Here is a 115,343-nt window from a genome sequence, read left to right on the forward strand (position 1 = left end):
AGCCCCGCGGCACTGATTCCGAGCGTTTTCAGGATGGTGCGGCGTCCAGGGCCAGCATTGTGGGCCGACTGGAACGGGTCAAGTTGCGCTGCCATTTCTCTCCCTTGAAAGCGTGGTGCCTGTGAGTTGTCTCACGTAGAACTCGACTATAACCGCTCAAAAGAGAACATGAAAGAACTAAAAGTAACAATATCTTGGGTAAAAGTAACAATATTTTGGATAGCGGAAGTGCAAAACTCGAACGAGGAGGGTGGGGTCCTGCCCGCACATTAACCGACGACGCCGACTCTTCCGGCTTCCAGGTCCACGGCGAGTCGGCGGCAAGGCTGCACCTTGCCGATCTTCCGCAGGTTCCGCCTTGATTCCCGCCCGTTCAAGCAGCGACTGACGAGCTTAGTTTTGACGAAAGGTCTTGACAATCCGCGTGGCGTGTTCTCTTATGAGTGAGTTCGTTCGAATCATGTTTTTTTATGTGAGAGTTCGTTCAAGGTGTCGGATCAGTGAAGGTTTCCCTGCGGGGCTCTGCCTGATTCGGCTGCTCTGGTCACTCGCCGCCCCCCCGCGAAAAGGACGCAGCCGAAGCACCACTTCTGGCCCGGTCACCTACCGTTCAGTGTGATCCGATTGAAATGAGGAACAATGATGTTTCGATATCGCAAGGCGCTCAGCTCCGTCTTATTGGCCGGCCTCACCGCACTCGTCCCGATGGGGAACGCCCTTGCGGCGCCCGCCGCCATCGTCACAGGCGCGGCCTTGAGCGACGACACCGGCCGCATGGTCCAGGCACACGGCGCCGGGATCACCAAGGTGGGCGACACCTACTACATGGTCGGCGAGGACAAGGAGGCGGGCCAGACCTTCACCGCGGTCTCCTGTTACTCCTCCAAGGACCTCACCAGCTGGCACTACGAGGGACACTCCCTGACCCTGCAGGCCAGTGGCGACCTCGGACCGAACCGGGTGGTCGAACGTCCCAAGATCATCTACAACGACACCACCCACCAATACGTCATGTATTTCCACGCCGACGACCCTGGGTACCAGGAAGCCCGCGTCGGAGTCGCCACCAGCCCCACCCCGTGCGGCCCCTACGCCTACCACGGCAGTTTCCGGCCGCTCGGCTTCCAGAGCCGAGACATGGGTCTGTTCAAGGACGACGACGGCACCGCCTACCTGCTCACCGAGGACCGTGCCAACGGCCTACGCATCGACAAGCTCTCCGCAGACTACCTGTCCGTCGTGAGCAGCACCGCCCTCGTCGGCGACTACGAGGCACCGGCCATGGTGAAGGTCAACGGCCGCTACATGCTGTTCGGCTCCCAGCTTACCGGCTGGTCCACCAACGACAACGTCTACGCCACCGCGACCTCCCCCGCCGGGCCGTGGACCAGCTTCAGCAACTTCGCCCCCGCTGGTTCCCAGACCTTCAACTCACAGCTCTCCACCATCGTCCCGGTAACCGGCACGCAGGGCACCAGCTACATGTACGTCGGTGACCGCTGGCAAGCCGACGACCTCTTCCACTCACCGCCCGTCTGGCTGCCCATCGAGCTCGACGGCACCACGGCCAAGCTCAACTGGTACGACAGCTGGAGCCTGGACGCCGCCGCCGGCACCTGGTCCCCCCAGGGTGCCGCCATAACCTACACGGCCGTTGGTGCGCTGGTCGGTATCGGTTCGGGTCGTTGCCTTGACGTCCCGGGCGGTTCCACGGCCAACGGGATCCTGGAAGACATCTGGGACTGCAACGGCGGCGCCAACCAGCAGTGGAACGCGACGGCAGCGGGCGAGCTCCGCATTTACGGTGGCAGCAAGTGCCTTGATCTCCTCAACAACGCGACCGCTCCCGGATCGAGCGTGGGCATCTGGGGTTGCAACGGCGGAACCAACCAACAATGGACCACGAACCCCGACGGAACCATCGTGTCCAGATCCTCCGGTCTCTGTCTCGACGTCACAAACCAAAACACCGCGAACGGCACTTCAGTGAAGGTCTGGACGTGCAATGGCGGAACCAACCAACAATGGAGACGCAACTGAACGCAACCCATAAGGCGGCAAATGGCCAGGCAACATCCGGCGCAATCCAGATCGTTTCGACCGGGTCACTGATTTCCAACTGCGCCCCGCCGCTGTTGCCGCTGCAACCATAGTTTCCCCTCACGGGAGAGGGGCCCGGCGACCAGAACTGCTCCCGGAAGGTGGACGGAGAAATCTAATCCATCCTCCGGGAGCAGTTCACGCCGTACCGGGAGGGATTGCCATTGTGGTCGCCTAATGGGCGTCGGAGTTTCTTGCCGTCCTCCTTCGACGATCCTCGAGCGATGCGGTTCAGCGTCAGGCCGGGGCCAGTTGGGTGCCACGCTTCCGCCATCCCGAACGAACCGTCGAAGGCCACTGTCGGAATCCGTGCGGTGAGGTCCCGGGTCCGGCCCTCCATGGTCAAGCTGGGTGCTGTGACCAAGTTGACTGCATAGTCGGATTCCCGTGGACCCTAGCGGAATTCTTGCGCCGGTATCCGAGTTCTTCGAGCGCCTGGACCACATGGTGCAAGGTGTCCTGACGAAAGTTGGGATGGTTGCTGAGGACGCGGGAGACCGTCTGGGCGGAAACACCTGAAGCCCGTGAGGAGGGCGGGCCTCCACAATTTCTCCGCCTGGGCCAGGATCTCTGTCCGGGAGGCGGTCAGATGGGTCGGCTGCGCCACCAGCTTGTCACTGCCAGAGTGTCGTTAGCCGCTGTATTTTGAACCAGAGATGGAGCAAGAACCTCGTGCTCCCATCGTCTAGTTTCAGCCCCGACGACTGCTGAAATTGGCCCAGCTGGTAATAGACGGTGGTTCTATGCATGTGTAGAACCTCGGCGGTCCTCGCGGCGCTGCCCGCGGTATCGAGAAAGACTTCGACTAGTCGGAGCGTCTCGGGAGAGTATGCAGTTGAAAGTCTGCGTAACTCTTCGGGGACGATATCGACGTCTAGCTTTTCAACGTGCAGAGCCGCCAGGAGGGTTGCCGGGCCCAGAGAAGACCATACACCGACGCCAAGACCTTCAGCCTTTGCCGTCTTGGCAGCGGCCACGGCTTGTCTAAATGAAATGTGGACGGACCCAAGGCCATTAGCAGGAGCCCCGACTCCAATCACCCAGGCGTTTCCACCTTCGCTACCCCGGAGAAGGCTCACCTGCTTTTGGATGTCACGTGCCATGGCCTCTGCGGCAGCCTGCCTCAACACCTTTTCACTTCCCAGCACAACAAGCGCTCCGTCGCTGACGGGAGCAAAGAGGTAGGTCTCCCTCAATCTCGGAGCCATGACACGGTTCACTTCGTCTCGGCTGAATGGCTCCGCTTGAGATGGCGATGAGGGGCTTCCTTGAGCCGGAACTATAAGCACTGCCGTGAAGTAGCGGGTTTTTGTGAAAAGACCGAGACCATTCAATTTCCTGCTCGCGTTGTCTCGCGAATCGATATCTTCTGCGACGAGGCTACGGGCGAGCGTCTCTCGTTGCCGTTCCTCTTGCCTTTCATGCTCTGCGAGCTGGGAGAGAACATCGGCTATGTGCGTAGAGGTTTCGATGGATGCAGCCATCTCCTCGGGGTTGAGGTCCGTTTCGGCGATTATCCATACGTAGCCGAGCAACTGATGGCGGGACCAGAGCGGAAGAACGAGTCTTCGCTTCAGTCCAAGTGTTTCGTCTCCATCCATGTATTTGGGTTCGCGCCAAGATTTGATCCCGTGTCCGGTCAGGTACTCAAGCATGCGGCCGGTCACCCGTCGTTCGACAAGGGATTGGGTGCGGGCGCGATCTTCATCGCCGTAATGGCTGCTGTACACGATTAGACGGATCTCGGCATCGTCTACAGCGATTGACCTTTGGAGTGTATGACCGAGCGAGTCAACGAGATTCTGGAGCGCACTGACCATACTCAAATTCTCCTCCGCCTCGTCCAGAGACGAATGGGACCAATCGGGGTTAGATGTTGTACATCCTATGCTTTCCCGCGCGTTATGAATCCAGTAAACGGAAAGACCAATCAGTGGCCGCCAGCAGGGTCGAAAGGGCACTTCCTGGCTACAGCTGGTCGTCGGGTGGCGTTCCGGCCTGACCTCTTGCGCAGGCTTGTACTGATGTCAGAAATTGGCCTCCAGCCTCCGACATTTGCACGTCGAAAAGCTCTCGGTCCGCGAGGAAGATAGAGGAACGCCATCATTTTTCTTCCTTCGATGTCAGTCCCGCGGTCTTCAGCCGAGGCTTGGCAGAAGAGAAGTTTCCCAACATATTCGGACACGGCACGGCCAGCACCAAAGTCAACAGACCTGTTTACGCCTCCGTTTCCGGCTCAGCATGAGGACAGCCCATGATCAATACGCTCACGAAAAACGCCCAGGAAATATCTCTGGTTACACTGGGGTCCGACCCGATCACCATTGAAGAATTTGTTGCGGTTGCCCGTTACAGAGCACGCATAGAATTTTCCGCCGAATATGACGGCCGCGTACGCCGGTCCCGTACCTTGATTGAGAAATTTCTGCAGGAAAACCGGCTTATCTACGGTGTCACTACCGGCTTCGGAGACAACGTCACGGAGGTAATCGCCCCTGAAGACGCCGAAGCTCTTCAGCGCAACATAGTCTTATCGCACGCGGTATCCGTGGGCCAACCCCTGCCTGAAGAAATTGTCCGGGGCGTTCAACTGATGATGCTTGTTGGGCTGGGTCAAGGCTTTTCTGGCATCAGCATCGGCACGCTGGCCCTCATCCGCGACCTTCTGAACCACAACATCACCCCTTACGTTCCGGGTGACGGGTCGGTTGGCTATCTGGCGGTCGAAGCACACATGGCCATGGTGCTGATCGGGGAGGGACGAGTGTGGGTCGCGGGCGAGGTTGTTTCAAGCGCAGACGGTCTGCGGGCCGCAAACCTCGAACCCGTCGCGCTTGGCTGTAAGGAAGGATTGTGCCTGACCAACGGCACCCATTCCGTCACTGCCATCGCTGTATTGACCGCTTACGATGCAGTGCGCGCCGCCACCGTCTCGGACCTGATCGCCGCAATGTCACTGGAGGCTCTTAAAGGGACCATCAAGGCATTCGACCCGCGCCTACACGCCATGAAAAAGCATCCGGAGCAACAAGCGGTCGCCGCCAACGTCCGCAAAGTACTCGCTGGCAGCGCTGAAACAGAGGCGCGAGCTGACTACCGCGTGCAGGACACCTACAGTCTTCGAGGCATCCCCCAGATTCACGGCGCCGCCAAAAGGGCCATCAAGGACGCCGTCGCTGTGATCCGGGATGAACTGCATTCGGTTGGCGACAACCCGGTCATCATCCCGGAAGGACAGGATGGCACGGCACTGATGGGAGCCAACTTCGACAGCACGTTTGCAGGTCTTCAGTCAGATCTTCTCAGTATGGCGATGACCGTTATCGCCAAGGTCTCCGAGCGGCGAACCGACCGAATGCTCAATAGCGCGTTCAGCGAGCTTCCGGCGTTCCTCGCCCCAAACCCTGGCCTGAACAACGGATACATGATCGCTCAATACACGGCCGCGGCCCTGTACATGGAGATGAAGGCCTTAAGCCTTCCCGCTTCGATCGATTCGGTGCCCACGAGCGCTAACCAAGAGGATCCGGTCAGCAACGCCTACCTGGCAGCCATGCAGGCCTATACGGCCGCGGGGAAACTGCGTTACGTATTGGCGATAGAACTCATGTGCGCGGTTCAGGCCAGCGAACTGGGGGATGGCCTGGCGAGCTCACCAGTTGTCCAGGCCATCCAAGCAGCGATCCGAAAAGAGGTCCCGACGGCGGTATCCGACCGCTTCTTCGGCGACGACATCGAGCGAATTGAACGCCTCCTGTTTGACGGCCAGATCCTCCGCATCGTGGAGGAGAACGTTGGCGAGCTCGCATTCTGACTTCGCCGACATGGACCCCGGTCCGCCTTCAGGCATCCGCGGGGCCGACGGTCCTGAAATACGTTCTACTGATCCCCAATTCCCACTACAAAGGGCAAACCATGCCGATCCACCACAAATTTCCCATTAGTCTCATCACAGTCATCGCCTGCGCGGCGCTGACCCTGACAGGCTGCACCACCGCCTCCCAACAAGGCAACGGAACCCCCAGCGGAATGGCCAGTTTTGATCCCGCAACCGTGGCGAAGGATGACACACTCGCCAACGCCGTTCCGGCCTCGATCAGAAGCAAAGGAGTTTTGACTTTTGGCTCAGATACGTCGTATGCGCCAGCCGAATTCCTCGGTGGCCCGGACGGTCAGACGCCCCAAGGGTACGACGTTGACCTGGCGAAGGCCATCGGCTCCACCTTAGGCCTGAACGTCAAGGTCCAGACCGCTGAGTTCACCAGCATCCTGCCTGCCTTGGGCCCCAAATATGATTTAGGTATCTCATCTTTCGGAATCACCCCCGAGAGGCTTGAAGCTGTCAACTTTGTTAGCTACTTCAACGCCGGCACCCTGTGGGCGGTACAGAAGGGCAACCCCAAGAAGTTTTCCCTCGACGATGTCTGCGGGAAGTCTGTTGGCGTGCAGACCGGCACCACTCAAGAAAATCCCGACATCTCCGGCCGGTCCAAGAAGTGCACCGATGCTGGCAAACCGCCTATTAACGTCGTCACCCTGAAGACCCAGACGGATATCACCACCCGCTTGATGAACGGAGGCATTGACGCGATGAGCGCCGACTCTCCCATCATCCGTTATGCACTTTCACAGACCGGTGACCGGTTGGAAACCGTCGGCAATGAATACGATGACGCGCGGCAAGGCATTGCGGTGGCCAAGAACGACCTGGCCCTGGCCGATCTAATCAGCCAGGCAATGAACAAACTGATTGGCGACGGAACCTACAAGAAAATACTTGACACCTGGAACAACTCCGAGGGAGCCATCACCAAGGCCGAAGTGAATCCGGCGGCAGCACATTGAATCTTCCCGAAACAGTCGCCACCCTTCGCCCCCCGATTCTTAAGCGGGCCGAACCTCAACCTATCAACGCGGTTCCGGTTCGTCACCCCGGGCGGTGGGCTGGCGCCACCATTATTCTGTTGTTCCTTACTCTCGTCGCACAGAGTCTGGTCACCAATGTGAACTTCCATTGGGACATAGTCGGCTCGTATATCCTTGACACCCTGGTTGTTCAGGGCATTGGGTGGACTTTGTTGCTGACGGTCCTGTCCATGATCCTGGCGATTCTTCTAGCCATCCTGCTGGCATTCATGCGCCAGTCGGACAACCCGCTGTTCCGCTACGCCAGTTGGTTCTGGGTCTGGTTTTTCCGAGGCACCCCCGTTTACACCCAACTCGTGTTCTGGGGCCTGATCTCCACGCTCTACCCAAAGATCAGCGTGGGAGTCCCCTTCGGCCCCGAGCTGTTCCTCCTCACCACCCAGGACCTCATCAACGCCGGCGTTGCTGCCGTGCTTGGCCTCGGACTGAACGAATCGGCCTATCTGGCCGAGATCTTCCGGGCAGGCCTGAGGGCCGTGGACAACGGCCAGATGGAAGCCGCCGAAGCGCTTGGCATGCGGAAGTCCAAGATCATGTGGCGCATCATCCTGCCCCAGGCCATGCGCATCATCGTCCCGCCCACCGGCAACGAAACCATCGGCATGCTCAAAACTACGTCGCTGGTTCTGGCCGTTCCATTCACCCTTGACCTGACATTCGTCACGAACGGCATCGCCAACCGGACCTACCTACCCATCCCGCTCCTGATCGTGGCAGCAATCTGGTACCTGTCCATCACCAGCCTCCTGATGGTGGGCCAGCACTATATTGAACGACACTTTGGCAAGGGTGTGGATAACCTGGTTCCCGCGCCGGTGAAAGCAGCCCAGACAATGACCGCGACAAACACCACGCCCACCAGCATTCCGAAAGAAGGGGGCGAGAAATGAGGTCCATGAGGAACGATTCGCTGAAAAAGCAGGCATCCATCACCACCCGGAAACCGCTGGTGCGGATCGAAGGCCTCCACAAGTACTTCGGTCCCCATCACGTGCTCCGCGGCATCGACCTCACTGTAAACCAGGGCGAGGTGTCCGTTGTCATCGGGCCGTCCGGTTCCGGCAAGTCAACGATGCTCCGCTGCGTGAACCTTCTCGAAACCATCAGCGCCGGCCGCATCTCCGTGGGCGACCAGCTGATCGGCTACCGCGAAGTCAACGGGCGCCTCCACGACCTGAAGGTCAGGGAGATCGCCGCGCAGCGCCGGGAAATCGGCATGGTCTTCCAACGCTTCAACCTGTTCCCGCACAAGACCGCCCTGTACAACGTCATGGAAGCGCCCGTGCAGGTCAAGGGCAAATCCAAGAGCGACGCCAAGAAGGCCGCCCTCGAATTGTTGGACCGGGTGGGCCTGGCGGACCGCGCCAACCACTACCCGGCCCAGCTTTCCGGCGGCCAGCAGCAACGCGTCGCGGTCGCCCGGGCCCTGGCCATGGAACCGGAGCTGATGCTCTTCGACGAGCCCACCTCCGCACTTGACCCCGAACTCGTGGGCGACGTGCTCAACGTGATGAAGGACCTGGCCAAGTCCGGCATGACCATGATCGTGGTGACACACGAGATCGGCTTCGCCCGCGAAGTCGGCGACCGCCTGACCTTCATGGACGGAGGTGTGGTGGTGGAATCCGGTGACCCCCGCGAAATCATCGCCAACCCGCAGCACGCCCGCACCAAGGAATTCCTGGGAAGAGTGCTTTGACCTAGGGCACTAACTGCGAACGCTACCGATCCGTTGATAGCAGACAACGCGAACGCAATGACGCCCGCTCAGGTGGTTACAGCTGCCCGGATTCCAGAACACTCGGTGATTCGCAAGGCTGCACTCGAACGATGATTTAGGGCGCGGCGGGACCAAGTCGCCCTGCTTCAGGCATCGACTCAAGGTGCCAGACTCACGACATAGCCTCTTCTGGAGTCCGGCACGCTCTTAGAGCCACCATCAGGGCATCGTTTCATCAGGGCACACCGGACTTTGGCGACCGGGCGGAGTCGTTGAAGTCACTGTCCAGCGCCTTTTGAATCCCCATACACCTCACTTTTTCAACCATAGAAGGGTATTTTCATGAGCGAATTCACGGACCAGAAGGCCCCTGGGCCGGCGCGCGGAACCGGGGCCGGTGCCCCGTTGATGAGCATCGGTCGGCGGCACGCCCGCCGATTCCGGCCACTCGCCTTGCTCCTCGCGCCGTTGGTGGTTGTCATGGCCGCGTGCGGAGCGAACGAGGGCGGCAACACCGCCCCAACCTCTTCCACAAGCTCCATTGCAACCGAAGGTACGAGCCCCACGCTGGCAAGCAAGCTCGTGTTCGGGTCGGGCACGGAATGCCCGACCGAGCGGTACTGCCTGGCTGGGCTCGAGAAGACATATGGTCTCAAGTTCAAACAGTTCATCGTGACTGATCCCGGTGGTGCCAAGACGGCGGCAGCGCTTCAGTCGGGCAAGATCGATGGCGGTGTCTTATTCACCACAGACCCTCGGCTGTCCACCGGAGATTTCGTCCTATTGAAAGATGACCATCACCTTCAGCCCGCCGAAAACGTCACCCCGGTCCTCGGTGGAGCCCTCGCTGCCGCCCATGGCAAGGACTTGGCCGCCACCATCGATGCGGTTAGCGCGGTTCTGTCTAACGAGGCACTGACGAAATTGAACGGACAAGTGATGACCGGCACGACGTCCGAGGCCGCGGCCGCAGCCTTCCTTCGTGACAAGGGGCTGGCAGGTTCCTCCGCCGCCGCTCCACGTACGGGACCGACCATCGTCGTCGGATCGGCCAACTTCGAATCGAGCTCGACCTTGGCCCAGCTGTACGGTCAGGCGCTCCGCGGGGCGGGCTTCCCGGTCGAGCTCAAGCTAGCCATCGGCAATCGGAATACCTACTTTCCGATGATCACGAGCGGCCAGATCGGGCTGTTCCCGGAGTATGTCGGTAGCCTCCTGGGTTACCTTGATCATGATGCTCCGGGGATCTCGGACACCGCGGAGGCACACGACGCCCTTGCCAAGATGTTGAAGAGCTCAGGTCTCCTTGCACTGAATCCTGCGCCTGCCCAGGACCAGAACGGCATTGTCGTCACCAAGGAAACCGCCAATCGTTACGGGCTGACCAAGGTGAGCGACCTTGGGAAACCGGCACGCTGAATTCGTAGGGCGTCCCGTGCGGGTAAGAGTCGAGCCGCTAGGGCGGACTCACTCCTTTGTCAGCAGTGAGAGCCCTGCCGACACCCATGGGTCGGGTTCAACGATGCTGGTGCCGTTGCGTGGCCAAGGGATGGTCCTGCGGGAAGTTTGATCGGTGTCTTGTAGTTCCGTTCTGACTGATGGGCAGTTGGCCTTGGTCTTGGGACAGCCCGCATCCGTGCGGACCGGAGTGGAACCGGGTGGGGACCCGGTTCCACTCCTTCTTTTTTCAACACGCTGGAACCCAAACCCGACGAGGCACGCCAGCCCGGCCGGCCTTCCTTTAGCCGGCCTCCTTCGCGATTCGCACCAGCTCGGCGCCGAACCCGTCCGGCCGCCGTTCCGGCAGCCAGACCGCCCGCAGCGTCCGGGTCAGGTCGAGGCCCTCGACGGCCACCGCGATCAGCTGGTCGGTGGCGAGTTCGGCCGCGACCGCGAGCTCACTGAGCACCGCCACACCGGCGTACGCCTCCGAGCCCATGGGTGCAACGGCCTCACCACCACGACCAGAGCGTCGTGCGCGACCGTAGTGGAGGCGACGGCACGCGAGATCCTGGGCAAGCTTGGCGGCAGCGCGACTACCCGGCGATCTAATCCCTCCCGGCGCAGCCAACGCGGGGTCACTTACAGCCCGTCCCGAGGGACATCATGGGCCGTAAGTGACCCCGCGTTGCTTTTAAGAGCTGTAGCCGAGGGGGTTGTTCTTCTGCCAGCGCCAGTGGTCTTCGCACATTTGGTCCACGGTCTTGGTCGTGGACCAGCTGAGATCCGCCAGGGCGGAGGAGGCGTCGGCCCAGAATGCGGGCAGGTCTCCGGCGCGGCGTCCCGTGATCTCGTACGGCAGCGCGTGGCCCACGGCTTGCTCGAAGGCGTGGAGCATCTCCAGTACGGACGTGCCCTTCCCTGAGCCGAGGTTCCAGCGGTGCACGCCGGGGCGTTCCGCAACGTAGTCGAGCGCGGCGACGTGGCCATCGGCGAGGTCGACCACGTGGATGTAGTCCCGCAGGCAGGTGCCGTCCGGGGTGTCGTAGTCTCCACCGAAGACCATGAGCTTTTCGCGGCGGCCGACGGCAACCTGGGCGATGTACGGGACCAGGTTGTTCGGGATGCCCTGCGGGTCCTCGCCGATCCTGCCGGACGAATGTGCGCCCACCGGGTTGAAGTAGCGCAACAAGGCGATGTGCCAGCGCTCGTCCGCGGCGCCGAGGTCCGTGAGGATGTCCTCGATCTGTTCCTTGGTGCGGCCGTAGGGGTTGTTCGCCCCGATCTCCATCTTCTCGACGTAGGGGATCGGGTTGTGCTCGCCGTACACCGTTGCCGAGGAACTGAAAACGATCGAACGGACCCCGTGCTTGTCCATGGCCCGGAGCAGGTTCAGCGTGCCCACGATGTTGTTGTAGTAGTAATTCAGGGGTTCCTGCACGGATTCGCCCACCGCCTTGAGCCCGGCGAAGTGGATGACGGCGTCGATCTGATGCCGGTCGAACACGGCCTCAACCGCGGGCTCATCCACCAGATCCACCTGATGGAACGCCGCGGTCTTTCCCGCCAGTTCACCGACGCGGCGCAGGGATTCTTCGCTTGAATTCACGAGGTTGTCCACCACGACCACTTCGTGCCCGGTTTCCAACAAGGACAGGACGGTGTGGGAACCGATATAACCGGTGCCACCCGTGACAAGAATTCTCATGAGCTTACTTCTTCGTTGTTGTTTCGAGCGTTCGAGGCGGCTTTCGGGCGGTTTGCGGACCCGGAGTTGGCAGTGGGTCGTGGGAATCGCCGCTGTTTGGCTGATCTCTTCAGTTGCAGTGCGTACCTGAAGCAGTCGAGGATCCATGATAGGGCTAACAGGATCTTGCTCCGGGAGCAGATCCTATTCTCCTCAGAATGCCTGTCCATTGGGCTCCTTAGAGGCGTTGGCGGGCGCACCCATCAAGGAATGCGCCCTCGGGCGGTCACTCGGCAGGCTCTCTCTGGTGAGCGAAGTCGCAGGCGTTTTTGCGCGCCGGGCGCCTTAAGCAGGTCGGGTCAGACAGCAGGGGTTAGGAGGCTGGGGTGCGCATTTTTTTGTCTCCGCGTGCGATTTCACGGATGACTGTGACGGCGGCGCCGCGGGCCCAGTCATCGAAGGTGTGTGACTGGACGACGATCTGGCAATCCAGGGCCGCTCCGAAGGCGTGTTCCTGGAAAGTTCTCCGGATCCTGGCTTCGTACAGGTCGTATTCTGCTACGCCCTCGCCGGCGATGATGACAAGTTCGGGGCCAAGGAGGTTTACGAGGGCTGACAGGGCGGCGCCTATGACATGGCCTGCTTCTTCGAATGCCTCCCGTGCCTTGTGGTCACCGGCGTGGGCCAGGTCAATGGCCTCCTGAAGGCTCAGGCCTTTGTCGCCTGTGGATTTTCGGATCCGTTCGATGATTGACGTCGATGAGGCGATGGTTTCTACGCATCCGCGGCGACCGCAGCTGCAGATCAGGTTTCGCGGGGCGAGCGGAAGGTGGCCGATTTCGCCTGAGACTCCGTGGGCTCCCTCGACGATGTCCCCGTTTGTGAAGATACCGCAGCCGATTCCTTCGCCGATGGTGACGACAGCGAACGAGGAGGCGTCCGCCCCCAGGCCAAACATTTGTTCGGCAACGGTGAACGCCCGGACATCGTTTTCGACCACGACCGCAAGTTGCAGGCGGTCCTCGAGCAGGTCCCGGAGTTTGATGTTCCGCCAACCCATGAGCGCGGAGTGCCGGACGATTCCGTTGTGTGTATCGACATCGCCTGATACCGAGATACCCAGTCCGGTGATGGCGTAGTGCGGCGTCGTCTGCTGCAGGTCGGCTACCGCGGACTGCACCGCGCCGAGCACGTCGTCCACGTTGGCTGACCGGGTGCTGCGGGTCGTGGAAGCGATCCGTTGAGCCGACAGGTCGGTCAGTGTCGCGTATACGGTTTCGGCGGTGACTTTGACGCCGATGACATGGGCGCGGTTGTTGGCGACGACCAGTGGGCTCACCGGGCGGCCCGGGGTCTCCACGCGGTCGGCACCCTGGGTAGCGTGTACGACGAATCCACCGTCCACCAACGGTGTTACCGCTTTCGTTACGGCGGCTTGGGAAAGACCGGTACTTCGGGCAACGTCGATTCGTGCGATTGGCCCGTGGGTGAGGATTTTCTGGAAGACAGAGACACCGGCAGGGGACGTTACCGGGATTCGTTCGAGTTCAATCATCCTTTGAGTCCGCTCGATGAGATGCCGGCAAAGAACTGACGCTGCAGGGCGACGAATACTGCGATCAGAGGCAGCGAAACCAAGAGGGATCCTGCCATGAGCGTTGGGTAGTCGGTGGCGTATTGTCCCTGCAACGTGGCCAGGCCAACAGGCAGTGTCATGGTGTCCTTTGAAGAGGTGACTATTAGTGGCCACAGTAGGTCATTCCAAGAGTACAGCGAAGTCAGGATGGTCAGGGCGGCCAGCGTTGGACCAGTCATGGGGAGCATGACCCGCCAGAAAATCTGCCATGAGTTGGCGCCGTCGAGGCGGGCTGCTTCCTCAAACTCTTTGGGGATACCCAGGAAGGCCTGCCGCATCAGGAAGGTCCCGAAGGCCGAAAACAGCCCGGGCAAGGCGATGGCCGGGAGGGTGTTCAACAGCCCCAGGTCTTTCATGAGGTCGAACTGGGCAATCAGAAAAAGCTGGCTTGGTGCCATGAGCATGAGCAGGAACAGTCCGAAGAGGATATTACGGCCGGGGAAGGCGAATCTCGCGAACCCGTAGGCGGCCAGCGAGCAGATGACGAGTTGACCCAGAACCCGGATGAGGAGGGCCCCGAGAGAGGTCAGAAACATGCCGTCCAGAGGCAATGAGCTGAAGAAGCGGGTGTAGCTATCCCAGTTCAGGGCATCGGGCAGGAGCGTGGGTGGGACGGCACGGGACTCGGCGATTGTTTTGAAGGTGGTCACAAGCTGCCAGATGAAGGGGATGACCATGATGGCCGCCCCAACGATCAGAGCCAGGTGGGCTGCCCAGCGGGCACCGCTTCGCCCCCGGGGTGGCACCGGCCCTGGCACGGCCCTTTTGGAGGTCGAGTGCTTGGAAAGGAGCTGAATGTCACCCATAGAAAACCCATCTGCGCTGAAGTCGGAACTGGATGGCAGTGGCCACCACAATAAGCATCAATAGGACGATGGCGATCGCGGCGCCGAGTCCTCGGTCGTATTCCACGAAGGATTTTTGATAGAAGAGGTACACGATCGTCCTCGAACCTTCCAGAGCCGGGGAGCTTCGGCCGATCATGACATAGATCAAATCGAACATCTGCAGTGAGGAGATGACCGACAGGACCGAGACGAAGAAGATGCTCGGGGACAGCAACGGCAGGGTGACGTGGAAGAACTGCTTGATCGGGCCCGCGCCGTCCAGTTCGGAGGCTTCGAGGAGTTCCTTGGGCATGTTTTGCAGCCCGGCCCCAAGAATTATGATGTTCGTTCCCAGGCTCATCCAAATACCGACAATGGCGACTGCATAGATGGCAACGTCGGGATCGGCCACCCAGCTGGGACCAACGATGCCGATGGTGGAGAGCAACTGGTTCAGAAGGCCGAAGTCCCCGTTGTAGATGTACCTCCACACCATGCCCACCGCGACGGGGAGCGTCACCACCGGGATGAAGTACAGGACCCGGTAGACGTTTTGGCCCCTTTTGACGCTGTTGATCAGCGTCGCGACAATGACCGATGCAGGGATGCCCAGAAGAACGATCAGCGTGTAGATCAGGCTGTGTCCCAGGGCTTGCAGGAACTCGGGGCTCTCGGCGAGGGTCGCATAGTTGTCCAGGCCCGTGAATGTCCCTCCCCCGAAGGGGCCGGTTTTGGACAGGCTGATCAGCAGCGTGTTGGCAAGGGGAACCAGATACAGGGCGGTAAGCCCGATCAGGGCGGGCGCGATAAACGCCAACCCGACCAAGGCTGTCTTACGTTGGGCGCGGGCGGGGCGCTTGTTGGCGCCCCGCCCAGCTATGGCGGTGATCATTCTTTATTCAGTGCCTGATTCATGTCCTGGGCCAGTTCCTTGGCGGCGTTCTGCACGGTTTGGGTCTGCTCCCAGGCGGGTGTCAGGAGCTTGTCTTCCAGTTGGTTCCATACCGGCGTGTTAGCCGAGACAGGATAGACTACTGCGTCCGGGACCTGGTCGATGAAGGACTTAAGGTGGAATTCGGGCATCGCGTCGATCCATCCCTGCTGGGTGTCCTTGTATGCGGGGATGACAGCTCCGGTTGATGCTTGGGTCTTGGCGGCCTCTTCGCTTCCGAGGAACAACAGGAACTTCTTCAGCTCTTCGGGGTGCTTGGACTTGCTGTAACCCACGTTCTGGATGCCGTTGATGATGGTCGCCTTCTTCTCCCCCTTGGGCAGCGAGGTGACATCCACCTTGGACTTCAAGCCGGCGTTTTCGTGGAATCGCTGGGCGTAGAAAGAGCCACCGTAGTACATGGCCACTTTGCCGTTCTCAAACTGGGCGACGGCTTCGGTATCGGCAAACTGCTTCAGGGAGGGCGAGTAGCCGTTCTTGATGAAGTCCACCCAGTACTGGAGGCCGGCTTGGGTTTTCGGATCGTCGTAGCCGGATTTCTTTCCGTCATCGGAGATGACATTTCCGCCGGCCTGGGCGATTGTGTTGTAGAAGCCTTCCTGACGGTTCAGGGGCGCGGCGATGCCGAAGGTTCCGTTCGCTGGGTTGGTCAGCTTCGCTGCTGCGGCCTGGACGTCCTTCCAGGTCCACTGGTCGGTCGGATAGGCGACACCGGCGGCGTCAAAGAGCTCCTTGTTGTACCAGAGGCCGACGGTGTCGAAGTCCTTGGGCAACCCGTATTGGTGGCCTTTATATTTGAAGAGGTCAACGAGGGGTTTGGGGTAGACGCCCATGTCGATGTTGGCTGACTTGATCGCATCATCGAGTGGGAGCAGTTGGTCGTTGGCGGCGTAAACGTGGAAGTTGGTTCCCAGCATCCAGAACGCGTCAGGAGCCGTTCCGCCCTGCGCGCCGACCTGAAGTTTCGTCCAGTAGTCAGTCCAAGGGTTCACTTGAAGTTCGATTTCGATGTTGGGGTTCTTTGCCTCAAACTCGTCGACGAGTTTTTGCATGGTCTCCTTCTGGGACCACACGCCGTAGGTCAGATGTACTTTCTCCCCGGGGGAAGTACTACTTTGGGTCGAACAGCCTGTCAACGCAGCTGCCATTGCGACCGCCGCTGTCGTAGCCGCTAGCCACCTTTTCATAGAGTTCCTTTCATAGATCCGGTCGATGCTGACCGGATGGTTTGTCGTTTAGCCCGGTTGGGTGCAGGCCGTGTCAGTGGGTGATCGTGGGGTCAATCCAGTCGACGTGCGCGGTTTCCCCATCAGGGTCCGGGAGGGTGCGCAGTTCCAGGACGATCGCGTTGCCGGTGACGAGGTCGAAGGACTCTGCGGGATCTCCAGCCCTGAGGCTGAACGTTCGGACGGGGGTACCGTCCAATACGATCAGGGCTGACGCTGATCCCTGCGGGGTCTCGTCGTCGATTCCCACGGCTCCGGCGAAACGGGCAATCTGGCCGCCGAGATGGAAGCTGACGGTGGAAGTGTCGCTGACACCGATACCGGTGGGGTATTGCGTGCCTGCCACCGTGATCGTGTTTCCGTCCCGGGGGTCTCCGCCCCCGTTGGATTCATTGCGTTCCACGGGGCCAACGTCGTTCTGGGCGGTCAGGAAGGGAAGCGCCGACAACTGATACTTTCCCTGCCGGTATGGGGCGAAGACCCTGGCGTGGGAAACCACGGCGACCCCGTCACCGTCGGGGCGTTCGGCGGTGACCACGCAGAGGGCGCCGGGCTCGACGTCGGTGGGAGCCTGGACCGACCAGCGCCCGCCACCGAGATGCGTGACCGTCCACCCGGGGGCAGCCCTCAGCTTTGCATAGAGGTCGGTGAACACCACAGCAGATAGATTGTCTTTCAGGGTTCCGATCTGCGGGGACAGGGCCGGCGGGTCGTTGATCTGACGAGTAGTGGCCTGGAACAGCGCTTCCCCGACCGGGGCGATGATCGCTCCGAATCCTCCGTTTTCGGCAACGGGGATGCTGATCGGGCCGGGGGTGAGGTCCGAGTCAATGTGACGCTCCAGGAGTCCTTCCCTGGTGTCTTGGCGGGCATCTGCCACGATCCATCCTACGTAGGGTCCCTCTACGAGGGTTGATACGTCGACGGTCAGGGTGCGGGCTTCGCCGCTGCTTATGGCTCCGATGAACCAGCGCCTTCCCTGTCGCCGGGCGATGATGGCGTCGGTGTCCGGATGCCCGGACAGGAGGCGTACTTCATCCCAGCTCGGGGCGATTTCGGCGAGGAATCTGTTGGCCAGCGGCCTTTTGCGGTATTCCTCAGGTTCGTCAGCGAAGTGGGTAATCCCCGACTCGTACGCGACGGAGAGGGCAAGTTCGTGCCCGTCACTGGTTTCCCTGTCCGGTGCACTGAAGGTCACCGGGGTGTAGTCCATGGAGCCGACGACGTTGCGGGTGAAGGGCTGGATGACGTTGTGGGCTGCGGTCAGCGGGTTTCCGTAGAAAACGTAGTACTCGGCGCCGCGGATGCCTTCGTAGCTGACTACGTGCGGGTGGCTCTTCGCCCAGCCCCGGGGAATCACGGAGCCATGGAAGTTCACCATCAGACCAAGGTCAGCGGTCTTGGCGATGATGGCGTCATACCACTGGTAACGTTCCTGGGATTCGGATTCCATGAAGTCGACCTTGATACCGGCAACACCCCAGGACCGCCACAGCGTGAGCTTCTCCAATGCCTCGGCGCCGTCGAGGTCTGACCAGGAACTCCAGACGTGGATCTGGATTCCGCGGCAGCTTGCATAGGCGACGAGTTCGGGCATCCACGCGGCATCCCAGCCACAGTCAACCAGCACGTGCTCCCAGCCTTGCTCGGCCGCGTAGTCAACGAAGCGTTTCTGCTCCCCGAAGTAGGCGCCGGAGTACTGGCTGGACCACCAGGACCACGCTGCCCGACCGGGACGGGTGGGCACCGCAGCCTCCCGATCGGGTTCCGGGGCCAGATCGTCAACAAGTTCGGACGCGACGATCTCTGGAAGTGTCCCGATGATGGCGACCCTCCACGGCGTCAGGTGGCCGCCGTCCACGAGGATCGGATCATCGGCCGTGACAACGCTGAATGCAGCACCGGTATCGTATTTCAGGTGCGCTCCGGAGCTGGCGCCGTTGATGTCCGATTCGCTGTAAAGAATAAACGTTTCTTCCACCGGAGTGCTCACCAACGCAGGGAAGCCGTACTCTCCGGGGACCAGCTCCGGCGTATCCACGCCGAAGCGGGGTGTCTCGTACCACGTCTGGTACTCAAGAAGCCACGCCTTGCCTGTCGGGTCGAGAGGCACCGTGGTGGCCTCGGTCCCCAGTTCGATGCTCTTCGACGTCTCCGGTGCCCGGTAGCGGAAGGCAATGCCATCGGCAGCTGTGCGAAGAATCAGTCCCCAGATCGTGCCGTCCTCGGATTGGAACGTGATGTCCAGTTCCTGGTGCCGGACCGTCCGGTCGCCGACGACCTTGCCGGCGTACTTCCGGTACGTTTCGTTGACTGATTGGCGTTTGGCGGCAAGGACCGAAGACGCCGGCCCCACGCGGCGTCCGTTGAAGGTGGTGCCGATCTCGATGGCATCGATGACACGGTTCCCTTCCCGGTCGACGGTGAGGAAGATGCCCTTGTCGGTGGCGTGGATCTGCGCTTCGATGGGTCCTGTTGTCGATGCCAGGACTCGTGATGACGTGGGGGCTGGGGGCAGCGGCATGCGTATCGGCTCCGTGATGGGGGAAGGATATTAAGACCGGGGCCAGCTCGTGCGGTCCGAAGGGTGCGGGAGTGCGTGAAGTGATCCACGTTGACCTCGACTTCCCCGGCGGCCCTGAGAAGCGGCTTGCGGTATGGGACGAGCTTAGCCATGATTACTTCACAGCGTCAAGTAATTATTGGGATCCACATCACGCAACAAAGGAACCGCAATGCAGACAACAACCGAAAGATCCATCTTCCTCACCGCCGCCGGGGTCAGCGCCGTTTTCGCCATCCCCGACGGAGGCTTGCCCCGCATCATCCACTGGGGGCGCGCGGTGCCGGAGGGCGATGCGATCCGCGAGGGCCTGGTCTGGACTTCCAACCCAGCAGTCCTCAACAGCTCTTTCGACACTCCGCGGAATGTGTCGATAGCACCCACCGGCTTCCAGGGCTGGTCGGGTACTCCCGGTCTGGCCTATCACTCGGACGGCGCAGCCGGAGCGGTCCTCACCCTCGAGGACGCCAGCTCAGACGGTACGTCAGCGACGTTTGCGCTTCGGGACCCGGATCTGGGAATCACCATTGAGTGCTCCTACGAGTTGCTGGACTCCGGAATTCTCCGGGCAAGGACATCGGTCAACAACCCGCCGGAGGGCCCCACCGCACGCCTGGATATCGCCGCCTTGCGCGTCCTGATGCCGGTCCCCCAGCGGGCCAGTGAAATCCTTGATTTCACCGGCCGCTGGAGCGGTGAACGCCGGCCCCAAAGGTCGGCGGTCACGGACGGGACCCGACTTCGGGCCTCCCGTCGCGGCAGGCCCGGCCACGACGCTCCCTTCGTCAGCGTCCTGGGCACACCAGGGTTCTCTTTCCGGGGCGGGGAAGTGTGGGCCAGCCACATCGCTTGGAGCGGTAATCAGGAACAAATCACGGAGCGGCTTCCCGAAGGCGCGGGGACCCTGACGACACTGATCGGTGGCGGCGAACTACTCGAACCAGGAGAAATCAGCTTGGCCCCGGGATCCAGCTACTCCTCACCGGAAGTGTTGTTTGCCTGGTCGGACGAAGGAACCGATGGAGTGGCCCGCAGGTTCCACAACTACGCCCGGAGCCTGCCGTCCCACCCCGCCTCTGACCGCCCCCTGGTGTTGAACACGTGGGAGGCCGTCTACTTCGACCACGACCTGGACCGTCTCAGCGACCTGGCAACGCAGGCCGCCTCCCTTGGGGTCGAACGCTTCGTCCTGGACGACGGCTGGTTCAGGGGCCGGAGGGACGACACCGCCGGACTTGGCGACTGGTTCGTCGACGCGCAGGTGTGGCCGGAAGGACTGTCCAAACTCTCCAACCACGTGCACGGACTGGGCATGGAGTTCGGCCTGTGGTTTGAACCCGAAATGGTTAACCTGGACTCCGACCTGGCCCGCCGGCATCCACACTGGATACTCGGCGACCCCCGGGCAGCTCTTGGGTGGCGCAACCAGCACGTCCTGAACGTCGCGGAGGAGGACGCCTGGCAGTACCTGCTCGGCCGCATGGACGAACTCGTCGCCAAATACGAGATCGATTTCATTAAATGGGACCATAACCGCGACCTGCACGGGGCCACCGACCGGTCGACAGGTTCCTTCAACGTTCACGCCCAAACCACGGCCGTCTACCGCCTGATGGACGCCCTGCGCTCCAAACACCCCGCCCTCGAAATTGAGTCCTGCGCCAGCGGCGGCGCGCGCATTGACCTGGGCATCCTGTCCCACACCCAGCGCGTCTGGCCCTCGGACACGAACGACCCGCACGAGCGGCAAATGATCCAGCAGTGGACAGGGCTCCTTCTGCCTCCCGAGCTCATCGGCAGCCATGTCGGACCCGCAGAAGCCCACACCACCCACCGCACCACCACACTGCCGTTCCGCCTTGCAACAGCCCTGTTCGGCCATGCTGGCATTGAATGGGACATCACCTCCTGCTCAGCTGAGGAACTTTCCGCGATCCGCTCCTGGGCTGATCTTTACAAGGAACTGCGCCCGCTGCTGCACGCCGGAACCACCGTCCACGCCGATGGCACCGACGCGGGCACTTCAATGACAGGCGTTGTCTCAGCGGACCAGGCGCACGCAGTGTTCGCTTGGACCAGAACCGAGACAAGCTCCACTGCCCACAGCCCACGCGTCCGCCTCCCAGGTCTGGATGTATCAACGGACTACCAGCTCCGAGTCCGGGACGAAATCGGCGCCGCCAGCAGGCACCTGATCCAGGACCCCGCATGGTTTCCGGCCAACCGAGCAACCGTCCGCCTGCCAGGTCTGCTGCTCACGGAGATCGGAGTGCCACTGCCGACCCTGAATCCGGGCAACACCATCCTCATCGAAGTCACAGCCGCATCCGACTAGCCGCCGGCTCCCGGCCCTGCCGCGTCGCACGCGCCAGGGCCGGGAACCCACGCCACAGCAGAATTCACCGCTCCCCCGGCATGGCTCACCCCGGCCCAGCGCGCTCCACCGGCGTGCACGCAGCACCTATCGGTCCTTTCCGGAACCTCCGGGAAATACTTGACGGTGTAAATTAAAGGGGGTTGAATACCGCAGGACGACGCACGGACGCGTCGCCCTCTCTAAGGAGGAACGTGAAATCCAGAATCACCGCGCTTACCCTCGGAATAACGCTCCTAGCAGGAGGTGGCCTCGCGGCTACCTCGCCCCCGGCGTTTGCGCTTACGAGCCACACCGTCACCTCACCGGATTCGAACACTGCCCTTACCGTCCAGGAACAACCTGACGGTTCCTTGACGTACAGCGTCAACCAAGGAGGGCAAGCAACTCTTGACCCCTCGAGCCTGGGAATTGTCACCGCCGCGGCGGATCTTTCCAACGGCCTGACATTCAGCAGCGAGACAACCACCGCCGTGCAGCAGTCCTACGATCTCGTGGAACACTTCAACGGAACCGTCAACTCCAACGCCAACCAGATGACGCTGACCTACACCAAAGGCTCCGCGCAGCTGCAGATCATCGCCCGGGCCCAGAACGACGGAGTCGCTTTCCGCTACGTCGTCTCCGGCGTTGGAAATACGTCCATCACCCAGGAGAGCACTACCTTCGCTTTGCCCTCGTCTACGGGCGTTTGGGCAAGTAACTACCGTTCAGCACGGGACTATGAGGACCGTTACCCCTACGTCTCCGCAGCGTCAATGGGCACCCAAAAGTTCGGGATGCCCCTGTTGGCCAGCCTGCGGAACAACGCCTCCTGGCTGCTCATCTCGGAGGCCGCCGTGTATAACGGCGGAAGTTACCCTGCCATCCGCCTCGATGCCCAAGGCAACGGCAACAGCACCCTCAAAGCCCAACTGCCCGGCCCGGACGACAATGTCTTCGACACTTCCCAGGCCGGCACATCCGTCCCCACCAGCGGGTCCTTTTCCACGCCCTGGCGGGTCCTGGTGAACGGATCATCCTTGGGGACAGTCACGAACACCTCACGGTTCACCGATCTGAACCCCGCTCCCTCGCAAGGTACCGACACATCCTGGATCAACCCCGGCAAGGCGCTGTGGTCCTGGTGGTCCAACGAGGAACACGCAGACCAAGGCGACAACATGGTCCTGTCGCAGGAGCAGTACATCGACTCGGCCGAAGAGCTGGGCATGCAGTACGTGACCGTTGACTGCTGCTACAACGCCACGGATATCCCCACCATCACCTCCTATGCAAAAAAGCACGGCGTCGGCATCTTCATCTGGAAGAACAAGGGCGATTTCACCAACCCTGACGGGACCTACATGAACCAGGCAGCTGTTGACTCCCTGCTGCAGAGCCTGGCCAACCAAGGCGTGGCCGGGCTGAAGATCGACTTCATGCAAAGCGACAGGGCAGACACCGTTGCCTTGTATGACCGCATCTCCAGCGGAGCCGCCAAGGCAAAACTCCTGGTCAACTACCACGGTTCAACAAAGCCCTCCGGAGAGAACCGCACCTATCCCCAGATCATCACCTCCGAAGCGATCCTCGGCAGCGAACAATACAAGTATGGGCGCCCGCCGACCGCCGCCGACGATGCGACCTACCCGTTCACCCGCAACGTCACGGGGGGCATGGACTACACCCCCGTCATCTTCTCCAACTCCTCTCTCCTGACCACCCAATCGCACCAGCTCGCCCTCAGCGTCGTGTTCACTTCGGCGATGTCACACCTCGCCGATTCAAATGCCGCCTACGAGACCTGGGTCGGCCGGCACTTCCTCCGTGCCGTGCCCACCGTGTGGGACGAAAGCCGGCTGGTCGAAGGATTCCCCGGCAACTATGCGTCCTTCGCACGCCGATCCGGGCAGGATTGGTACATCGGAGCGATCAGCGACTCAGCACGGACAACATCGATTCCACTAACGTTTCTCGGCTCGGGGTCCTACACTGCGACCATCTTCAAGGACGGCGCAACGGACCAGACGATCGCCACCGAAACGCGCACAGTCACATCGTCCGACACTTTGGCCATCCCGCTGCGAACCCATGGCGGGGCTTCCGTTCACATCAGCCAAACCCCACTTCAGTTCAATGGCTCCGCAGATAGAGTTCTTGAAGCGGAATCATCGACCAACACCCTCAGCGGCGGAGCCTCAACAGCCAACTGCCCAGGCTGCTCGAGCGGCACCAAAGTCGGAAACCTCGGCAACTCAGGGTCAATCACGTTCAACAACGTCCAGGCCGCTTCCGCAGGAGCACGCATCCTCCGAATTGGATACCTGTCAGCTGACCCCCGCTCATTTACCGTATCCGTCAATGGTGGGACACCCCAGACCATATCTCCGCCGCGGTCAGGCAAAGGCAACAACGGCGAACCCAGTGGATGGGACATCGTCCGGGACGTCGACGTGAACGTAAACCTTGCCGCCGGCGCAAACACCATCACCATCGGCAACCCCACCGGATACGCCCCGGACATCGACCGGATCATCGTCAAGCGCCCGTATGAGGCCGAGGCTGCCACCCGCACCGGGAACGCGAGCGTCGAATCCTGTACAGGCACTGAATGCTCCGGCGGCAAAGTGGGAAACCTCTACGGAGCATCAACCCTGAGCTTCAACGCCGTATCCGCCCAGGCTTCCGGATCCACCACCGTGGAAATCCGCTACGCCTCTGCCTCAACCCGGACGGTAAAGGTCTCAGTAAACGGGGGAACGGCGCAAACAGTCACATTCCCCACCACTGCCACCTGGAACGACGTGAGCACAAAGACCATCTACCTGCCGCTCACAGCCGGTAACAACACGATCACCTTCGACTCAGCCGGCGGCTACAGCCCCGACATCGACAGGATCCTCGTCCGCCAATAAGGAACCGGGCCCCGGAGCTCAACCGCTTCGGGGGCCGTTCCATCCCACACCCATCATCGGATTACTCCACCAACCCCCCCACCAAGGACAGAAATGCGACAGGACACAGGACACTACTCCGAGGACCTTTGCATCCTCACCAGATCCTCAATGGACGCCGAACTCGACCGGGCCGTGCGAACTGCCCAGCAGCACGCCGACCCATCTTCCGGGATCCTCGTTATCAGAAAGGACGCCCATCGATTCACAATCCAAGTAAGCCCCGAGGTGCCTTATGGACAAACAATCGAGCGACAGGACTGGTAGTCCCCACGCTTGGAACCGAAGCGCTCCACCGGTGAGACCCGCCAGCCACTGACTCCCACTTCCATCCAGTCCGGAGCCGGCTGATGCAGATGCATGACTCCCGGGTCAACGAGATACGAGCCCGGCGTCAATCTCCTGCTCCTGCAAGACAGAACGCCCCGCTCCCGTCTCCGGATGCGCCGTCGGATCGGCCGGGCCCCTCGCTCAATCCGACCTGCCCGGCAAGCCCCTCCGGAAGCGGATCTGACATCTCCGCGACATATTCCCACTCCCATATTCCCAATCTACGGGAGACGGCTATCCGGCCTTGGAGCCCCTAATTTCTACTTGACGCATGGATCTTGCCACGTCACCCGATCAGCCCGAGCAGTTCAGTTCCTCGACCGCCACCCAGATGCATCCTGACCTTGTTGTCTCCGGAAAGATCCGGAGACAAGGCGTCTGGACACCCGGGGAAATCTGGATCTCCGACGGCAAGGTAGCAGCCGTCTTCGACAGCGCAAACGCACCAGCAACAGCGGCAAAGCGGATCGAGGTGGGAAACTCCTACGTTCTGCCAGGCGCTGTCGATGCACATGTGCATTCCCTCTCACATGTCGGCGAGGGCGTACGCGCCTCAACCCGAGCAGCGGCAGCCGGTGGCGTGACGACGATCGTCGAGATGCCCTTCGACGGACGAGGCCCGATCAACTCCGTCGATCGGATCCGTGCCAAGCAGGACCTCATCCAGGATGAAGCGCTCATCGACGTCGCCCTCCTGGGCACGCTCGCACCGAACGGCGGCTGGCGGAAAGCGGAGGCCCTCGTCTCGGAAGGAGCCGTCGGGTTCAAAGTCAGCTTGTTCGACACAGACCCGGCCCGATTCCCGAGGATCGATGACCGCGAGCTGCTGAACGTCATGAAGGCCGTCGGTGGAACAGGCCGGACCCTTTGCGCGCACGTGGAGAACAACGAAATCGTCAAGGCACTGCTCCTTGAAGAGGCCGGCGCCCATCCGGACGACGTTCATGCCCACACGCGAAGCCGCCCCCCGGTCTCGGAGACCCTGGGGGTGCTGACAGCGATGGAAATCGCCGCGATGACGGGCAACGCCCTTCACCTGTGCCACCTTTCCCTTCCACGAAGCATTGATCTGGTGTCCTGGTACCAGGGCCAGGGGGCTGACATCAGCCTTGAGACATGCCCGCATTACCTCACGTTCACCCGCCACGATCTGGACGCCCACCGCGGCCGGCTCAAGATCAATCCGCCGCTGCGTGAGGGGAAGGACCGGGAGGGCCTCTGGCACCGCATCGACGCGGGTGCAGTCACCGTCATTTCCAGCGACCACGCACCGTGGCCGGTGGAGATGAAGGACCACCAGCGGATCCTCGACAACCATTCCGGTGTACCCGGAGTGGAAACCCTGGTGGCAACGACCCTGGGCCAGGCATTGTTACGCGGCGAACGGGCCTTCAACCAGGCTGTCGATGCCCTGACAATCGGCCCGGCCCGCCGGTTCGGCCTGGACCGCAGCAAGGGGAGCCTGGAAGTGGGAAAGGACGCCGACATCGCCGTGTTCACGCCGGATCCCTCTTACGCTATCGACGGCTCGGCGTTGCATTCCAATGCCGGCTGGTCACCCTACAACGGTTCAAAGCCAGGCGGCCATGTCAGTCTCACGCTTTCGCGGGGCGAAACGGTGTGGCGAGCCGGGTCGGGCCTCACCGGAACCGAAGGGCGGGGCCATCTTGTCGGTTCGTACTAGAACTGTTCGTATGACACGACACACACGGCACGAACCATCCCGCGCGGGAATGACCTCGCTCAACCAGGGCCTGAGGATCCTCAGCCACGTCCAGGAGACCGGGCCAATCCGGGTCGCCCTGCTCGGCGAGCAACTGGGGCTGCCTCTCTCGACCCTGTACCGGTACGTGGCTCCGCTGGTCGAAGGCGGCTTCCTGATCCGTGCAGAAGGCATCGTCATCCCGGGCGAGAAACTCCTGAACAAACAGGAGTCCTCCCATCACCTCGTGGATTTCGCGGCGCCGCTCCTACGCCGCCTCAACAGGGAAACCGGGCTGTCCGCCCTTTTGACCGTACGGATCCACACCGTCGGAGTCTGCCTGGACGCTGCGATCGCACACCCCCGGCACCGGATCAGTCTCCAGCGCGGGCAGGTCCATCCGCTCTACGCCGGCGCCAGCGTGACGCCCCTTCTGGCGTTCGCACCCGCTGACGTCGTCGAATCCGTGATGCAGGGCCCCTACAAACGCTTCACTTCGGCGACCCCGGTCCCAGAAACGACCCGGCGGGAGCTTCCGTTGATCCGGCGTAACAGATACTCCCTTTCCTTTGGAGAACTCACTCCCGGGATGGGAGCAGTAGGAATCCCCGTCATGGTCTCAGGGAAGTGCCTCTGTGCCTTATCCCTTGTGGGGGAAGCCGTGACCGTGACCGACACCGAGCACCTGCTCGAATCCCTCCGCACCGCCGGCGAGGAACTCGCAGCGAGTCTTGCCCGTGCCGGCGCGGACAACGCCTGGACCTCAGAAGGAGAAGAATATGTCTGACGCGACCCATCTGTCGCCGATTCTCGCGAAAGGCGCGAAGCCGATAGCCGCCAGCCGCGGGACGCAACTCCGTGCGAAAAACTGGCGGACCGAAGGCCTCCTTCGCATGTTCGAAAACGTCCTGGAAGTCGGGGAAAACCCATCCCAGCTCGTTGTTTACGCAGCGCTCGGCAAGGCCGCCCGGGACTGGGACGCCGCGGCCCGCATCGCTCAGGCACTGCTGGATCTGGACGAGGACCGCACCCTGGTTCTGCAGACCGGCGTCCCGGTCGGGACCCTGCCCACACGGACTGACGCGCCAATGGTCCTTTCGGCCGTCAACAACACGGTCGGCCGGTGGGCAACACCGGAGATCTTCTACGAACGCTATGCCGCGGGCCAGACCATGTGGGGCGGTTTGACCGCCGCCGCGTGGCAGTACATCGGCCGCCAGGGAGTGCTTGCAGGCACTTACGAACTTCTCCGGGTCATCGCCGAGAAGGATTTCGGCGGACGGGACAGGGAATCACTTCGTGGCAGATGGATGCTCACGGCAGGGATGGGTGGGATGGGTTCATCGCAGCCAATCAGCGCCTCCATGCTCGGCCTGTCGTCCCTCACAGTGGAAGCCGACCCCGCCAAGATTGCCAAACTCGTTTCCGCCGGCGGGCTCGACGTGATCTCGGCGACACTGGATGACGCGCTGGAGCACGTCAGATCTGAAGCCACGGAAGGACCGGTCGCCGTCGGCCTGCTCGGCAACGCCTGCGACGTCTTTGCCGAGATCGCGGCGCGGGGAATTGTGCCGGACATCGTCACCGATCAGACGGCCGCGCATGACGTCCGCTACGGCTACCTGCCGAGCGGATATTCCCTAAGTCAATGGGAGAGCGTCCGCGACGTCGACCCGGCCCGGGTCGAACACGATGCCCGCGCATCGATCGCCCGGCAAGTCGACGCCATGCTCCTCATGAAAGACGGCGGGTCCGTTGTCTTTGAGAACGGAAACAACCTGCGTGTTCAAGCGATCGCAGCCCTCGATGACGTCAACCCCGGCAACCCGACCCGCGAAGGCACTGAACAGCGGATCCTCTCGATTCCCGGGTTCATGGAAGCATATCTTCGACCGCTTTTCGCCCGCGGCATCGGACCGTTCCGGTGGGTAGCGCTCTCCGGGGATCCGAAGGACCTGGACCGCATCGACCACGAGGTCGCAGGCATGTTCCCGGACCGCCCGGAAATTGCCGAGTGGACCGAACTTGCCCGCAAACACGTTGCCCAACAGGGCCTTCCGGCCCGGTCATGCTGGCTCGGACACGGTGAAAGGTCCGCCCTCGCGGTCCGCGTCAATGAGCTTGTGGCTTGCGGCGAACTCTCCGCGCCCGTCCTCTTCTCCCGTGACCATCTCGATTCCGCCTCAATGACGCATCCCCGCATCGGAACCGAGGGGATGCGGGATGGATCCGACGGAGTAACCGACTGGCCGCTGCTGGACGCAATGGTTCTCGCCTCCGCCGGCGCGGACCTGGTGGCCATTCACTCCGGAGGAGGGGGTTACGCCGGCTGGATGCAGTCGGTGGGAGTCTCGATCGTCGCCGACGGACGCACCGAAACGGCACGCCGCCTCGTCCTTGCCCTCGACGGCGACTCCGGGCTTGGAGTGCTTCGGCATGCGATTGCAGGCTACGAGGAAGCCCGGTCCTCTGTGGCCGGCAGAGGCGAAACCGGTCTTGCACCGGTCGAGTGGTTCTCCACCAGACAGTAGGGACGGAACGTCCGGCCCGGCAGCCCGGTGGTCTCCGGACACTCCGACGATTGCACGAACAACGAAAGGACTTACACAACATGCGAGAGCTAACAGCGGATGACGCCCGCCATGCCGTACTCGGCGGCGGAGTCTTTGCCTGCGGAGGCGGCGGCTGGCAACACCACGGAGTCCTCATGGGCACCACGGCGACCAGCCTCAACCGTCCCGTGCTGGCCGGCGTCGATGAACTCCCGGAGGACGCCTGGATCGCTACCGTCGCTGCCATCGGCGCCCCTGCGGCCAAGAACTGGGAGATCCGGCCCGTTGACTACGTGCACGCACTCAAAGCCCTCATGGACGTGTCCGAGCATCCCATCTCCGCGGTCATGACCGGCCAGAACGGCTACTCCACAACTCTCAACGGATGGATCCAGTCCTCCGTGCTCGGGGTCAAAGTTCTTGACGCCGCAGGGGACGTCCGTGCACACCCCACCGGGAAACTCGGATCCCTCGGCCTGACAACGCGCCCGGGTTACACCACAACCCAGGTCGTTTCCGGAGGCAACAGGGAACTCCACGGGCACTTCCTTTCGGTTAACACCGGCCTGGTCACCACGTGCGACGACGTCCTCCGGGACATCTCCGTACGCACCGGAGGGTTCATCGCCTCGGCACGCAACGTCGTCGAACTCGACTGGGTCAAGAACCATGCCGCCCTGGGCGCCATTTCCCTCGCCCTTGACCTCGGCGCCGACATGGAAGCCGCCGCGGAGAACCACCCCGGCGCTGCACGCGGCGAGGCGGTAGTCCAGTCCGTACTCGAACGCATCGAAGGACGAGTCATAGCCCGCGGAATCCTCCGGCATGAAGTTCCGACCGACACTCACGGCGGGTGGGACCACGGTACCTTCCGGATCGGCGAACACACCGTCCCCTACCTCAATGAATACATGGCCGTAGAGTCCAGCGGGCAACGGATCGCAACCTACCCTGACACCATCGCGATCCTTCACGCCGACACAGGGCTCCCCCTGGCCGTCAAGGACGCCAAGGAGGGCGGCTTCGAGGTCGTCCTTGTCGTTGCCGACGCCACGTCACTTCCGTTGGCTTCCTCCGCGGTGGACCCGGTCTCACTGGCCGAATGCGAGGAGCTGATGGGTATTGAGTTCCTCCGCTACCTGCCCACCAACCAGGCTTCAACCACCGCCGCTCTCTCGTCCTGACACAGTCCCCCAACCTTGCTCGTCACCACCTGACATCCTCCGAGGAGACACTATGCCCATTTCCCGTATCCTGACCACCGTCGCGGCACTTGGTGCCGCCGCCCTTGTCCTGACCGGCTGTTCCGGCGGCCAAGGAAGCACCGGTAGCAAAGGCACCATCGTCGTCGGCTCCGCAAACTTCACCGAGTCGAAAATTGTCGCAAGCCTCTATGCCGAGGCTCTTCGTGCAAAGGGTTACACCGTCACGGAAAAGTTCAACATCGGATCGAGGGAAGCCTACGTTCCTGCAGTGCGGGACGGTTCGATCGACGTCATTCCGGACTACACCGGAAACCTCCTGCAGTACCTTGATCCTTCCACCACGGCAACGTCCTCCGAGCAGATCAACGGCGCACTTTCCGAGGCATTGAAGAGCAAAGGTCTGAAGATGTACTCGCCGGCGAAAGCTGAGGACAAGGACTCCGTCGTCGTGACCAGCGAGACTGCCAGGAAATGGAACCTCAGCTCAATCGAGGACCTCGCCAAGCACAACTCCGAATTGACCTTCGGCGCCAACGCCGAGTTCCAGGAACGGGCTGCAGGACTGCCCGGCCTCAAGGCCAAGTACGGCCTCCAGCCGAGCAAGTTCGTTGCGATCGCCGACGGCGGCGGCCCCAAAACCGTCTCGTCCCTCCTCGACGGCACCGTGACCGCCGCGGACATCTACACGACGACCCCCGCGATCGTCGCCAACAACCTGGTTGTGCTGAAAGATCCCCAAAACAACTTCGCTGCCGGGAATGTGCTTCCGGTCATCAACGCGGGCAAATCGACTGATGATATTCAAAAGGTTCTCGACGCAGTTTCAGCACAGCTAAGCACTGAAGCGCTGACCCAGCTCAACGACCAAGTATCAGGAGACGCGAAGAAGGAGCCTGCCGCCGTCTCCAAAGCCTGGCTAAAGGATAAGGGCCTCCTGAACTAGGGCCGGCGTGGGAAGCGGTACAGCAACGATCTGGCCCGTTCCCACCCAACATCATCCCGTACGCGCAGCGAGAACGAAGGAATCACCACTTGTACCTGACGCAGGAGCCCCAGTTGCACGACCCCGAAATCAGTGTCGTCGAACTTGACGACGCACCAGTCTCAACGCTGGACGTCGCGGCCGTGGCCCGCGGCGAGGCCAGTGTCCGGGCCGCAATCTCGACCTACACCCGGCTGGCGGATGCCAGGGCTGTCATTGACCAGATCATCAAGCTAGACACTGCCGCATACGGCGTAAACCGCGGACTGGGGCCCGCACGTGACCAGGTGATTCCAACTGAACTGCTCGGAGACTTCCAAGAATTCATCATTGCCTCCCATGCTGCCGCGGTCGGCAAGCCGCTGAGCCCCGAAGAGGCTCGTGCCGTGATTTTCGCCCGAATCGCGGTGATGGCCCGCGGTGGCTCCGGAGCGTCCCGTGATGTGTTCGATGGTCTGATCGCGCTGCTGGAGCACAATGTCATCCCTGTGATCCCCTCACACGGCTCGGTCGGATCAGCAGACCTTGCCCAGTTGGCGTCCATCGGCGCCGTCCTGATCGGCAAAGGCCGGGCGTTCACCGCGAACGGATGCACCATGGTCCCCGGCGCCGATGCGCTCCGGGAGGCATCCCTGGACCCGATTCGGCTTCAAGCCAAAGACGGACTGGCGCTCGTCGGGGCAAACTCCGCGTCCCTGGGCCTCTCCGCGCTCTTGCACCAACGGCTCGAGACCGCCGGGTTCACGGCGGATCTCGTCGCCGCGCTCACATTGGAAGCCCTCTCCGCTAATCTCTCCCCTTTTTCGGAGACCGTGATCAACGCCCGACCGCTGCCGGGCCAGATCCGCTCAGCCGCCCGCATCCGTAACGCGCTCGACGGCGGCGATCTGGCCGTCGGGACGGTGCCGGTCCAGTCCCTTCAAGATCCCTTGTCGATCCGGACGATCCCGCAGGTGCACGGAGTGTTCCTTGAACACGTCCGGGCTCTTGAGAACGTCCTGCTCATCGAACTCAACTCGCCTTCGGAGAACCCGCTTGTCGTGAGGGAGGGCCGGCAAATCCTGTCCAACGGAAACTTCTCCGTTCTCGGGTTGGCAATCGCACTGGAGTCGGTCCGGCTCACGATCGCCCACATGGCCATCATGGCCGAGCGACGCATCTCCATACTCGTTCAGCAGGTCCGCTCCGGGCTGCCCCTCGTTGACCACATCCGCGCCGCCAAGACCCGCACCGGGTTCCTCGCCCCCGTCATCATCGCCAACACCGCATCAGCCCTGACGGCCCGCATCAAACACAAAGCGAACCCCGTCACAGTCATGGGCACTACCGTCGGGGACGGCGTCGAGGACCACAATTCCCAGGCCTACACGGCCAACCGGTACACCGCCGATGCTCTCGATGCGCTCGAGCAACTCCATGCCATTGAAGCCCTCATGGCAGTAGAAGTGCTGGACCACGAGCAGGCAGCACACCCGTCGTCGGTACCCCGACGGCTCGGAAACCAGCTCGAACGCGTCCGTGAGCAGATAGCCGTCACGGTGGGCGATCTCGGCGGAGCCACAACCACCGACCAGGTGGTGGACGCCATCCGTACCTCGCTGACCCATCTGGGCAGTGAACTCCGCCAGATCGTGCCGGCTCCCATGCCTTCACCGCTTTCCGGCTTCGAACACGACCCCCAGCTATAGCCACGGCGCATCCCCATCTTCCAGAGGATCCAGAAAATGATTACTTTCAACGGAGTCACCAAGAAATTCCCTGACGGAACGATCGGAGTCGACAACCTCGACCTCCATATCGAGGAGGGTTCGTTCACCGTCTTCGTTGGCCCTTCAGGGTGTGGAAAGACCACGTCGATGCGCATGATCAACCGCATGATCGATCCGAGTTCGGGCACCCTCACAGTGCAGGGTAGGGATGTGACGACAATGCCTCGGGTCCAGCTGCGCCTCAGGGTCGGCTATGTCATCCAGAATGCCGGGCTCATGCCGCACCGCACCGTCGTCGACAATGTTGCCACCGTCCCCATGCTTCGCGGCGAGTCCCGCCACAAGGCACGGATGAAGGCCCTTGAAGCGATGGACCGCGTGGGTCTTGACCTGAGGATGGCAACCCGATATCCCGCGCAACTCTCCGGCGGGCAACAACAACGCGTTGGGGTCGCCCGCGCACTTGCAGCCGACCCGCCCATCCTGCTCATGGACGAACCATTCAGCGCCGTCGATCCGGTGGTGAGGGAAGACCTCCAGAAGGAGATGCGGCGCCTCCAATCGGAACTGGCCAAGACCATAGTCTTCGTCACCCACGACATCGACGAGGCCGTTCATCTCGGTGACAAGGTAGCTGTCTTCGGAGTCGGCGGGGTCCTCCAGCAATATGCGGATCCGAAGACGCTTCTCTCCCGGCCAGCCACACCGTTCGTGACCGCGCTCGTCGGCCGCGACCGGGGATACCGTTCCCTGTCTTTCCGTTCCTCCGCTACCGTGCCGATCGAGATGATTGATGTCGTCACCTTGGAGAAGCCCGTCGAGGGACCAATCGGTGAGGAGGAATGGAAGTTGGTCGTGGACGAGAAAGGCTCCCCGATCGGGTGGCTTGACCGCCACGGCCAGCAACTCGTCCGGGCAGGCAGCCGGCCCGCCGACGTGGTCATAGCGGTCGGTTCCACGACGACGGAAAAAGCGACGCTCCGGCAAGCCCTTGATTCCGCACTTTCCTCGCCTTCAGGACTCGGGGTCGTTATCGATGACCGCGGCCGAGTGGCGGGCGTGGTCAAAGCCGACGCCGTCATCCAGCGCCTCGCCGCAATCCGCAGGGAAGAAGCCGAACGGACCCGCGCCGCGGACCTTGCCTTGTCTCCCCGGAAAGGCTCCTGATGCGCGCCACCGTATGGGCAGTCGAAAACTGGGACACCCTATCGGAAATGCTGACTGAACACATCTGGCTCGCCGTCCTCCCGACATTGCTCGGGCTGGTCATTTCCCTTCCAGTCGGCCTGCTCCTCCGGGACAGGGCCCGGGCCCGTTCCGTCGTGGTGGTTCTCTCAAGCATCGTGTTCACGATCCCGTCACTGGCCTTGTTTGTGATCCTCCCGGCAATTCTTGGCACCCAATACCTGGACCCCGGCAACGTGGTGATCGCACTGACGCTCTATTCGGTTTCCCTCACGATACGTACGGTGTTCGAGTCTTTGGACGCGGTTCTGCCCGCAACGCGTGAAGCTGCTTCGGCCATCGGTTACTCCCCTATCAAGCGCACTGTGATGGTGGATCTCCCTCTGGCGATTCCGGTGCTCACCGCCGGCACGCGCGTCGTCGCGGTAACGAACGTTTCGATGGTGTCAGTCGGCGCTGTCATCGGAATCGGGGGTCTCGGCCAACTGTTCACCTCCGGCTACCAGCGGAACTTTCCTGAACAGATCCTCACCGGAATCGTGATCATCCTCCTCCTTGCAATCGTCATCGACCGGGCAATTGCGATCATGGGCCGCACGCTCACACCCTGGATCCGCGGGGCAAGCGTGCGGGCATCGGAGCGGCGGCTGCGTGCCCTGGCGCAGGCTTTCCCGGAAAACAACAAACTCAAGGAGGCTGCAGGTGTCCACTAATTCCTTTGCGTTCCTCGCGGATGGGCAGAACTGGATCGGCGCAGCCGGCATCACCGTGCGCGTCGTGGAACACCTCGGATACTCTGCCCTGGCCATCGCCATAGGCGCCCTGCTCGCAGTCCCCGTCGGGCTCCTCATCGGGCACACGGGCAAGGGAGAAAGCATCGTCGTTGGCCTGGCCAACACCATGCGCGCTCTGCCAAGCCTGGGACTGATGACACTGCTCATGCTCTTCATGTCCTCTGACCTGATCCCGCCCATCATCGCGCTCGTAGCCCTCGCGGTACCGCCCCTGCTCGCGGGCGTGTACGCCGGAATAGCCAACGTCGACAGAACAATGATCGACGCGGCACGCTCGATGGGAATGGCGGAGGCACAAATCCTTCTCCGCGTTGAAATTCCCAACGCCATGCCTCTGATCGTTGGAGGCCTGCGGGGGGCAACACTCCAGGTTGTCGCCACGGCGACGATCGCCGCATTCGTCAACCTTGGCGGTCTCGGACGCTACATCTTCGACGGTCTCGCACTCTACGACTACGGGCGGGTCCTCGTTGGCGCCCTGCTCGTGACCTTGCTGGCGCTGATCCTGGACGGGATCCTTGCCCTGGCCGTGTCCGCGGTCCGTCCGGGTTCAGGCCGTTTCACGGTCCGGGACCGGAAGCTCGAAGCCGAAATCGCCCGGCGCCTCGGCTGAGACCTCGTCGCGCCAACGGACCTTTCACTCTTCACCCAAAGGAATCGACTCTTATGGACTACAACGTTCTCGCTCCCGACCGGGACAGGATTGCATCCGATATCGGCGAGCTGGCCTCCACGTTCGTCGAGGGCGCCCAGCCGGGATGGACCCGCAGGGTGTTCTCGGATGCCTACATAGCGTCGCGCGCATGGACCCTGTCGAAAATGCGTGAGGCCGGGCTGGAAACCCGGATCGACCCTGCCGGGAACGTTGTCGGTATCCTGCCTGGTCGCAACCGATCGGCAAAGCCGCTCATGACCGGATCGCATACGGACACCGTCCACGGCGGAGGCCGCTTTGACGGGATCGTCGGCGTCGTCGGGGCAATCGAAACGGTCCGCCGTCTCAAAGAGACAGGAACCCGACTGGAGCGGGACCTGGTAATAGTTGACTTCCTCGGTGAGGAGGCCAACCCATTCGGAGTCTCCTGTGTCGGGTCCAGGTCCATAGCCGGCCTCCTCGACGTCGAACACCTCGATCGCACCGACGAAGACGGAGTACGTCTGGCAGACGCCATGGTCAGGGCCGGTCTCGACCCGCACGAAGCGCTCTCCCAAGCATGGAAGCCCGGGTCACTGCACGGCTATGTTGAGCTCCATGTTGAACAAGGGCCGGTCCTCGAAAAATCCGGCGCGGCGATCGGCGTGGTTACCGCCATTGCCGGCATCGAGCGTCTCCTCGCCACGTTCACTGGACGAGCCGACCACGCGGGAACCATGCCCATGGATATGCGCCACGATGCCCTCGCGGCTGCCGCCGCGTCCGTCGTCGTCGTCGAACGCGAAGGATGCGGAGCCCCAGTCCACGGCGTCTCCACCGTCGGGCGCATCGAGTCCGGGCCCGGTTCCTTCAATGTCGTCCCAGACAATGCGCGGTTTTGGGCCGAGATGCGCAGCACCGAGGCCGATTGGCTCACCGGGGCAAAACGCCGCGTCGCCGAGAGCATCGGAATTGAAGCCTCCAATCGCGGCGTGGACCTCGTCGTCGAATGGCTCAACGACCAGGCACCGGTCCGTGCCCACGAAAAGATCCAGGACACCATCGCCCGCGCCGCCGACGATCTATCCTTCGATTGGGAAGCCATCCCGTCCGGGGCCGGACACGATGCTGCCCACCTCGCCCATTTGGGCCCCATGGGGATGATCTTCGTGCCATCTATCAGCGGGCGCAGCCACTGTCCCGAGGAAAAATCGGACTTCGCGCAGATCGCTCAAGGTGTCCATGTCCTCACCACGACCCTGCTTCACATGGACCGTACACCGGCGGTTCGGCCCTCGGCCTGAACGAACCGTACCGCTTGATTCCACTTCCTTCGTGGTGGAAGACGGCAATTGTTCCCACGCCAGAATCAGCCCGCTTGCCTGACACCGCGCAACGACATGGCGACCCCTGCTCTCTCCAGAACACGGGTGGCATCATGTGCTCCGTCTTGAGATCCGACACATCCCAACAGCCGGTCCTCATGCGCAAACACCTTCAAGGCTGTCGAGGATGAGGAGATGCGAGGGAACACCAGATCAGGATGGCAAGAAGAGGAGATGAGAAAATGAACACCCGACCAGACGAGATTGCCCCCGAACTCGGGCGACTCGTCGCACTATGCGACGCCCACGCCCGAGACGCCCGGTCAGCCTCCCGCATCCTCGGCGCGGTCGCGATTGAACTGCTCGAGCGGAATCTGGGAGCCGGCGGCGCCTCAGCACGGGCGACAAGCGCGCTCGCCCGCATCCGTAAAGCGGGCGGCTTAGGGATAGCCGGCGACGACGCGGATCCCGCCGCGCTGTGCGAGCGCCTCTTGCGGTACGCCGCGCCGGACTTGGCGACGCAGGAGGAGCTACGATCCCACCTGGACCTCCCACTCGCCGCGGGGATCGTCGGCCTCGCGCAGGCAGCGCGCCTCACCCGGACCGCCGACATCTGCACGGCCATGCACCTCGAATCGATCCGCGGCGAGCTCGGCGCGTTCGACGACCGCCTGCACGCCCTCGGACGTCCCTATCCAGGCCAGGTCGCGACGGCCGGGAACATCAGGTCGCTGCTTGCGGCAAGCGAGTTCACGACCGAGGAAGCGCGCACCGAGTTCGGCGGCGACTCGGGGGCGCGCGTGCAGGACGCGATCAGCCTGCGGGCAGTGCCGCAGACCCACGGTGCGGTGCGCGACGCGCTCGCCCGGCTGGCCGTTGCGTTGACGCGCGGCCTCGCGGAGCCATCTCCGCGCAAAGGCACCCTGGAGTTAATCCTCAACCTCGTCGGGATCGCGCTGATCGACCTCGCGAACATCAGCCAGCACCGCAGCTATCGCCTGCTCGACACCCGGATGACCTACGGGCTGCCCATGAACCTGATAGCGGAGAACCCCGGCTTCAACCACGGTTTCCCGCTCGTGCACACCGCGGCCATCGCGATACTCGCAGAAATGAAACTGCACGCGCCCCGCGGCTACGCCGAGTCGCGGGTGCGACCCCGCAGCGGGGCGGTCCGCTCGTTCGAGCTCACGTGCGGAGAGCGCACACTCAGCCTGCTCGACTACCTGCAGAAGATCCTCTCGATCGAGGCTTTCATGTCGGGGCAAGCGATGGACCTCGCGCAGCGGGTGCTGCCCGACCGGCGGTTCGGGCAAGGGACGACGGCGGCGTTCGCCGCACTCCGGGAGCGGGTGCCGTACGTAGACCGCAACCGCTTCGCATCAGATGACATGGTCGCGGCCGAGGAAGTGGTGGCGCTGTGCCGCTTGACCGACGCGGCCGAACGACAGGTGGGAAAACTTGCGTAGCGCGTTTGGGGACGACGGATCCAGGCTGCAGATCGACGGATTCACGCTCGGTATCGATGCGGTGGTCGCGAGCCTGCGCTCGGGGGCCGCTGCCGAACTCTCGGATTCGGCGCGGGAGCGCTGCCGGTCGCGCCGGGCGCAGGTAGCGCGCTGGCTCACCGACGACGCCCCCGTCATCTACGGGGTGAACACGGGCCTCGGGAATCTAAAGGACGTGGTGCTCTCACCGACAGAGCATGCCGAGTGGAACCGCACTATCCCATATCCGCACGCGGCGGGGCTCGGCGACTACATCCACCCGGAGATCACCCGGACCGCGCTTCTCGTACGAGCCAACGTGCTGGCGCGAGGGTATTCCGGGGCGCGCCCCGAGCTCATCGAGCGGCTCATCGCGCTCTACAACGCCGGGATATCGCCGGCGATCCGCGAGCTCGCGTCCGTCGGGCTGAGCGATCTCGCCCCGCTTTCGCACATCGCCATGGTGGTGAGCGGAATCCCCGGGGGACGGGTGCTCGAGGGCGATCGCGTTGTCGAGGCGTCGAGGGCGCTGGCCCAAGCCGGGCTCCCAGAGCGGTTCGCGTACGAGTGCAAGGACACGCTCTCGACGATAAACGGGGCCTCGATGACGCAGGCCGCGGGGGTGCTGGCCGTGCACTCGGCAGGTCTCCTGCTCGACCTGTGCGACGAGCTCGACATCGCAGCGCGCAACGTCTGGGCGACCCTGCGCTCGTGGCCCGCCTCAGCGGCGGACCGCGCCGAGGTCGAATACGGCCGCGCGGCGTTCGGGGCGAGCATCCGGGAGTCGTTCGCCGAGATCCGGGCGACGCTCGATACCGAATGCAACGTATCGTGCGACAACCCGCTGCTCTTCGCCGAGGGCGACGAGTACGTGGCGGTCATGGGCTGCAATTGCAGCAACACCCAAGTGGGCTACGACCTCGATCTCCTCTGCATCCTCCTGGCCGAGCGTGCCGCTCTGCTGCTCGCAAGCCTCGATAGGCTTATCACGGACTTCGGACTTTCCGACGAGCTCTACGAGGACGCCGCGAGATCGCTGCAGGGACTCGGGGAGCGTGCTGCTCCCGCGAGCACAGATTCGATTCCCACGAAGTCGGGTCAGGAGGACCACGTCGAGTTCAGCTACGGGGCCGCGCGTAAAGTCTTCGTGAGTATTGGCCACCTGCGTGATCTTCTCTCGATTATCGTGATCGCGCTTGTTCAGGCACCCGCAGAGTTGGAACTGCCGCCCGGGTTACACGGGGCGTCACGTAAAGCTGATCTATCCACTGTCCGTGCGCTGATCGATCGCCGGTGCGAGGTTATTCCATTCCAAGTACGGGCGTATAGCGAGTAGGCTCCGGGTTCTAGGAGGCCGGCCAACAAAGCGGTCGCGGGGCGGTCGGAGCCGCCACCAACGGCCGTCAGGCGGTGTGTTCTGGTCAGCGCTTTCATGCGCAACAACGGGGCCATTACCTCGGGACCGGTCGGCCGCGAGCTGCCCCGCCGCGTCCTTCCGCGCCGTCCCGGCGATGTTGCGGCGACCTACTGTGAGCCGGCGAAAGCGCTGGGGAACTCGGGTGGCGTACTCGTCTGACGATCGAGGACGTGTGTCGCGACTACTGGAACTGGCAGACCAAGAACCCGCGTGGGTGCGCCTGAACAGCGGACGTACCCACGCGGGCCTATCGTCGCGGTCAGTTCATCGAGGTGGCTGAAAGCCGCCGCCCAGATCCCTCGACCTGCCCGCCGAATCGACCAGACTTCGATGGTTTCGACGGCTTGACAGTGCTCATTCGGCCCATTTCTGCCACGCGCTTCCGTTGCAGTCCCACAGGATCAACGGGTTCCCATTTGCCCCGCCGCCGTCCTTCGCATCGAGGCACAGCCCCGACGCGTTGTGACGCACAGTTTGATCTGCGCCGAGTGTCCACTGCTGGGCAGTCTGCCCTGTGCAGTTGGCCAGATTCACGTAAGCGCCGGCGACCGCTGTCCCTTCCACCGCTAGACAGCGGCTCTCCCCGTAGGTGCGGAGCTCGCCCGAGCTGGTGCGGGTCCATTGCTGATTGGTCTGACCGTTGCAATCCCACAGCATCGGGCGAGTGCCCTCCCGATTCTGGGGCATATCGACGCACCGGCCCGATGCGTTGCCCCGCAGCTGCGCGGTGAGGCCCGACGGTTGCGAAGCGGTAACGATCCCCGTGGGGGTGTTGATGCTCCAACGGTCGAAGTAGCTCAGCGAGACCTGTGTGCCGCTGATGTTCAACGGCAACCAGATGGGGACGGAGCTGTTCAGGTCGTTGGGATTCCAGCGGTCGCCCACGTAGATGTAGCTGGTGGTGGCACTGCCCTGAACCGTCAGGATGGAGGAGGTCTGGGAGTCGTACGTGTCGCTACGGTCGGTTGCGAACTTGGTGTACGAACTCCAGGGCCCCGCCAGTGAAGTGGCGCTGGCATACTGATTGTCGTTGGTGGCCCAGCCGGTCAGCTGCGACGACAGAATGAAGTACCGACCGTTGACTTTCACCAGGGCGGGGCTTTCCAGCGGATTGCCGTTGTCGTCTTTGAGCACCGCGACGGGTGCCACGACAGACAGATAGTCGTCAGAAAGCGAGTCGATCCGTGTTCCGTTGGCGCGGTCCTCTGACAGCAGGTATGCCTTTCCGTCGGTGTCCTTGAAGAGCCCGATGTCGCGGCTCTGGTTTCCCAACGGACGCGTCGAGCCGATATAGGTGTACGGGCCGCATGGCGTGTCGCTGGTGGCGACGCCAACCCGGGCATCGGAGTACGTGGCGTTGTCGATGTGGACATACATCACATACTTGGCGGTCGTGTCGTTGTAGATCACCTTGGGGCGCTCAATGATGCGGCCGGCAGCCAGGTCCGGGTTTCCCTGCTGTCCCTGGGTGAGCGCGTCGGCCTGCCGGGTCCACGTCTTCAAGTCGGGGGAGGAGTAGCAGGCGACCGCGGTGAAAGTGGCTCCTGCGGTCTTGTCTTCGCCGACCATGTAGTACGTCGATCCGACCTGGAAGAACCCTGTCCCCCGAGCTTGCAGGGTTGCCCCGGCGGCGTCGTTCCAGGTCGCTCCCAATTGGAACTGCGACTCCGGTGCGCCGGACTGCCGCACGATGATGCGATCGATATCCGGGCTGTATCCGCCCGCTGAATCGAACGTAATTGTGTTCGTGCCTACATTCAAGGGGAGGTGCACGGTCTGGGTGCTGATGTCATTCCAGTCCGACGTCGCCGGAAAGGTCACCGTGATAGGAGCGCCACCGTTCGTACTGATCTGCACCGACCGCGGAGACGCCGAAGCGTAGCGGATCTGCACGGTTGTGGAGCCCGCCGATTGGGCCTGCACGCCGTTGAAGACCAACGTGGACGCGCCGTACAGGTTACCGACCTTCTGGCCGGAGCATTCCGCACCGGTGCAGGCGGTCACGGACGCATTGCCGGTCAGGGTGTTGTTGGCCGATTCGGCTTCATAGGATCGGAGCACGATGATCCGGTCGATGTCGGGAGCGTAGCTGCTCCCGCCGATCGTGACCGTGTTTGCGCCTGCCGCCAGGGTCACCGGCACCTCGACGTCGCGGACGATGTCCCATCCGCTGGGATTGCCGTTGTTGCCCTTGCCGGATCGCGGCGCGTTGATGGTTTGGGGTGTTCCTCCGTTGACGGACACGGTGAAGGCGCGGGGGTCTTCAGACAGGTAGCCGATGCGCAGCACGTACGTGCCCGCCGCTGGTGCTTGGAGGCCGTTGAAGCGGACCGTGGCACCGTTGCCGAGATTGCCGACCTTCGAGCCACCCGAGCAGCCGGGGCATGTCGCCACGCTGGCGCCACCTGAGAGCGTGTTGCCGGTCGATTCGGCCTCCAGGACCAGGTCGTTGGCACCGTCAAAGCTCAGCGGTGTTGCGCTGATGTGGACCGCGAGGCCGCCGTGCGCGCGGACCGGGATCGCCAGAGTCGACGACGAGGTCACCGTCCGGGTCTCGGTCACGATCTGACGATCGTTCTCGCCGTCCTCGAAAAGGGTCGCCGTGTACGTGCCGGAACCGAGGAAGGACAGGGGGATGTTCGTGGTCCGAGCAGCGTCGGAGACCGATCCGATGAACCAGTCCGCCCCCGATCGTCGAGCGATCGTGGCGTAGTTGCCGGGGAAGCCTTCCACCACGTGACTCTCGTCCCAGACCGTCGGTAGCGCGCTCAGCAGTTGGCGCCCGACCCACGTCTCGTACGCGGCGGCAGAGTCAGCGAAGTGCTGCATCGCCGAGCTGAATACGACGCTCTGCGCGAGTTGGTGCGCCTGAGTGGTGAGCAGGTTCGAGTTGGAGAAGATGACCGGCGTCATATCCATTCCGCCCACAGCGTTTCGCGTGAACGGATAGGTCGCGGTATCGACGGCGGTCGGCGGGCGTCCGTACTTGTACTGCTCGTTGCCGAGGACCGCCTCCGATGTGATCAGGTTCGGGTAGGTTCTGTTCTCGCCCGCAGGCTTGGTACTGCCATGGAAGTTGACGAGCACCTTTGCATTAAGCGCGGCCTTCGCGATGCGGTCATACAGCGCCATCGTCTCCAACCGGTCGGACTGCATGAAGTCAATCTTCACGCCTGCGACACCCCGGTTCGCGACCGCCTGCATGGCGGTGTCAAGCTGGGCCTGCGAGAAGTAAGACCCGTCACTGTTCGTGTAGTCACCTTTGTTCTGCCAGATGAACACTCCGATGCCGCGCTTCTTCCCGTACGCGGCGATCTGCTCAATCGAGCCGTCGGTGTTGTTGTAGCAGCAGTCGACGGTGATGTACTGCATGTTCAGCTGCTCGGCGGTATCGATGTACTCCTTCTGAGAGCGGACCATGTCGTCACCGTCCGCGGCCTTCTCCTCGTTGGACCACCATGACCACAACGCCTTTCCAGGCCGGACCCAAGAGGTGTCCGTTCCCGCCGCCGGAGCCGGGTTCAGGTCAGTGATGAGGCTGGAGTTGACGATCGTGTCGAGGGAGGAGCCCACCACGATTGTCCGCCAGGGCGTCACGAATGCCCCAATCGTGGGCACCTGCGTACCGGCAACCGACGTGTCGAACACGTCCCCGTCGGGGCCCGGGAGCTGGACCTTCAGCGTGCGGTTGCTGTCGCCCTGTGCGTCGAGGCGGGTTGCCGGATAGGTGGGGTTCACATAGACGGCGGACTCCGAGATCAGCGCCCATTTGGCGTTGTTCGCCAAGCTCGCCAGTGTGGGCATCGCGAAATGACGTGTCCCCATCGACATGGCAGAGACGTACGAGTACTTGTCCTCGTAATCCTTTGGTCCCCGGTAGTCACTTGGCCACAGGCCTGTGTCGACCGGCAGCGCGATCGTGGTCGCCTCCCGCGTGATGTTGGTGAGTCCCACCCCGGACACCTCGTATCGGAACGCGACTCCGTCGTTCTGAGCGCGAACGACAACCGCCAGCTGGGCGCCACCGCGAGTGTACGTGAGCCTCATCTCATTGGCCGATGACGTAATCGGTCCGTCGAAGTGCTCCACAAGCGTGTAGTTCTGATTGACCTGCGTGTTGGTTTCCGAACCGAACGACAGCCCGGTCGATAGGTCTGCCGCCGCCGTCACGACGCCCATCTTCGAGGCATTGACCACCGCAATGCCTCCCTGAACCACCGAGTACGTCAGCGTGCCATCGTTCTCATTGAGCACCGTCAGCGAGGTCTGACCGTCCGGTGACGTGACGGTGTGGGTTGTGAGCGCTGCTGCCGGCTGTGCGGCTGCAAGCACCCCCATCGAGAGGACGAGCGCGGCCACCGTGGCAAGCGCGGTCCTTTGAAGAGTTGCCATCGTGGCTCCTTCCGCCCCCGCGTCGTCGCAGGAGCCGAGGCTATCTTGACAACATTAAATTACGCCGTCAAGTAATTCCGCGAAAGTCATCTTTGCACGCGCCTCAGCCTCGCGGACGGCGGTGGAGACGCTGACGATACCGTTGTCACTCGTGGCCGCAGGCGCTCCACGGTAATCGCAAGCAGGTCGCCGGGTCATGCGCTAGCGACGCGGATCAGCCCGGTGACGATTTGGGGATCCTGATCACAGCATTCGGAGCGGATGGCACGGTGCCGCTGATCGCCGTTAGCGGATCATTGCTCTCTCTGGGGTTGCAGCGTGTTGCGCTGGCCGCGCGGGGCACACTTTGGCCGGCGGATCAGAGGCGGAATATCGCCCCATCGCCGGGGTTCGCCACTCGCCGTTTCTGTATGACAACGCGTCGCGGATGTGCGCGAGAAGGGGCTAAAGGGCGCGAAGGTGTTCGTCGCAACGTCCCTCGCGAACCACTCCCCCTTGTGCCTAAAGGGATCAGCCACCAGCGACGCCTTGCCGGAGAATTCCTGGGCGGCAAGAACGGCGGTTGGAGGCATCCGAGGAGATCGCGGCTCGCCCCACGAAAGCGGACAGCGTGATCCTCGCCGCCGTCATCGCACTTTTGCCTCGGCGGCAAGCCTCGGGTTCAGCGTTTCTTGCCCCCAACACCCGGGACGGACGCGACTTGTTTCATCCACGCCGCGATCTGGCGTTCGTCGATGCCGTCGAGGGAATCAAGCTCCACACCCCGCGTGGACTTGCCCATCCCCACCGGGGTCACCGGCGGTACAGGTTCGAGCGCCGCGCCATTCACAAACATGAGCTTGACATGGCCGGCAAAGCCGCCGCAGCTGAAGCACCAACCGTCGCCGACACCGTAGTACGACATGCCCCACTTCACGGAGCGCCGGAGGTTGGGCAGCGTCTTTGCCGCCAGCGCATCGACCGTTTCGGCGATGCCGCGCTGCGGCTGTGGCAGGCTGGCGATATATGCAAAGACCGGCTTGTCGCCCACCGCCGCTTTCGCCGGGCTTGCCCTGCCGGTCATGGCTTCCGGCAGCGTGACGGCGACGTCGGCCGCCGCTGAGCGCGTGGCCGGCTTCTGGGCTTCCCTCTTGCCGGTCTCCCTGCTTGTCATAGAGAGCATTATTCCTTACGCATCTCGGGAAGGAGCTAGAGCGCTTCTACGATCCAAACGACAACGGACCAGCCTCGAAGTCCAGTCATGTCGGAAACCACGCAAGTATGAAACGCCAACCTAGCCGGACCGGAAGAAGATCCGGATCCCACACACCTGGACTCTGTCGACGGATCGGACCCACGAGCCCAAAGTCGTTTCCGCTGACAGACAGGAACGTCCAACGACACCGAGGATCCAGGCCGCGAAGTCATGTCGCCTGCAAAAGAGAACCGCATGAAGCGCGTCGCAGAACCCGTAGAAAGGGATCAAAATGCAGGTCGAAAAGCCGCCCGTGCACAAAGGTGTGCACGATGTGCACACGACCTTTGGCCGGACAAACACGCGGTGAGCGCGCACTGCCTGGTTCGCAGAGGGCAGTTACCCGAGGAAGATCCTCGGAGAAGATTCGGTTTCGTCATGTCGTCACTACAACTCCTGGCGATGAATGAGTGACGACCAACAACTGGCTGCCGGAAACAGCAGAAAAGGACGACACACAACCCTAGATTCCACAGGCGGAGAGCCCATCAGCCAGGACCCTGACCCCGCTACCCACACAACCGAACAGGCCACCGCGGCGCCAGGCACAGCCCGCGGCCAGAGTCATAGGGGCCCGCGGAGGGCAAATGTCCACACATTAAAGCAAAGCCCCCTCGGACGAGGGGGATGCTGTGCCCGAGGTGGGACTCGAACCGCATTCCGAGCCTTGCAAACACTGACAACTTCAGAAAACATACCGAATCCGACCGATATACGACCCAGTCCGAAGCCAAACGTGTTGACATTGTCAACACACCTTTCCTGACAGATCACGAACAATTCCGAACACGGAGCCGCGCTCCTGACCCCAGCGGGCGCGGCTTTGTGTTGGGCCAAAGGCCTTTCCGTGCTGGGCCAGCCAGAAGGTCCGTAATGACGACCTCGCGTCGACCTATCGTCAATGGCTGGCCGAGCAAGAAACTGAATCCACGAAGCCTTCTCAGAAGATGGCCGGCAGCGGCCGGCATGTGGATGAGTGACCTAGCAGTTGTGCGCCGAGCGTGTGAGACAGATGTTTTGCCCCTTCCTTACACTGGGTCACGTCAATGACAAGATCGCCTCCGCCTCCGCCAGCAGTACCGTTCGCGTCGGTATCAAGGCATGACGTGTCGCCGACTTCCAGCATCCGGGAGTTCCAATTGCCGATTTCAGGCCAACAAGCCCCACAACTACGGTGTCCGCTGGTCTGAGAATGGGGCGAAGTTCTTCGTTCATGGGCAAGTCGTCATGACGGGCCCACAGCGCTCGTACGAGCAGCAACAGATGTCACCTGCTACAGGCTTTGGCCCTCGCTACGGGCCTCGAGCATCGATTCACGGAGCCGGGACTGAGCCAGGGCCAGTCCGGCCTGCGCCGCTCCCCGGGCCACCGATAGTCCGATCACTTGGGGCACGACCCTGATCTCCGGGACGGCGGGAAGGCTTTGTGCCAGTCGCCTGCGCGCCTCGGGAAGGACTTCGTCCACGAGCGGACTCAGGCGACCCACAAAATAGACGGACTCCGGGTCCAGCGTAACGGCAACGGCACCGACTGCGGTCACGATCGCCGTCGTAAATGCCTCCACCACTTCCGCGCGGGACGCCATTTCCTGCGGCTGTGACCACAGGGCTTCGATGCCTTCCAGGTCCAGTCCCCGTCCTTGGGCGAATTGGAGGATGCCCGTCGTGCTCAACAGCCCGTCGAGGGTCTCGTTGCCAACGCCGGAGAAGAGAACACCACCCAGATCACCGAAAGTGGGGGTCCGCCCTTTGGCGATCTCATGATCAGTACAACCAGCGAAGCTCAGCACCGTACTGAGCATGAACAAAGCAGCATTTCCTATGCTCGCATCATCCTTCAGGATCCCCCGTAAGGATGCGTTAGCATCGCTCTCAACGGTCACGGGAGCCTTCAACCGTTCTTCAATGGCACTCTGGAGACGTGAAGCCAGGAAAATCTTCCTTGATTCTGGTGTCCCGGTCGAGTTGGTATGCAGGACAGGGCCGGGCAGTGCGGCGACGATTTGGCGCAATGGTCCCTCTGCGGAATCAGTGGTCTCTACAATCAAGTCCACCAGCCACTCGGCAGTGGTTCCAACATCGCCCCCCTCGAGGCTGGGAACAATGATGTGCCTGATCTCGCGGCCTCTCAGGTCAGTTACGAGGACGCACGTGGTTCGCGTCCCGAAAGAGATACCGACAATGTGCCCCGCCGTGCCGGGGACATCCAGATACGTGGAGGGCCGTCCGCGCCGCGCAACGGCATCGACTCCCTGCTCAACGAGGAAACCGTCAAAAAGGAGCTCATCCACCTTCCGGGACACCGTCGCCTGACTCAAACGCGTCAATTCGATCAGCCTGGTGCGCGTCAAGGGTGCCTCTGAAAGGACCGCATCAAGGACAGAAGCCTTAGTGTAGTCGCGTGCCGTGGGGATGCTGCCCATAGCCCAACCTTAGTGAGTGTTCAGACCTAAACCGGGACGAGAGGGGCTGTCCGGTATTCGTTGATGGGGTTATTGGTTTTCTTTCGTTGCGCGTTCGTCGGCGATCGCTGGTTCGGGCCGACGGCCAGTACGCCCCGGCAGGGCAACAAACTGCCGGGGCGTACGGGTCAATTCGGGCGTCGGCGCGCCCCACTGGTCCTAGAGGATCGTGGCGTCGGTGATGGCTGATTCGCCTAGGCCCCAGTACTCCAGGGACTTCTTGTATTCCGGGGATTCCAGCACGGACTGGATCGCCTTCTGCAGGGCCGGTGCCAGCGGTGATCCTTTCTTCAGCCGATGTCACGGGTGTTCTGCGTCTTCGGGATGTCCGCGTCCTGGGTGCCTGTTGCCGCGCCGCCACAGGCGGTGAGGGCAAGCAGGACAGCGAGTCCGGCAGTCGCCGTCTGGATCTTGTTTCTGGTCTTCATGGTGCAATCCCTCAATTGGTTTCAGCGGGTGTAATCCGCAGAATGAGTGAGCTTGTTAAACAGAATTCCCCCGGTCCCATTCGGGCCTAGCGCAGTGCCTTGAAGGCACGGCCCATTGCTTCGAGCAGGCGATCGGCATCATCGCTGGAGAACGGCATTGGGGGGCGGAGTTTCAGAACATTGCCCTGGGCGCCGCAGGCGGAGATGAGGATCCGGTCCTGCCGGAGCGCATTCACGATGCCAGCGGCGGCTTCCGCATCGGGTGAGAGCGTGGATTGGTCCGTGACGAGGTCGACGCCGATAAAGAAGCCGCTGCCGCGGACTTCTGCAACCTGGTCCAGACCCTGAGTGAGATCCTTGAGTCCCGTGATGATCATTCCGCCGACCTCAAGGGCGTTTTCTATGAGCGATTCCTCGCGGATCACATCCAGGACGGCCTGGGCCGCCGCGATGGCTACTGAATTGCCGCCGAAAGTGTTGAAGTAGCGGATGTTCTTCCCAAACTCCTGGAGTAGTTCGGGCTTGAAGATTGCTGCCGCAACGGGGATGCCGTTACCCATGGGTTTGCCGATGGTCACGATGTCCGGCACGATTCCGTGGCGTTGGAAGCCCCACCAGACCTCGCCGGTGCGGCCGAAGCCCGGCTGGACTTCATCGGCGATGTACAGGCCGCCCACAGCGTGGATTTCCTCAACGATGGGACGCAGGAAGCCTGCAGGGCCGGCGAAGACACCGTCGGAGGAGAAGATGCTGTCGGCGATGAAGGCCGCCACTCCGATGCCGTGCCGGTGAAGGTCGGCGATGGCGGCACGCACCTGGTTCCGCAGGTGATCCTCAAGCGACCCTTGATCCAATGGGTATCGCAGGGAGTCCGGGGCGTCGATGACCCGCACGTTCGCGCCCAGGGGCACGCCGATGCCCAGGGACGGTGAGAAGGACGCTACTTCGGTTGTTAGTCCGTGGTACGCGCCGGAGGTGACGATGATGCCCTGGTTTCCGGTGGCGTATTTTGCGACGCGCATGGCGAGGTCATTGGCTTCGGATCCGGTGCAGGTGAACATGACATGGCCAAGCTCGGCTGGGAACGTGGAAAGAAGCTGCTCGGAGTAATCGAGAATAGATTCCTGGACGTAGCGGGTGTTGGTATTCAGCGTCTGCATCTGTTCGTGGACGGCGGCGATGACCTTCGGGTGGGCGTGACCGACAGAGGGGACGTTGTTGTAAACGTCGAGATAGTCATTTCCATCGCGGTCAAACAACGTCACGCCCTTGCCGCGGACGATTTCCAGGGGGGTGTCATAGAAGAGCCGGTAGCCGGGTCCGAGGCTCTGGTCCCGGCGCCGGATGTTCTTCTGCATCTGGTCCGGGAGTTCACTGAGGCGGTTGGGATCAAAGCCATTGATCATTGCACGCGATGGCTTGCGGATTTGGGAAGTGTCCATGGTTTCTCCTTGAAGGCTGTGAGTCTGGTTCAGGATGTGAAAGGAAGTCTTGGCGCGGGGGCTGCGGCTGTGGCGGCGAGCCGGTCCCAGTCCCGTTTTGAGTGGGAGAGGAGGTAATCGCGCCGTTGCGGTAGTTGGCTTGCCCGCCATTGCGTGATCAGGGCTCGCAGGAGGAGGCGGGCCTGGGCTGAGACGATCAGGGCCTCCAGCTCGTGGTGGGGCAGCGGGCGGATGCTCCGGTAGCCCTCCATGACGTGGAGGGCATGTTTCCAGGGGCTGGCCGGGTCTGCTCCCAGAAGGTTGGCCATGGTGACGCTGATGTCGAAGATCACGGGCGTCCGCACGACGTCGCCGAAGTCGATAATCCCCGTCACGTAGTCCGGCCTGTCCGGGTTGACGAGGATATTGAACGGGCTGAAATCCCCGTGGACAATCTGGGAGGTCAGGCTGTCCAGAAGCGGAACCACTGCCCCGTCGAACCGGTCGAAAATGTCCGCGGCCAGGGAGCGCTTGTGCTTCTCACTGACATAGTCAAGAAGCGGCCGCATCCGGTGAAAGTGCTTCAGGTCCCACAGGAGCAAACGGTCGGCACGGGGATGATCGAAGTCCTGTAAAGCAAGGCCCAGACGCGCAAGGCTTGAGCCCACCAACTGGAGCTGACCGGCTGACGCCTCGTGAGTGGCCAGCAGATCTCCAGGCATGTAGCGCATCACCCGAAGTACGCGATCAAAGGGCCCTTCAGGCGCCGGGATGAGGACCTGGGGATCTCCCCCAAGGCTTCGGACAAGACGCTGGACCGGAAGTTCAGGGGCAGTCCGTTCCAAATGCTCCATGCATGTCGTCTGAAGGTGCACGATCACCGGGTCCTCATCCGGTGGGGACACCTTCACCAGATAGGTTTCTTCTCCGTCTTGGAGGCGGAAAGTCTCGTCTTTCTCGGTGGGAATCCGGACCAGCGTCCCCTTCAGACCGAAGGACTGTTCAAGGAGATCCAAAACAGTTGAGTCGGCGAGCTGAGACTGCTCTGCCAGGAGACCACTCTCTGATGCTACGGCGTCGATAAAAGCAGAGTAGCTACTGACGGCCAAAGGTACCTGGACGGGGTCCGTGGCCCCGATCCCCTGGGCCTGGCCGGTGTGAATTGTCGTGGGGTCAAAGGAGGGACTCATCTCACCCTTTCAATAGTTGAAGGAGAAGTCAGGAAACCTAGCCGGGTTAGTTGAAGCGTTGGGGCCGGGCGAATTCCAGGCCCTCGAAGGATCGTTTGCCGAGGGCTTCGTGGGGCGGCGATTTCGTCGAATCCGGTGGCTTTTTTGAAGCCTGCGCCGGAAAAGCCGGTGGCGCAGTAGATCCTGCTCCCTTCTTTGAATCGGCCGAGCAGGGGGTGACCGTCTGTGGTGAAGAGGTCTGGGAAGGCGTCCGATCGCACGATGTTGGGGAACAGGCCGGGGAGGAACTCCGTGACGGTTTCGGTGATCTCGGTAATTTCCGCGGGAGTCATTTCCCTGGGCACGGCGTTCGGGTCCGGCGTTGGTCCGCCGCGGCCGTCCAGCGTTGCCTTGACGCTGACCCCATCCACGGCGGGCGCACCATACATGGACCGGTCCTCGTGGATCCGGATGAAGACGGGAAGTTCTCGGGGGTGAATTCGGCTCCGTCTTTCGCGACGAACCAGCTCCGGAAGACGCGCTTGGTCACCGTTGCGGCCTTGAGGTACTCGGGCATGAGACGTTGGGACCAGCCGCCGGAAGCAACGATGATGTCCTCGCGGCTTCGAACCCGGTAACGGAGTCGGACAGACGCGATGCCTGCCACGACGCCATGCTGCCGATGCTGCCCAGGCCGATAACGGCGAGTTTGCCGCCGGTCATTCAGATCACCTTTTCGTATTCAAAGACGCTTCGCCTCAGGAACCGGGTTTAGAGACCGAGGTGCTTGTTGAGCTCGTCCAGGGACTTAACAGTGAAGAGGTCGTAGCCCGTGGTGACGGGGTCATAGCCACGGTCCAGCACAACGAGGTTCCGGAAGCCCATGTCGTGCATCGGATGCATGTCGTACCGGGTGTGCGAGGCGACGTGCAGGAAGTCCTCCGGCTTGGCGTTCAAAGTATCCAGCATGTACTCGAACGCCTGGTAGCGCGGCTTGTAGGCCTGGGCCTGCTCAGCGGTGTACACGGCGTGGAAGTCTGCACCGAGCCTCGGAATGCTGATGTCCAGGAAGCTGGTGTCCGCGTTGGACAGGGCCACCAGCTTGTAGTTGTCGCCCATGAGCTTCAGCGGGGCGGGCACGTCCTCGTGGGCAACCCAGCCGCGTACGGCCTCAGCGAACTCTGCGCCGGCGCCTTCGGTCGGCCCGATGCCCCACCGCTTGCACACGCGGTCAAAGGAATCCTGAAGGATCTGCTCGTAAGGCTTGTAGTCGCCCAGGACCTCGTCGAACCGGTACCCGCGGAACTGCTTCTTGAACGCCGACCATTGTTCTTCAGGCAAGCGGCCATCCAGCAGGCGACGAGTGGTCGGATCAATGTCGAAGTTGATGAGCGTGCCGTAGACATCAAAGGAGATGTACTTCGGCCGGAAATTAGTCGGAGCCATGATTAGTCCCTTCAAGGATCGTGTTAGGAGATTGGGCCTTGGGGTTGTCAGCCATCTGTCGGTGAGTGCTACGACTGACCGTTTTTGATTCTCTATGAATCTAAATGCACATCTGTCAATTGTCAACAATCTTCTTTGCTTGATTCCGGGAAGGCTCAAACTATTTCAACCGTCGCCCCTCACCCGCATCGTCGTAGACACACCAAGTGCAGGGGGTCCGGAGCCCTGCGACGGCACATCCTGAACCGCGCAGCCGGCCGCGAAGCAGACGCCCGTGTCCTTGGTTGCAGCGCAGCGGAAACCCGCGCGGAAACTAAGGTGCCTTGAAACCGTGGAGCTTCACATCCAGCACCAGGGGGTCGGGATGGATCTAGGAAGCTTCTTTGGAAGAAACCGGGCCCGTGCAGCCGAGCGCGTCCCCGCCGTCGATCGTGCCGGGCGGGAGCCGATGGAGGCGTCGTCCCAGGAGCGGTCGGCGGAACTTCAGGAGGCATGGGCCGAGCTTGCCCGGGCAGCCGAAGAAACGGGCGTGAATTCCTTCCACGCCTGCGCGCGTGCCGGGGAATCCTGGGAGGATAATCCGGTCGCGGTCCGCGCTGGTGCTGCCACGCTCAGGGACTTCCGTGCAGACGGTGCGTCAGAGGACGCGGCCCGTAGGGTTTGATGTCGATCATCAGGGCCGTAATGATGTCGGCACAGACGATCCGCTGGAAGGTCTCGAAGAGCGCAGGGTCGATGGCCGGCGAGGCCGACGGCGGGGCGGAAGTGCCGTGTCCTGCGTGCTCGCCGGGCCCGCATGCCCTTGCCCGTGAGCGCCTGCACCACCGAACGCCGGTCCTCAGGGTTCTCGTTATGTTGATGTCGGGCGTGCTTTATCCCTGGTTAGGGTTCGGCCCGGAGCGCGTTTTGGAATTGATTGACCAGCTCTTGGCGGAAGCCTTCGATGTCACCCTTTAAAGCGAGTGACGCCAATTTCTCGTGCTCAACAGCGATGTCGTGGAGGTCGTTGTAAGTACGGTGGTCGACCGCGAGGTAGAGACGCAGCTTGTTTTCCCAACCGTTCCACAGACTTTGCAGGGCGGCGTTACCCGAAAATTCGTAGAAGAGCCTGTGGAAGCGCAGGTGAGCGTCAATGCTGGCCGGGATGTCGTTGGTGTCTGTGGCTCGATAGAGTTCCTCGATGGTTTGCTTCAAGCGAAGGCGCTCAGGACCGCGCAGCGTTTCTGCAGAGAGCTCAGCAGCGTAAGGCTCGACAAGTATGCGGATCGATGCGATCTCGGCGACGTCGCGAGCACTCACCTCCACAACGAACGATCCACGGAAGGGGATCTTTACGACTAGTCCTTCCTCTTCAAGCTTGGTCAGCGCCTCACGTAGTGGGGATCGGCTTATCCCGAGATCCATAGCAATATGGGTCTCACGCAGCTGCTCGCCGGGAGGTACAGTTCCGTCCAGGATGGCAGTACGGAGCACGCGGTAGACACCATCGGGCGTCGTGCTCCGCTGTTCTTGCCACTTGAACTTGCGGTCCATGGCCGCCTCCTTTGTCGATTGTCGATTATACAGGTCCCCCGTTCTGGCCCGGGCGGCCCCGCTGAGTTGCGGTGAGGTCCTCAACGGCTTTTTGCATGTGCCGCTTGATGGCCTTGAGGAGTCCATCCCTGTCGCCTGCCTCCAACAGGTCCAGGATGTTGCGGTGTTCCTCTACCAGGAGGTCCACCCTTGGGTAGGAGACTTCCAGGTTGAGGATGCACATTCTTGATTCAGCGGCCAGCGTCTTGTAGATCCGGATAAGACGAGAATTTCCGAGGCCGGCAACGAGGCATGAATGGAACTGCATATCAAGCCGTGCAACGGTCTGCCAGTCGGAAGCGGCCACGTGCTTCGCCATTTCGCCCACAATTTCCTTCAGCAGTTCGCAGGTGTCTTGGATCTGCTTCAGGTTGCCCTCCAACAGCCTGCTGGCGGCGGCGGATTCGAGGGACTCACGAACCTCGTAGATCTCTCTCAGGTCATGCGTTTCAACTTCCAAGACGAATACTCCGTAGTTGCGCCGATAGATGAGGATCCCTTCCTGGCACAAGCGTTGTAGGGCTTCCCGGAGAGGACCTCTGGACGTGTTGAGTTGGCTCGCGAGGAGGGACTCGTTGATTTGTTGTCCGGGGCGGATGGACCCCTGGACGATTTGTTCCCGCAGCTGATCGGCGATCAGCTGCGGGGTGGGTCTTCCTTCCAGGACAAACAGTCTTTCTGGTGCCGCCATGGGTATCCCCCTCATTTCATTCTTCGGCCTACTGCGTTCTCTGGACCGCTATTGCGGTGTATTTGGTCTCCAGGAATTCTTCGATGCCAATCTTGCCGCCTTCGCGTCCCAACCCGGACTGCTTGACGCCGCCAAAGGGTGCCGCCGGGTTGGAGACCAGTCCGGTGTTGAGGCCAACCATTCCGACCTCCAGTTCCGCGGAGAAGCGCATGGCTTTGTCCATGCGCTCCGTGAACACGTAGCCAACCAGGCCCCAATCGGTATCGTTGGCCTGAGCGAGGACTTCGTCCTCGCTGTCGAACGCGGTGATCGCTGCCACCGGACCGAAGATTTCGGTGCTCATCAGTGCGGCGTCAGTGGGCACGTCCACCAGGACGGTGGGGGTGTAGAAGTATCCCGGACCCTTCGGACGGGTGCCTCCGGTCAGGATACGTGCGCCTTTGTTAAGCGCGTCCGTCACGAGGCTATCGACCTTGTCCAGGCCCTTCTGGTCGATGAGAGGCCCCACCTCGGTGCCTTCCACGGCGCCGTTGCCTACTTGCAGTTCGGACATCTTCTTGGCGAACATCTCACTGAATTCCTCCACGACCGAGCGGTGCACGAAGAAACGGTTCGCGGCGGTGCAAGCCTCCCCCATGTTCCGCATCTTGGCCTTCAGCGCGCCCTCAACTGCCTTCTCGATGTCCGCGTCAGCCAGGACGATGAACGGGGCATTCCCGCCCAGTTCCATCGAGGAGCGCATCACGTTGTCGACCGCCTGGCGCAGCAGCGTCTTGCCGACCTCGGTGGAGCCGGTGAAGCTGACCTTGCGTGCGATGCCGCTGCTCATCCAGGGATCTACCACGTTAGAGGCGCTGGAGGTCGTGACCACGTTCAGGACGCCGGCGGGAAGGCCTACCTCCCGGAAAATCTCTACCAGAGCGAGGGATGTCAGGGGGGTCAAAGCCGCCGGCTTGAAGACCATGGTGCAGCCAGCAGCGACGGCAGGCGCTATCTTGCGGGCACCCATGGCCAACGGAAAGTTCCACGGCGTGACCAGCACGCACGGACCGACCGGTTCCTTGGTGACCATGATCCGGGTACTGCCGTCCACGGAGGTGGCGTGGTCTCCTCCTATGCGGACAGCTTCCTCCGAGAACCAGCGGAGCATCTCAGCGCCGTAGGCCACTTCGCCCCTCGCTTCTGCAAGGGGCTTGCCCATCTCCGCCGTCATGATTGCCGCGAGCCTGTCAGTGTTGGCAATGACCAGCTCAAAGGCGCGCCGCAGAATGTCGGCCCGTTCGCGCGGCGTGGACCTTGCCCATGCGGTCTGGGCGCGGCCGGCGGCCTCAATGGCCAGTGCTGCGTCTTCGGGCCCGCCGTCAGCCACGTGGGCGATGATTTCATTCGTGGCCGGGTTCTCGATTGGGAAGGTAGCTGAACTGGTTGCCTTCTGCCAAGCACCGTCGATGAACAGGTCAGCGTGGAGAGGGGTGGCGTCAAATGAAGTGCTCATGTCGCTCTTTCAGTAGTAATGGAAGGGGATTTATCGCTCCGGTGCGCTCCCGCCGCGCTTGCAATGCCTTGCGATGCCAGACGCATGGTTCTGGCTGACGGAGCGGTCTAGCTCGCCTTGAACCGTTCCGGTCGTACGAAGTCCAGGCCCTCGAAGGTCTGTTTGCCGAGGGCCTCGCACGCGGCAATGTGGCCGTAGCCGGTGGCATTTTTGAAGCCGCCTCCGGAGAAGCCTGTGGCGCAATAGATCCTGCTTGACTCGCTGAACCGGCCCACCAGCGGGTTCCGGTCCTCGGTGAAGAGGTCCGGGAAGGCGTCAGAGCGCACGATCGTCGGGATGAGACCGGGGAAGAATTCCGAGACCGTTTCGATGGTCTCGGTGATTTCGGCCGTGGTGAGTTCCCTAGGGACGCCGTCGGGGTCGGGTGTTGCTGCACCCCGGCCGTCCAAGGTGGCTTTGACTGTGATCCCGTCGACGGCGGGTGCCCCATACATGGAGCGGTCCTCATAGATCCGGCTGAAAATGGGGAATCTGTCCGGTGTGAACTGGGCGGCGTCGCGGGCGACGAACCAGGTCAGGAAGATCCGCCGGGTCTCCGTCGCGGCCTTCAGGTAGTCGGGCATCAGCCGTCGGGACCAGCCGCCGGAGGAGACGATGACGTTCTCGAAGGTCCAGGACTTATCGCCTGAGGTGATGACCACGCCGTCGCCGGTTTCGGTGATGCTGTCGACCAGGGTGTTGGTGTGGACTGTTGCCCCGTTGGCCTGGGCGGCTGCGACTGCCGCGGTGACGGCACGGTCGGTGCGCAGGACCCCGGCGTTCGGGTCATAGACGGCAATGTCGTCGGGACGGAGGTTGTGCTGAGGGTAGAGTTCGCCCATTTCCCCGCGGGTGAGAATCTCATGGGCGGCCCCGTTGGTTCGCGCGGTTTCCAGGAGGCTGCGGATGTAGGGGCCGTCGGCGGTGCCAATGGACAAGCCGCCGCAGCGGGTGAGGATGTCATGTCCGGTTTCTGCTTCCAGTTCGGCCCAGAGATCACGTGAGCGTTCCAGAATGGGGTAGAGGTCGGGGTTACCGAGGTAGATCATGCGGAACAGGCGGGTGTCGCCGCCCGCGGCGCTTCTGCCGTGGGCAGGTGACTGCGCCTCGAATCCGGTAACGGAGTCGGTCAGGCGCGATGCCTGCCAGAGCGCCATGCTTCCGATGCTGCCCAGGCCGATGACAGCCAGTTTTCCGTCCATGGCCTACAGCACCTTTTCCGGGAGCGTCTGGGTCCTGGCTTCCTTGGGATTGGCCAGGATCCACCTGGCGTCACCGCGCTCCATCACGAGCCCCGCAGCTGCCGTCTGGATCTTGTTGATGGTTTTCATGGTGCTTCCCTTCAAGGGGGTAGTGGTGAAAGTTTGGTTGGTGATTACTCGTGTAGTCCGGCGAGTCTGCTGCCGAATCTCGCCAGGAGTGAGGTCTTGGTGGAATCCCTGCGCTCTTCCCACTGGTCAGCAAGTCCGAATAGCCGGTACATGCCGTGGACACCGAGCCAGCGGAGGGGTTCGGGTTCCCACTTCCGTGCCCGGTACCCGACCCAGGGAAGCGTGGTCCGTTCTGTGTCTTGTTCGAAAGCCACTTCCACGAGAGTCCTGCCGCCAACATAGGCTGCGGTGACGCCGTGTCCCGCATAGCCGGTGGACGAGCCGATCCCGGATGCGTGGTCCCAGTGCACGCCGCCGTTCCAGTCACGGGTGACGCCCAGGACTCCGGACCAGGCGTGGTCCACTTCGAATGGGATGCCAGGGAAGAAGGAGCGAAGCTTTGTGGAGATCAGGTCAATCGTGGACTGGGCTGTTGAACCGGCGCCTCCTGTGCCGGAGCCGTAGCGGTAGGGCTTACCGCGGCCGCCTATGGCGATGCGGCCGTCCGCCGTCCGCTGCGAATAGATGAAGGTGTGCGCGGAGTCGTTAAGGCACTGGGGCCCGTTCCAGCCGATCTGCTCCCACGCTTCTTCGGACAGCGGCTTGGTCACGATCATCGAGGAATTGATCGGGATCAGGGTTCTGCTGCCAAGCAGCTGTCCGGAATACCCCTCGGTGCAGACGAACGTCTTAGCCGCGGAGACGCGTCCGTTGTCCAGAGTGAGGGTCTTGCCGTCGATGCTGCCGACCCGGCTGCCTTCGTAGATGGTCACCCCCGTGGAAGTCAGGGTGTCGGCGAGGCCGTAGACAAGTTTCGCCGGGTGCACACGGGCGCAGTGCTTGTAGAAGAGCCCGCCATGGACGGTGGAGATGTGGATCTGGCTCTGGAACTCGTTTCGGTCGACCAAATGGACATCGTCTTCGGTCAGCCCGTACTTCCAGTCGGCGTCACGCCTGGCTACCAGCCGGCCCAGCCCCGCCTTGGTGTGGGCAGCGACGAGCGCGCCGCCCTTGTTCTGATCCGCGTTAATCCCCTCGGCCTGAAGGATGTCCAGGACCGAATCGACGCCGGCGACAAACTCCTGCTGCAAGGCCCGGCTCGCGTCCAGCCCACCCCCGGATGCGCGGGCAAACGTGGCACGGTTTCCTGGGGGCATTGCTGAGAGCCAGCCACCGTTTCGTCCGGAGGCGCCGTAGCCGATCTGTTCTGCTTCAAACACCGCGACCTTGAGTGAAGGTTCGAGTTTCTTGGCGAAGTACGCGGCCCAGAGGCCGGTGTAGCCGCCACCGATAATTGCCAGGTCTACAGTGTCTTGACCGGCGAAGCGGGGGTAGGCGGGCCTGGTGGCCTCGAGTCCGGCCATCCAGAAGCCGAGCTCGCCGTTTCGGGGTGTTGCCGCAAGGGCTGTCATGGTTGTCCTTCTTTGTCTGTGAAGCGTTGAAGTGTTCAGGCTGCGGTGTATCCGCCGTCGACGGGCAGGACGGCTCCGGTGATGTAGGACGATTCCGGGGACGACAGGAATAGGATGGCGTCGGCGATTTCTTCGGGGGTGGCCAAGCGTTGGAGCGGGATCTGGCCCTCGCGCTGGGCGCGGTAGGCCTTGGGGTCTTCCCTGCGCTGGAACGACGCTTCAATGACCGGGGTGGCGGTCAACCCTGGTGCGACGACGTTGACCCTGATGTTGCGTGATGCCCATTCGATCGCCGCGCCCTTCGCGAGCATGATCAGGCCTCCTTTGGCCGCGGAGTACAGGACTTCCTCGGGCTTGCCGACCATGCCGAGCCGGGAACTGACGAGGACGAACGAGCCGCCGGTAGTGGGCATCAGCGGCGCGAAGTGCTTCATCACCAGGAACGGGCTGAGCAGGTTGCTGTGGAGCACGTTTTTCGCGTCCTCGTAGGCCATCTCCGTGAGCGGGCCGCTGACCTGCAGTCCGTGGTTGAGGACGACGACGTCCACGGTGCCGAAGGATTCGGCGGCCTGCCGGGCCAGGTTTTCGACGAATGCCTCGTCGTTGAGGTCTCCCGGGACGTACAGGTCCTCGGGCTGGGCGCTGTCGAGTTGCTCCCTGCGGCCGGTGAGCAGCAGCCGGGCGCCCTCGTTGCGGAAGTGGGAACATATTGCTTCCCCGATTCCGCTGTTGGCACCGGTGACCAGGGCCGTTTTCTTGTCAAGTCTCATGTCAGTCACTCCATCGTGAGGTAGGTTGCTTTACGTTGCAGGCTGGGGGACGGACTTCCCGCCCCCGGCGTCAGTTAGGGGTCTGTCAGTTGAGGAATCCGCGGGCGTCGACAGGCCACCGTTCCAGCGTCGTGCCGGTGCTGTCGGTGACGATGTACTCCTCGAAATTGACCACCACCGGGCAGACGTGGTTCGGCACCACGGGAAGCACGGTCCCGATGCCCGGACGGAACCCTCCGGGGGGCAGCGGGAGGAATCCGTGATATTCGTTGAGTTTGGACAGGACGGCCGTGGTGCCGGCAATGCTGCCGTAGCCGCGCTCGGGGCTGCCTTCGCGGCCGAGGGCTTTGGTGCCGATGTCGAGGATGACCTGGTCGGGAACCCAGTCGCTGACCACGGTGCCGGCGACGAACAGCGCGATCTGATCCTGGGTGCAGGCGCCGAGTCGGGTGTTGTTCAGGTCGTTGAACACGTACTCGCCGGGTCGAATCTCGGTGATGACGCTGCTGGTGGAGAACTCCACGGTGGGTGTGGAGCCGGCGCTGACCACGTCTGCGGTGATCCCGGCTGCGTTGAGGCTGCGCACCGCGGTGGTGAGCGCCGCGTCTTGGTCCAGCGCAGCGCGCTTGCGGGCGTCCGGACTGGAGCTGCCGTGACCTGGATACGTAAAGACGCCCACCGGAACCAGGCCGCGGTTGCGGGCGGCGAGAGCGAGGTCGCCCGTGACTTCGGGGGGAACCCCGGAACGACGGGCACCACAGTCGACCTCGATCACGACCTGCAGCCGGTCGGCTTCAGATCCCATCGCATCGGCAATGGCATCGATCGCCGCGACGTTGTCGACGCCGATCCGTAGCTGCGTAGTTACAGCAAGCTTGCGGATCCGCAGGCCTTTCGTTCCTGAAGGCCAGACAGGGTAGGCGATGAAGATGTCGTCGAACCCGGCCGCGGCGAAGACCTCGGCCTCACCCACATTGCCTGCAGTGATTCCGATGGCTCCGGCCTTGACTTGGCGCCGCCCGATTTCGACGCACTTGTGCGTCTTGACGTGCGGCCTGACGTCGAGGCTGTGCTGGTTGGCGAAGGCCTGCATGCGGTCGATGTTGTCCTGCATCACGTCGGCCAGCACGATCGGCGCGGGAGTATCGATTCGATCGACGAGAGCCTCGAGTGCTCGTTGAATGCGGTTCACGCTGTACTCCTCATGATTCTGTCTATGAATGATCAAGTGCTGAAGGTGCGGGACCCGCCTCAGCGGGTCCCGCACACCACCGCCGTCGTACAACACCGCCGTGGTGCCCGTCGCTAAACGGCCGTGCAGACCATCTGGATCTCTACAGGCGTGTTCAGCGGCAGCCCGGCGACCCCGATCGCAGTGCGGGCGTGCCGTCCGTTCTCACCCAACACCTCGATGAGCAACTCACTGGCAGCGTTGGCGACCCGCGACTGCAGACCGAAGTCCGGCGCGCTGGCCACGAAGACCAGCATCTGCACGATCCGCACCCGCTCCAGATCTCCCACTGCCTGCACAGCGGCGGCGAGGCAGTTCAGCGCGCAATGGCGCGCTAGCTCCTGCGCCGTGTCCAGGTCCACGTCCCGACCTACAACGCCTTGGCCCAGCAGCTCACCGTCTTTGAACGGCAGTTGGCCCGCGATGTGGATGCTGGAGTCCACCGCCCGGTGGTCCACGTAGTACGCATTATCAGCGAGGACGGGCAGATCCAGACCCAGGGCCTCGAGACGATCTGAAGCCGAGGCGCCCTTTACGGTTTGAGGTAGTGGCAGACTCATCTGTACCCGGGTCTCCCTTAGGAAGCAGCAGGACGCGACAGACCGAAGAGGACGGGGAGATCGGCGATGTCGGTAATCCGCTCGTAGCCGAGCCAGTGCTCGTCGTGTTCGAAGCCGCGGTCGACATACACCTTGTTCTTGATGCCCATGATGGCCGCGGGGCGGTGGTCGTACATCGGGCTCGCAGAGACGTGCACGATCTCATCCGGTGTCACGCCAAGCTTGTCGAACATGTACTCAAACGCACCGAGCCGCGGCTTGTACATCCCCATCTGCTCGGCGCTGATGATGGTCTCGAACGGGGCCTTGAGGTTATCCGCAAGGCGCACAGCATGGGCGGTGTCGCTGTTCGTGATGATGACCAGCGGAACCGCCTCAGCCAGGCGGTTCAATGCCTCGGTGACACCCGGGTACGGGCCAAAAGAGGGGACAATCTCATAAACCGCCCGTGCGTCGGCCGCACGGAACTCCAGACCGAGCCGACGCGAGGCGCGTTCCATCGAGTCGGCGACGATCTGGTGGAACGGCTTGTACTCGCCCGTGCACTCATCGATGCGGTACGCCTTGCAGGCCCGCAGGTAATCATCGGCGAGCTCGGCCGGCAACCGGTCACCCAGTACCTCACGGATCGCATCGTTGATAGCGAACTTAATCAGCGTTCCGTTCATGTCGAACGTAACGAACTTCGGCTTGGTTTCGAATTCGAATGCCATGTGATCCTCCAATAAATCGCTTCGTCGATTGTCGACGAGACGAGCTCGGTTGCTGTCGATTGTCGACGATACTCTTCACGTTTGTCGATTGTCAACGATTTTCGGAATCTCGATCCAAGAAAACACCGACGAGGCTACCGGCATTCGGTTCTGCATCTGGCGTTCGGAGTGGCTCTCCGGGGGCTGACTGCGGTGCCTTTCGTTACGTCAGGGCACACATCGGATTTGATGCTGGACACGCATGTTGCCGGGCCTTAATGCCGACAGCGCTACTGGGTCGCCAAGGCGGGCGCGTCAGTTACACAGACGTTGGACTGCGCCGGCGCTCCCCCGCAGGGTAACTCCCCTGGAACCCGCCCCGTCATGTCGTCTCCGCTTCAGGCAACCATGAACCTATAGGACAGCAGAACGCTGTCGAAGCTGAGGAAAGGAAAGAAGCCGGCTACACGAACGGCTAAGCACAACTACACACACGGTGTGGACACGTCAGAGGCCCAAAAAGGGCCCCGGACATGGGAAAACGTGCCCAAGGTGGGACTCGAACCGCATTCCCGCTCTTGGAAACACTGGGAAGTCCAGAAAACATGCGGAGCACGGGCCGGTCCGGTCCGGTGGCAGTACGACCCAGTCCGAAGCGAAAGGTGTTGACACTGTCACCACACCCTCGCTTCCAGCTTCCGAACCGGCACCGAGCGCGACCGAGGTGTTCAAACGTACCGGAACGGGCTGCCGGGTCAGGCGATCTGGATCCGGTCGTCTCCGAGTTCAACCTCGACACGAAGCCGGCCACCGACGGCTTCAACGTATTTCCGCAAGGTATCGACCTGGGCGCGGTCGATGTCGCCCTGCCCGATGCGGGACACTTTGTTCTGGCTGACGCGCAGACGCGCAGCCAACACGACCCGTGTCAGATCCGATGCTTCGCGGAGCTCCCGAAGCAGGTACCCCCGGACCTCACAGGCTCTAAATCTTAAGTGCTATATCCACGGCTTCTTTCGGCGCTTGTTCGTCGCTTATTTCCTCGCGAACTTTTGAACGACGCCGGTTCCCCAAAGTTGCACGCCGACCCGCGCGTCCGGCCGGGGTCCGGATATCAGAACGACACCCAAACTCGACGAAGGCCCCCGTACCAGCAGCGCCAATGATCTTCTTCCCGAAATCTTGCCGCACAACAGATCCTGTCCACAAAAATGGAGGAAGTACAACTTTTCAAGTACCAATCAGATGCAGGTACCGACAATCTCAGACTCTTAGAGAGAAAATATTGTAGTCTCTTCAGAATTCACGTAATCTGGGTCACATGGAACAGGCCATGAAGACACGAGGGCGTTACGCCAAGACCGCGGAGCGGCGCGCGGCTGTTGCCCAGGCCGCGCTGGAGATCATCCGCGGGAAGGGGCACAAAGCCCTGACCACCGCAGAGGTCGCGTCGGCGGCGGGCATGAGCGAAACTGCGCTGATGTACCACTTCCCGACCCGCGACCACGTCCTGGTCGCGGCCATGGAGCTCGCCGACGAGGAGATCGGCTCGCGCATGACGGCCGAGTCCGTGGCGGCCGAGCTTGTCTCCGGTGACTGGGATCCCGCGGGAACGGCGCGCCTGGTGCTCACGGAGGGGAACACTGTCCGCCTCCTCCTCGCTCTCGAGGCGGACGCCCCGAATCCGGAGCACCCGGCGCACCCGTACATGAAGAAGCACAACGAGAACGCCATCCTCGCCTTCGCTGCCGCCGTGAAACGGCGTCAGGCCGAAGGGCGTGCACGTCCTGGCCTCGACCCGATGGGCACGGGACGGCAGATGATGGGGCTCTGGAGCGGCCTACGGGCGCAGTGGCTCGTGGACCCCTCGTTCGATTTCGCCAACGAAGTCGCAGCGGCCTTCCGCGCCCTCACGGGCGAAGCAGCCATGGACACGAAGAAGAAGATCGAAGATCTCATCGCGACGATCTGAACAACGCACCGCAACACCTGTTCCCCGTGTCGCGGGGACGTGGACCCGCGATCAACTGCAACGACGCAAAGGAATCACTATGACCGCTGAAGACCGGTTCGCCGGAAAGACCATCATCGTCACGGGCGCCGGCTCCGGCATCGGACGAGCCACCGCCGTCCGGCTCGCCGAAGAGGGCGCCCGGCTCATCGTCTCCGATGTGGTCGCCGATCGGCTCGACGAACTCAAGACATCACTCCCCGGAGTGGACGTCAGGACCGTAGTCGGCGACGTCTCCGACAACCGAACGGTCGACGCGATCGCCGATGCTTGCGAAGGCCGTCTCGACGGCCTGGCGAACATCGCAGGGATCATGGATGGCTTCCTTCCCGTCGGCGAGATCGACGACGAGACATGGGACCGGGTGATGCGCGTCAACGTCACGGCCCCGATGCGCCTGACGCGCGCCGCCCTGCCGCTCCTCATCGAGTCCGGAAGCGGTTCGATTGTGAATGTCGCCTCCGAAGCCGCCCTCCGCGGATCCGCGGCAGGTGCCGCTTACACGGCATCGAAACACGCGGTCATCGGACTGACCAAGAACACGGCGTTCATGTACGGCCCCCAAGGCGTGCGGGCCAACGCCGTGGCGCCGGGTGCGGTCGCCACGAACATCGAAGCAGCGGTCCGCAGCGAATTCGCCGCCGGCCGGATCTTCCCTTTGATGCGGGCCATCGCCTCCCCCGTCGCGGACGCGGAGAGGCTCGCCGCAGCAATCACCTGGCTGTTGAGCGAGGACTCACTCAACATCAATGGAGCTATCCTGCCCAGCGACGGCGGCTGGTCAGCCGCTTAACCGGGCAATCAGCCGGGACTCAATTTGAAACGATCCAAAGTGCGGCCGGGCCACCGCGAAAGCACCTCCTGCGGTCCGGAGCGAAGCATTCCTCCGAAACCGTTAGTAGCCCCGAAAAAGTCGACGGCGGACCCGACACTCCGCCCGCGGCTGCGCCTTACACTCATCTTCCGAAACCACGAATCCAGAACCACGATTCCGCGGCCGCGCCGCGGAGAAAGAGACTGCCATGAACGACTTCCCGCCCGGCTTCCTTTGGGGCGCCTCCACTGCACCTCACCAGATCGAGGGCAACAACATCAACAGCGACTGGTGGCTTCAGGAGCAGACCGTCCCCGGCATGGAACCCAGCGGGGACGCCATCGACAGTTACCACCGGTACGCCGAGGACATGGAGCTGCTGGCCGACGCGGGCCTCAACGCGTACCGCTTCGGTATCGAGTGGGCCCGGATCGAGCCGCTCCCTGGCCGGTTCTCCCGCGCCGAGCTCGCCCATTACCGCCGGATGATCGATACCGCCCTCGGACTCGGGCTCACCCCGGTCGTGACCCTGAACCATTTCACCACCCCGCAGTGGTTCGCCGACGAGGGAGGATGGCTCGGCGAGAGGGCGATCGAACGGTTCACCGCCTACGTCACCGAGGCAACCACGATCCTGGACGGCGTCCCCTGGGTGGTCACGATGAACGAACCAAACATGCTCGCCATGATGGCGACCATGCGCGGGATGATGACGGCCGCCCCCGCAGCCCAGCAGGACTGGCAGAGCCCCACCGTGGATCAGGACCCTCGGCCCCAGCTTCCGCCACCGGACCCGCAGATCGGCGCCCGCCTGGTCGAGGCGCACCGGGCCGCCCGCGACATCGTCCGCGCCCGCACGGACGCCAAGGTCGGTTGGACGATCGCGAACCGGGCGTTCGTCGCACGCCCCGGAGCCGAAGAGAAGAAACGGGAACTTGAGTACGTCTGGGAGGACCTCTACCTCCACGGATCAGCGGGCGATGACTTCGTGGGCGTCCAGTCCTACTCCAGCCAATGGGTCAACGAACAAGGCATCGAACCCCACCCGGCCAGCCCGGAGAACACCCTGGTCGGTACGGCCTACCGTCCGGACGCGATCGGCATCGCGATCCGCCACACCGCCGACGTCACCGGCGGGATCCCGATTCTCATCACCGAGAACGGCATCGCCACGGCCGATGATGCCCGCCGTATCGCCTACACCGGCGAAGCGCTCCAGCACGTGTCCGAGGCCATCGCGGACGGCATCGATGTCCGCGGATACCTGCACTGGACGCTTCTGGACAACTACGAGTGGGGCCACTGGGAGCCCACCTTCGGACTCGTGAGCGTCGACCGGCAGACGTTCGTCCGCACCCCCAAGCCGAGCCTCGCCTGGCTCGGATCCGTCGCCCGGGCCGGCGCGCTCAGCGCCCTCGCCCACTGACCCTCAAGGAGTTCTTCAATGCTGAAGCCCCTGGCAACCGCCACCCGTGAACTCGTCAACCTCGACGGCCTGTGGCTGTTCGGCCTCGACGGCACGCTCGGCCCGGAGCCGTGGAAGTCACGGCTCGAAACCCGATTGGAGGCGGCCGTCCCCGCCAGCTACAACGACCTGTTCGCCGAGCAGAAGATCCGCGACCATGTCGGCCTGGTCTGGTACCAACGCACGGTCCGCGTCCCCCGCGGCTGGTCGGACCAGCGCATTGTGCTCCGTTTCGACGCCGCAACCCACGCCGCTGCCGTCTACGTCGATGACACCCTGGTTGCGGAGCACGTCGGCGGATACACGCCCTTCGAAGCGGACCTGACCGGGCTCATTGCCCCCGGGACGGAATTCCGCCTCACCGTCGCCGTCGACAACCGGCTCACCAACATCACCATCCCGCCCGGGAAGCTGACCGTCGGCGCCGACGGGCAGGAAAGGCAGACGTACTTCCACGACTTCTACAACTACGCCGGCCTTGCCCGCTCCGTCTGGCTCTACAGCACCCCCCGGTCGCACCTCACCGATATAACGGTGACCACGGACGTCGTCGACGGCGGCACCGGGCTAGTGAGCTACCGACTGGCTACCAGCGAACCGGCCCCCGCGAGTATGCGGCTCATCGACGAGACAGGGAACACGGTCGCCACAGGCGAAGGACACTCCGGCACGCTCCGGGTCGAGGACGCCGTGCTGTGGAGGCCGGGAGCAGCATACCTCTACCGCCTGGAGGTCGAGATCCATGACGGGTGGCACGTCGTCGACGCCTACGAACTCCCCGTCGGGATCCGCACGGTCGCCGTCCAGGGCGAACAGTTCCTCATCAACGGCGAGCCGTTCTACTTCACCGGCTTCGGCAAGCACGAGGACACCGCCATCCGCGGCAAAGGCCACGACAACGCCTACCTCGTCCACGACTTCCGCCTCCTTGACTGGACCGGCGCAAACTCTTTCCGCACCTCCCACTACCCCTACGCCGAGGAAGTCATCGAGTTCGCGGACCGGCACGGGATCGTGGTCATCGACGAGACCGCCGCCGTCGGACTCAACCTCGCCGTGGAGGCCGGACTGACGGGACAGCCGCCCCGACCCACGTTCTCCCCGGAGACAATCAACGACCAGACCCAGGCCGCGCACGCCCAGCATCTACGTGAGCTCATCGACCGGGACAAGAACCACCCCAGCGTCGTCATGTGGTGCGTCGCCAACGAACCCTCCTCCAACGAGGACGGGGCAAGGGAATACTTCGAACCGCTCATCAAGCTCACCCGGGAGCTCGACCCGACGCGCCCGGTGACCACGACGGCGGTCATCTTCGCCACGAGCGAGAACGACCGCCTCGCGGACCTCGTCGACGTCATCTCCCTCAACCGCTACTACGGCTGGTACGTCGCCACCGGCGATCTCGAGACCGCCGAGAAGCTCCTCGAGGCCGATCTGCGCGGCTGGGCCGCGAAGCACGGCAAGCCCATCATGATGAGCGAATACGGCGCCGACACCATCGCCGGCCTCCACTCCGTCCTGGACACCCCGTGGACCGAGGAATTCCAAGCAGGCTTCCTCGCCATGAACCACCGTGTCTTTGACCGGATCCCCTCATTCGTCGGAGAACACGTCTGGAACTTCGCCGACTTCGGCACCGGCCCCGCGATCCACCGTGTGGACGGGAACAAGAAGGGCATCTTCACCCGGGACCGCAGACCCAAGACCGCCGCGTTCGCGCTCCGCGAGCGATGGACGGGCCTCCACGGCCGCAAGCCAGGCTCAATCACCGCACAAAACGGGCAGCACCAAACCACGGCACCTGATTTCACCCAGGAACCGGCCCTGTCGACGCCCGCAGGCGCCCAGCGCTCATAGCAGCCACAAGCTCACCGTGGGGGCGGCATCCCCGCCGCCCCCACCCCACCAGTCACCAATCCCTGCCGCAGCAAAAATACGTCGCGCACACCGTACCCAGACAAAGGAGTCATCATGGTCAAGCCCAGCTACGGGGACCTACCACCCAAAGAAGCGGAATCCGCGGTCCTCACGGACGCAGGTTCCCGGCAAGGACCCCCCGCCGGTATCCCCGACATCGAGGCGCCGGCGCTGAAGACGGCCAGTGCCAGCTACCTGACGCTGATATCGTTGGCGAATTTCGGCGTCGCGATGGCGTTCATCGTCCCGATGTCCTACTCACTTGCCGTCCGCATCTCCCAGCTCGCCCCAGGCCACGAAGAGCTGCTCGGCTACGTCACCGGAACGGCACAGTTCATCTCCATCGCCGCCAGTCCCCTCGTCGGCGTCTGGAGCGACCGTTTTCGCTCCCGCCTCGGCCGCCGCACCCCTTTCATGATCGGCGGAGCCCTCCTCGGCATCCTCGGACTCCTCGGCATCTCCCTGGCACCCAGCGTGCTCCTCATCGGCCTCGGCTGGGTCTTCGGACTCTTCGGCTGGGCGGCCGCGGGCCAGGCCATCTTGAACCTCCAGGCCGACCGGATTCCCGAGGAACAGCGAGGCAAGATTTCGGCATTCAGCGGGCTGTCGGCCCAAATCGCCCCCGTCCTCGGAATCGGCATCGCCTACGCCGTCTCCTCCAGCACCCTGCTCGTCTTCCTTGTCCCCGGCCTCGTGGGTCTTGCACTGGTGGCTCTCTTCTCGCTCGTCAAGCGCGAAGGCAGCTCCGTGGGCCTCGTCCACAACAGCACCGTCACCGTCAAGGCCCTCCTGACCAGCTACACCTTCAGCCCCCGCAAGCACCCGGACTTCGGCTGGAACTGGCTGGGCCGCTTCATCTTCTTCATGGGCCTTTACTTCAACACCACCTTCGGCAGCTTCTTCTACGCCCAGCGCCTGGGCCTTCCCATCAAGGAAGTCGCCGGAACCGTCGCCCTGATCGGCATGCTCGGCATCGTCGCCGCCACCGCAGGCGCCCTCACCGGAGGGTTCCTCTCCGACAAGCTCCGTCGACGCAGGCTGTTCGCTTTTCTCGGCGGCCTGCTCTTCCTCGCCGGCGGCATCACCGAAGCCTACGCCCATTCCTTCATCACCCTGCTCGTCGGCGCACTCATCATGCAGTGCGCGATCGCCCTCTTCAGCGCGGTGGACCAAGCCATCATCTTCGCCGTACTACCGGACCGGGCACAGGCCGGACGCTACCTCGCCGTCGTCGGATTCGCACAACGGATCCCCAGCGCAATAGCACCCCTCCTGGCGCCCTTCATCATCGTCCTGGGGGCGGCCGGGGCCGAGAAGAACTACACCGCCCTCTACCTCACCGGCGCCGCGCTGGCTCTCCTGGGAAGCCTCATCATCCTCCTGAAGATCAAATCCGTGCGCTGAGCAACGACCTGCCACCCCAACACGCCAACCAACAAGAGAGCCGAAACACCCATGGGCAACACGCTCAAAACCCCGCCAGACCTGGCACAGAACCCCGCCGGAACAGCACCCGTCAAATGGACGGCCGCCTGGATTTCACCGGCCGAGTCCGAACCAACTGCCGCCCAGGACGAGCGCGGGGCCTACATCCTCCGCAGGTCATTCGACCTTCCCGCCCGTCCCGCCGCAGCCACGCTCTACGCAACCGCCCTTGGCGTCTACGAGGTGTTCCTCAACGGAATCCGGGTGGGAGACATCGAACTGGCACCCGGTTCCACCAGCTACGACGAAACCCTGTACGCCCAGAAGTATGACGTCGCGGAACTCCTCATCCCCGGTGGCAACCGGATCGACGTCGTCCTCTCCGACGGCTGGTTCCGCGGCAGGAACAGCGGCGCCCAGCGCCGGAACGTCTGGGGCAACACCACCGCCGCCCTCGCACAACTCGAAATCGACCTCGGATCCGGTGCGGGAATGACCCTGGGGACCGACCGGGACTGGATCACCCTGCCCAGCCCCATCGTGCGGGCGGACCTCATGACGGGTCAGACCACTGACTTCCGCATCGATCCGGACCGCGCCGAACCCGGCCCGGTCCGGGTCGGCGTCGTCACGCCACCTACCCCTTCCCGGTCACCGGCCCCGCCCGTGCGCCGCGTCGAGGAACGCAAGCCGGCGGCCCTGACCCGGCTTCGGGACGGGGTCTCGATCCTCGACGCCGGCCAAAACCTCTCCGGATGGGTCAGGCTGACCAGCTTGGGGCCCGAAGGAACGGAGACGGTGCTCGAGTTCGGCGAGCACCTCGACGCCGGCGGCGACCTGACAACCGCCCACCTGGACATGAAAACACCACAAGGCGGGCTGCTCGAATTCCGCCAGACCGACCGCGTCATCGCCGGAAAGAGTCCCGGCGTCTTCGAACCTCGGCACACAGTCCACGGCTTCCGCTATGTCCGGGTGACCCATCCTGGACGCGAGCTCTCCATCGATGACTTCACGGTCGTCGTCGTCCACTCGGACCTCGAACGCCGCGGGTGGTTCAGGTGCAGCGACCCGGACCTGGAACGACTCCACGAAGCGGCCCTCTGGAGCTTCCGCAGCAACATCGTGGACGTCCCCACCGACTGCCCCACCCGCGAACGCTCCGGATGGACCGGCGACTACCAGGTCTTCGCCCCTACCGCCGCCATGCTCTACGACGTCCACGGCTTCTCCCGCAAATGGCTCCAGTCCGTGCGCGACGACCAGTGCGACGACGGTCTCCCCGCAGCATTCTCCCCCGACTCGGCACGGATCAGGCACCATCCCGGCAACCCCTCGCGGGTCATGGGCGGATCCGCCGGCTGGGGCGATGCCACAGTGCTCGGCCCGTGGTCCATCTACGAAGCGTACGGAGACACGGAGCTTCTGGCGGAAAGCTGGGACTCGATGACCCGCTGGGTCGACTACGCGCTCCATCTCGCCAAGACGGCCCGCCACCCGTCCCGTATCGCCCGCTCAGAGACACCGCTCCCCCACGAGCAGTACATCTGGGATGCCCCCTTCCACTACGGAGAATGGCTCGAGCCCAAACGCCGCCGGGCAGACGGGTCCCTCATCGACCCCATGGCCGAAAATCCCTACGCCTACATGAGCGCGGACCGTGGCGAGGTCGGCACCGCCTTCCTGTACCGCACCACCAAGACACTCAGCCGGATCGCCGGAATTCTCGGCCATACCGAGGCGGCCGAGCGGTACCGAAGGGTCGCTGAAAGTGTCAGGGAGGCCTGGCAGACCGAGTTCCTCACCCCGGGAGGGCACACCCGCGAAGACACCCAGGGCGCCTACGTCCGAGCCCTGGCCTTCGGCCTCATCCCCGGACCGCTCAGGGAAGCGGCCACCGAACGCCTGGTCCAGCTCATCCACGACGCCGGCGACAGACTCGGCACCGGATTCCTCTCCAGCGGCCTGCTCCTTCCCGTCCTCGCAGCGTACGGCCACACCGACCTCGCCTACCGACTGCTGCTCCGGCGCGGGACACCGTCGTGGCTCGGCATGCTCGAACGGGGCGCCACCACCGTCTGGGAGGACTGGGAAGGCATCGACGAGCGAGGTGTCGCGCATGAATCGCTCAACCATTACAGCAAGGGAGCCGTCATCCGCTTCCTCCACGAATACCTCGTAGGCCTCCGACAGGCCCCCGACTCAGCCGGATGGGAACGATTCGACATAGAACCCCGCCCCGGCGGCGGCATCACCTCAGCCAGCTTCGACTTCATCTCCCCCCAAGGCCGCATCGACGTCGCGTGGGAGATCGCAAACGAGGAGTTCCGCATCGACTTCACCGTCCCCCAAGGAACCTCAGCCCGCCTCACCCTGCCAGACGGGACAAGCACCGCCTACACGTCAGGAACGCACTTCGCATCCTGCCCCGCCCCGATATTTTCCAACATCTGAAAGGACCCACATGACTTACGCCGTCCCGGAGGTCTCCGACAGAACCTTGAAAGAACTGCTGTCCTTGAAAGGCCGCCGGGCCGTCGTCACCGGCGGCGGCCGCGGACTGGGCAAGGCCATCGCCACCCGGCTGGCAGAAGCCGGTGCCGACCTCCTCATCGGAGACCTCGACGAAGAATCCGCACGCCAGGCTGCGACAGAACTACGGGACCGTTACGCCGTGGCCACCTGTGGCATGCGGATGGACGTCACCGACACCACATCAGTCGCCGGCGTCGTGCAGGTCGCGGCCGCGCGGCTGGGCGGGATCGACATCTGGGTCAACAACGCTGGCATCTTCCCCAGCGTGCCCCTGCTGGAGATGACCGACTCCCTCTGGGACGAAGTCTTCGCCGTCAACTCCCGCGGTGTCTTCGTCGGCGCACGCGAAGCCGCCCGGCACATGACAGCCGCCGGGAACGGCGGCGTGATCATCAACGTCATCTCCACCGCCGGCTTCCGCGGCACCGCACCGGGCCTCTCGGCCTATGTGAGCTCGAAGCATGCAGCACGCGGCATGACACGCCAACTCGCGCTTGAACTCGCACCGTATGGAATACGCGTCCTCGGCGTAGCACCCACCTATATCCCCACCGAAGGAAACCAGATCGCCGCGTCATCCCAACCGATGCCCACGGATGCGCTTCCCGCCATGATGCTCACCAGCCGCCTTGGACGCATCGGTGTGCCCGACGACATCGCCCGCGTCGCCCTGTTCTGCGCCTCCGATCTCTCAGCCTTCATGACCGGAAGCACGCTGCTCGCCGACGCCGGCGAAACACTCTGAAAACACTGCAACCACAACGCTTCTGGCGCCCCTGCCACTCACATCTTTAAAAGAAGGAATGTCTCCTCAATGCTCAAACCGCAAATATCCCCCACCCGCGAGCTCATGAGCCTCGACGGACTCTGGCGCTTCGCGCTTGACGCGACGGCAGGCGACGAGCCCTGGCGGGAGACGCTCCGCACCGAGCTGGAGGCGCCGGTGCCGTCCAGCTACAACGACGTGTTCGCAGATCGGGACATCCGCGACCACGTCGGATGGGCCTGGTACCAACGCACGGTTCGCGTCCCCCGCGGCTGGGCCGGGGAACGCATCAAGATCCGAGCGGACGCCGCCACCCACGAAGGCAAGATCTTCGTCAACGACGCCCTTGTCGCCGAGCATGTCGGCGGGTACACCCCATTCGAAGCGGACGTCACATCCCTCGTCGACGCCGGTGAAGAGTTCCGTCTCACCATCGGTGTCAACAACGAGCTCACGAAATCGACGATCCCGCCGGGGTTCGTCACCGTGACCGACGACGGTCGCCGTCAGCAAAAGTACCTGCACGACTTCTTCAACTACGGCGGCCTCGCAAGATCGGTATGGCTCTACAGCATCCCGCCCATCGGCGTCGACGACATCACCGCCGTCACGGACATCGACGGCACGACCGGAGTCATACGATACGACGTCGCCGTCGACGGCGACGCGGATGTCCGCGTCAGCGTGCGCGACACTGCCGGAAAGCTCGTCGCGCAAGGACATCAAGCCGCGGGGGAACTTCGCATCCCGGACGCGGTGCTCTGGCAGCCGGGAGCCGCATATCTCTACGATCTCGTCGTCGAGGCCGTGGACGGGGACCGCGTCATCGACTCGTATTCCCTGCCGGTCGGGGTACGAACCGTCGAGGTGCAAGGCACCGAACTCCTCATCAACGGCAAGCCGTTCTACTTCCGAGGCTTCGGGAAGCACGAAGACAGCGCCGTTCGCGGAAAAGGGCACGACCCGGTATACATGGTCCATGACTTCCGCCTGATGGACTGGACCGGTGCCAACTCGTTCCGCACCTCGCACTACCCCTACGCAGAGGAAGTGCTCGCCTACGCCGACCGGCACGGCATCGTCGTCATCGACGAGACCGCGGCCGTGGGCCTCAACCTCGCCATCGCGGCAGGGATGCACACCGGCGCAACCCAGGTGACGTTCTCCCCCGAGACGTTCAACGATGAAACGCGAGCAGCCCACGCGCAGGCAATCCGTGAGCTCATCCACCGCGACAAGAACCATCCCAGCGTCGTGATGTGGTGCATCACCAACGAACCGGCCTCCTTCGAAGACGCCGCACGGGACTACTTCAAACCGCTCGTGGACCTGACCCGCGAACTCGACCCCTCGCGCCCCGTCACGTTCGCCAACCTGGTCTTCGCGACGTTCGAGACCGACAAGATCGCGGACCTCTTCGACGTGATCTGCCTCAACCGGTACTACGGCTGGTACGCAGACTCAGGCGACCTCGTGAGCGCGGAAGCTCACCTCGAGGCAGAACTACGCGGCTGGGAGCGCGCCTTCGGGAAGCCGCTGATCATCACCGAGTACGGGGCAGACACCCTGTCGGGAGTGCATTCCGTCCTCGACCAGCCATGGACCGAGGACTACCAAGTCGCCCTCCTCGACACTTACCACCGGGTCTTCGACCGGATCCCCGCAGTCATCGGCGAGCAAGTGTGGAACTTCGCCGACTTTCAGACCACTAGCGGCGCGTTCCGCGTTGACGGCAACCGGAAGGGTGTCTTCACGCGCGACCGTCGCCCAAAGGCGGCCGCCCGCATCCTTCGCACACGATGGCGCAAACAATCCTCGGATGCTGAACCGCGCTGACTCGGCTTTCCAATCGACCAAGCCCGCGCCGCCGCTATTATGTCGAGCGGTCCGACCGCTGGGTGTGCTGAATGAACTGTTCACCGAGAGTTGGACTGACCAAGTAAGAACCGCAAGGGCGAAAGTGCCGTCACCTGCGGGGACAACAGAAACCTCGGCACCAACGGTAGAGGCGCCGACGTCAACTTCCCGCAAGTCGGGACATGGTGGAGCGTCCCTCTGGCATCCCTGATCCGGGCCTTCGGGCTGAGCTCGTCGTCCCGAGCAGACCAGGCGATTTCGATATTGGGACAGCAGCCGGCGGGCACATCAAAACGCGGGAGCGCGCCCGGGGGCGAAGCCGTGCCTCGGGACGCGCTCCTGGCGCCTTGGTCTGTCAGGGGGTCGGCCGGATGGCCGTGTCCGAACTGTAGGAGGTGATCTGGGAGGCCGTTCCGCTGTCGAGCACTTTCGAGTGGGTGGTCGACGCGTCGAGAACGACGTGCTGGGAAGCGACGTCGCTGACGATATGGTTGAGCGCGACCACGTTGGCGTCCCCTCCGGCGATCAGGATCTGCGTCGGTTGGGCGCCCGCAGGGATGATGTTGGCGGGCGGGACGTTGTATGCGAAGAGGTTGTCCGAGATGAGGTTGTTATCTCCCGCGACGTGGACTACGCCGTAGAGGTCGTCGAGGCCGTTGCCTCGGCCGATGAACGGCGGATACCCCTCGTTGGTCCTGCGTATGTGGTTGGCCGTGATGAGGTTTTCCTTGCAGCCGCCCACAAGGCGGAGCAAGCCCGGGTAGAAGCCCTGGAGCCTATTCGAAGTGACCGAGCACCGGTTGCAGCCGGTGAATTCGATGAGGCTCCGGCCCCGGGGGAAGAGGTTGTTGCCCGTGACGAGGAGGCCCTCGTGGTTCTCGGCCAGAAGAGTGACACCGTCAGGGCCGGCGCCCATGTGATTGCCGCTGACAGTTGTCGCCTGCCCGGCCCCGGTGAGCTCGACGCAGCTGCCGCATTCGGCGATCATGTTGTCGTTGACGCGGAGTGCGTCCGCGCCGCGCACGATCAGGGCATGTTCGAGGTAGACGAATCCCATACCGGTGATGTGGAAGGAGTCGTTATCGGAGGCGACTTCGATTCCGGTCTTGCCGTTGTGGTAGCTGTTCTTGCCGGGGGTGAAACCGACTCCGTCGAGGCAGAAGTCCCGGAACACGATTCCTGAAAGACGCGGATCCCCCGCCCGCTTGACGAGGAATGCCTGGGGCGCGCTCGGAGAGGTCAGGACGCGGATGTGGCTGGCTCCGGGCTGGAGGTTCTGCCATCCGGTCGGGTTCGAGTTGTCGAGGATGTTTCGGGAGAAGAAGCCATGCCCGAAGCCGGCGATGGTCAGGTAGCTCACATCGACGACGACCTGGGTGTGCAGGTCGTAGTCGCCCGGAGGGATGATGATCGCGGCTCCCGGACGCGCGTCCGGGGACGTCTGCCGCTGCTTGATGTCGGCGATGATGTCGTTGATGACCGCCCCGACGTCGGACTGCGCGGTGACGTCCGGGTGCCCCTTGATCCTCCATGTGGTGACGTCATATGTGTTGGGCGAATTGAGGGGTGCGCCTTGCTGGCCGTCGGCCGCATTAGCATTCTGCGTTGTTCCGAAAGTCAATGCAGCCGCAAGCGTTCCGGCGGCTCCCGCACCGATCAGCCGGCGGCGGCTTGGATTCGCATTTTCTAGATTCTTTCCAGTTACCACGGGTTTCTCCTCTGTATGAGATAAGACTGCTGTTCAGAATCGGGCGTTGCCGGGTCGGCCGCCGAAGACTTGACTGTCCTTGTCATCTGCCCTCGGCGGCATCACGCTTTTGTTCCGGGAAACGGCTAATGTCCCACGTGGACTAATGTCACAACTGACGTGCCAAACCGTTTGGGCTAACCAGAGATGACACTAGAAGCGCGGCATGACGGCTGTCAACGCCAAAATTCGGACAGAAGTTTTTGGCACATCCGACGGCGTCTACCAATGATTTGTGACTCTTGACACCCTCCGCGCCCTGCGCGTAATCTGTTGCCAAGTCGTTTTGGCAAAACGGTTTTTCATCCTATCCCGTCTTCGTATTCCGTTCCCGAGAAAGGGAGTCGACAGCGATGTCCTCTCGAAAAACAATCTCCAGGCTTGCCGCCCTCGGCAGCCTTTCAACCGCGGTAATCCTGGCCGCGACCGCATGCGGCGCAGGAGGCCCGGCGACGTCCGGAGGCGCCGCCGGCAGTTCCATCAACGTCCTGGTGGAGGCAGGCGGACATGCAGAACTGCAGCCCATCGCCGACCAGTGCAAGAAGGACACCGGGGTCAACGTCAACTTTGTTGAACTCCCCTATGACGGCCTCTTCAACCGCCTCTCCAGCGAATTCTCCTCCGGCACTGTCTCCTTCGATGTTGCGGCTCTTGACTCCGTGTGGCTGCCCAGTTTCAAGGACGCCCTGCAGCCCATCGATGAGCTCTTCACTGACGAGGCAAAGAAGGACATCTTCCCTTCACTGGTCAAGGAAGCCAACGTCGACGGCCACTTCATTGGAATGCCGGCGTGGACCAACGCCGAGATCGTCCTCTACCGCAAGGACCTCTTTGAGGACGCCAAGAACAAGGCCGACTTCAAGGCCAAGTACGGCTACGACCTCGCCGCCCCGAAGACCTGGCAGCAGTACCAGGACATCTCCGCCTTCTTCACCAAAGACGGCATGTACGGTACAGACGTCAAGGGCGGCGTTGAAACCGAATACCTCGCCCACGTGCTCCAGGCAGGATCGCCCATGGTTCTGGACAGCAACAACAACGTCGTAATCGACAACGCGGCCCACAAACAAGCGCTGGATTTCTACACCAGCCTCGTCAAGGACGCCCCGGCCGGCGCGGCCCAGGTCGACTGGGCCGCCGCCCAGAACCTCTTCAACCAGGGCAAGACAGCCATGACCCAGTTCTGGGCCCACGCGTACCGGCAGATCCCCAAGGACTCCCCGGTCTACGGCAAGGTCGGAACAGCCCCGATGATCGGCGGGTCCGCCGGTGTTGCCGGTGTTCCCGGCCCCTGGTACCTCTCGGTCCCGAAGGCAACCAAGAACACGGACGCCGCGAAGAAGTTCGTCAAGTGCGCCTTCGACCACAATGATCTGGCCATCCAGTCAAGCCTTGGCCTGGCAGCACGGGTCTCCGCCTTCCAGAAGTACCAGGACCAGCCCGGCTACGAGAGCTTCAAGCCGCTGATCGAAACACTCAACGCTCCCGCGACGGCAACCCGTCCGGCAACGGCAAAGTGGCAGCAGATCGTCGACACCGTACTGGTTCCGATGCTCCAGAAGGCCGTCGCCGGCGGAGACAGCACGACCTTGCTGGCCGACGCCAAGACCAAGATCCAAGCCCTCCTTAAGTAAGACTCCGCGGCCGGCAACAGCCCATGGCGTTGCCGGCCGCGGCCCCAACCAGCGGAAGAGAATCCCGTGCGCATCCCAGATCGCCGCTTCGCCCTTTACCTGATGACCCCGGCGGCGTTGTTCCTCGCAGTCTTTGTTGCCTACCCGCTGTTCCGGTTGGTCACGGACAGCTTCTTTAAAATCTCCCCGATCGTCGGGGGCCCCCGTGACTTCGTGGGCCTGGACAACTACGTCCGGGCCTTCACCTCGGAGGCCTTCATCGGTGCAGGATGGCGGACCCTCGCCTACACCCTGATGGTGGTGACCCTCGAGTTCACCCTGGGCCTGGGCATGGCCCTCCTGTTCACCACCTTGGGCCGGAAATCCCAGGTCTGGCGGACCATGTTCCTGTACCCGCTCATGATTGCCCCGATCGTGGCCGGCCTGCTGTGGAAGTTCCTCATGATCGACAACTTCGGCCTTCTCGGCACCCTGCTCAGCCAGGCCGGCATCCTGCAGAACCCAAACCAGATCGGCTGGCTGTCGAACCCGGACATCGTCCTGTTCTCCGTCGCCGTCCCGGACATCTGGCTCACGACATCGTTCATGTGCCTGGTGCTGTTCGCGGGCCTGCAGAACATCCCGGGAGACCTCATCGAGGCGGCCAGGCTCGACGGCGCCCGCGCGCCGTCGCTGCTGTTCCGGATCATCCTTCCGCTGCTCCGGCCTGTCATCGCCGTGGCGCTGGTGGTCCGCGGCATCGACGCAGCCCGGGCCTTTGACACCATCCTCATCCAGACCAACGGCGGACCACAATCCGCCTCCGAAACCATGAGCCTGCTCATCTACCGCACGATGATCCGGTTCGGCGACCCAGGCCTCGCAAGCGCCATGGGCACCATCTACCTGCTGGCCATGCTCGCCATCGCCTTCGTCGCCGTAACCACCATCTGGCGGCCAGGAAAGGACACCTGATGAGCTCGGCCCAGACCCCCGACGACAGCGGCATCCTGGCGGCCGCCGTCCCCGACCGGCCACGCCACGCCGGCATCGCATACCGCAACGCGCCGGCACCGCACCAAACGGAGAGCACCATGCCAAGCCGAACAGCGACTGCGCCTCAGACCACCACGGAACCGGCGTCGGCCGGCACAGTCCGCAGGCGCCGCGGCGTCAATCGCGAAGGACTCGAAGCCGGCAAGCGCAGCACCAGGACCATCCTGTGGATCCTCCTCGCCGCGGCGCTAATCCTCTACGGCTTCCCGTTCCTGTACCTGCTGTTCACGTCCTTCAAGACCCCGATCGACACCATCGCCGTACCGCCGACCATCCTCCCCAAGGAATGGACGCTCGATAACTACATCAACGCCCTGGGCCGCAATGGAGTGCCGGCGTCGTTCATCAACAGCATCCAGACCGCCGTCATCAGCACGCTGCTGTCGCTCGTCTTGGCCGTCCCGGCGGCCTACGGCATCACACGCTACAAAACAGCCAGTGGCAGAGTGTTCATCATGGCTGCGCTCGTCACCCGCATGGTCCCCCCGGTCGCCATCGGCATCCCGCTGGCGTCCATGATGGCCTCGGTCGGCCTGGCCGACACCCCGATCGCACTGTCCATCGCGCACACAACCATCTCGCTGCCGCTCTCCATCTGGCTCATGTCCAGCTTCTTCGAGGCCGTCCCACAGGACCTGGAAGAAGCAGCTACCGTGGATGGCTGCAGCCGGCTCGGAGCCCTGTGGCGGGTGGTCATCCCGGTGGTCTCCGGAGGCATCGCCGTGACAGCGATCTTCGCCTTCCTCGCCTCCTGGAACGAATTCCTGTTCGCGCTACTCATGACCGCCGTCCGGTCCCAGACCACACCCGTGGTCATCGCAAACTTCCAGACCCAGTTCGGACTGGACTGGGGATCCATGACAGCCCTCGCCGCCGTCTACTCGATCCCCGTCATCCTTCTCACCCTTCTCTTGCAGCGCAAGATCGTCGCAGGCATGACCCTCGGCGCCGTCAAGGGCTGAGAAGCCACAGCACAAAGGGAAGAACCAATGTCAAGCAACAACCACTACGACGTGACGACGTGGCACGTCGGCAATCCGTCCGAGGACGTCGGTGAAGTACTCAACAGCATCATCGCTGACATCAAGGACCGGCAAACGGCCACCGACGCGAACAATGGAGGAAAGCCAGGCGCGGTGATCTACATTCCGCCCGGAGACTACCGCCTGCGTACGCAGGTGCTGATCGACGTCAGCTTCCTCAGGATCCACGGCTCCGGACACGGCTTTACGTCATCGAGCATCCGGTTCAACGTCCCCGAAGACGAATGGCCCGACCTGCATGAGCTATGGCCCGGGGGGAGCCGCATTCTCGTCGACCTTCCCCCCGGCGGAGACGGAGAGGAATCCAAGGGAGCCGCCTTCTACGTTGAACGAAGCGGAAGCCCACGGATCAGCTCGGTCGAGTTCTCCAACTTCTGCATCGACGGGTTGCACTTCGCCCCGGACGGCTCGGGAATGCACCCCGAGAACACCTACGTCAACGGCAAAACCGGCATCTACGTCGCAAACGCCAATGACTCATTCCGCGTCACCGGCATGGGGTTCGTCTACCTTGAGAACGCCCTCACCATCTACAACGCGGACGCGCTTTCCGTTCACGACAACTTCATCGCCGAATGCGGCAGCTGCATCGAGCTGCGCGGGTGGGGACAGGCATCGAAGATCACCGACAACCTGGTCGGAGCAGGGCCCAAAGGTCACTCGATCTACGCCGAGAACCATGGCGGGCTCCTGATAACCGCGAACAACGTCTTCCCCCGCGGTGCGAGCAGCGTCCATCTGGACGGGGTCACGCGATCAAGCGTCACCAACAACCGTTTGCATTCGTTCTACCCTGGCATGGTGATTCTCGCAGCGAACAGTTCGGAAAACCTCGTGGCCACGAATCACTTCCTGCGTGACCACGAGCCCTGGACACCCTTCCTGGGCGTCGACAACGGATTGGACGACCTCAACGGGCTTCTCTGTGTCAGCGGCAGCAACAACTCTGTCATCGGGAACCACTTCTCCGAGATCATCGACTCACAGAGCATCCAGCCCGCGGGTGCGACGCCCGTCATCATCCGGCTCATCGCGGGGGTTGGCAACTTCGTTTCCAACAACCACGTGGTGGCGATGGACGTTCACGCCAAGTCAAGTGACTCCTGCTTCTCGGCTCAGGTGGACGCGCTGTTGACGACCGAAGCTTCGGACGCCCTCGCCGTTACGGCCGTCATGGTCGATCCCGCATCAGCCCGGAATACGATCCTTGATTCCGGAAGTGACGCCCAAGTTATCGCGGACAGGACTGTTAACGCCTTCAGGGCCACACCCGCGGTCGGTTTCCAGGCGGCACACGAACCACTTGTGGTTCAGTAGCCCGCTCAGGCCTGGCGAGTCCCTCGGGGATCGCCATCGGGCCTCTGGGACGAATAGAACGTACCCAGCAAGTACCCGGACATAGAATCAGCATCAACATAAGGACGTGGGAGACCAATGAACAAGTCAGTTGGCATCAAGGACGTGGCAGCCGCAGCCGGCGTCTCGGTCACGACGGTCTCCCACGTCCTCAATGATGTTGTCTACGCCCGGGTGGGGGCGGAGACGAGGGAACGGGTCCACGAAGCGGCCCGGCGTCTCGGATACGGCCCGAACCGGCTGGCGCAGGCGCTGCGCACCCAACGTTCGGGCATGATCGGGTTCATCAGCGAGGAAATCGCCACCACCCCGCACGCCGGCCGGATCATTTTGGGGGCCGAGGAGACGGCACGTGCTCGCGGATACCGCATCATGATCATCAACTCCACCAGCACCAGCTCCCAGGATTCCAGGGAAAGTGATGTGGCGGATCTGCTGGACCGGCAGGTAGACGGCATCCTCTACGCCACCATGTATCACCGCAAACTGGCCGTCCCCAAGAACCTCGTCGGACTCCCCGCCGTCCTGGTGGACTCCGAAGACATCAGCCACACCGTTTCCTCCGTCATCCCCGACGAAATCGCCGGTGCGAGGTCGGCCGTACAAACCCTGATCGACGCCGGACACACCCGCATCGGCATGCTCAACAACACCGACGACGTCCCCGCCACCCACTCCCGGCTCAAGGCATTCAAGGACACACTCGCAGGTGCCGGGCTGCCCTATCACGAAGAACTCGTCCAGTCCGAGCCGTCGGAGGTGCCCGGCGGCCACCAGGCGGCCCTGCGCCTGCTGAAAACCCCAAACCGGCCCACGGCCGTGTTCTGCTACAACGACCGCATGGCCATGGGCGCGTACCGGGCCGCCGGGGAACTTGGCCTCAGGATTCCGGACGACATTTCCATCGTCGGTTTCGACAACCAACAACTTATTGCCGAAAACATCTACCCCGCCCTGACAACCGTCGCCCTTCCGCACTACGAAATGGGCGCCTGGGCCACCGAAAACCTGATCGACGCCATCGAGGGAAAAACCGACCTGCAGCTGTTCGCCGCTCACCCGACCCTTCTTCCCTGTCCCCTGGTCCTTCGCGATTCCGTCGCCTCCCCAAAGCATCAGGACGCTTCGAGCAGAGCAGCACCGGACTCACCTACTCGCCCCAACACCTGACCTTCGAGCGCGCCCAGTAGAGGACGCGCCCAACCCTCCAAGGACCCCGAATGCACAGCACCCCAGTTCCCCCATGCCCTGAAACGGATGTCGTCGTCGTCGGCGAGGCCATAATCGACATCATTGACACCGCGGCAGGGCCCGTCGAGTTTCCCGGCGGATCAGGGATGAACGTCGCGTTCGGACTCGGCCGGCTAGGCGTCAGCACCGCATTTCTCACCGCACTGGGCAGGGATGAACGCAGCAGGAGCATCCAACAACACCTGGACACCGCGGGAGTACGCCTGTTCCCGGGAGCCGAACACCTCAACCGCACCTCCACTGCCAGGGCGCTTCTGGACAGCAGCGGTTCCGCAGAGTACGAATTCGACTTCGAATGGAACCTCCCCCAAATCAGCCCCACTTTCCTCCCGAAGGTGCTGCATACGGGGTCACTGGCCTCCTTCACGGAGCCCGGAGCAACCCAAGTCCGGTCCTTGCTGGAGTTGTTCTCCCGCCGCTGCTTGATCACGTACGACCCCAACATCCGCCCGACACTGCTCCCCAGCCACGCTGAAGCGCTCAGGACCTTCGAACACACAGTTGCCCTGGCTACGGTTGTGAAGCTCAGTTCGGACGACGCCCGGTGGCTTTACCCGCGCACGTCTCATGACGACGTCGCGCGGCGACTGCTTGATCTCGGGACTGAACTTGCAATCATCACCGATGGCGCATCCGGATCCTATCTGCGCTCGAATGCCGCCGAGATCGAAGTGCCGGCACCACCAGTACTCGTCAAAGATACTGTCGGAGCAGGCGACTCCTACATGTCATCGCTTATCGCCGGCCTCATCGAGGACCCCGAGGCCGATTTCGGCTACGGCAAACTCCTCCGCCTGGGAACCGCCGCCTCGCTCGCTGCGGCCATAACGGTCGGAAGGCACGGAGCGACCCCGCCAACGCGGGCGGAACTGATCCGATCCCTGGAACTGGCCCAGACTTCCCGAAAGAACTCCGATGACTGAAACAACAACACACCCTGCCGGGGGCCGCGCCGAAGAAACCGCCCCCGCCATGCGCCCGATGCTTCACTACACAGCCAAGAACACGTGGCTGAACGACCCCAATGGACTCGTGTGGCACCGCGGCGTTTACCACCTCTTCTACCAAAACAACCCCTTCGACAACGTCTGGGGCAACATGTCCTGGGGACACGCCACCTCAACCGACCTTCTGCATTGGACCGAACACCCGGTGGCCATCGCCTGCGACGAGGAAGAAGACGTCTTTTCCGGCAGCATCGTGGTAGACCACGGCAATACGTCGGGATTCGGCACAGCAGAAGATCCTGCCCTGGTGGCCATCTACACGAGCGCCTTCAAGGAAGGCTCGGCGCACCAAGGGACACAAGCCCAGTCTCTCGCGTTCTCAACGGACGCCGGCATGACCTGGAGCAAATACGCAGGCAACCCGGTGCTTGCCCGCGGCTCGGCCCATTTCCGGGATCCCAAGGTGTTCCGCTACGAGGGACCGGCCGGTTCCTGCTGGATCATGGTGGCGGTGGAGGCCCAGCACCAGCAGGTTGTGCTGTATCGCTCGGCCGACCTCAAGGGCTGGGAATACCTGAGCACCTTCGGCCCCGCCAACGCCAGCGGCGGCGAATGGGAATGCCCCGACCTCTTCCCGCTCCCCGTCGACGGAGACCCGGACAACGTCAAATGGGTCCTGGTGGTCAATATCAACCCGGGCGCCGTGGCCGGCGGCTCCGGAGGGCAATACTTCGTCGGCGACTTCGACGGGGTGCAGTTCACCGCCGACCCTGATTCGCTCGCTCCAACGGATGCCGACGGGAACGTAGATCTCAGCCGCTGTCTGTGGCTCGACTGGGGACGGGACTACTACGCCGCCGTCTCCTTCAGCAACGCCCCGGAGAACCGCCGCATCATGATCGGTTGGATGAACAACTGGGACTACGCCAACTCCTTGCCCACGTCTCCGTGGCGCTCCAGTATGTCGCTTGCCCGGGATGTCGAACTCGCGACGGTGGACGGCTTGCCGCGCCTGGTGCAGCGCCCCGTGCTGACCTTGGACTCCGGGGAGCCGGCCACCATCCAGAACATGGAACTTCACAACTCCCTGCTGCAACTGCCCGACGCGACGCCCGGATCAGCCCAGCTGATCGACGCCGAGATCCTGCCCGGCACGGCACGGACCATTACGTTCACACTTCTCCGCGCACCGGACGGGAGCACCGCAACAGTCCTCACCTTCGATGCCCTGACGAGCCGGCTCACCCTGGACCGCCGCAACTCCGGAAACACCGCCTTCCACGATAAGTTCGCGTCGGCAGAGTCCGCACCAGTGAAGCTCGACGGCGGAGTGCTTCGGCTAAGGGTAATCATCGACCAGTGCTCGGTGGAGGTCTTCGCCCAAGACGGCAGAGTTGTCCTGAGCGATCTGGTGTTCCCCCGGTCCGGGAACCTGGGCACCGACGTGTGCGTCGAAGGCGGCACGGCCATGGTGCGGAAACTGGCCGTCACGTCCTTATCCTAATGGCAGCACCCCACCCCACTGCAGTGCCCACCCCCGTCCTTGCCGGATAGAGGGCCAGCCGCCGGCAGAGGCTCACGACTGGTCTATCGCCCGTTATGGAGTTTGGTGGAGGGTGTGGGCGACGCGGTAGGAGTCGGTGCCGGGTTTCCTGGAATCTCTGATCGCCCAAGTCAAAGCAGTCACCGTACTGGGTGTACTGGTTCGCAGGAGGCTGTCCGGGGGCCCGGCAGGTCTATGACGCGGTCGACCATCCCTCATGGCAGGCTAATCCAAAGGCAAACGTCAATGACGGGGCCCGAGGCGAGGTTTTGGGGTCCGAGGTTGTCCGGGAGGCACTATCCGGCCCTGGATCAGGACTTCGCTGCAGTCGCATCGTCGCCACCTTCTTGGTTGAAGCGCCGGCAAAGATAGGAACATCAAGGACGGGCCCTGTCCCGTGTAGCGTTCGCGGACCTGAGTTCCGCCTCGAGGCGCCGGTTGTCGGCTTCGAGGACCAGGACCATCCGGATGCCGGCCAGGTTCAAGCCCAATTCCAGCAGCTCGCCGATCCGCCGCAATGTCACAAGGTCGTTCTCGCTGTACTGGCGGGTCCCGCCCAGGGTCCTGCCCGGTTCCAACAAGCCTTTGCGTTCATAGAGGCGCAGGTTCTGTTGCCCCGTTCCCACCAGCTCGGCGGCAACGGAAATCGCGTATACGCCCCTCCCCCGATCGTCGGTCTGTCCCATCGGGCACCTCCAAAATCCGTCGAAAATCAGGCTTGCCCTGACCCCTGCGCAGTGCTATAAGAAATATATACCAGCCACCATAGATCGGCTGGGTTGACAACAAAAAATTGCGATCTGCAAGGAGTGACACACCATGCTGATGCGAACGGACCCCTTCCGTGAATTCGACCGGCTCGCCGAACAGGTGCTCGGCACCACAGCCCGGCCGGCGGCCATGCCGATGGACGCCTGGCGGGAAGGCGAGGACTTCGTGGTCGCCTTCGATCTGCCCGGAGTCAACGTGGACTCGGTGGACATCGACGTCGAACGCAACGTGCTGACTGTCAGAGCCGAGCGCCCGGACCCCGTCGGCGAGGGCACGGAACTGATCGCCTCCGAACGCCCCCGCGGCGTCTTCAGCCGACAACTCATCCTCGGGGACGCACTGGACACCGACGGCGTCAAGGCAAGCTACGACGCCGGCGTCCTGACCCTGCGCATCCCGGTGGCGGAAAAAGCAAAACCGCGCCGCATCGAAATCGAAACCACCGGAAAACAGCGCCAGGAGATCAACGCCTGACCGCCGGCGCAGCCTCCCGGACCGGGAGCACCACAGCGGCCCACCATGTGAAGAGGGCGGTCGGGTTCACAGACCACGCCACAGCGCAGCCTGCGCACGGATGGATGAGGTCCCGAGGATGACTCCCGCAACGATGGTCCCCGGCCGAACAGGCCGGGGGCCATCCCCTCACCCGCCCACGAGAACACCATCTAAAACACACACCACTGCCAACTATGAGGAACAACGGCCCCGACCTTTATGGCATCCTGCATATCGTCCCCACAGCTACGGCGCGCGAGGTGACCCGCGCCTACCGCACGCTCATGCGCGGCCTGCACCCCGACACCCGGGCGGCTCGCGAACACCCCACCGGCCCCGGGCCGACGGAACCGGAGACGAAGACGCAGGAAGAGCTGCAGGAGCTCCGGGACATCATGGCCGCCTACGCCATCCTCAGCAACCCGGAAGAGCGGGCCGCCTACGACCGGGAGCACCCGCGTCCAGCCGCGAACGCCAAGCCGCAGCGCCCTGGCGCCGCCTCCGTTCGGATCCCAAGGTCGCTTCCCGCCACGTCCCTGCTGATCGGACCGGTCATCTGGGAGCCGCCCGCGGGACGGTCCGCGGGAATGCCGGTCCGGCAAAGGTCATATCCGCCAACCGGCTACACGCTGATCCTGCAGATCAGGCGCTGAGAGCCGGAAAACCACACAATCCCAAGGAGCCCCCATGAGTGCCTGGCGCCCGTACGACAGCCAGTTGATGCCCGCATTCTACGAACGCTTCGAAAAGCGGTGGGGCAAAGGAACAGCGCCGTTCCTGGACCCCGAGACCCACGAACAACCCATGCCCCGGGCCCAATGGATCAACCCGGACACCGGCGCCGCCGTCGCGGTCGTCCCCATCTGGACCGAGGACCCCCAGCACCGCTCCTTCGGAGTGTTCTACCTACCCCCGGCAGGCGATATCTGGGTCCTGCGGCCCGGCTACACGAAATACCTCGAAACCGACACTAGGAACACCGAGCAAGCCAGCCTGCGCAACGACGCCTTCCGAAAAGCCGTCGCCCACGCCAAGGAATTCATCTACGGAACCCAACCCTGAAAACCATAATCCGGAGCACACCATGACCCCTCCACAGATCAGCCAGTTCCTCCAGGACTGCATCATCAAAGACGACACGAACGACTCAGGACTCGACGCCGACGTCTTCTACGGGCTCTACATCAGCTGGTGCTCCCTGCACCGCAAAATCCCCCTCCCCGACCATGCCTTCCGCACTGCCCTGCGCCTCGCAGGCTTTGTTAAGGAAAAGGACGGGAAGGGCAAAAAGGGAGTCTTCCAAGGCCTGCGCATGACGGGACCAGCCGCCGTGGACTACATCCTCAACAGCAGCGCCCAAACCCCGGCGGACCCCAGGTAGAGCAGGAGGCCACCGTCCGGCCGGACCCTGTTTCCGCCTGGTGTCCGGCGCCCACGCCGTACCAGGTTTGTAGCGCTGCTGCTTCCCGGCAAGCGGCCCGCGGGTTGGGTGGGCGGTGGCAAGGAAACGCACCAATGACCGGTGTCACCTTTGCCGTGGCATAGGCGCCGCTACCGCCGAGAGCATCTTCCAGGGAATCGCCCTCGTGGACGATCGCAGGCCGCCGAACCGGCCGCGGGCTTGAGTACGCCCTACGTGTTTTAGCTGCTCGTGCGTCGGTGACCTGTCCGAAGTGATTTGGGGGTGGTCGCAGGAACCCTGGCAGTGGTGTCTGCGGGCCGCGCCCGGCCCGTCACGGGGGAGGCAAGGGGCCCAAAGAAGATGCGTGTCACGCCATATGAGGTCTGGCGTCAACCCTCCCGGAGGGTCCACCGGGCTCTCAAAACAGGGCCCACGAGGAGGGTGTGGATGGCCGCCGTGCGGCGTACCTTTGTTGTGGCGAGCTTCGCATATCCCCCATTTGCGCAGCCGCCTGGAACCCGTGCATTGGAGGCGCTTCCGACTCGCGCGGGGGTTCCTGATCGCATTGCCGTTCGCGGCGTCCCGTCGGCCGACCGACCGACCGCCCCTGTTGCCTGTCTTTCAGCGTTCGCCGGGCGTACGCTGATCACGTCCCCGGTACCGGACCGGCCCGGGTCCTTTGCCTCCGGATTCAATCAGTAAGGGAATCACCATGGAGATGAACATCAGGGACCACTGGGATCGCCTCAGCCCCGAAACCCGGCAATGGCTCACCGAGAACCCCGGGTTCGTGGTGCTGCCGCGGACGATCACGGAGACGATCCATCAGGAAACCGGAATCACCGCGGGCTCGGACCAGCACGACCAAGCCAGCCTCTCCTCCGAGGACCTCGACTTCCTCCGGGCCCTGGCCGAAGCAACGCCCGCCCCGCTGGAGCACCGGTTCTTCGACGCAATACAGCAAGGAGAAGGCTGACGCTGAGCGTCAAAGAACAAAGGAGTCCCCCAGTGAATGCAGAACCACAGCCCGCACCGGAGCCGTCCCACGCGCCAACACCCGGCGCGGGCGCGCCGGCGGGGCGCCGGCCGGTGGTCACGCGCGCCGGGATGGTCTGGACGGCCACCATTGCCGCCCTCGTGCTCCTGATCCTGCTCATCGCGTTCATAGTGCAGAACCAGGACGCCGCCAGGGTAAGGTTCTTCGGTCTGGACGGGACAATCTCCCTGGGCATTGCCCTGCTCATCGCCGCGGTCGGCGGCGGGGCCCTGGTCGCCGTAGCCGGTGCAGTACGCATCATCCAGCTCCGGGCCCGCACCCGCCGCACACCAACACCGCCACGGCCCTGACACCAACCACGACACCACACCCGGCAGCGAACGGCTCCGGCTGTCCGCGCAGGGGCATGGCCGGCGCGGGCCTTGAAGGGACCGACTGCGGGCCTGCCCTGTGGGCTCTGAATTCCTAGAGTTGTCCCCATCCGCCAAGTAGCTGATGAGTAACTTGTACTGAAGGTTGTGGGAGTCGTTGGCCCGGGGCGCCGACCAAATGCTGGGCTTCGATCCTGCATCCGAATCGGCATACCTGCCGGTAACTCAGGGAATCATGCGAAGATATGGTCCGGACTTCGCGTGGTTAGAGGATCCCGTGGCAACGTTATCTCTTTGACGAGGGGCTGAACCAATGCATATCACCGCCAAAGAGCTGGCCAGGCTCATTCCGGCGGACTTCACACTCGGCGTGGCCACGGCCGCCTTCCAGATCGAAGGCGCGCTGAACGAGGATGGCCGTGGTCCGGCAGGGTGGGATGTTTTCTCGGCCCGACCCGCGGCGGTCGTCGGCGGTGACAGCCCAGAGGTTGCGTGCGACCATTACCATCGGATGCCCGAGGACGTGGCTCTGATGAAGCAATTGGGCGTGGATTCGTACCGCTCCTCCCTATCCTGGCCGCGCGTCCAGCCCAGTGGCAGCGGTCCAGCGAACCGGGCTGGACTGGACTTCTACGACCGTCTCCTGGACGAACTGCTCGCGAGCGGGATTTCCCCGATGGTCACCCTCTACCACTGGGACACGCCCTTGCCCCTGGATGACGCCGGCGGCTGGCTCAACAGGGACACCGCCTACCGACTCGGCGAGTTCGCCGCCATCGCCGCCGCTGCCTTTGGAGACAGGGTGGCCCGATGGGTGACCATCAACGAGCCTGCCACGGTCACCACGAATGGTTACACCCTCGGGCTACACTCGCCCGGGGAATCCCTACTGCTCAAGGCGCTGCCCACTGTCCACCACCAGTTGCTGGGTCACGGCCTCGCTGTCCAGGCACTGCGGGCAGCCGGCGTTCCCGGGGAGATCGGAATGAGCAACGTCTATTCGCCCATGGTTCCGAATTCCATCAATCCCCTGGACAAGCTGAGCGCGGGTTTCATGGACATCGCGCAGAACAGGCCGTACGCGGACCCGGTACTGACAGGCAAGTACCCGGACCTGATCCGTGCCGCCAAGTTCTTTGGTTCCTTCGACCACCCCGACGAGGACATGAAGGTCATCTCCCAGCCGCTGGACTTCTACGGGCTCAACTACTACATGCCAACCAGAGTCGCCGCGGGCGCCGGCGACGGCGCCATGCCCGCCAACATGGCGGAGGTCATGGGAGACGACTTGAGCGCCGCCGGTGGCGCCAGCGCTCCATTCCACCTTGAAGCTTGGCCGGAAGCGGACATCACCGCCTATGGGTGGCCCGTGAAGCCTGATTACCCGGGCGTGACCCTAAGGGAGATGGCAGAACGGTACCCCAACCTGCCCCCCTGTCATCCTCACCGAGGGCGGTGCCAGTTTCGAGGACATAATCGTCCGTGACAGGCGCACGAACACCACCTTTATCCCGGACGAGCGCCGGCTGAAGTACCTATCCGACCACCTCGAAGCCGCACTGAAGGCCACAGCACCCGGCGGACCAGCCGAGGGAATAGACCTGCGCGGCTATTACGTGTGGTCGCTGATGGACAACTTCGAATGGTCCGCCGGCTACAGTCAGCCGTTCGGCCTGATCCACGTGGACTTCCAGACCCTGGCACCGACGCCCAAGGCGTCCTGCTTCTGGCTTCAGGAACTCATTGAGGAACGAAACTTAGCCGCCCATGCGCGCGCCCACACCATCAAAGACACGGATCCCGGACAGCAGCCCAAACACGCCGCCGACAACTGACTTCAGATCCGGCCCTTCCAATCGCTCAGGACAATGCCTCCCGGTCCCACTGAAACACTAGACGACTCAACAACGAAAGATTCCATGGAGGCGCCCAGGAATGGCCGCCGTTGCAGCCACCGCCGGCGGTTGAAGGCCGGACGAGGCCCCATCAGACTGACATACCCAAGTCATGCAGTCCGGTCCCTACCCACCATGAAGAAGAAACAAGACCACAGACCGCTCCCCATCCAGAGAACGCGAGGCAGAGGACCCCACAAAAGACCCCGAAGGAACACACAAAAAGCTGATTTGTGCACAGTCAGAGAGCCAAAGGCCCCCTGACCTGCGGAAACACGTGCCCAAGGTGGGACTCGAACCGCATTCCAACCCTTGAAAATACTGGGAACTCCCGAAAACATAGCCAGTACGGCCCAATCCGACCCCGGTACGGCCCAGTCCGACGGCAATAGTGTGCACATTGTGCACACCCCCATTTTTCGCTTAGAGACCGCTCCGAGGCCACTCCCCTGTCTTGGGACGTTTGGCTTGGTCATAAGTGGCTTCAGGCACGGTCTGGGCCGTCACTGGCCGAGGCCTTGCGAGCACCACTTCTTTCGAGTGACGCACAAGGATGTCAGGGGCCGTGGTTGGCTGTCGGGCGCTCTTTCAGGGTCTGGCCGATCTTCTCGACGGAGGCGAACCAAGAGAGCATGTCCTGGTCGATCGCGCCGATGACGGTCCGCATGTTGGCGAGTTGGGCTTCGATTCGACTGTTGATGAGGGGTTCAAGATGGGCCACACGGTTACGCAGGCGGTACACGCCTTCCACCGCCCGCTCCAGTTCATGGACCGGTCGTTTCAAGTTCGGGAAAGCGGAGCTCAAAGCCTGATCCCACAGCAGCCGCTTTCCGGCATCCTTGCGGCCTGGCAGCATGAACCGCCATGTGCCAAGCGACATTGCCGCCAGAAGATCCTCATGGATCGGCTCCCGCAGGTGCTTCGGCCGCAGACGCGTTGATCTGCCGGCCCGCGACCTGGCATCGGGGATATCCCGGCCCACAATCCGCTCAATCAGCACCGACGGTTCCAGAAGCCAGTCCGCAGAGTGGGGCTGTCCGGTTTTCGGGTTGGTCTGGGTGGCGTTCCACAGACACAGCCTTTCGTCGAGGGCATTACGAAGCACGACCTCAAAAATGTGCAGGGCCTCATACGCAGCTCCCGAGAGCCGGATGTTCCACCGGTATAGGTGAACAGCATCCTGCAGGCTTCCGGCGGCTTCAAGGTAGGGTGCAAGCCGGGCCTTGCTCAACCGCCGCAGCAGCACGGACTCGATGCTCTTTGGTTCAGACTTAGCCACGGTAGTAAACTGTAAAGGAAGACAGGGGCAGGTTCCCTGTTATGGATTACTGAGGGTCCCGCAGCCAGGAGCTGCGGGGCCCTCAGCCATTTTGCTCTCGGATCATTCGACTCGTAGGAATCCCCGTCGCTCACGACAGCTACGCAAGAGACCTTAGCGAAGCTGTACTGAATTTAGGTCCACCTTGACGACAAAGCTACCGTTGGGACTCTCGATAACGAGCTCGCGACCAGGGAGTGTGTCGTACTGTGATGCAACCCGTTCAGGAGTGTCAGCGGACTTCGCGTGTGCGCCGTCTGATTCGGTGTGCACGAGATAGGCAATGTTGTCGCAGTCGCATGAGGCCTTGAACCAATAGAATCGGCCGCGCAGTGCCTCGTTGACAAGTGACGCCGGGTAGTAGGTGACATGTTTGCCGCACAAGGTCGGGAGCTTGACCATTGATCCGGCCAGAGTGCTCTCCTCCAGCTCCGCCGCGGGTCTCCAGGGCCGCAGCGTCAACTCGAGTTCGGGTACGACGAAGCTTCGCCCACGTGCGAGAGCCAAGAACTCGTCGTCTGCGAGTTCCTCCCAAATGGTCCTTGTCATGGCTTCCTGCGTGGGCCAGAGGTGCTGGAGAAGGTGTTCTGTCGTGACGTCAACATAGAAGGGCAAGCTTGTGAATCGGATCCCGTGGATGAGAAGGGCACCCAAAGCAATTGTCATCGCGTACGCATGCGGCACGTCCGGCTCTGGCAGACCATCGACGTTGAGCGAGAGCGGCGTCACCCAAACCGATCCGAGCCTTAGTTCACCTGTGTATCGCCCGATCCAGAACATGCTGGCCGGAAGTGGCGTCTTCTCACCGCGTAGTTGATACAAGAGTTCATACTCCGAGGGCGGTAGACCGTAACCTTGCTCCCTGTCGTCAGCCGAAGACACCAGCATTGCGACGAGTGCGGTCTTCTGAAGCCATGCGGCGACAGCTCCCTGATCAGCTTGGTGAACCCGTCCGGGCTCTCCAAGGATTAGCGGAGTGAGGACACGCTGGGCTACCTGCTCGAGGCCTTCCATCCAGCCGTTGTTGCAGGTCTTGCACACGTTTTTCACGGTCATCTGAAACGGTGGAGCCACGCCCAGCGGCTTGCCGATCCGGTTGAGGGGGCCTGCGACATTCTCGACGGGCCCTCCTTCCAAACCAATTTTGCTGAGCCAGTTCCCAAGTACATGTTCCCGCGTGAGCGGACCCGCACTCCCGCAGAAGGCACAGAGCCGTTGGCCGGTCACGACTGTATCTCTGAAGGATCTGAAGCTCCTGCCTCCCGGATGAAAATCGGGTCAAGGGGCCAATCGACGGCGAAGACACGGTTGAAGCTGACGGCAAAGCACGTCGACCCGTCGGCTTCCGTCATCTCGACGAGGGCAATCTCGCCGGGCACCGGATTGGCCGCGGTGCGGCTCACCTGGATCGATTGGGCGAGAGCGCTCAACTCGTAGTCCTCGCCTCGATCACGGTCCCGTGCGGCCATCAGCTCGGCGCGGACCGCAGCGGCGTGCTCGGTTCGAGGAACCTCCTTCACGATGAGGCAGGCCGCCACATACCCTGTTTTGAGCGCCGCGAGCCGGAACGCCTTTTCGTTGAATGCCGGGAACGTGATTCCGATCTTGCCTCCCTGAATCATACGGTCGAAGTTTGGGTCGCAACGCCAGTCTGAAAGAGGACAAATTCTCCCGTCCATGTTCGCGGTCCGGCTCCGAATGAACCGTGGACTGGCGCCGTGACCGTGGATGGCTTTCTTGCCTTATGCTGATGGAAGAACCAGAATGATAAGCACGCTTAGTATAAGCGTACGTGAAGAGCAGGAGAAGGACATGAGTTCCATGGAAGCTCCCGAACCTGAACCCCGCAAAACCCCAGCGAGAACCCCAGCGAGCGGCCCCAAGGCAGAGAATTCTTCCGGCGGGGGTCAGCCCCCCACGGGCGCGAAACGCTCACCGGTCGGGCGGTTCCTCGGCCTGCTCGGCCCGGGCCTCGTCACGGGCTCGGCCGATGATGACCCGTCCGGAATTGCGACCTACGCGCAGGTCGGCGCCACCTTCTCCAACGGGATGCTCTGGACCGCGCCGGTGACCCTGCCGATGATGATGGCCGTCCAGGAAATCTGCGACCGCACCGCCCTCGCCACCGGGGACAGCCTGGGCAGGCTGGCCCGCCGGAAGTTCTCCCGCAAACCGCGCGTGGTCATCGCGATCCTCATCGTGGCGCTGCTCGGGGCCAACACCCTGAACGCGGCGGCGGACCTGATGGCGGTCGGACAGGGCATGGAACTGTTCGGTGCCGGCCCGGCCCAGCTGTGGAGCGCGATCGCTGGAATCGGCATCGCCGTTGTCCTCGTTGCCGGCGGGTTCGCCGTCATTGCCAAGGTCTTCAAATGGCTCTGCCTGGCCCTGCTGGCCTACGTCGCAGTCCTGTTCGTGTCCAACGTGGACTGGCCCGACGTTGCGGCGGGCCTGCTGGGCCTGCAATTCCGCTTCAGCTGGGACTACCTCGGACTGATCGTCGCGGTCCTGGGAACGACGATCTCCCCCTACCTGTTCTTCTGGCAAAGCGCCCACCGGATCGAGGAACTCCGGGAAGAAGACCACGGGAACGCCCGACCAGTCAGCCTGGAGGAAAGCGCCCCGGCACCGGCGCACCGCAAACTCCGCAACGCCCGCGCGGACGTCTTCATCGGCATGTTCTTCTCCGTCCTGGTCATGTTCGCCATCATCGCGGCCACCGCGGCAACCCTGGGAAAGAACGGCACGGACATCAAGACCGCAGCCGACGCGGCCAAGGCCCTGGAACCCGTCGCGGGACCTGCAGCCAAGTTCCTCTTCGCGGCCGGGTTCGTCGGCTCCGGGATCCTCGCGATCCCCGTCCTCGCGGCCTCCGGCTCCGCCGGACTGGCCGGACTGCTCGGCAAGAACTGGGGCTTCGACCGGCGCCCCAGCAACGCACGCACGTTCTACGTGCTTCTCGGCGTAGGAATCATCGGCGGCGTCATCATCAGCCTCTTCGACTCCGACCCCATCGGACTGCTGGTCCTCAGCGCCATCATCAACGGAATCGCCGCCGCACCATTCCTCATCGTCACCATGCTCATCTCCCGGGACAAAGACCTCATGGGCAACTACCGCAATGGGAAACTTGCAGCCACCCTCGGCTGGGCCACCACCGCCATCATGGTGGTCGCGGGCGCCGTCGGCATCTGGACAACAGTCACCGGCACAGCCTAAGACCGAAGCAAGCCCCGCCCGGTATCCATGGACCTAGCCAGACGCGGGGTAGCTAGTCAGGATGTAGTCCATCGCGGCAGGCCCTGTCATCCGCCGTCGGCTGCTACCCGGCTAGGCCCCGAAGCGCGCCCTGGCGGACCGAATGTGTACACGCCATAGAGGAAGTCCGGTTCCAGGGGCGGTACGTTTTATCCATGACCGTGGCATCACGAAGGAATTGTTCAAAATGTGAGGTCGCCATAAAGTTCTCTTGTCCAATCTGAAAGGGGCCAGCGGCAGGAAGTTCATGCCAAGGCCCGCGTCAGCGACCTCGCCGCCGAATGCCGCAGAACCGTTGAGGTCCACGCCCCAGTCAGGGTCTGGGGGTGGTTTTTTCCTGGATGAGGGGTGCTGCGAGTCCGGCGAGGAGGATGCTGATGCCTTGGTCCAGTTCGGCTTCCCCGTCGTAGTCCGCGAGCACCGGGCCAAGGGCGCGGAGGCGGGGAAATTCCTTCGCCGGCAGGCGGTGCAGGCCAAGGCGGAGCAGCGCTTCGTTTTCTTCCGGATCCACGATGAATTCCTGCAGTTCATTGAGGATGTGGCCGTACAGGAAACCGTAGTAGGCCCGGTAGACGTGCAACGCGTCGGCGGGGGCGAACCCGGCGTCGATCAGCAAAGAGAGGATCTGCTCAAGCGGGCGCAGCGTTCCCAGCGGACGCAAGCCCAAGGGCGTCGACAGCGGGCGGGTCACGAGCAACGGCACGACGTTCGGGTGCCGCAGCGCCAACAGACGCAGGTCATGGGCTATCTGCCGCAGCTGTGCCTGCCAATCCGGGCGGTCCGGGAAGATCGAAAGCTCTTTCAGAACCAGCTCCGTCACTCCGTCCAGGAGCGCAGCACGATTGGCGGCGTACCGGTAAAGACTCATCGGATCCCGGCCCAGTTCCTGCCCCAGACGGCGCATGGTGAGCGCGTCGAGTCCTTCTGCGTCCACCAGTGCCAGGGCAGTGGACAGTACAAGGTCCCGGCTCAGCCTGGGTTTCTCCCCGGCAGATTTCTTCCCGTCGGCCTTCTCGCCGGCAGTTGAAGAATCGTCCGGAGTCTTCGGGGTCGGCACGGGGTTTCCATCCTGTTCTGATCTCGTCTTCTGATCTCTTCGTGGCTGGTTCCTACGGCGGAAAAGGCTTGCTTACTTTGTAGTCTACGCGTAAAGTATACATCGTAGACAATTTCCTACGCAGGTTTCACGAAGCGGATTTCGGCGCACGGCCACGGGCCGTGCGTACTGCTTCAGAAGCCCGTGACTGCGCACAACGCGACAGACCGCCCGAACCGCAGAGTTCCACCGAACCGGGTGACCGCTCCGATGCCGTGTGCACGCATTGGGGCTCAGCTGCTATAGCCACATGGCAGCATCAATGCACCCGCGAAAAAGGGCCACCATGGCTGATACGCAGCTGGACCAATTCCTTGAAGAAGCCACCATCACCGCCGAGGACCCCTCCGACCCGACGCTCGGACGGGATTCCTTATACGGCCTGTACACGAGCTGGTGTCTGCTGCACCAGTCCGCACCGCAGCCGGAGAGCGCCTTCTGGGCCGTGATGAAGACCAAAGGCATCCACCCCGGCCGAACCAGGCTCCGCATGAGGGGACCGGCCGCCGCCGATTACATCCTGGCAAGCTACCCGAACCTGGTCTGATCCGTTGAGCACCATCTCGGACACTTACCTCCCCCGGGACTCTCACCAGCCCCGGGGCAAGCAGCCCTGGTGCCAGACGTGCGAGACTGACCTGCACCTCGTCGTGGACTCCATCGCCATCATGGACCGCAGCACAGAAACCCTCGCCGTCGCCTTCACCTGCGCCCAGTGCGGCGGCTCCCGCGTCCTGTCCACCACGGCAGGCTATGTCGCCGCAGTCCTGGCCCGGACCACCACCAACGAGGACGTCCTCCACCTGGGCGCCGAGTACATCCACTGCGGGGAACCCATGTCCCCGACCGATCCGGACCTGAGAAGTTCACATATGCCACTCTCAACCCAGCCACGGCCGACGGACTTCCTCGGGGCCTACCTCCGCACCCGGGTACTGCGGTGCCGGTGCGGCTTCCAAATGGAAAGACCGCGCTAGCCACAAAGGCAGATGGAGACCGATATTCAGACAGACCCCGAGCACTTAACCGTCCATTCGGTGACCGTGGAGGCATCCAGCACCCACCCGGAGGACTGGGGCCGGGCGACGGCCCTTGCCCTGAGCCAACTGATCCAGGAGGTCATCGCTACTACAGGCACCGACCCGTGCCGTGATCCCGGGGGCCTGGACGTCGCATTGCACATCAAGGCCGTGCCCGAAGGTGAGGCCATCACGGTCACCTGGCGCGACTGAACTGCGGATATGCGAATGCTGTGCCGGGCCGAAAATGGCCGGCCACTCCGTTTCCCTTGCCGCTGAGGCGTCGCAACGCCGGCAGAGACGGCACTTCCGCGCCGTCGGCCAGACTTCGGTCGCCGTCATGCCGAGCCAATTAGTCGCTCGGTCCCAACTCCGTTGTAAGCCCGCGTTGATCGGGAGAAGCATCGTCTTTTTCTTCGGCCGGGCCGGTCGGATCATTTACACCGAGATCGTCGCCCCCGGGTTCTGCATGGCCTGCCGCCTCCGAACCTTTGGAGGAACCATCGGCCGCCGGGGTACCGGCTGGTTCCTTGGGTATCGGATCTGCAACGTTCTGGACGCCGTCGTGGACTGGTTAGTCCGGCCCGCTTTTCCCTGCGCTCATATCCGCCCATTCCCCCTGAAATTGATAATTGAGCTTTCAGCTTCCGGTCTCTTCAGGATGATTCCTCGCCCGCTTCTGATTGGGATTCTCCCGACTTTCGTCGGGCACGAAGTCGGGATCCAGCTCGCTGCCCATGCTTTCAGGCGCAACGTGTTGTCCCGCATCTTCCTCGTCGCGTTCTTCGGTCCCTTCAGCACGTTCTTGGCCCATGTGCCCAAGGTAGCCCCGCGGGTGGGCGCTGTCGAGCGTTGGGGGTCGGTCACGAGCAGCAGAGAGCATCTCGGACCCCACTTGCTACTTGTCGCCGGCCCTCGTGGTCGCCAGATCCGCGCGAAGAGGGGCTTCCGTTGGGAAGCTAAGCATGCTTAGTATCTAAAGGCCAGTATTTCTGGTTCTTGATCCGCAGCAGACCTTTTTGGAAAGAGAGCGAAGATGACAGAGAACCAATGGCCGCAGGACGGGAGCTACGCCTCATCCCCGACCACCCAATCCGCGCCGGGCGCACACGCCATTTCGCCCGAGGCGGGGACGGATCCATCCACGCTGGATACGATCAAGGATGAGGCAGGGAACGCCGCCGGACAGGCCAAAGACTCGGCGACGACCGTGGTCGAAACCGCAAAGGCGGAGGCGGCCAACGTTGCGGCAGAGGTGAAGGCAAACGCGAAGGACCTTCTCGAGCAGGCAAAACTGGACCTGACGGACCAGGCCGGGAAGCAGCAGCAAAAGGTTGCCGCTGGGCTGCGGTCTGTCTCGGAGGAGCTTCATTCCATGGCTGACGCCTCAGAGGATCCCGGCGTGGCAACAGATCTGGTCCGACAAGCAGCCGAACGGTCATCGACCGTGGCACGGTGGTTGGACGACAGGGAGCCGGGCTCAGTGGTGGAAGAGGTGAAGACCTTCGCCCGGCGGCGCCCGGGCACGTTCCTCCTGCTCGCCGCCGGGGCCGGCGTCCTTGCCGGACGGCTGGGCCGGGGCCTGAGCGCCGGCTCAGACGGTTCCACAGGAAAAACAGCCGACGACGGCGCCGCGCCGGACTCAGGCCGGAACACGGACCGCCGCTTCGTCCCCGGGGCAGGAATGACAGTGCCCCCTCCCCCGGTCCAGCTCCCGGGCCCGGACGTCACGACAGCCGGATACGGCAGCGGAAACGAGTCATTGAACCAGGACGGTCAAGCGGCTCCCGAAATGTACCCGCCCGATCCCGTATACGGCACGCCCCGACAGGAACCAAGCGAGGCTGAGCCCCGTTTCGGAGCGGGTCCTGACAGTGGTGGGCCACGATGACCGAAAGTGAATTCCCGCCGACACCGGCGCACGCTAAAGCGGAGTCGACTTCCCTTGGCGATCTGTTGGGAGAGGTGACTCAGGACATCTCCACCTTGATCCGCCAGGAAGTGGAATTGGCGAAGGTCGAGTTGAAACAGTCCGCCACCCGGGCGGGCAGGGGCGCCGGAATGCTCGCCGGCGCGGGCGTTGCCGGGCATTTTGTCCTCCTTTTCTTGTCCCTGGCCCTTTGGTATGCGTTGGGCGGGCTGATCGGCTTGGGGTGGTCCGCCGTCGTCGTGGCCGTGCTCTGGGCGATCATCGCCGCCGTCCTGGCGACCCAGGGCCGTTCGCAACTCAAATCCGTCAAGGGCATGCCCCAGACAGCCGAAACAATTCAGGAAATCCCAGAAACACTCAAACCACGCGAGGAACAACGATGAGTGAAAACCCGGATGACATCCGTTCAGAAATCGAAGAAACCCGCCGCCGGCTTGGCACCAACGTCGACGCCGTCGCGGACAAGGTCACGCCGTCGCACGTTGTCCGGCGCCAGACGGAGAAAGTCAAAGACGCCGTCTTCGGAGTGAAGGAGAACATCATGGGCGCAGCCGACGACGCCGGGGCGGCAGTCGGCGACGTGCCCCACCGCCTGGCCGGCAAAACGCAGGGAAACCCGCTGGCTGCGGGGCTCATGGCCTTCGGTGCAGGATTGCTGGTGGCCTCCCTCATCCCTGCCAGCGACAAAGAAAAGGAAGCGGTAGTGGCCCTCAAGGACGCCGCCGAACCCCTTACCACCGAACTCGCCGGCGTTGCGAGGGACGTAGCACAGGATCTCCAGCAACCCGCCCAGGAGGCATTGGAGAACGTCAAGGCCGCCGCTACCGACGCAGCCGATCACGTCAAAAAAGAGAGCCAAACCGCGGTCTCCGACGTCACCGAAACCGCAACAGACACAGCCAACCGTATCTAGCCAACCTGATCCCGGCGGAGGCGTGCCGACCATCCCCGTTCGCACGAAAGGAGTTTCCGCGCGACCGGGACGGCACGCCTCCTGCCGTATCGGAATGAGGGATACCCATGACCTCGGAACACCCAGCCGGACAGAGCACGGTCAAGGCCCAAACAGCCCCCGCGGCGGACGATGCCCGCAAACCGGCCAGTCCCGCAGACGTCGCCAAGCCAACCTGGACGTATATCGCCAAGAGAACGTTGCGCGAGTTCGGCAAGGACCAATGCCCCGACGCCGCAGCGGGCCTGACCTACTATGCGGTGCTTTCACTTTTCCCGGCCCTTCTTGCCCTCGTCTCCCTGCTAGGAATTTTCGGTCAGGCAGGAAGGACCACGGGCGCGCTACTCGATGTCGTACGAAGCATCGCCCCGGGATCAACGGTTGATGCCATCCGCCAGCCCATCGAAGAGCTCGCCACCTCGGGATCGGCGGGGTTCGCCCTGGTCATCGGGCTCGCCACCGCTCTGTGGTCCGCGTCAGGCTATGTGGGAGCCTTCAGCCGGGCCATGAACCGGGTCTACGAGGTAGACGAAGGGCGCGGTTTCGTCAAACTCCGGGCAACCATGCTCGGAGTCACCGTCCTCGGAGTTGCCATCGTGGCACTGATCGCCGGCATGCTGGCGGTCAGCGGGCCCGTTGCCGAAACCGCAGGGACCGCTGCCGGAATCGGCGGAGACCTCCTGTCGGTGTGGAGTTTCGCCAAATGGCCGGTCATTGTCCTGCTGGTCATCGTGATCATCGCCGTCCTGTACTACGCCACTCCGAACGTGAAACAGCCCAGGTTCCGCTGGATGAGCATCGGTTCGTTCATTGCCCTCTTAGTGTTCATCCTGGCTTCCTTGGGCTTTGCCTTCTACGTAGCCAATTTCAGCAGCTACAACAAGACCTACGGAGCCATAGGCGGCGTGATCATCGCGCTCCTATGGCTATGGATATTGAACATGTCCCTCCTGTTCGGCGCGGAGTTCGACGCCGAAATGGAACGCGGACGGGAACTGCAGGCAGGAATCAGCGCCGAAGACACCATCCAATTGCCGCCCAGGGGCACCAAGCGCAGCAAAAAACTACAGGAGCAGGAAGAAAAGGAAGTCCACCTCGGACAAGAGCTCCGCGAACAGAAGCGCCCGGAGGAAAACTGAACCTTCCACCGGGCACCGACTGGCCGGCCAGTCCCTGGACTGTTATTGATGCTCTCGGACGTAGGAATCCGGATCCAGGTCGCGGCCCGTTATTCCGCCAGCATGCGCGGCCTCGAAGATGCAGAAGCCCAATCCGATGGCATGTCTGAGGTCAAGGCTGGCATGGCGGCGAAAATCACTCAGTCCCTCGCGTTCTTCTTCCGCCATGTGATCACCGTTTACCTCATTGACCTTTGCCACTGCACGCCACCACTGCGCGGAGCCGGCCTCATGCGCGCCCACGGCCGCGATCGCGTCCCGGATCTCGTTGTGGTCATGAATGGCATCGCTCGTCTCGTCCTCCGGCGAGTCCTTGCCACCAGCGCCCTCGCCCAGCGAAAGCAGCTCGGGATAGAACAGCAGCTCTTCAGCCTTCGCATGGACCTCAAGCAGTATGCGTAGCCGCGACCAAACTGCTTCAAGATCCGAAGCCGAAGAATCATGCATCTGGTCGAGGAGCGCAAACATACGGCGCTGCTCCCCGTGATCGTGGAGAATCACATCGGTTATGTCCATCGCCGGTCCTTTCGATGCAGGTCCAGATGCCCCTTCGGCCAATGCGAGCAATTTCCCAGTATCAGCATCTCAGGGAGGCTCTTTGTTACTTCAATAAGTATACTTACCGCATTCCCTTGCACCCCGCGAGCAAGGCGGTCGAGCCTACAAGCAGGACAAAGAAGGGTTGTCACCAATGGAGGAACAATCGAAAGGCGCCAACCACGCCGGAGTCCTGTTCGATGTCGACGGAACCCTGGTAGATTCCACCTATTTCCACACGATCGCTTGGTGGCAGGCCCTCCGGCAGCAGGAACTGGAGGTGCCCATGGCTTTGATCCACCGGCACATCGGCATGGGTGGCGACAAGCTGCTTGAGCGGCTGCTCCCGGTGAAGTCCGACGAAGGTGTCCGCGATACCGTCAAGAACGCGCATGGGGCGATATTTTCGACCTTCTGGCCGGCCATCCGCCCCTTCGAGTCCGCAAGGACCCTCCTGCGAACATGCGCCGAATCCGGCCTGGCGGTGGCACTGGCGTCCTCGGCGCATGAGCGGGATCTTCAGGTGCTCCGAAGCGTTCTCGATGCCGAACCCTGGATCGACTGCGTGACGAGTTCAGCTGACGCCGCCGAGAGCAAACCCTCCCCCGACATCCTTGTCGCCGCGCTTGAAAAACTGCAATTGGACGCGGCAGATGTGGTGTTTGTCGGGGATTCCGTCTGGGATGTCCAGGCTGCGGCCCGGCTCGGCATCGAAACGATCGGCGTCACCTGCGGAGGAATCAGTGCGGCCGAGCTTTTTGAATCCGGAGCGGGCGAAGTCTATTCGGGTCCCCGGGCACTGCTCCAGCGCCTGGACGCCAGCTCCATCGGAAAACTCGCACACCGGCATGGGGCACAACCGAACCCGTCAATCTAGGCCAAGTGTCTTCCTCCGGTGACGCCGACGACGGATCCCGACATGTAGCTTGCCTCCCCGCTCGCCAGCAGCACGAAGGTCCCCGCCAGTTCAGCAGGCTGCCCCGCCCTCCCCAGGGGCGTGTCCTGGCCGAAGTGCACTATTTTTTCCCTCGGCTGGGTCGGGGGCTGAAGTGGCGTCCAGATCGGTCCCGGAGCCACCGCGTTGACGCGGATTCCACGCGGGCCCAAGGACTCTGCCAGGGAGAACGTCATGTTGATGATGGCTGCTTTGGTCGCAGCGTAATCGATGAGGCTTGGACTCGGGTGGTAGCCCTGGATCGAGGACACGTTGATGATCGCGGAACCTGGCTTCAGATGGGGCAGGGCGGCTTTGGTCAGCCAGAAGAGGGCATAGACGTTGGACTTGAAGGTCCGGTCGAACTGCTCGCTCGTGAGGTCTTCGATTCCTTCGCCGGTGCTCATTTGATAGCCGGCGTTGTTCACGAGGACATCCAGCCCGCCGAACTCGGCAACGGTTTGGGAGACGACGTCCTGGCAGAAAGCCTCGTCTTGGAGATCGCCGGGCAGCGCGAGGGCCTTGCGCCCGGCGTCTTCGATCAGCTGCACGGTGTGCACGGCGTCCTGTTCTTCTTCGGGCAAGTAGGTGAAGGCAACATCGGCTCCTTCCCGGGCATAGGCAATCGCAGCGGCCCTTCCGATACCGGAATCCGCGCCGGTGATCAGCGTCCGGAACCCTTCCATGCGATGGTGTCCGACGTATGTGCTTTCCCCATGGTCCGGGCGGGGACGCATCGCGTCGGTCCAGCCAGGGTAGTCCTGGGGCTGGGGTACGAACGGAGCTTCGGGATACAAGGTCCGGGGATCCTTCACGTCCTCGGGAGAGTCCGGGTCGCCTACTATTTGGTTTTCCAACGCCGTCGCAATATCATCGTCCAGCTCGGTTGCACCCGAATCCGCGTCGCCGAAGAGCTGTGCCGCCTGTTGGTCGTCCTCGTGGAAGTTGCTTTCTGCCATCGCTGGTCCTCCATCTGGTCGTCGTGAGAATCATCCGGGTCCCCTGCGCAAAGCCCGGAGAGTTGAGATGCAGTACGTCTTAAAACCTAAAACCGGCGGCGGGAGCGCACAAGATCATCAGCATGCTTATCTTCATGTCCGCACGCTATGGCCATTCCTACGAGTGGTCGGTATCGTGTGGCGACCGGGGTGGCACGAAGCAGCCCGGCCCCTTCTCGGCGGAGATTCTTTGTGAGCGATAGCATGCGGGCGCGATCCGACCGTGGAGCCGTCGAACTAATGCTGGTCCGGCACGGCGAGAGCCTGGGAAACGTTGCCGCTTCCGCGGCCGGGCTGTCCGGAGCAGAAGTCATTGACGTCCCGGCGCGGGATGCCGACGTCGACCTGTCCCCGATCGGTTACAAGCAGGCTGCGGCGTTGGGCAGTTCCTTTAGCCGGCTCCTGCTGTCCGAGCGCCCGGACGTGGTCTGGTGTTCCCCGTACGCCCGGGCGCGCCGAACCGCGGAAATTATCGCCACCGCCGCCGGCTGGACAGTCCCGGTAGTCGTCGATGAGCGGCTCAGGGACCGCGAGCTCGGCGTCCTGGACATGCTGACGGCACGGGGCGTGGAGCTCAGGCTTCCCGAAGCGGCCCGGCCTCGGCGCTGGCTGGGGAAGTTCTACTACCGGCCCCCGGGTGGTGAATCCTGGACCGACGTCGCCCTGAGGCTGCGGAGCTTTTTCTCCGAGATCGCACAACTCTCCGGAGGACAGCGCGTCCTCCTGGTCGGTCATGACGCCTTGATCTTGTTGTTCCGCTACCTTCTGGAAGGGCTTTCCGAACAGGAACTCCTGGATATGGCAGCCACCACCACCATTCTGAATGCTTCCCTCACGCGCTACGTGCGCGCCGAAGGTCACGGCCCCTGGACCCTCGAGAGCTTCAACGTCGCCGACCATCTCACGGAGCAAGGAGTCACCCTCACAGAGCACGGAAGCGACGCCGATGTCCATCCCCGGTGACCTCCCGGCCACCCCGGTAACCCCGACACTTTTGCGCAGTTGGCCTCTCCCGGAAACGGGCTCGGGCAAGCTCCAGCGGGGCACCGTGTTGGTCATCGGTGGCGCCCGGAAAACACCTGGCGCCGCTCTTCTCGCGGGCACGGGGCACGGGGCGCGGGGGCACGGGAATATGTCAATCACAGCTGCCGGTGAGCGGCCGCCAGCGCCAGCCCATCACTGAACCGAGATAGGTGCGCAGGGGTGCGGAAAGGTCTGAAGCGATCGCATCGCCGCTGTTGAAGATTGGCGGGGCCCGCGAGGCCTTGGAAGCAGGTAACAGGCACATGGCCGTCGCCGCTGACATCGAGCAGAATCCACCTCCGACGACAACGTCGGAACGCCGGAGGAAGGCCGGTCTAAAGGCCGAAGGCAGAACCTGAGCGGCCTTCCTGGCCCTATATCGCCATTTCGTTTTCGGAGAAATCTGGTGGCCGCACGTAACCGTGAGTACACGGTCGGGCGGAAATGGGCGTCATCGTGCTTGCCGACCTCGAGTTCGAGGACCTTCCATTTGAATTCCCGGCGATCTGAGGGGACTCCCCCGGCAAGACGGTCTTTCCAAGTGCTGGGATTGCTCACGGGATCCGTGGCCCCGCCTTCAGCGGCCGGCCTGAAGCTCCGCCTACGGCGGCGAAGCAACCACGGTCGTGCTGCCCGGATTTCGAAACGAGGTAATCCGCGCATCGGGGACACCGTTGAGGGTGATGACGCCTCCGGCTTCGTCCTCAAGCTCGAGTTCTATCGTCCGGCCTCCCGGTTCCGCGGAACGGACCTTGAAGCTCAGTCCCTGGATCTCTACTAAGTCACCGGCTTTGATGTTCCTGAACTTCTTCTGGTCCTTCAGAGATTTCATGGGTCATTCCTCCGGCCCAGCCCAGCCGGGTTTGCTCGAAGGATCCTGGTCGCTTTCCGAGGCACGTTGCCAACGCACCACGTCGCTGATGCACTCCCAGGACCGCTGTCTGTACGCCGGCGTCTTCTCGTCGGCCGACGACCAGGGGCATTCGCCATCCCGCGGCCATTGGTTCTCTGTCATCGTCGTTCTCATTTCAACAAGTTCGGCTACGGATCAAGAACCAGATGTACTGGCAACAGAATAGTAAGCATGCTTAGCATAGAGTTGGAAGACCTCCGTTCCGGCCGGGGCGGGCCTCGGGGGATTCCGTTCTCGACGGCTCGCGGACCTTCGGAAATGATCATGGAACATGCCGGCAACGGCGGGCACGGCACGCAGCCCGGTGCGGGACGGGGGCGACTCTACTGCAGGATCGCGCTGCGTGCGCACTGGCAGCTCCAGCTGCGCGGGATGGCCCACGAACTGCGCAGGGTGTGTCTCCGGCACCCGAACGTCGCCCCGCTTGCTCCGACAACAACTCGCAGAACGTTAGGGCCCGTATACAGGGTGAACACGGAAACGAAAGGTGCATCAACATGAAGACCAGACAATCCGGCCGGAGCACGAACGACGAGAATTCCCTGGCCGCCTACCTGCACAGCCACCAGATAGCCGCCGCGGCAGGCGATCGTCTCTTCGGCCAGGCCGCCAGAACCTGGAAGGACTCGGCCCGGGCCCAAACCATCGCCCGGATCCGCACCGAAGTCCGCACCGACAAAACCGCCCTTGAAACCATCACCGCCAGCCTCGGCCTGGGCATCCCCGCCTACAAGAAACCCTTCGCCTGGGCAGCGGCGCTCCTGGGCTCCCTCGGCCCCACCAATCCACTGCACGCCAGGTCCGGCGCCGCCGAACAACTCGAACTCGAAGCCCTCATCAGCGCCGTCACCGGCAAATCACTGCTCTGGAAGACCCTGCTCCGCCTCTCCGCCACCGACCCGCACATCAGGCACGAGGAGGTCACGCTTCTTCTTGAACGGGCCACCCGACAGCTACGCGAACTCGAGGACCTCCTGGCCGAAACAAGCCCGGAACGGTTCACCGACGCAAGCCAGTGAGCATCCCGGCCACGGGCGGGTTCCACACGCGGCCCAAGCGCCCGGCTTTGTTGAAGCCGGGCCCTGTCTTCCGCCCTCGCCGGGTCGGGAACGGCTATTCGCCGGCATGCTCCTCGCAGTCGGTGCAGCCCGCGTCCTCCGCGGACCCGGCGGAGGACACACCGCAAAAGAAGCCACCCAGGGCGAAGGCTCCGCCGACGACCGCTGAGATCCTTCGGGATGCTCCCGTAAAGTAAGCAGGGTGACTAATGGAATCAGCCCGTCCGAAGCATGGCAGCGCCTGCTTGAAGGAAATGCCCGTTTCATCACCGGAGACTCGGTGCACCCGAACCAGGATGCCTCTCGGCGCAACGCTCTTGTGAACACCCAAAACCCCTTCGCAGTCATCTTTGGCTGCGCGGACTCCCGCCTGGCCGCGGAGATCATCTTCGATCTTGGCCTTGGCGACGTCTTCGTGGTCCGCACGGCCGGGCATGTGATCGACGACGCGGTTCTAGGATCGCTCGAGTACAGCGTCTCGGTCCTCAACGTCCCGCTGATCGTCGTCCTCGGACATGACAACTGCGGCGCCGTGACAGCAACCAAAGATGCCGTGGAGACCGGGCAGATGCCCTCGGGTTTCATCCGCGACCTGGTCGAACGGATCACCCCGTCCGTACTGACCTCGCTACGTGAAGACAAGGCAGACGTCAATGACATGGTCGTCGAACACGCCAAGCAGACCGCTGGCCGGCTCCTAGAGAGTTCACGGGTGATCTCCGACGCGGTCGACGATTCCTCCACCGCGGTGATAGGCGTCGCCTACCGGCTCAAAGAGGGCCGGGCGCAGCTTGTCTCCTCATTCGGCAGCCTCTAAAGCCACAGGACAACGACCGCAACGCGCGGGAATGAGAAGCGCTAAAGAACCAGCCACGGCGCGATGACCGGATATGGGGCATGCTGAAGAGATGTACGAGGGTTTCGTCGAAGAACGCATCGATATCGGGACGTCAAGCGCGTTCGTCCGGCACGGCGGTGAAGGCTTGCCCCGTCCTGTTGCTTCACGGACACCCCAGGACCTCTGCGACCTGGCATCGGGTGGCACCCCGGCTGGTGAAGGCTGGATTCGAGGTCGTCTGCCCTGACCTCACGGGTTATGGACGGTCCGCAGAGATTCCCGAACGGGTCCGCCGACCCTGGCGCTGATCCTGGGTTGATTCAGTGCATTGTGGCTTTGGCGAGGATTTCCAGTATGTGTCGGTACGGGCGGCCGGTGCTCCGTGTGAGCCCGATCTCGCAGGTGCGGTTCGAGGAGGCGTATTCGGCGAATCGTCCGCCCCGTGCCCGTTCCGCGGCTTCGATCTCGGCGGCCTCTGGTGCTGTGGCCGCGGCGGTGAGTTCGGGGTGCAGGAGTCCGCGGTCTCCGGCGAAGGCGCAGCAACCGGCCTCGAGCGGGGTGTAGACCTCGTCGGCGATGTGCTCGGCGATTTCCGCCAGCTGCGGCGTGGTTCCGGCGATTGTGCTCGAGCATGTCGGGTGGAGTGCCAGGGACGGGATGCGTGCGCGGACATCGAGGCGTGGCAGAAGGCCGGCGGCGAATTCGATCGCGTCGACAGTTCGAAGGCCGTTCGACTCGGACGCGGAGCCGAGCATGATCATGAGGCCCTCGGCGCATGAGGAGGCGTCGACGACGATGGGAATCCTGCCGCCGTCGCTCGCCTCGACGAGACTTGGGACTACGATGCTCCGCATATGTTCCCAGCCTGCGGTCATGCCTTTGGATTTCCATGGGGTGCCGCAGCACATCGATGCGAGACCCTCGGGGGTTCGGAGCTTGACGCCGGCACGGTCGCATACATCCAGGAACGCCCCGGAGGCGCCGCCGGGGTGTCCTCCTTCCTCGGAGCCGAACATCGTACCGATGCAGGCCGCGAACAGCACGGCCTCGGCGTCGGTGTCGCGCCGCTGGGGACGCTTGACGCCGCCTCCTGGCAGTCCGGCGTCGTACGCCGGGATTTGCTCGCCGATGAGCTTCCGGGCGATGCGCGTGGCGCCCTCGATCGGGGCCGAGGGCAGCGCTTTCACGACACTGAGCGCGGCCCCACCGATTCGAGATGCCGCACCCCAGGAATGCGCGGCTTCGTTCCAGGCGGCGGATTCGATGCGCCCTGCGGCGTCGGAGCGAAGACGGCGCACGAGGTCACCGGTGTTGATGCCGACAGGGCAGGCGGTTGCGCACATGCCGTCGACGGCGCAAGTCGAGACTCCGTCGTATTCGTAGCCGTCGAGGATCTCCCGGGCCAGGGCCTCGTTCCCCTCCGCCCGGGCCAGCTCCGCGTCGCGGCGGAGCGTGATGCGCTGGCGCGGGGTGAGGGTGAGCGAACGGGAGGGGCACACGGGCTCGCAGTAGCCGCACTCGACGCAGCGGTCCACCTCCTGCTCGACCGTGGGGGTGACCTTGAGGTGATCGAGGTAGGAGCGCGGATCGTCGGAGAGGACGGCGCCGGGGTTGAGGATGCCGCGCGGATCCACGAGGTCCTTGAGCTCCCGCATCACGGCGTAGAGTTCGTCGCCGTACTGGCGCCGCACGTAGGGGGCCATGATGCGTCCGGTCCCGTGCTCGGCTTTCAGTGTTCCTCCGGCACCCAGCACGAGGTCCACGAGATCCTCGGTGAACTCTTCGTAGCGCCGCGTGTCCCCGCGGCCAAAGTCCTCGTTGAGCATGAAGTGCAGGTTGCCGTCCTTCGCGTGGCCGAAGATCACCGGATCGCGGTAGTGGTGCCGGGCCAGCAGACCCGCAAGATCTTGGCATGTCTGCGCGAGGGCAGGCACGGGAACCGCGATGTCCTCGAGGAGCTGGCTTGTGCCGGAGGGCCGGGCACTGGCCACAGTCGAGTAGAGGCCCTTGCGGACCTTCCACAGGGCCGCGCGCTCGCGCGGATCCCGCGTCATCGCGACTGGCTGCGCGAGGCCGAGCCCGGCGAAGAGCGCCTCCGCGGCGCGGGTGCGTTCCGCGAGTTCCTCGGTCTCCGTGGCCGCGAATTCGACGAGCAGTGCGGCGGGGTCGGCGAGGTCCAACGCTCGGATCTCCTCGGGGCAGTCCGGCAGGCGGGCCGAGACGCGCAGGGACACGGCATCCATGAGCTCGGCCGTATCCGCTCCGGCGGCCACGAGCCCGGGGATCGCGCTCGCCGCGGCGTGCACGCCGGGGAACACGAGGAGCCCCGCCGCGACGTGTGGTTTGACCTCGACCGTCTCGAACACGGCCTCGGCCACGAACGCGAGCGTTCCTTCCGAGCCAATGACGAGGTGCACGAAGATGTCGAGGGGGTCCTCGAAGTCGAGGAACGCGTTGAGGCCGTAGCCCATCGTGTTTTTCATCGAGAACTGATGGCGGATCTTCGCCACGGAATCCTGGGACGCCAGTATCCGGCGGCGGAGCCGTGTCAGGCCCTGATGGAGTTCCGGCTCCCGGGCGGCGAACTCAGCCGACGCCGCGGGGTCACCTGAGTCGATGACCGTCCCCGAGGGCAGCACGAACCGCATGGACTTGAGCGTCCGGTAGGTGTTGGCTTCCGTGCCGCAGTGCATGCCCGAGGAATTGTTCGCGACGACGCCGCCGATCGTGCATGCGATCTCGCTCGCCGGATCCGGGCCGAGGGCGCGGCGGTGGCGGGCGAGCCGTGCGTTGACGGCCCGCACCGTAGCGCCAGGTTGGACGCGGACGGAGGCGCCGCCGTCGAGCACTTCAATCCCGCCGAAGTTGCGGCGCGTGTCCGCGAGGACGCCCGCGGTGATGGCCTGGCCGGAAAGGCTCGTGCCGCCCGAGCGGAACGTCACGGGGGTGCTGTGACGCGCGCAGGCCGCGAGGAGGCCCGCTACGTCTTCGGCCGTGCTCGGGGCAGCGACGACCGACGGGACCAGGAGGTAGTGGGATGCGTCGTGGGCCATCGCGTGCCGGTCGAGGGAACGGGTGGTCACTGCGTCCTGCCCGAGCAAGGCGGCCAGGTCATGCGCCAGTGTCATGGGGGTCCTTTCAGAAGATGAGGGCAGCACTGATCGACGCGCCCAGCTGTGGGCCGGGCCGTCGATTGCTGCTGTTTTGGCTAGTCACGCGCCCGGCGACCGCTTTGGGGGAGCCTCGTGGGCTGGATGACGGCATGGGTTTTCCGGAGGGCCGTGATGGATTCGTCGTAGGACCGCTGTGCGATGCCGACGAAGAGGCAGTCGACCAGCATCATCTGGGCGATCCGGCTTCCGAGCGCGCCAGGCCTGAAAGGGCTCTCGCGCGCCGCGGTACAGAGAACGACGTCGGCCTCCCGCCCCAGCGGCGATTCTTCGTGGTTGGTGATGGCGATCGTCCTTGCGCCTGCTTCTTTGGCGATTCGGAGGAATTCGACGGTATCGGCGGTGGCGCCGGAATACGAAATCCCGACGACGACGCAACCGGAGTCCAGAAGTGCGGCAGAAGTCCACGCGGCGTGCGCTTCGGACCAGCTAAATGCCGTCCTGCCGACCCTATGAAGCTTCTGCTGCAGGTCCTGACCCACGAGGGCCCCGGCACCCACGCCGAAAATGTCGGTTTTCCGCGCGGCCGATATAACCTCGACCGCGTCAGCCAGCCTCGACAAGTCAAGATGCTGCGCCGTGTCAGTGATTGACATCGTTTCGTTGAAAGCGATCTTGGTGACAATGTCCTGCAGCGAATCGGACCTGTCGATGTCCTCGTAAGCCTCTGCAGGCACCTCGTTGGCAACGTTCTCCCTTGCCGCCTCCCGCGCCAGATCCAGTCGAAACTCCGAGTAGCCGGCGTAGCCTACCTTCCTATAGAACCGCACGACAGAGGCGGTTGAGGTTCCGGAACGTCCGGCCAAGTCACCGATGGGCATCGACGCGGCTTGCGCAGGCTCGGCAAGGATCGCCTCCGCAACCGCCCGCTCGGACGGACGGAGAGTGGGCAGGACTGAGCGGATTCTGACCAGAACTGTCCGAGACGAATCCAAGTTCTCCGCCCGTTCCATCTGAACTCCTTCCACGATTTTCCGAGGCACAACGGCTGCTCCCCTGGCGTTCAACACGCTACCTGACCGGGCTATCCCCACAGGCATGTAAATAATTTACCTTCAAAGTTGATTTTGCGTAAGTAGTTGACATTTGTGCTTCCGAGGCCTACCTTTGTGATCCATAGCACTCCACGAAAGGCAGGCAAGGATGACTGTCCAACCCCAAACGGGTGAGGAATCGGCGTGGCTGAAGATCAGCACCGAGGAACGCAACACAAGGACGCTCGACCTCGACCAGCGCAGCACCCTTGGAATCCTCGAAGCGCTCAACGATGAAGATCGCCTGGCACCGGAAGCAGTCCGAAGGGTCCTTCCAACGCTCGCCAGCCTCGTCGACGCCGCTGCCGCATCCGTCCGCAACGGCGGACGCGTCCACTACTTCGGCGCCGGGACATCCGGCCGGTTGGGCGTCCTTGACGCCGCTGAACTGAGGCCCACTTTCAACCTCCCCGAAGGCGTGGTCGTCGCGCACCAGGCAGGCGGCGACGTCGCCCTGACCCGGGCAGTCGAAAACGCTGAGGACTCATGGGACGACGGGGTTAAAGCCGCAGCCGATGTCCGGGCGGGGGACGTCGTCGTCGGCATCGCCGCGTCCGGCCGGACGCCCTACGTAGGCGCGGCGCTGACCGTAGGGCGGGAACGGGGTGCGGTCACCGCGCTCGTTACATGCGCGGCGAATCCAGAACTCGCTCCACTTGCCGACTACGTTCTGGCTGCCGAGACGGGCCCAGAGGCCTTGGCCGGCTCAACCCGGCTGAAGGCCGGGACCGCCCAAAAGCTCATGCTCAACGGCTTCTCGTCAGCGCTGATGATCAGGCTCGGCCGAACCTGGTCAAACCTCATGGTCTCCATGGTCGCAACCAACAAGAAGCTTCATTCGCGCACCGTCAGGATCCTCATGGAGGCCACCGGCCAACCCGAGAATGCATGCCTCAGCGCCCTGGATGCATCCGACGGCGAGCTGAAAGTCGCCCTTACCACGATGCTCACCGGCGCCGGCCCTGCCCGGTCGCGCGAGGCCCTCGAGTCAGCCGGAGGCAGCGTCCGAACCGCTGTCGCCAATCTGGCCCGCTGAGCGCAGCGGGCCACCAAGCCACCACCTATTCCACACACACGCCACAACCATCCAGAGGCATTAACTATGAGCACTTCCACGCTCGTTCAGCAGCCACACGCCCGGCAGTCCCGCCGCGCACTCGTGGCCGGGTCCGTAGGGAACTTCATCGAGTGGTATGAGTTCGCGATCTTCGGCTCCCTCGCCGCCGTCGTCTCGGCGAACTTCTTCACAACAGCCGGCGCATCCGATTTCGAAGCCCTCGTCAAAACGTACGCGTCGTTTGCGATCGGGTTCTTCTTCCGGCCCATCGGAGCATGGATCTTCGGCCGGATCGGGGACCGCATCGGCCGCCGGCCCACGCTGATCATCGTCCTCCTGCTCATGACCGCAGCGACGACGCTCATCGGGGTCCTTCCCAACTACGCCACACTGGGCATTGCAGCCCCTCTTCTGCTGACGCTTGTCCGCATCCTCCAAGGATTGTCCGCCGGCGGGGAGTTCGGCGGCGCGGTGTCCCTCATGACGGAGTTCGCTCCCACCGGAAAGCGAGGGTTTTACGGCTCCTGGCAGTCCTTCACCGTAGCGCTGGGCCTTCTCGGCGGCGCGGGCGTGACTGCGCTCCTCTCCTCTGTCATGAGTGCCCAGGACCTGGCAGCCTGGGGCTGGCGAGTCCCCTTCCTTTTGGCTCTCCCGCTTGGCCTGACGGCTCTTTACCTCCGGCTCAAGCTTGAGGAAACCCCCAACTTCCGGCGCACCCACACCGCCGGGCACACGCCTACGCCCGTGGCAGCGCGGCCGAGCAAGGCAGAAACCGCCAAAGCGATCCTGCTCGGTATCGGACGACTCATGGGATGGTCCGCCGCCGGCTACACCTTCCTCGTCGTCCTGCCCACGTACCTCCAGACCAGCCTCCACGCGACGTTCCAGGCCGCGATCATCGCAACGGTACTCTCCAACGCGGGATTCGCCGCCGCCATCATCCCTGCGGGCATCCTCAGCGACCGCTGGGGACGCCGCCCGGTCATGCTCACCGGCGCCATCCTCATCGCCATCCTGGCGCTGCCCCTGATGAAGCTCCTCCAGCACCCGGAGACACCTGCATGGATGATGGGCGCGGCGGTGTTCATCGCCGGCGCAGCCGTCGGCCTGCTTGCCGGGCCCGGACCAGCCATGCTCTCCGAAATGTTCCCCACCACCGTCCGCTACACCGGACTCGGCCTGGCCTACTCGCTCGCCAACGCAGTCTTCTCCGGCTCCGCGGGACTCATCATCACCGCGCTCATTGCCTCCACAGGCAACAAGGACGTCCCCGGCTACTACGCCATGGCAACCTGCGTTGTCAGCGTGTTCGCCCTGGCGACTCTGCGCGGCGCGGCCCACAAGAAGGCCCTGCGGGACTAACAAAACACACCGTCTGGCCGGTGCCTTGGCACCGGCCAGACGCCTATCACTATGAAGACAGGAAGAAGGACTTTGCAATGCGCGTCATCGGAATGATGTCCGGCACATCCTACGACGCGATCGATGCCGTCGCAGTCGACATCGAAAGGCACGGCGACGAACTCAGAGTGATCCTGCTGGGCTCCATCAGCGAAAGCTATTCGGAAGACCTGCGGGCAGATCTGGAATCGCAAATGCCCCCCGCGGCCACGTCGATGGAGAAAGTCTGCAAGCTCGACACGCATATCGGCCAGGAA

General features: G+C 63.1%; 99 protein-coding genes and 2 pseudogenes (1 of these 101 running past the window's edge). 59 read left to right on the top strand and 42 right to left on the bottom strand.

Going from position 1 to position 115,343, the window contains the following annotated elements; translation table 11 throughout:
- Positions 1-639: 639 nt before the first annotated feature.
- Entirely contained in the window at positions 640-2,040 is a 1,401-nt protein-coding gene (locus ACFVTG_RS18200) for an RICIN domain-containing protein (RefSeq protein ID WP_390282271.1), read from the top strand.
- A 402-nt stretch (positions 2,041-2,442) separates the two neighbouring features.
- On the opposite strand, the pseudogene ACFVTG_RS18205 reads toward ACFVTG_RS18200, so the two are convergent.
- A pseudogene (locus ACFVTG_RS18205) lies at positions 2,443-2,613 on the bottom strand (LacI family DNA-binding transcriptional regulator); the annotation flags it as partial.
- 101 nt (positions 2,614-2,714) lie between these two features.
- Positions 2,715-3,920: a PucR family transcriptional regulator gene (locus ACFVTG_RS18210; RefSeq protein WP_390282272.1), complete on the bottom strand. Its 1,206-nt coding sequence runs from the start codon at positions 3,918-3,920 to the stop codon at positions 2,715-2,717.
- A 434-nt stretch (positions 3,921-4,354) separates the two neighbouring features.
- Here ACFVTG_RS18210 and hutH (ACFVTG_RS18215) point away from each other — a divergent pair, with 434 nt between their 5' ends.
- From hutH (ACFVTG_RS18215) to ACFVTG_RS18235, 5 genes are all read left to right on the top strand, one after another.
- A complete protein-coding gene (hutH, locus tag ACFVTG_RS18215) occupies positions 4,355-5,914 on the top strand; it encodes a histidine ammonia-lyase (protein ID WP_390282274.1) in 1,560 nt (519 codons plus the stop codon).
- Between the two features lie 101 nt (positions 5,915-6,015).
- Entirely contained in the window at positions 6,016-6,945 is a 930-nt protein-coding gene (locus ACFVTG_RS18220) for an ABC transporter substrate-binding protein (protein ID WP_390282275.1), read from the top strand.
- A 35-nt stretch (positions 6,946-6,980) separates the two neighbouring features.
- A complete protein-coding gene (locus ACFVTG_RS18225) occupies positions 6,981-7,916 on the top strand; it encodes an amino acid ABC transporter permease (RefSeq protein ID WP_390282396.1) in 936 nt (311 codons plus the stop codon).
- Positions 7,917-7,921: 5 nt separating this feature from the next.
- The gene (locus ACFVTG_RS18230) at positions 7,922-8,725 is read left to right on the top strand and encodes an amino acid ABC transporter ATP-binding protein (protein WP_390282276.1); all 804 of its coding nucleotides are present in this window, start codon (positions 7,922-7,924) and stop codon (positions 8,723-8,725) included.
- Positions 8,726-9,088: 363 nt separating this feature from the next.
- Positions 9,089-10,165, top strand: coding sequence for a glycine betaine ABC transporter substrate-binding protein (locus tag ACFVTG_RS18235; protein WP_390282277.1), 1,077 nt, complete (start codon positions 9,089-9,091; stop codon positions 10,163-10,165).
- 322 nt (positions 10,166-10,487) lie between these two features.
- On the opposite strand, the gene ACFVTG_RS18240 is transcribed toward ACFVTG_RS18235, so the two are convergent.
- From ACFVTG_RS18240 to ACFVTG_RS18270, 7 genes are all read right to left on the bottom strand, one after another.
- Positions 10,488-10,685, bottom strand: a complete 198-nt coding sequence (locus ACFVTG_RS18240) for a hypothetical protein (protein WP_390282279.1) — start codon at positions 10,683-10,685, stop codon at positions 10,488-10,490.
- Positions 10,686-10,880: 195 nt separating this feature from the next.
- Positions 10,881-11,894 (bottom strand): UDP-glucose 4-epimerase GalE, encoded by a 1,014-nt coding sequence (gene galE / locus ACFVTG_RS18245; protein ID WP_390282280.1) that lies wholly within the window; start codon positions 11,892-11,894, stop codon positions 10,881-10,883.
- Positions 11,895-12,246: 352 nt separating this feature from the next.
- Entirely contained in the window at positions 12,247-13,428 is a 1,182-nt protein-coding gene (locus ACFVTG_RS18250) for an ROK family protein (RefSeq protein WP_390282281.1), read from the bottom strand.
- Entirely contained in the window at positions 13,425-14,315 is an 891-nt protein-coding gene (locus ACFVTG_RS18255; RefSeq protein ID WP_390282282.1) for a carbohydrate ABC transporter permease, read from the bottom strand. The genes ACFVTG_RS18250 and ACFVTG_RS18255 overlap by 4 nt, the downstream gene beginning before the upstream one ends.
- The gene (locus ACFVTG_RS18260; RefSeq protein WP_390282283.1) at positions 14,308-15,228 is read right to left on the bottom strand and encodes a carbohydrate ABC transporter permease; all 921 of its coding nucleotides are present in this window, start codon (positions 15,226-15,228) and stop codon (positions 14,308-14,310) included. The genes ACFVTG_RS18255 and ACFVTG_RS18260 overlap by 8 nt, the downstream gene beginning before the upstream one ends.
- A complete protein-coding gene (locus ACFVTG_RS18265; RefSeq protein WP_390282284.1) occupies positions 15,225-16,475 on the bottom strand; it encodes an ABC transporter substrate-binding protein in 1,251 nt (416 codons plus the stop codon). Before ACFVTG_RS18265 ends, ACFVTG_RS18260 begins: the two co-directional genes overlap by 4 nt.
- 73 nt (positions 16,476-16,548) lie before the next feature.
- Positions 16,549-19,038 carry a glycoside hydrolase family 97 catalytic domain-containing protein gene (locus tag ACFVTG_RS18270; RefSeq protein ID WP_390282285.1) on the bottom strand — a complete coding sequence of 830 codons (2,490 nt, stop codon included), beginning with the start codon at positions 19,036-19,038 and terminating at the stop codon, positions 16,549-16,551.
- 211 nt (positions 19,039-19,249) lie between these two features.
- Here ACFVTG_RS18270 and ACFVTG_RS18275 point away from each other — a divergent pair, with 211 nt between their 5' ends.
- The 14 genes from ACFVTG_RS18275 to ACFVTG_RS18340 all read left to right on the top strand — a co-directional run bounded on the left by ACFVTG_RS18275 (position 19,250) and on the right by ACFVTG_RS18340 (position 39,628).
- Entirely contained in the window at positions 19,250-21,412 is a 2,163-nt protein-coding gene (locus ACFVTG_RS18275) for an alpha-galactosidase (protein ID WP_390282286.1), read from the top strand.
- 233 nt (positions 21,413-21,645) lie between these two features.
- Positions 21,646-24,348: a glycoside hydrolase family 97 catalytic domain-containing protein gene (locus ACFVTG_RS18280; RefSeq protein WP_390282287.1), complete on the top strand. Its 2,703-nt coding sequence runs from the start codon at positions 21,646-21,648 to the stop codon at positions 24,346-24,348.
- A gap of 640 nt (positions 24,349-24,988) precedes the next feature.
- Positions 24,989-26,401, top strand: coding sequence for a dihydroorotase family protein (locus ACFVTG_RS18285; protein WP_390282288.1), 1,413 nt, complete (start codon positions 24,989-24,991; stop codon positions 26,399-26,401).
- Between the two features lie 10 nt (positions 26,402-26,411).
- Positions 26,412-27,206, top strand: a complete 795-nt coding sequence (locus ACFVTG_RS18290) for an IclR family transcriptional regulator (protein ID WP_390282289.1) — start codon at positions 26,412-26,414, stop codon at positions 27,204-27,206.
- The gene (gene hutU / locus ACFVTG_RS18295; protein ID WP_390282291.1) at positions 27,199-28,950 is read left to right on the top strand and encodes a urocanate hydratase; all 1,752 of its coding nucleotides are present in this window, start codon (positions 27,199-27,201) and stop codon (positions 28,948-28,950) included. Before ACFVTG_RS18290 ends, hutU begins: the two co-directional genes overlap by 8 nt.
- Before the next feature lie 80 nt (positions 28,951-29,030).
- Entirely contained in the window at positions 29,031-30,155 is a 1,125-nt protein-coding gene (locus ACFVTG_RS18300; protein ID WP_390282292.1) for a DUF917 family protein, read from the top strand.
- Between the two features lie 52 nt (positions 30,156-30,207).
- Entirely contained in the window at positions 30,208-31,119 is a 912-nt protein-coding gene (locus ACFVTG_RS18305) for an ABC transporter substrate-binding protein (RefSeq protein ID WP_390282293.1), read from the top strand.
- Positions 31,120-31,208: 89 nt separating this feature from the next.
- Complete coding sequence (gene hutH, locus ACFVTG_RS18310) at positions 31,209-32,846, top strand: histidine ammonia-lyase (RefSeq protein ID WP_390282295.1); 1,638 nt, start codon at positions 31,209-31,211, stop codon at positions 32,844-32,846.
- A gap of 36 nt (positions 32,847-32,882) precedes the next feature.
- Positions 32,883-34,034 (top strand): ABC transporter ATP-binding protein, encoded by a 1,152-nt coding sequence (locus ACFVTG_RS18315; protein ID WP_390282297.1) that lies wholly within the window; start codon positions 32,883-32,885, stop codon positions 34,032-34,034.
- Entirely contained in the window at positions 34,034-34,765 is a 732-nt protein-coding gene (locus ACFVTG_RS18320) for an ABC transporter permease (RefSeq protein ID WP_390282298.1), read from the top strand. The genes ACFVTG_RS18315 and ACFVTG_RS18320 overlap by 1 nt, the downstream gene beginning before the upstream one ends.
- Positions 34,755-35,459 (top strand): ABC transporter permease, encoded by a 705-nt coding sequence (locus tag ACFVTG_RS18325; protein WP_390282299.1) that lies wholly within the window; start codon positions 34,755-34,757, stop codon positions 35,457-35,459. The genes ACFVTG_RS18320 and ACFVTG_RS18325 overlap by 11 nt, the downstream gene beginning before the upstream one ends.
- A 53-nt stretch (positions 35,460-35,512) precedes the next feature.
- Positions 35,513-36,784, top strand: coding sequence for a M20 family metallo-hydrolase (locus tag ACFVTG_RS18330; RefSeq protein WP_390282300.1), 1,272 nt, complete (start codon positions 35,513-35,515; stop codon positions 36,782-36,784).
- A 263-nt stretch (positions 36,785-37,047) separates the two neighbouring features.
- Complete coding sequence (locus ACFVTG_RS18335; RefSeq protein ID WP_390282301.1) at positions 37,048-38,274, top strand: aromatic amino acid lyase; 1,227 nt, start codon at positions 37,048-37,050, stop codon at positions 38,272-38,274.
- On the top strand, positions 38,267-39,628 hold the full coding sequence (locus ACFVTG_RS18340; protein WP_390282302.1) for an aromatic amino acid lyase: 1,362 nt from the start codon (positions 38,267-38,269) through the stop codon (positions 39,626-39,628). The genes ACFVTG_RS18335 and ACFVTG_RS18340 overlap by 8 nt, the downstream gene beginning before the upstream one ends.
- 435 nt (positions 39,629-40,063) lie before the next feature.
- On the opposite strand, the gene ACFVTG_RS18345 is transcribed toward ACFVTG_RS18340, so the two are convergent.
- The 9 genes from ACFVTG_RS18345 to ACFVTG_RS18385 form a co-directional block, all read right to left on the bottom strand.
- Entirely contained in the window at positions 40,064-44,101 is a 4,038-nt protein-coding gene (locus ACFVTG_RS18345) for a glycoside hydrolase family 97 catalytic domain-containing protein (RefSeq protein WP_390282303.1), read from the bottom strand.
- Between the two features lie 661 nt (positions 44,102-44,762).
- Positions 44,763-45,254 carry a DUF1801 domain-containing protein gene (locus ACFVTG_RS18350; protein WP_390282304.1) on the bottom strand — a complete coding sequence of 164 codons (492 nt, stop codon included), beginning with the start codon at positions 45,252-45,254 and terminating at the stop codon, positions 44,763-44,765.
- Between the two features lie 1,354 nt (positions 45,255-46,608).
- Positions 46,609-47,757, bottom strand: a complete 1,149-nt coding sequence (locus ACFVTG_RS18355; RefSeq protein WP_390282305.1) for an ROK family transcriptional regulator — start codon at positions 47,755-47,757, stop codon at positions 46,609-46,611.
- A gap of 329 nt (positions 47,758-48,086) precedes the next feature.
- Positions 48,087-48,224: a hypothetical protein gene (locus ACFVTG_RS18360; protein ID WP_390282306.1), complete on the bottom strand. Its 138-nt coding sequence runs from the start codon at positions 48,222-48,224 to the stop codon at positions 48,087-48,089.
- A gap of 86 nt (positions 48,225-48,310) precedes the next feature.
- The gene (locus ACFVTG_RS18365; protein WP_390282307.1) at positions 48,311-49,666 is read right to left on the bottom strand and encodes an aspartate aminotransferase family protein; all 1,356 of its coding nucleotides are present in this window, start codon (positions 49,664-49,666) and stop codon (positions 48,311-48,313) included.
- A 29-nt stretch (positions 49,667-49,695) separates the two neighbouring features.
- On the bottom strand, positions 49,696-50,835 hold the full coding sequence (locus ACFVTG_RS18370) for a phosphotransferase (RefSeq protein ID WP_390282308.1): 1,140 nt from the start codon (positions 50,833-50,835) through the stop codon (positions 49,696-49,698).
- On the bottom strand, positions 50,832-51,263 hold the full coding sequence (locus ACFVTG_RS18375) for an FAD-dependent oxidoreductase (RefSeq protein ID WP_390282309.1): 432 nt from the start codon (positions 51,261-51,263) through the stop codon (positions 50,832-50,834). Before ACFVTG_RS18375 ends, ACFVTG_RS18370 begins: the two co-directional genes overlap by 4 nt.
- Before the next feature lie 97 nt (positions 51,264-51,360).
- On the bottom strand, positions 51,361-51,537 hold the full coding sequence (locus ACFVTG_RS18380; protein WP_390282311.1) for a hypothetical protein: 177 nt from the start codon (positions 51,535-51,537) through the stop codon (positions 51,361-51,363).
- Positions 51,538-51,585: 48 nt separating this feature from the next.
- A complete protein-coding gene (locus tag ACFVTG_RS18385) occupies positions 51,586-52,260 on the bottom strand; it encodes a haloacid dehalogenase type II (protein WP_390282312.1) in 675 nt (224 codons plus the stop codon).
- A gap of 364 nt (positions 52,261-52,624) precedes the next feature.
- Between ACFVTG_RS18385 and ACFVTG_RS18390 the strand changes: the two genes are divergently transcribed.
- Positions 52,625-52,924 carry a hypothetical protein gene (locus ACFVTG_RS18390; RefSeq protein WP_390282313.1) on the top strand — a complete coding sequence of 100 codons (300 nt, stop codon included), beginning with the start codon at positions 52,625-52,627 and terminating at the stop codon, positions 52,922-52,924.
- A 218-nt stretch (positions 52,925-53,142) separates the two neighbouring features.
- On the opposite strand, the gene ACFVTG_RS18395 is transcribed toward ACFVTG_RS18390, so the two are convergent.
- The 11 genes from ACFVTG_RS18395 to ACFVTG_RS18445 all read right to left on the bottom strand — a co-directional run bounded on the left by ACFVTG_RS18395 (position 53,143) and on the right by ACFVTG_RS18445 (position 63,054).
- Positions 53,143-53,793 carry a GntR family transcriptional regulator gene (locus ACFVTG_RS18395; protein WP_390282314.1) on the bottom strand — a complete coding sequence of 217 codons (651 nt, stop codon included), beginning with the start codon at positions 53,791-53,793 and terminating at the stop codon, positions 53,143-53,145.
- Positions 53,794-53,818: 25 nt separating this feature from the next.
- Positions 53,819-54,523, bottom strand: a complete 705-nt coding sequence (locus tag ACFVTG_RS18400) for a GntR family transcriptional regulator (RefSeq protein WP_390282315.1) — start codon at positions 54,521-54,523, stop codon at positions 53,819-53,821.
- Between the two features lie 28 nt (positions 54,524-54,551).
- Positions 54,552-56,018 carry an NAD-dependent succinate-semialdehyde dehydrogenase gene (locus tag ACFVTG_RS18405; RefSeq protein WP_390282317.1) on the bottom strand — a complete coding sequence of 489 codons (1,467 nt, stop codon included), beginning with the start codon at positions 56,016-56,018 and terminating at the stop codon, positions 54,552-54,554.
- Between the two features lie 107 nt (positions 56,019-56,125).
- Positions 56,126-57,259 carry an FAD-dependent oxidoreductase gene (locus ACFVTG_RS18410; RefSeq protein ID WP_390282319.1) on the bottom strand — a complete coding sequence of 378 codons (1,134 nt, stop codon included), beginning with the start codon at positions 57,257-57,259 and terminating at the stop codon, positions 56,126-56,128.
- 3 nt (positions 57,260-57,262) lie between these two features.
- Complete coding sequence (locus tag ACFVTG_RS18415) at positions 57,263-57,388, bottom strand: hypothetical protein (protein ID WP_390282320.1); 126 nt, start codon at positions 57,386-57,388, stop codon at positions 57,263-57,265.
- A 44-nt stretch (positions 57,389-57,432) separates the two neighbouring features.
- Entirely contained in the window at positions 57,433-58,839 is a 1,407-nt protein-coding gene (locus ACFVTG_RS18420) for an NAD(P)/FAD-dependent oxidoreductase (RefSeq protein ID WP_390282321.1), read from the bottom strand.
- 35 nt (positions 58,840-58,874) lie between these two features.
- Complete coding sequence (locus ACFVTG_RS18425) at positions 58,875-59,609, bottom strand: SDR family NAD(P)-dependent oxidoreductase (RefSeq protein ID WP_390282322.1); 735 nt, start codon at positions 59,607-59,609, stop codon at positions 58,875-58,877.
- A gap of 85 nt (positions 59,610-59,694) precedes the next feature.
- On the bottom strand, positions 59,695-60,801 hold the full coding sequence (locus tag ACFVTG_RS18430) for an alanine racemase (protein ID WP_390282323.1): 1,107 nt from the start codon (positions 60,799-60,801) through the stop codon (positions 59,695-59,697).
- Between the two features lie 113 nt (positions 60,802-60,914).
- Entirely contained in the window at positions 60,915-61,400 is a 486-nt protein-coding gene (locus tag ACFVTG_RS18435; protein ID WP_390282324.1) for a RidA family protein, read from the bottom strand.
- 17 nt (positions 61,401-61,417) lie between these two features.
- Positions 61,418-62,113 (bottom strand): haloacid dehalogenase type II, encoded by a 696-nt coding sequence (locus ACFVTG_RS18440; protein WP_390282326.1) that lies wholly within the window; start codon positions 62,111-62,113, stop codon positions 61,418-61,420.
- A gap of 734 nt (positions 62,114-62,847) precedes the next feature.
- Positions 62,848-63,054, bottom strand: a complete 207-nt coding sequence (locus ACFVTG_RS18445; RefSeq protein WP_390282397.1) for a helix-turn-helix domain-containing protein — start codon at positions 63,052-63,054, stop codon at positions 62,848-62,850.
- Between the two features lie 371 nt (positions 63,055-63,425).
- Between ACFVTG_RS18445 and ACFVTG_RS18450 the strand changes: the two genes are divergently transcribed.
- The 8 genes from ACFVTG_RS18450 (at position 63,426) to uidA (ACFVTG_RS18485) (ending at position 74,864) form a co-directional block, all read left to right on the top strand.
- The gene (locus tag ACFVTG_RS18450; RefSeq protein WP_390282327.1) at positions 63,426-64,064 is read left to right on the top strand and encodes a TetR/AcrR family transcriptional regulator; all 639 of its coding nucleotides are present in this window, start codon (positions 63,426-63,428) and stop codon (positions 64,062-64,064) included.
- A gap of 79 nt (positions 64,065-64,143) precedes the next feature.
- Positions 64,144-64,896: an SDR family NAD(P)-dependent oxidoreductase gene (locus tag ACFVTG_RS18455; RefSeq protein ID WP_390282328.1), complete on the top strand. Its 753-nt coding sequence runs from the start codon at positions 64,144-64,146 to the stop codon at positions 64,894-64,896.
- Between the two features lie 229 nt (positions 64,897-65,125).
- On the top strand, positions 65,126-66,343 hold the full coding sequence (locus ACFVTG_RS18460; RefSeq protein ID WP_390282330.1) for a glycoside hydrolase family 1 protein: 1,218 nt from the start codon (positions 65,126-65,128) through the stop codon (positions 66,341-66,343).
- Between the two features lie 18 nt (positions 66,344-66,361).
- A complete protein-coding gene (gene uidA / locus ACFVTG_RS18465) occupies positions 66,362-68,242 on the top strand; it encodes a beta-glucuronidase (protein WP_390282331.1) in 1,881 nt (626 codons plus the stop codon).
- A 114-nt stretch (positions 68,243-68,356) separates the two neighbouring features.
- Positions 68,357-69,706: an MFS transporter gene (locus ACFVTG_RS18470; protein ID WP_390282332.1), complete on the top strand. Its 1,350-nt coding sequence runs from the start codon at positions 68,357-68,359 to the stop codon at positions 69,704-69,706.
- A 51-nt stretch (positions 69,707-69,757) separates the two neighbouring features.
- Positions 69,758-72,181 carry a family 78 glycoside hydrolase catalytic domain gene (locus tag ACFVTG_RS18475; protein ID WP_390282333.1) on the top strand — a complete coding sequence of 808 codons (2,424 nt, stop codon included), beginning with the start codon at positions 69,758-69,760 and terminating at the stop codon, positions 72,179-72,181.
- A 10-nt stretch (positions 72,182-72,191) separates the two neighbouring features.
- On the top strand, positions 72,192-73,007 hold the full coding sequence (locus ACFVTG_RS18480; protein ID WP_390282334.1) for an SDR family NAD(P)-dependent oxidoreductase: 816 nt from the start codon (positions 72,192-72,194) through the stop codon (positions 73,005-73,007).
- Positions 73,008-73,076: 69 nt separating this feature from the next.
- Positions 73,077-74,864: a beta-glucuronidase gene (uidA, locus tag ACFVTG_RS18485; protein WP_390282336.1), complete on the top strand. Its 1,788-nt coding sequence runs from the start codon at positions 73,077-73,079 to the stop codon at positions 74,862-74,864.
- Positions 74,865-75,240: 376 nt separating this feature from the next.
- Here the strand turns inward: uidA (ACFVTG_RS18485) and ACFVTG_RS18490 are convergent, their stop codons facing one another.
- Positions 75,241-76,593 carry a fructotransferase gene (locus ACFVTG_RS18490; RefSeq protein ID WP_390282338.1) on the bottom strand — a complete coding sequence of 451 codons (1,353 nt, stop codon included), beginning with the start codon at positions 76,591-76,593 and terminating at the stop codon, positions 75,241-75,243.
- A gap of 392 nt (positions 76,594-76,985) precedes the next feature.
- Here ACFVTG_RS18490 and ACFVTG_RS18495 point away from each other — a divergent pair, with 392 nt between their 5' ends.
- The 7 genes from ACFVTG_RS18495 to ACFVTG_RS18525 all read left to right on the top strand — a co-directional run bounded on the left by ACFVTG_RS18495 (position 76,986) and on the right by ACFVTG_RS18525 (position 85,402).
- Positions 76,986-78,266 carry an ABC transporter substrate-binding protein gene (locus ACFVTG_RS18495; protein WP_390282339.1) on the top strand — a complete coding sequence of 427 codons (1,281 nt, stop codon included), beginning with the start codon at positions 76,986-76,988 and terminating at the stop codon, positions 78,264-78,266.
- Between the two features lie 66 nt (positions 78,267-78,332).
- The gene (locus ACFVTG_RS18500) at positions 78,333-79,220 is read left to right on the top strand and encodes a carbohydrate ABC transporter permease (protein ID WP_284991694.1); all 888 of its coding nucleotides are present in this window, start codon (positions 78,333-78,335) and stop codon (positions 79,218-79,220) included.
- Between the two features lie 119 nt (positions 79,221-79,339).
- Positions 79,340-80,263, top strand: a complete 924-nt coding sequence (locus ACFVTG_RS18505) for a carbohydrate ABC transporter permease (RefSeq protein WP_390282398.1) — start codon at positions 79,340-79,342, stop codon at positions 80,261-80,263.
- Between the two features lie 27 nt (positions 80,264-80,290).
- A complete protein-coding gene (locus tag ACFVTG_RS18510; protein ID WP_390282341.1) occupies positions 80,291-81,661 on the top strand; it encodes a NosD domain-containing protein in 1,371 nt (456 codons plus the stop codon).
- 117 nt (positions 81,662-81,778) lie between these two features.
- Positions 81,779-82,870 (top strand): LacI family DNA-binding transcriptional regulator, encoded by a 1,092-nt coding sequence (locus ACFVTG_RS18515; protein WP_390282342.1) that lies wholly within the window; start codon positions 81,779-81,781, stop codon positions 82,868-82,870.
- Positions 82,871-82,920: 50 nt separating this feature from the next.
- Positions 82,921-83,874, top strand: a complete 954-nt coding sequence (locus ACFVTG_RS18520) for a carbohydrate kinase (protein WP_390282344.1) — start codon at positions 82,921-82,923, stop codon at positions 83,872-83,874.
- Entirely contained in the window at positions 83,867-85,402 is a 1,536-nt protein-coding gene (locus ACFVTG_RS18525; protein WP_390282345.1) for a glycoside hydrolase family 32 protein, read from the top strand. The genes ACFVTG_RS18520 and ACFVTG_RS18525 overlap by 8 nt, the downstream gene beginning before the upstream one ends.
- A 416-nt stretch (positions 85,403-85,818) precedes the next feature.
- Here ACFVTG_RS18525 and ACFVTG_RS18530 read toward each other — a convergent pair whose 3' ends face one another.
- The gene (locus tag ACFVTG_RS18530) at positions 85,819-86,127 is read right to left on the bottom strand and encodes a MerR family transcriptional regulator (protein WP_390282347.1); all 309 of its coding nucleotides are present in this window, start codon (positions 86,125-86,127) and stop codon (positions 85,819-85,821) included.
- A gap of 133 nt (positions 86,128-86,260) precedes the next feature.
- Here ACFVTG_RS18530 and ACFVTG_RS18535 point away from each other — a divergent pair, with 133 nt between their 5' ends.
- From ACFVTG_RS18535 to ACFVTG_RS18565, 7 genes and pseudogenes are all read left to right on the top strand, one after another.
- The gene (locus ACFVTG_RS18535) at positions 86,261-86,686 is read left to right on the top strand and encodes an Hsp20/alpha crystallin family protein (protein ID WP_390282348.1); all 426 of its coding nucleotides are present in this window, start codon (positions 86,261-86,263) and stop codon (positions 86,684-86,686) included.
- 215 nt (positions 86,687-86,901) lie between these two features.
- The gene (locus ACFVTG_RS18540) at positions 86,902-87,360 is read left to right on the top strand and encodes a J domain-containing protein (protein ID WP_390282349.1); all 459 of its coding nucleotides are present in this window, start codon (positions 86,902-86,904) and stop codon (positions 87,358-87,360) included.
- A gap of 34 nt (positions 87,361-87,394) precedes the next feature.
- Complete coding sequence (locus ACFVTG_RS18545; RefSeq protein WP_390282350.1) at positions 87,395-87,769, top strand: hypothetical protein; 375 nt, start codon at positions 87,395-87,397, stop codon at positions 87,767-87,769.
- A gap of 22 nt (positions 87,770-87,791) precedes the next feature.
- Entirely contained in the window at positions 87,792-88,088 is a 297-nt protein-coding gene (locus ACFVTG_RS18550) for a hypothetical protein (protein WP_390282351.1), read from the top strand.
- Positions 88,089-88,821: 733 nt separating this feature from the next.
- Positions 88,822-89,085, top strand: coding sequence for a hypothetical protein (locus ACFVTG_RS18555; protein WP_390282352.1), 264 nt, complete (start codon positions 88,822-88,824; stop codon positions 89,083-89,085).
- Between the two features lie 32 nt (positions 89,086-89,117).
- Complete coding sequence (locus ACFVTG_RS18560) at positions 89,118-89,456, top strand: lipopolysaccharide assembly LapA domain-containing protein (protein WP_390282353.1); 339 nt, start codon at positions 89,118-89,120, stop codon at positions 89,454-89,456.
- Between the two features lie 334 nt (positions 89,457-89,790).
- A pseudogene (locus tag ACFVTG_RS18565) lies at positions 89,791-91,312 on the top strand (glycoside hydrolase family 1 protein).
- Positions 91,313-91,928: 616 nt separating this feature from the next.
- On the opposite strand, the gene ACFVTG_RS18570 reads toward ACFVTG_RS18565, so the two are convergent.
- The 3 genes from ACFVTG_RS18570 to ACFVTG_RS18580 all read right to left on the bottom strand — a co-directional run bounded on the left by ACFVTG_RS18570 (position 91,929) and on the right by ACFVTG_RS18580 (position 94,312).
- Positions 91,929-92,651 carry a hypothetical protein gene (locus ACFVTG_RS18570; protein WP_390282354.1) on the bottom strand — a complete coding sequence of 241 codons (723 nt, stop codon included), beginning with the start codon at positions 92,649-92,651 and terminating at the stop codon, positions 91,929-91,931.
- 153 nt (positions 92,652-92,804) lie between these two features.
- Entirely contained in the window at positions 92,805-93,917 is a 1,113-nt protein-coding gene (locus tag ACFVTG_RS18575; protein ID WP_390282355.1) for a hypothetical protein, read from the bottom strand.
- Complete coding sequence (locus tag ACFVTG_RS18580) at positions 93,914-94,312, bottom strand: hypothetical protein (protein ID WP_390282356.1); 399 nt, start codon at positions 94,310-94,312, stop codon at positions 93,914-93,916. Before ACFVTG_RS18580 ends, ACFVTG_RS18575 begins: the two co-directional genes overlap by 4 nt.
- A gap of 190 nt (positions 94,313-94,502) precedes the next feature.
- Between ACFVTG_RS18580 and ACFVTG_RS18585 the strand changes: the two genes are divergently transcribed.
- A complete protein-coding gene (locus tag ACFVTG_RS18585) occupies positions 94,503-95,909 on the top strand; it encodes an Nramp family divalent metal transporter (RefSeq protein ID WP_390282357.1) in 1,407 nt (468 codons plus the stop codon).
- A gap of 352 nt (positions 95,910-96,261) precedes the next feature.
- Here the strand turns inward: ACFVTG_RS18585 and ACFVTG_RS18590 are convergent, their stop codons facing one another.
- Positions 96,262-96,921 carry a TetR/AcrR family transcriptional regulator C-terminal domain-containing protein gene (locus ACFVTG_RS18590; protein WP_390282400.1) on the bottom strand — a complete coding sequence of 220 codons (660 nt, stop codon included), beginning with the start codon at positions 96,919-96,921 and terminating at the stop codon, positions 96,262-96,264.
- Positions 96,922-97,330: 409 nt separating this feature from the next.
- On the opposite strand from ACFVTG_RS18590, the gene ACFVTG_RS18595 reads away from it, so the two are divergent.
- From ACFVTG_RS18595 to ACFVTG_RS18605, 3 genes are read left to right on the top strand one after another with little or no spacing between them, the layout of a single operon-like run.
- The gene (locus ACFVTG_RS18595; RefSeq protein ID WP_390282358.1) at positions 97,331-97,591 is read left to right on the top strand and encodes a hypothetical protein; all 261 of its coding nucleotides are present in this window, start codon (positions 97,331-97,333) and stop codon (positions 97,589-97,591) included.
- 4 nt (positions 97,592-97,595) lie between these two features.
- Positions 97,596-98,021: a hypothetical protein gene (locus ACFVTG_RS18600; protein WP_390282359.1), complete on the top strand. Its 426-nt coding sequence runs from the start codon at positions 97,596-97,598 to the stop codon at positions 98,019-98,021.
- Positions 98,022-98,033: 12 nt separating this feature from the next.
- Positions 98,034-98,276 carry a hypothetical protein gene (locus ACFVTG_RS18605; RefSeq protein ID WP_390282360.1) on the top strand — a complete coding sequence of 81 codons (243 nt, stop codon included), beginning with the start codon at positions 98,034-98,036 and terminating at the stop codon, positions 98,274-98,276.
- Between the two features lie 427 nt (positions 98,277-98,703).
- On the opposite strand, the gene ACFVTG_RS18610 is transcribed toward ACFVTG_RS18605, so the two are convergent.
- Positions 98,704-98,877 (bottom strand): hypothetical protein, encoded by a 174-nt coding sequence (locus ACFVTG_RS18610; RefSeq protein WP_390282361.1) that lies wholly within the window; start codon positions 98,875-98,877, stop codon positions 98,704-98,706.
- A gap of 222 nt (positions 98,878-99,099) precedes the next feature.
- On the opposite strand from ACFVTG_RS18610, the gene ACFVTG_RS18615 reads away from it, so the two are divergent.
- The 4 genes from ACFVTG_RS18615 (at position 99,100) to ACFVTG_RS18630 (ending at position 102,084) form a co-directional block, all read left to right on the top strand.
- On the top strand, positions 99,100-99,954 hold the full coding sequence (locus ACFVTG_RS18615; RefSeq protein WP_390282363.1) for a hypothetical protein: 855 nt from the start codon (positions 99,100-99,102) through the stop codon (positions 99,952-99,954).
- The gene (locus ACFVTG_RS18620; RefSeq protein WP_390282364.1) at positions 99,951-100,376 is read left to right on the top strand and encodes a phage holin family protein; all 426 of its coding nucleotides are present in this window, start codon (positions 99,951-99,953) and stop codon (positions 100,374-100,376) included. The genes ACFVTG_RS18615 and ACFVTG_RS18620 overlap by 4 nt, the downstream gene beginning before the upstream one ends.
- Positions 100,373-100,906, top strand: coding sequence for a DUF3618 domain-containing protein (locus tag ACFVTG_RS18625; RefSeq protein ID WP_390282365.1), 534 nt, complete (start codon positions 100,373-100,375; stop codon positions 100,904-100,906). Before ACFVTG_RS18620 ends, ACFVTG_RS18625 begins: the two co-directional genes overlap by 4 nt.
- 107 nt (positions 100,907-101,013) lie before the next feature.
- Positions 101,014-102,084 (top strand): YihY/virulence factor BrkB family protein, encoded by a 1,071-nt coding sequence (locus tag ACFVTG_RS18630; protein ID WP_390282366.1) that lies wholly within the window; start codon positions 101,014-101,016, stop codon positions 102,082-102,084.
- Between the two features lie 42 nt (positions 102,085-102,126).
- Here the strand turns inward: ACFVTG_RS18630 and ACFVTG_RS18635 are convergent, their stop codons facing one another.
- On the bottom strand, positions 102,127-102,639 hold the full coding sequence (locus tag ACFVTG_RS18635) for a hemerythrin domain-containing protein (RefSeq protein WP_390282368.1): 513 nt from the start codon (positions 102,637-102,639) through the stop codon (positions 102,127-102,129).
- 175 nt (positions 102,640-102,814) lie between these two features.
- Between ACFVTG_RS18635 and ACFVTG_RS18640 the strand changes: the two genes are divergently transcribed.
- Positions 102,815-103,537 carry an HAD family hydrolase gene (locus ACFVTG_RS18640; protein ID WP_390282369.1) on the top strand — a complete coding sequence of 241 codons (723 nt, stop codon included), beginning with the start codon at positions 102,815-102,817 and terminating at the stop codon, positions 103,535-103,537.
- Here ACFVTG_RS18640 and ACFVTG_RS18645 read toward each other — a convergent pair.
- Positions 103,534-104,553, bottom strand: coding sequence for an SDR family oxidoreductase (locus tag ACFVTG_RS18645; RefSeq protein WP_390282371.1), 1,020 nt, complete (start codon positions 104,551-104,553; stop codon positions 103,534-103,536). The two genes, ACFVTG_RS18640 and ACFVTG_RS18645, sit on opposite strands and share 4 nt — an antisense overlap.
- A gap of 243 nt (positions 104,554-104,796) precedes the next feature.
- Between ACFVTG_RS18645 and ACFVTG_RS18650 the strand changes: the two genes are divergently transcribed.
- Positions 104,797-105,555: a histidine phosphatase family protein gene (locus ACFVTG_RS18650; RefSeq protein ID WP_390282401.1), complete on the top strand. Its 759-nt coding sequence runs from the start codon at positions 104,797-104,799 to the stop codon at positions 105,553-105,555.
- A gap of 661 nt (positions 105,556-106,216) precedes the next feature.
- On the opposite strand, the gene ACFVTG_RS18655 is transcribed toward ACFVTG_RS18650, so the two are convergent.
- Positions 106,217-106,447 (bottom strand): hypothetical protein, encoded by a 231-nt coding sequence (locus tag ACFVTG_RS18655; protein WP_390282372.1) that lies wholly within the window; start codon positions 106,445-106,447, stop codon positions 106,217-106,219.
- Positions 106,448-106,450: 3 nt separating this feature from the next.
- Entirely contained in the window at positions 106,451-106,630 is a 180-nt protein-coding gene (locus ACFVTG_RS18660) for a hypothetical protein (RefSeq protein ID WP_390282373.1), read from the bottom strand.
- 395 nt (positions 106,631-107,025) lie between these two features.
- Here ACFVTG_RS18660 and ACFVTG_RS18665 point away from each other — a divergent pair, with 395 nt between their 5' ends.
- From ACFVTG_RS18665 to ACFVTG_RS18675, 3 genes are all read left to right on the top strand, one after another.
- Positions 107,026-107,547, top strand: coding sequence for a hypothetical protein (locus ACFVTG_RS18665; RefSeq protein ID WP_390282374.1), 522 nt, complete (start codon positions 107,026-107,028; stop codon positions 107,545-107,547).
- Between the two features lie 241 nt (positions 107,548-107,788).
- Entirely contained in the window at positions 107,789-108,403 is a 615-nt protein-coding gene (locus ACFVTG_RS18670) for a carbonic anhydrase (protein WP_390282375.1), read from the top strand.
- 80 nt (positions 108,404-108,483) lie between these two features.
- Positions 108,484-108,732, top strand: coding sequence for an alpha/beta fold hydrolase (locus ACFVTG_RS18675; RefSeq protein ID WP_390282376.1), 249 nt, complete (start codon positions 108,484-108,486; stop codon positions 108,730-108,732).
- Between the two features lie 12 nt (positions 108,733-108,744).
- Here the strand turns inward: ACFVTG_RS18675 and ACFVTG_RS18680 are convergent, their stop codons facing one another.
- Together ACFVTG_RS18680 and ACFVTG_RS18685 are read right to left on the bottom strand one after the other, a co-directional pair.
- On the bottom strand, positions 108,745-111,552 hold the full coding sequence (locus ACFVTG_RS18680) for an FAD-binding and (Fe-S)-binding domain-containing protein (RefSeq protein WP_390282377.1): 2,808 nt from the start codon (positions 111,550-111,552) through the stop codon (positions 108,745-108,747).
- An 80-nt stretch (positions 111,553-111,632) separates the two neighbouring features.
- On the bottom strand, positions 111,633-112,547 hold the full coding sequence (locus tag ACFVTG_RS18685) for a MurR/RpiR family transcriptional regulator (protein WP_390282378.1): 915 nt from the start codon (positions 112,545-112,547) through the stop codon (positions 111,633-111,635).
- Between the two features lie 190 nt (positions 112,548-112,737).
- Here ACFVTG_RS18685 and ACFVTG_RS18690 point away from each other — a divergent pair, with 190 nt between their 5' ends.
- The 3 genes from ACFVTG_RS18690 to ACFVTG_RS18700 form a co-directional block, all read left to right on the top strand.
- Complete coding sequence (locus tag ACFVTG_RS18690) at positions 112,738-113,664, top strand: N-acetylmuramic acid 6-phosphate etherase (RefSeq protein WP_390282380.1); 927 nt, start codon at positions 112,738-112,740, stop codon at positions 113,662-113,664.
- Positions 113,665-113,730: 66 nt separating this feature from the next.
- Positions 113,731-115,047, top strand: coding sequence for an MFS transporter (locus tag ACFVTG_RS18695; RefSeq protein ID WP_390282381.1), 1,317 nt, complete (start codon positions 113,731-113,733; stop codon positions 115,045-115,047).
- Between the two features lie 77 nt (positions 115,048-115,124).
- A protein-coding gene (locus tag ACFVTG_RS18700; RefSeq protein ID WP_390282383.1) for an anhydro-N-acetylmuramic acid kinase crosses the window boundary here: on the top strand, positions 115,125-115,343 show its beginning. Its footprint extends 960 nt past the window's final position; the window shows 219 of its 1,179 coding nt (coding positions 1-219); the start codon lies at positions 115,125-115,127; its stop codon lies off the right edge, out of view.

Origin of the sequence: Arthrobacter sp. NPDC058127, from assembly GCF_042884555.1 — a bacterium.
Taxonomy (GTDB): domain Bacteria; phylum Actinomycetota; class Actinomycetes; order Actinomycetales; family Micrococcaceae; genus Arthrobacter.

Excerpts from the sequence above, each read along its gene's own strand:
- ACFVTG_RS18200 (WP_390282271.1), top strand. The coding sequence starts at position 640 with ATGATGTTTCGATATCGCAAGGCGCTCAGCTCCGTCTTATTGGCCGGC.
- ACFVTG_RS18210 (WP_390282272.1), bottom strand. The coding sequence starts at position 3,920 with ATGGTCAGTGCGCTCCAGAATCTCGTTGACTCGCTCGGTCATACACTC.
- hutH (WP_390282274.1), top strand. The coding sequence starts at position 4,355 with ATGATCAATACGCTCACGAAAAACGCCCAGGAAATATCTCTGGTTACA.
- ACFVTG_RS18220 (WP_390282275.1), top strand. The coding sequence starts at position 6,016 with ATGCCGATCCACCACAAATTTCCCATTAGTCTCATCACAGTCATCGCC.
- ACFVTG_RS18230 (WP_390282276.1), top strand. The coding sequence starts at position 7,922 with ATGAGGAACGATTCGCTGAAAAAGCAGGCATCCATCACCACCCGGAAA.
- ACFVTG_RS18235 (WP_390282277.1), top strand. The coding sequence starts at position 9,089 with ATGAGCGAATTCACGGACCAGAAGGCCCCTGGGCCGGCGCGCGGAACC.
- ACFVTG_RS18240 (WP_390282279.1), bottom strand. The coding sequence starts at position 10,685 with ATGGGCTCGGAGGCGTACGCCGGTGTGGCGGTGCTCAGTGAGCTCGCG.
- galE (WP_390282280.1), bottom strand. The coding sequence starts at position 11,894 with ATGAGAATTCTTGTCACGGGTGGCACCGGTTATATCGGTTCCCACACC.
- ACFVTG_RS18250 (WP_390282281.1), bottom strand. The coding sequence starts at position 13,428 with ATGATTGAACTCGAACGAATCCCGGTAACGTCCCCTGCCGGTGTCTCT.
- ACFVTG_RS18255 (WP_390282282.1), bottom strand. The coding sequence starts at position 14,315 with ATGGGTGACATTCAGCTCCTTTCCAAGCACTCGACCTCCAAAAGGGCC.
- ACFVTG_RS18260 (WP_390282283.1), bottom strand. The coding sequence starts at position 15,228 with ATGATCACCGCCATAGCTGGGCGGGGCGCCAACAAGCGCCCCGCCCGC.
- ACFVTG_RS18265 (WP_390282284.1), bottom strand. The coding sequence starts at position 16,475 with ATGAAAAGGTGGCTAGCGGCTACGACAGCGGCGGTCGCAATGGCAGCT.
- ACFVTG_RS18270 (WP_390282285.1), bottom strand. The coding sequence starts at position 19,038 with ATGCCGCTGCCCCCAGCCCCCACGTCATCACGAGTCCTGGCATCGACA.
- ACFVTG_RS18275 (WP_390282286.1), top strand. The coding sequence starts at position 19,250 with ATGCAGACAACAACCGAAAGATCCATCTTCCTCACCGCCGCCGGGGTC.
- ACFVTG_RS18285 (WP_390282288.1), top strand. The coding sequence starts at position 24,989 with ATGGATCTTGCCACGTCACCCGATCAGCCCGAGCAGTTCAGTTCCTCG.
- ACFVTG_RS18290 (WP_390282289.1), top strand. The coding sequence starts at position 26,412 with ATGACACGACACACACGGCACGAACCATCCCGCGCGGGAATGACCTCG.
- hutU (WP_390282291.1), top strand. The coding sequence starts at position 27,199 with ATGTCTGACGCGACCCATCTGTCGCCGATTCTCGCGAAAGGCGCGAAG.
- ACFVTG_RS18300 (WP_390282292.1), top strand. The coding sequence starts at position 29,031 with ATGCGAGAGCTAACAGCGGATGACGCCCGCCATGCCGTACTCGGCGGC.
- ACFVTG_RS18305 (WP_390282293.1), top strand. The coding sequence starts at position 30,208 with ATGCCCATTTCCCGTATCCTGACCACCGTCGCGGCACTTGGTGCCGCC.
- ACFVTG_RS18315 (WP_390282297.1), top strand. The coding sequence starts at position 32,883 with ATGATTACTTTCAACGGAGTCACCAAGAAATTCCCTGACGGAACGATC.
- ACFVTG_RS18320 (WP_390282298.1), top strand. The coding sequence starts at position 34,034 with ATGCGCGCCACCGTATGGGCAGTCGAAAACTGGGACACCCTATCGGAA.
- ACFVTG_RS18330 (WP_390282300.1), top strand. The coding sequence starts at position 35,513 with ATGGACTACAACGTTCTCGCTCCCGACCGGGACAGGATTGCATCCGAT.
- ACFVTG_RS18335 (WP_390282301.1), top strand. The coding sequence starts at position 37,048 with ATGAACACCCGACCAGACGAGATTGCCCCCGAACTCGGGCGACTCGTC.
- ACFVTG_RS18345 (WP_390282303.1), bottom strand. The coding sequence starts at position 44,101 with ATGGCAACTCTTCAAAGGACCGCGCTTGCCACGGTGGCCGCGCTCGTC.
- ACFVTG_RS18350 (WP_390282304.1), bottom strand. The coding sequence starts at position 45,254 with ATGACAAGCAGGGAGACCGGCAAGAGGGAAGCCCAGAAGCCGGCCACG.
- ACFVTG_RS18355 (WP_390282305.1), bottom strand. The coding sequence starts at position 47,757 with ATGGGCAGCATCCCCACGGCACGCGACTACACTAAGGCTTCTGTCCTT.
- ACFVTG_RS18360 (WP_390282306.1), bottom strand. The coding sequence starts at position 48,224 with ATGAAGACCAGAAACAAGATCCAGACGGCGACTGCCGGACTCGCTGTC.
- ACFVTG_RS18365 (WP_390282307.1), bottom strand. The coding sequence starts at position 49,666 with ATGGACACTTCCCAAATCCGCAAGCCATCGCGTGCAATGATCAATGGC.
- ACFVTG_RS18370 (WP_390282308.1), bottom strand. The coding sequence starts at position 50,835 with ATGAGTCCCTCCTTTGACCCCACGACAATTCACACCGGCCAGGCCCAG.
- ACFVTG_RS18375 (WP_390282309.1), bottom strand. The coding sequence starts at position 51,263 with ATGTATGGTGCGCCCGCCGTGGATGGGGTCAGCGTCAAGGCAACGCTG.
- ACFVTG_RS18380 (WP_390282311.1), bottom strand. The coding sequence starts at position 51,537 with ATGACCGGCGGCAAACTCGCCGTTATCGGCCTGGGCAGCATCGGCAGC.
- ACFVTG_RS18385 (WP_390282312.1), bottom strand. The coding sequence starts at position 52,260 with ATGGCTCCGACTAATTTCCGGCCGAAGTACATCTCCTTTGATGTCTAC.
- ACFVTG_RS18390 (WP_390282313.1), top strand. The coding sequence starts at position 52,625 with ATGGATCTAGGAAGCTTCTTTGGAAGAAACCGGGCCCGTGCAGCCGAG.
- ACFVTG_RS18395 (WP_390282314.1), bottom strand. The coding sequence starts at position 53,793 with ATGGACCGCAAGTTCAAGTGGCAAGAACAGCGGAGCACGACGCCCGAT.
- ACFVTG_RS18400 (WP_390282315.1), bottom strand. The coding sequence starts at position 54,523 with ATGGCGGCACCAGAAAGACTGTTTGTCCTGGAAGGAAGACCCACCCCG.
- ACFVTG_RS18405 (WP_390282317.1), bottom strand. The coding sequence starts at position 56,018 with ATGAGCACTTCATTTGACGCCACCCCTCTCCACGCTGACCTGTTCATC.
- ACFVTG_RS18410 (WP_390282319.1), bottom strand. The coding sequence starts at position 57,259 with ATGGACGGAAAACTGGCTGTCATCGGCCTGGGCAGCATCGGAAGCATG.
- ACFVTG_RS18415 (WP_390282320.1), bottom strand. The coding sequence starts at position 57,388 with ATGAAAACCATCAACAAGATCCAGACGGCAGCTGCGGGGCTCGTGATG.
- ACFVTG_RS18420 (WP_390282321.1), bottom strand. The coding sequence starts at position 58,839 with ATGACAGCCCTTGCGGCAACACCCCGAAACGGCGAGCTCGGCTTCTGG.
- ACFVTG_RS18425 (WP_390282322.1), bottom strand. The coding sequence starts at position 59,609 with ATGAGACTTGACAAGAAAACGGCCCTGGTCACCGGTGCCAACAGCGGA.
- ACFVTG_RS18435 (WP_390282324.1), bottom strand. The coding sequence starts at position 61,400 with ATGAGTCTGCCACTACCTCAAACCGTAAAGGGCGCCTCGGCTTCAGAT.
- ACFVTG_RS18440 (WP_390282326.1), bottom strand. The coding sequence starts at position 62,113 with ATGGCATTCGAATTCGAAACCAAGCCGAAGTTCGTTACGTTCGACATG.
- ACFVTG_RS18450 (WP_390282327.1), top strand. The coding sequence starts at position 63,426 with ATGAAGACACGAGGGCGTTACGCCAAGACCGCGGAGCGGCGCGCGGCT.
- ACFVTG_RS18455 (WP_390282328.1), top strand. The coding sequence starts at position 64,144 with ATGACCGCTGAAGACCGGTTCGCCGGAAAGACCATCATCGTCACGGGC.
- ACFVTG_RS18460 (WP_390282330.1), top strand. The coding sequence starts at position 65,126 with ATGAACGACTTCCCGCCCGGCTTCCTTTGGGGCGCCTCCACTGCACCT.
- uidA (WP_390282331.1), top strand. The coding sequence starts at position 66,362 with ATGCTGAAGCCCCTGGCAACCGCCACCCGTGAACTCGTCAACCTCGAC.
- ACFVTG_RS18470 (WP_390282332.1), top strand. The coding sequence starts at position 68,357 with ATGGTCAAGCCCAGCTACGGGGACCTACCACCCAAAGAAGCGGAATCC.
- ACFVTG_RS18475 (WP_390282333.1), top strand. The coding sequence starts at position 69,758 with ATGGGCAACACGCTCAAAACCCCGCCAGACCTGGCACAGAACCCCGCC.
- ACFVTG_RS18480 (WP_390282334.1), top strand. The coding sequence starts at position 72,192 with ATGACTTACGCCGTCCCGGAGGTCTCCGACAGAACCTTGAAAGAACTG.
- uidA (WP_390282336.1), top strand. The coding sequence starts at position 73,077 with ATGCTCAAACCGCAAATATCCCCCACCCGCGAGCTCATGAGCCTCGAC.
- ACFVTG_RS18495 (WP_390282339.1), top strand. The coding sequence starts at position 76,986 with ATGTCCTCTCGAAAAACAATCTCCAGGCTTGCCGCCCTCGGCAGCCTT.
- ACFVTG_RS18505 (WP_390282398.1), top strand. The coding sequence starts at position 79,340 with ATGCCAAGCCGAACAGCGACTGCGCCTCAGACCACCACGGAACCGGCG.
- ACFVTG_RS18510 (WP_390282341.1), top strand. The coding sequence starts at position 80,291 with ATGTCAAGCAACAACCACTACGACGTGACGACGTGGCACGTCGGCAAT.
- ACFVTG_RS18515 (WP_390282342.1), top strand. The coding sequence starts at position 81,779 with ATGAACAAGTCAGTTGGCATCAAGGACGTGGCAGCCGCAGCCGGCGTC.
- ACFVTG_RS18520 (WP_390282344.1), top strand. The coding sequence starts at position 82,921 with ATGCACAGCACCCCAGTTCCCCCATGCCCTGAAACGGATGTCGTCGTC.
- ACFVTG_RS18525 (WP_390282345.1), top strand. The coding sequence starts at position 83,867 with ATGACTGAAACAACAACACACCCTGCCGGGGGCCGCGCCGAAGAAACC.
- ACFVTG_RS18530 (WP_390282347.1), bottom strand. The coding sequence starts at position 86,127 with ATGGGACAGACCGACGATCGGGGGAGGGGCGTATACGCGATTTCCGTT.
- ACFVTG_RS18535 (WP_390282348.1), top strand. The coding sequence starts at position 86,261 with ATGCTGATGCGAACGGACCCCTTCCGTGAATTCGACCGGCTCGCCGAA.
- ACFVTG_RS18540 (WP_390282349.1), top strand. The coding sequence starts at position 86,902 with ATGAGGAACAACGGCCCCGACCTTTATGGCATCCTGCATATCGTCCCC.
- ACFVTG_RS18545 (WP_390282350.1), top strand. The coding sequence starts at position 87,395 with ATGAGTGCCTGGCGCCCGTACGACAGCCAGTTGATGCCCGCATTCTAC.
- ACFVTG_RS18550 (WP_390282351.1), top strand. The coding sequence starts at position 87,792 with ATGACCCCTCCACAGATCAGCCAGTTCCTCCAGGACTGCATCATCAAA.
- ACFVTG_RS18555 (WP_390282352.1), top strand. The coding sequence starts at position 88,822 with ATGGAGATGAACATCAGGGACCACTGGGATCGCCTCAGCCCCGAAACC.
- ACFVTG_RS18580 (WP_390282356.1), bottom strand. The coding sequence starts at position 94,312 with ATGATTCAGGGAGGCAAGATCGGAATCACGTTCCCGGCATTCAACGAA.
- ACFVTG_RS18585 (WP_390282357.1), top strand. The coding sequence starts at position 94,503 with ATGAGTTCCATGGAAGCTCCCGAACCTGAACCCCGCAAAACCCCAGCG.
- ACFVTG_RS18595 (WP_390282358.1), top strand. The coding sequence starts at position 97,331 with ATGGCTGATACGCAGCTGGACCAATTCCTTGAAGAAGCCACCATCACC.
- ACFVTG_RS18605 (WP_390282360.1), top strand. The coding sequence starts at position 98,034 with ATGGAGACCGATATTCAGACAGACCCCGAGCACTTAACCGTCCATTCG.
- ACFVTG_RS18610 (WP_390282361.1), bottom strand. The coding sequence starts at position 98,877 with ATGGGCCAAGAACGTGCTGAAGGGACCGAAGAACGCGACGAGGAAGAT.
- ACFVTG_RS18615 (WP_390282363.1), top strand. The coding sequence starts at position 99,100 with ATGACAGAGAACCAATGGCCGCAGGACGGGAGCTACGCCTCATCCCCG.
- ACFVTG_RS18620 (WP_390282364.1), top strand. The coding sequence starts at position 99,951 with ATGACCGAAAGTGAATTCCCGCCGACACCGGCGCACGCTAAAGCGGAG.
- ACFVTG_RS18625 (WP_390282365.1), top strand. The coding sequence starts at position 100,373 with ATGAGTGAAAACCCGGATGACATCCGTTCAGAAATCGAAGAAACCCGC.
- ACFVTG_RS18630 (WP_390282366.1), top strand. The coding sequence starts at position 101,014 with ATGACCTCGGAACACCCAGCCGGACAGAGCACGGTCAAGGCCCAAACA.
- ACFVTG_RS18635 (WP_390282368.1), bottom strand. The coding sequence starts at position 102,639 with ATGGACATAACCGATGTGATTCTCCACGATCACGGGGAGCAGCGCCGT.
- ACFVTG_RS18640 (WP_390282369.1), top strand. The coding sequence starts at position 102,815 with ATGGAGGAACAATCGAAAGGCGCCAACCACGCCGGAGTCCTGTTCGAT.
- ACFVTG_RS18645 (WP_390282371.1), bottom strand. The coding sequence starts at position 104,553 with ATGGCAGAAAGCAACTTCCACGAGGACGACCAACAGGCGGCACAGCTC.
- ACFVTG_RS18650 (WP_390282401.1), top strand. The coding sequence starts at position 104,797 with ATGCGGGCGCGATCCGACCGTGGAGCCGTCGAACTAATGCTGGTCCGG.
- ACFVTG_RS18655 (WP_390282372.1), bottom strand. The coding sequence starts at position 106,447 with ATGAAATCTCTGAAGGACCAGAAGAAGTTCAGGAACATCAAAGCCGGT.
- ACFVTG_RS18660 (WP_390282373.1), bottom strand. The coding sequence starts at position 106,630 with ATGACAGAGAACCAATGGCCGCGGGATGGCGAATGCCCCTGGTCGTCG.
- ACFVTG_RS18665 (WP_390282374.1), top strand. The coding sequence starts at position 107,026 with ATGAAGACCAGACAATCCGGCCGGAGCACGAACGACGAGAATTCCCTG.
- ACFVTG_RS18675 (WP_390282376.1), top strand. The coding sequence starts at position 108,484 with ATGCTGAAGAGATGTACGAGGGTTTCGTCGAAGAACGCATCGATATCG.
- ACFVTG_RS18680 (WP_390282377.1), bottom strand. The coding sequence starts at position 111,552 with ATGACACTGGCGCATGACCTGGCCGCCTTGCTCGGGCAGGACGCAGTG.
- ACFVTG_RS18685 (WP_390282378.1), bottom strand. The coding sequence starts at position 112,547 with ATGGAACGGGCGGAGAACTTGGATTCGTCTCGGACAGTTCTGGTCAGA.
- ACFVTG_RS18690 (WP_390282380.1), top strand. The coding sequence starts at position 112,738 with ATGACTGTCCAACCCCAAACGGGTGAGGAATCGGCGTGGCTGAAGATC.
- ACFVTG_RS18695 (WP_390282381.1), top strand. The coding sequence starts at position 113,731 with ATGAGCACTTCCACGCTCGTTCAGCAGCCACACGCCCGGCAGTCCCGC.